Annotated in this window: 109 protein-coding genes, 4 tRNA genes, 1 pseudogene and 1 other annotated feature (1 of these 115 running past the window's edge); of the genes and pseudogenes, 102 read left to right on the forward strand and 12 right to left on the reverse strand. The window is 37.6% G+C overall.

Features of this window, described 5'->3' with window-relative positions:
• Nucleotides 1-232: 232 nt before the first annotated feature.
• Complete coding sequence (larC, locus tag KQI83_RS02420; RefSeq protein ID WP_216554486.1) at nt 233-1,543, reverse strand: nickel pincer cofactor biosynthesis protein LarC; 1,311 nt, start codon at nt 1,541-1,543, stop codon at nt 233-235.
• A gap of 40 nt (nt 1,544-1,583) precedes the next feature.
• Nucleotides 1,584-2,333, reverse strand: a complete 750-nt coding sequence (gene larE, locus KQI83_RS02425; RefSeq protein WP_216554488.1) for an ATP-dependent sacrificial sulfur transferase LarE — start codon at nt 2,331-2,333, stop codon at nt 1,584-1,586.
• A 381-nt stretch (nt 2,334-2,714) separates the two neighbouring features.
• Between larE and KQI83_RS02430 the strand changes: the two genes are divergently transcribed.
• Complete coding sequence (locus KQI83_RS02430) at nt 2,715-2,942, forward strand: HPr family phosphocarrier protein (protein ID WP_216554490.1); 228 nt, start codon at nt 2,715-2,717, stop codon at nt 2,940-2,942.
• A gap of 117 nt (nt 2,943-3,059) precedes the next feature.
• The gene (locus KQI83_RS02435; RefSeq protein WP_216554492.1) at nt 3,060-5,399 is read left to right on the forward strand and encodes an ATP-dependent DNA helicase; all 2,340 of its coding nucleotides are present in this window, start codon (nt 3,060-3,062) and stop codon (nt 5,397-5,399) included.
• 17 nt (nt 5,400-5,416) lie between these two features.
• Here the strand turns inward: KQI83_RS02435 and KQI83_RS02440 are convergent, their stop codons facing one another.
• Entirely contained in the window at nt 5,417-6,307 is an 891-nt protein-coding gene (locus tag KQI83_RS02440; RefSeq protein ID WP_216554494.1) for a LysR family transcriptional regulator, read from the reverse strand.
• Between the two features lie 387 nt (nt 6,308-6,694).
• Between KQI83_RS02440 and KQI83_RS02445 the strand changes: the two genes are divergently transcribed.
• Together KQI83_RS02445 and KQI83_RS02450 are read left to right on the forward strand one after the other, a co-directional pair.
• Nucleotides 6,695-10,480, forward strand: coding sequence for a phosphoribosylformylglycinamidine synthase (locus KQI83_RS02445; RefSeq protein ID WP_216554496.1), 3,786 nt, complete (start codon nt 6,695-6,697; stop codon nt 10,478-10,480).
• 266 nt (nt 10,481-10,746) lie between these two features.
• The gene (locus tag KQI83_RS02450; protein ID WP_216554498.1) at nt 10,747-10,968 is read left to right on the forward strand and encodes a hypothetical protein; all 222 of its coding nucleotides are present in this window, start codon (nt 10,747-10,749) and stop codon (nt 10,966-10,968) included.
• On the opposite strand, the gene KQI83_RS02455 is transcribed toward KQI83_RS02450, so the two are convergent.
• Nucleotides 10,961-11,812, reverse strand: a complete 852-nt coding sequence (locus KQI83_RS02455; protein WP_216554500.1) for a Cof-type HAD-IIB family hydrolase — start codon at nt 11,810-11,812, stop codon at nt 10,961-10,963. The two genes, KQI83_RS02450 and KQI83_RS02455, sit on opposite strands and share 8 nt — an antisense overlap.
• 184 nt (nt 11,813-11,996) lie before the next feature.
• On the opposite strand from KQI83_RS02455, the gene KQI83_RS02460 reads away from it, so the two are divergent.
• From KQI83_RS02460 to KQI83_RS02505, 10 genes are all read left to right on the forward strand, one after another.
• A tRNA-Val gene (locus KQI83_RS02460) sits at nt 11,997-12,069 on the forward strand.
• 14 nt (nt 12,070-12,083) lie between these two features.
• Nucleotides 12,084-12,157 (forward strand) — tRNA-Met (locus KQI83_RS02465).
• Between the two features lie 151 nt (nt 12,158-12,308).
• Nucleotides 12,309-12,521, forward strand: coding sequence for a hypothetical protein (locus KQI83_RS02470; protein ID WP_216554502.1), 213 nt, complete (start codon nt 12,309-12,311; stop codon nt 12,519-12,521).
• 141 nt (nt 12,522-12,662) lie between these two features.
• Nucleotides 12,663-12,911: a hypothetical protein gene (locus KQI83_RS02475; protein ID WP_216554504.1), complete on the forward strand. Its 249-nt coding sequence runs from the start codon at nt 12,663-12,665 to the stop codon at nt 12,909-12,911.
• A gap of 1 nt (nt 12,912) precedes the next feature.
• Entirely contained in the window at nt 12,913-13,092 is a 180-nt protein-coding gene (locus tag KQI83_RS02480; RefSeq protein ID WP_216554506.1) for a hypothetical protein, read from the forward strand.
• A gap of 76 nt (nt 13,093-13,168) precedes the next feature.
• A complete protein-coding gene (locus KQI83_RS02485) occupies nt 13,169-13,984 on the forward strand; it encodes a hypothetical protein (protein ID WP_216554508.1) in 816 nt (271 codons plus the stop codon).
• A 9-nt stretch (nt 13,985-13,993) separates the two neighbouring features.
• Entirely contained in the window at nt 13,994-14,635 is a 642-nt protein-coding gene (locus KQI83_RS02490) for a hypothetical protein (RefSeq protein ID WP_216554510.1), read from the forward strand.
• A 4-nt stretch (nt 14,636-14,639) separates the two neighbouring features.
• Nucleotides 14,640-14,993, forward strand: coding sequence for a hypothetical protein (locus KQI83_RS02495; protein WP_216554512.1), 354 nt, complete (start codon nt 14,640-14,642; stop codon nt 14,991-14,993).
• 105 nt (nt 14,994-15,098) lie between these two features.
• Nucleotides 15,099-15,272 carry a hypothetical protein gene (locus KQI83_RS02500; protein ID WP_216554514.1) on the forward strand — a complete coding sequence of 58 codons (174 nt, stop codon included), beginning with the start codon at nt 15,099-15,101 and terminating at the stop codon, nt 15,270-15,272.
• A gap of 1 nt (nt 15,273) precedes the next feature.
• The gene (locus tag KQI83_RS02505; protein WP_216554516.1) at nt 15,274-15,741 is read left to right on the forward strand and encodes a hypothetical protein; all 468 of its coding nucleotides are present in this window, start codon (nt 15,274-15,276) and stop codon (nt 15,739-15,741) included.
• Between the two features lie 20 nt (nt 15,742-15,761).
• On the opposite strand, the gene KQI83_RS17280 is transcribed toward KQI83_RS02505, so the two are convergent.
• Nucleotides 15,762-15,857 (reverse strand): DUF6774 domain-containing protein, encoded by a 96-nt coding sequence (locus KQI83_RS17280; RefSeq protein ID WP_442969778.1) that lies wholly within the window; start codon nt 15,855-15,857, stop codon nt 15,762-15,764.
• Between the two features lie 129 nt (nt 15,858-15,986).
• Between KQI83_RS17280 and KQI83_RS02510 the strand changes: the two genes are divergently transcribed.
• Nucleotides 15,987-16,796, forward strand: coding sequence for an NYN domain-containing protein (locus KQI83_RS02510; protein WP_216554518.1), 810 nt, complete (start codon nt 15,987-15,989; stop codon nt 16,794-16,796).
• A 32-nt stretch (nt 16,797-16,828) separates the two neighbouring features.
• On the opposite strand, the gene KQI83_RS02515 is transcribed toward KQI83_RS02510, so the two are convergent.
• Entirely contained in the window at nt 16,829-16,999 is a 171-nt protein-coding gene (locus KQI83_RS02515; RefSeq protein WP_216554520.1) for a hypothetical protein, read from the reverse strand.
• Nucleotides 17,000-17,170: 171 nt separating this feature from the next.
• On the opposite strand from KQI83_RS02515, the gene glf reads away from it, so the two are divergent.
• From glf to KQI83_RS02630, 23 genes are all read left to right on the forward strand, one after another.
• Complete coding sequence (glf, locus tag KQI83_RS02520; protein ID WP_216554522.1) at nt 17,171-18,271, forward strand: UDP-galactopyranose mutase; 1,101 nt, start codon at nt 17,171-17,173, stop codon at nt 18,269-18,271.
• 66 nt (nt 18,272-18,337) lie between these two features.
• A complete protein-coding gene (locus KQI83_RS02525) occupies nt 18,338-18,862 on the forward strand; it encodes an adenine phosphoribosyltransferase (protein ID WP_216554524.1) in 525 nt (174 codons plus the stop codon).
• 96 nt (nt 18,863-18,958) lie between these two features.
• On the forward strand, nt 18,959-19,501 hold the full coding sequence (gene ispF, locus KQI83_RS02530; RefSeq protein WP_216554526.1) for a 2-C-methyl-D-erythritol 2,4-cyclodiphosphate synthase: 543 nt from the start codon (nt 18,959-18,961) through the stop codon (nt 19,499-19,501).
• A gap of 25 nt (nt 19,502-19,526) precedes the next feature.
• Nucleotides 19,527-20,558 carry a GNAT family N-acetyltransferase gene (locus KQI83_RS02535; RefSeq protein ID WP_216554528.1) on the forward strand — a complete coding sequence of 344 codons (1,032 nt, stop codon included), beginning with the start codon at nt 19,527-19,529 and terminating at the stop codon, nt 20,556-20,558.
• 48 nt (nt 20,559-20,606) lie between these two features.
• Nucleotides 20,607-20,825, forward strand: a binding site (T-box leader).
• A gap of 282 nt (nt 20,826-21,107) precedes the next feature.
• Nucleotides 21,108-21,791: a serine O-acetyltransferase EpsC gene (gene epsC / locus KQI83_RS02540; RefSeq protein WP_216554530.1), complete on the forward strand. Its 684-nt coding sequence runs from the start codon at nt 21,108-21,110 to the stop codon at nt 21,789-21,791.
• A gap of 39 nt (nt 21,792-21,830) precedes the next feature.
• Nucleotides 21,831-23,249, forward strand: coding sequence for a cysteine--tRNA ligase (gene cysS, locus KQI83_RS02545; protein WP_216554532.1), 1,419 nt, complete (start codon nt 21,831-21,833; stop codon nt 23,247-23,249).
• Nucleotides 23,234-23,668: a Mini-ribonuclease 3 gene (locus tag KQI83_RS02550; RefSeq protein ID WP_216554534.1), complete on the forward strand. Its 435-nt coding sequence runs from the start codon at nt 23,234-23,236 to the stop codon at nt 23,666-23,668. The genes cysS and KQI83_RS02550 overlap by 16 nt, the downstream gene beginning before the upstream one ends.
• Nucleotides 23,668-24,408: a 23S rRNA (guanosine(2251)-2'-O)-methyltransferase RlmB gene (gene rlmB / locus KQI83_RS02555; RefSeq protein ID WP_216554536.1), complete on the forward strand. Its 741-nt coding sequence runs from the start codon at nt 23,668-23,670 to the stop codon at nt 24,406-24,408. The genes KQI83_RS02550 and rlmB overlap by 1 nt, the downstream gene beginning before the upstream one ends.
• Before the next feature lie 22 nt (nt 24,409-24,430).
• On the forward strand, nt 24,431-25,045 hold the full coding sequence (gene sigH / locus KQI83_RS02560) for an RNA polymerase sporulation sigma factor SigH (RefSeq protein ID WP_216554538.1): 615 nt from the start codon (nt 24,431-24,433) through the stop codon (nt 25,043-25,045).
• Between the two features lie 78 nt (nt 25,046-25,123).
• Nucleotides 25,124-25,196: transfer RNA gene (locus KQI83_RS02565), tRNA-Thr, on the forward strand.
• 157 nt (nt 25,197-25,353) lie between these two features.
• Nucleotides 25,354-26,256, forward strand: coding sequence for a 30S ribosomal protein S1 (locus KQI83_RS02570; RefSeq protein WP_216554540.1), 903 nt, complete (start codon nt 25,354-25,356; stop codon nt 26,254-26,256).
• 27 nt (nt 26,257-26,283) lie between these two features.
• Nucleotides 26,284-27,075 carry a lytic transglycosylase domain-containing protein gene (locus KQI83_RS17000; RefSeq protein ID WP_216554542.1) on the forward strand — a complete coding sequence of 264 codons (792 nt, stop codon included), beginning with the start codon at nt 26,284-26,286 and terminating at the stop codon, nt 27,073-27,075.
• 13 nt (nt 27,076-27,088) lie between these two features.
• Nucleotides 27,089-27,523, forward strand: a complete 435-nt coding sequence (locus KQI83_RS02580) for a dUTP diphosphatase (protein ID WP_216554543.1) — start codon at nt 27,089-27,091, stop codon at nt 27,521-27,523.
• A gap of 28 nt (nt 27,524-27,551) precedes the next feature.
• On the forward strand, nt 27,552-28,196 hold the full coding sequence (locus tag KQI83_RS02585; RefSeq protein WP_216554545.1) for an orotate phosphoribosyltransferase: 645 nt from the start codon (nt 27,552-27,554) through the stop codon (nt 28,194-28,196).
• A 210-nt stretch (nt 28,197-28,406) separates the two neighbouring features.
• Entirely contained in the window at nt 28,407-29,519 is a 1,113-nt protein-coding gene (locus KQI83_RS02590; RefSeq protein ID WP_216554547.1) for an ABC transporter ATP-binding protein, read from the forward strand.
• A gap of 315 nt (nt 29,520-29,834) precedes the next feature.
• Nucleotides 29,835-30,932, forward strand: a complete 1,098-nt coding sequence (locus KQI83_RS02595; protein ID WP_216554549.1) for a PucR family transcriptional regulator — start codon at nt 29,835-29,837, stop codon at nt 30,930-30,932.
• A gap of 32 nt (nt 30,933-30,964) precedes the next feature.
• Entirely contained in the window at nt 30,965-31,402 is a 438-nt protein-coding gene (locus KQI83_RS02600; RefSeq protein ID WP_216554551.1) for an RrF2 family transcriptional regulator, read from the forward strand.
• A 29-nt stretch (nt 31,403-31,431) separates the two neighbouring features.
• Nucleotides 31,432-33,123 carry a LytS/YhcK type 5TM receptor domain-containing protein gene (locus KQI83_RS02605; protein ID WP_216554552.1) on the forward strand — a complete coding sequence of 564 codons (1,692 nt, stop codon included), beginning with the start codon at nt 31,432-31,434 and terminating at the stop codon, nt 33,121-33,123.
• A gap of 18 nt (nt 33,124-33,141) precedes the next feature.
• Nucleotides 33,142-33,861, forward strand: coding sequence for a LytR/AlgR family response regulator transcription factor (locus KQI83_RS02610; protein ID WP_216554554.1), 720 nt, complete (start codon nt 33,142-33,144; stop codon nt 33,859-33,861).
• Nucleotides 33,862-34,007: 146 nt separating this feature from the next.
• On the forward strand, nt 34,008-35,435 hold the full coding sequence (locus tag KQI83_RS02615) for a carbon starvation CstA family protein (protein WP_216554556.1): 1,428 nt from the start codon (nt 34,008-34,010) through the stop codon (nt 35,433-35,435).
• Between the two features lie 224 nt (nt 35,436-35,659).
• Complete coding sequence (locus KQI83_RS02620) at nt 35,660-36,547, forward strand: hypothetical protein (RefSeq protein WP_216554557.1); 888 nt, start codon at nt 35,660-35,662, stop codon at nt 36,545-36,547.
• A 199-nt stretch (nt 36,548-36,746) separates the two neighbouring features.
• On the forward strand, nt 36,747-38,528 hold the full coding sequence (locus KQI83_RS02625; RefSeq protein WP_216554559.1) for a methyl-accepting chemotaxis protein: 1,782 nt from the start codon (nt 36,747-36,749) through the stop codon (nt 38,526-38,528).
• A 121-nt stretch (nt 38,529-38,649) separates the two neighbouring features.
• Entirely contained in the window at nt 38,650-39,834 is a 1,185-nt protein-coding gene (locus KQI83_RS02630) for a ComEC/Rec2 family competence protein (RefSeq protein WP_216554561.1), read from the forward strand.
• A 102-nt stretch (nt 39,835-39,936) separates the two neighbouring features.
• Here the strand turns inward: KQI83_RS02630 and KQI83_RS02635 are convergent, their stop codons facing one another.
• Nucleotides 39,937-42,147 carry an LTA synthase family protein gene (locus KQI83_RS02635; protein ID WP_216554563.1) on the reverse strand — a complete coding sequence of 737 codons (2,211 nt, stop codon included), beginning with the start codon at nt 42,145-42,147 and terminating at the stop codon, nt 39,937-39,939.
• Nucleotides 42,148-42,357: 210 nt separating this feature from the next.
• Between KQI83_RS02635 and KQI83_RS02640 the strand changes: the two genes are divergently transcribed.
• The 34 genes and pseudogenes from KQI83_RS02640 to KQI83_RS02800 all read left to right on the forward strand — a co-directional run bounded on the left by KQI83_RS02640 (nt 42,358) and on the right by KQI83_RS02800 (nt 81,397).
• Nucleotides 42,358-43,671: a bifunctional folylpolyglutamate synthase/dihydrofolate synthase gene (locus tag KQI83_RS02640; RefSeq protein WP_216554565.1), complete on the forward strand. Its 1,314-nt coding sequence runs from the start codon at nt 42,358-42,360 to the stop codon at nt 43,669-43,671.
• Nucleotides 43,664-44,221, forward strand: coding sequence for a GTP cyclohydrolase I FolE (folE, locus tag KQI83_RS02645; RefSeq protein WP_216554567.1), 558 nt, complete (start codon nt 43,664-43,666; stop codon nt 44,219-44,221). The genes KQI83_RS02640 and folE overlap by 8 nt, the downstream gene beginning before the upstream one ends.
• A gap of 12 nt (nt 44,222-44,233) precedes the next feature.
• On the forward strand, nt 44,234-44,749 hold the full coding sequence (locus tag KQI83_RS02650; protein ID WP_253295476.1) for an HD domain-containing protein: 516 nt from the start codon (nt 44,234-44,236) through the stop codon (nt 44,747-44,749).
• Between the two features lie 67 nt (nt 44,750-44,816).
• Nucleotides 44,817-45,629, forward strand: a complete 813-nt coding sequence (gene folP / locus KQI83_RS02655) for a dihydropteroate synthase (protein WP_216554569.1) — start codon at nt 44,817-44,819, stop codon at nt 45,627-45,629.
• Complete coding sequence (folK, locus tag KQI83_RS02660) at nt 45,629-46,465, forward strand: 2-amino-4-hydroxy-6-hydroxymethyldihydropteridine diphosphokinase (protein ID WP_330622296.1); 837 nt, start codon at nt 45,629-45,631, stop codon at nt 46,463-46,465. The genes folP and folK overlap by 1 nt, the downstream gene beginning before the upstream one ends.
• Nucleotides 46,466-46,556: 91 nt before the next feature.
• On the forward strand, nt 46,557-46,910 hold the full coding sequence (locus KQI83_RS02665; protein ID WP_216554573.1) for a hypothetical protein: 354 nt from the start codon (nt 46,557-46,559) through the stop codon (nt 46,908-46,910).
• A gap of 15 nt (nt 46,911-46,925) precedes the next feature.
• Nucleotides 46,926-47,855, forward strand: a complete 930-nt coding sequence (locus KQI83_RS02670) for a leucine-rich repeat protein (RefSeq protein WP_216554574.1) — start codon at nt 46,926-46,928, stop codon at nt 47,853-47,855.
• A gap of 12 nt (nt 47,856-47,867) precedes the next feature.
• A complete protein-coding gene (locus KQI83_RS02675) occupies nt 47,868-49,211 on the forward strand; it encodes a vWA domain-containing protein (protein ID WP_216554575.1) in 1,344 nt (447 codons plus the stop codon).
• The gene (locus tag KQI83_RS02680) at nt 49,208-50,713 is read left to right on the forward strand and encodes an AAA family ATPase (RefSeq protein WP_216554576.1); all 1,506 of its coding nucleotides are present in this window, start codon (nt 49,208-49,210) and stop codon (nt 50,711-50,713) included. Before KQI83_RS02675 ends, KQI83_RS02680 begins: the two co-directional genes overlap by 4 nt.
• A 32-nt stretch (nt 50,714-50,745) precedes the next feature.
• Entirely contained in the window at nt 50,746-51,396 is a 651-nt protein-coding gene (locus KQI83_RS02685) for an HAD hydrolase-like protein (protein WP_216554577.1), read from the forward strand.
• 110 nt (nt 51,397-51,506) lie between these two features.
• Entirely contained in the window at nt 51,507-52,262 is a 756-nt protein-coding gene (locus KQI83_RS02690) for a hypothetical protein (RefSeq protein ID WP_216554578.1), read from the forward strand.
• Nucleotides 52,263-52,275: 13 nt separating this feature from the next.
• Nucleotides 52,276-53,151: a CPBP family intramembrane glutamic endopeptidase gene (locus KQI83_RS02695; protein WP_216554579.1), complete on the forward strand. Its 876-nt coding sequence runs from the start codon at nt 52,276-52,278 to the stop codon at nt 53,149-53,151.
• A gap of 288 nt (nt 53,152-53,439) precedes the next feature.
• A complete protein-coding gene (gene gltB / locus KQI83_RS02700; protein ID WP_216554580.1) occupies nt 53,440-57,981 on the forward strand; it encodes a glutamate synthase large subunit in 4,542 nt (1,513 codons plus the stop codon).
• 14 nt (nt 57,982-57,995) lie between these two features.
• A complete protein-coding gene (locus tag KQI83_RS02705; RefSeq protein WP_216554581.1) occupies nt 57,996-59,486 on the forward strand; it encodes a glutamate synthase subunit beta in 1,491 nt (496 codons plus the stop codon).
• Between the two features lie 304 nt (nt 59,487-59,790).
• On the forward strand, nt 59,791-60,570 hold the full coding sequence (locus KQI83_RS02710) for a Cof-type HAD-IIB family hydrolase (protein WP_216554582.1): 780 nt from the start codon (nt 59,791-59,793) through the stop codon (nt 60,568-60,570).
• 162 nt (nt 60,571-60,732) lie between these two features.
• Entirely contained in the window at nt 60,733-61,215 is a 483-nt protein-coding gene (locus tag KQI83_RS02715; RefSeq protein ID WP_216554583.1) for a MarR family winged helix-turn-helix transcriptional regulator, read from the forward strand.
• Nucleotides 61,216-61,230: 15 nt separating this feature from the next.
• A complete protein-coding gene (locus KQI83_RS02720; protein ID WP_216554584.1) occupies nt 61,231-63,378 on the forward strand; it encodes an ABC transporter ATP-binding protein in 2,148 nt (715 codons plus the stop codon).
• Nucleotides 63,378-65,216 carry an ABC transporter ATP-binding protein gene (locus tag KQI83_RS02725; protein ID WP_216554585.1) on the forward strand — a complete coding sequence of 613 codons (1,839 nt, stop codon included), beginning with the start codon at nt 63,378-63,380 and terminating at the stop codon, nt 65,214-65,216. The genes KQI83_RS02720 and KQI83_RS02725 overlap by 1 nt, the downstream gene beginning before the upstream one ends.
• 320 nt (nt 65,217-65,536) lie before the next feature.
• Nucleotides 65,537-66,856: an MATE family efflux transporter gene (locus KQI83_RS02730; RefSeq protein WP_216554586.1), complete on the forward strand. Its 1,320-nt coding sequence runs from the start codon at nt 65,537-65,539 to the stop codon at nt 66,854-66,856.
• Nucleotides 66,857-67,094: 238 nt separating this feature from the next.
• A complete protein-coding gene (locus KQI83_RS02735) occupies nt 67,095-67,361 on the forward strand; it encodes a hypothetical protein (protein WP_216554588.1) in 267 nt (88 codons plus the stop codon).
• Between the two features lie 193 nt (nt 67,362-67,554).
• Nucleotides 67,555-67,716 carry a hypothetical protein gene (locus tag KQI83_RS17285; protein ID WP_442969771.1) on the forward strand — a complete coding sequence of 54 codons (162 nt, stop codon included), beginning with the start codon at nt 67,555-67,557 and terminating at the stop codon, nt 67,714-67,716.
• Nucleotides 67,688-67,969: pseudogene (locus tag KQI83_RS02740) on the forward strand (ABC transporter ATP-binding protein); the annotation flags it as partial. The gene KQI83_RS17285 and the pseudogene KQI83_RS02740, both read left to right, overlap by 29 nt.
• Before the next feature lie 191 nt (nt 67,970-68,160).
• A complete protein-coding gene (gene eno, locus KQI83_RS02745; RefSeq protein ID WP_216554590.1) occupies nt 68,161-69,459 on the forward strand; it encodes a phosphopyruvate hydratase in 1,299 nt (432 codons plus the stop codon).
• A 323-nt stretch (nt 69,460-69,782) separates the two neighbouring features.
• The gene (locus KQI83_RS02750) at nt 69,783-70,490 is read left to right on the forward strand and encodes an ABC transporter ATP-binding protein (protein ID WP_330622297.1); all 708 of its coding nucleotides are present in this window, start codon (nt 69,783-69,785) and stop codon (nt 70,488-70,490) included.
• Complete coding sequence (locus tag KQI83_RS02755) at nt 70,490-72,961, forward strand: ABC transporter permease (protein WP_216554591.1); 2,472 nt, start codon at nt 70,490-70,492, stop codon at nt 72,959-72,961. The genes KQI83_RS02750 and KQI83_RS02755 overlap by 1 nt, the downstream gene beginning before the upstream one ends.
• 118 nt (nt 72,962-73,079) lie before the next feature.
• Nucleotides 73,080-73,454: a MarR family transcriptional regulator gene (locus tag KQI83_RS02760; RefSeq protein ID WP_216554592.1), complete on the forward strand. Its 375-nt coding sequence runs from the start codon at nt 73,080-73,082 to the stop codon at nt 73,452-73,454.
• A 141-nt stretch (nt 73,455-73,595) separates the two neighbouring features.
• Nucleotides 73,596-74,018 carry a hypothetical protein gene (locus KQI83_RS02765; RefSeq protein WP_216554593.1) on the forward strand — a complete coding sequence of 141 codons (423 nt, stop codon included), beginning with the start codon at nt 73,596-73,598 and terminating at the stop codon, nt 74,016-74,018.
• Between the two features lie 107 nt (nt 74,019-74,125).
• Nucleotides 74,126-74,383, forward strand: coding sequence for a hypothetical protein (locus KQI83_RS02770; RefSeq protein ID WP_216554594.1), 258 nt, complete (start codon nt 74,126-74,128; stop codon nt 74,381-74,383).
• Between the two features lie 77 nt (nt 74,384-74,460).
• Entirely contained in the window at nt 74,461-74,769 is a 309-nt protein-coding gene (locus KQI83_RS02775) for a DUF6110 family protein (RefSeq protein WP_216554596.1), read from the forward strand.
• Between the two features lie 68 nt (nt 74,770-74,837).
• Nucleotides 74,838-76,913 (forward strand): heavy metal translocating P-type ATPase, encoded by a 2,076-nt coding sequence (locus KQI83_RS02780; RefSeq protein ID WP_216554597.1) that lies wholly within the window; start codon nt 74,838-74,840, stop codon nt 76,911-76,913.
• 216 nt (nt 76,914-77,129) lie between these two features.
• The gene (locus KQI83_RS02785) at nt 77,130-77,840 is read left to right on the forward strand and encodes a TrmB family transcriptional regulator (protein WP_216554598.1); all 711 of its coding nucleotides are present in this window, start codon (nt 77,130-77,132) and stop codon (nt 77,838-77,840) included.
• An 18-nt stretch (nt 77,841-77,858) separates the two neighbouring features.
• Nucleotides 77,859-79,130, forward strand: a complete 1,272-nt coding sequence (locus KQI83_RS02790) for a diaminopimelate decarboxylase (RefSeq protein WP_216554599.1) — start codon at nt 77,859-77,861, stop codon at nt 79,128-79,130.
• Nucleotides 79,131-79,158: 28 nt separating this feature from the next.
• Nucleotides 79,159-79,449 (forward strand): hypothetical protein, encoded by a 291-nt coding sequence (locus KQI83_RS02795; RefSeq protein WP_216554600.1) that lies wholly within the window; start codon nt 79,159-79,161, stop codon nt 79,447-79,449.
• A gap of 127 nt (nt 79,450-79,576) precedes the next feature.
• Nucleotides 79,577-81,397 (forward strand): methyl-accepting chemotaxis protein, encoded by a 1,821-nt coding sequence (locus tag KQI83_RS02800; protein WP_216554601.1) that lies wholly within the window; start codon nt 79,577-79,579, stop codon nt 81,395-81,397.
• Between the two features lie 153 nt (nt 81,398-81,550).
• On the opposite strand, the gene KQI83_RS02805 is transcribed toward KQI83_RS02800, so the two are convergent.
• A tRNA-Leu gene (locus KQI83_RS02805) sits at nt 81,551-81,633 on the reverse strand.
• Between the two features lie 165 nt (nt 81,634-81,798).
• Between KQI83_RS02805 and KQI83_RS02810 the strand changes: the two genes are divergently transcribed.
• The 16 genes from KQI83_RS02810 (at nt 81,799) to KQI83_RS02885 (ending at nt 100,906) form a co-directional block, all read left to right on the forward strand.
• Nucleotides 81,799-82,182 carry a RidA family protein gene (locus tag KQI83_RS02810; RefSeq protein WP_216554603.1) on the forward strand — a complete coding sequence of 128 codons (384 nt, stop codon included), beginning with the start codon at nt 81,799-81,801 and terminating at the stop codon, nt 82,180-82,182.
• A 23-nt stretch (nt 82,183-82,205) separates the two neighbouring features.
• Nucleotides 82,206-83,996 (forward strand): aminopeptidase P family protein, encoded by a 1,791-nt coding sequence (locus tag KQI83_RS02815; RefSeq protein ID WP_216554605.1) that lies wholly within the window; start codon nt 82,206-82,208, stop codon nt 83,994-83,996.
• 21 nt (nt 83,997-84,017) lie between these two features.
• On the forward strand, nt 84,018-86,750 hold the full coding sequence (gene polA / locus KQI83_RS02820; protein WP_216554606.1) for a DNA polymerase I: 2,733 nt from the start codon (nt 84,018-84,020) through the stop codon (nt 86,748-86,750).
• 18 nt (nt 86,751-86,768) lie between these two features.
• Nucleotides 86,769-89,684 (forward strand): dephospho-CoA kinase, encoded by a 2,916-nt coding sequence (gene coaE, locus KQI83_RS02825; protein ID WP_216554607.1) that lies wholly within the window; start codon nt 86,769-86,771, stop codon nt 89,682-89,684.
• A complete protein-coding gene (locus KQI83_RS02830) occupies nt 89,681-90,478 on the forward strand; it encodes an MBL fold metallo-hydrolase (protein ID WP_216554608.1) in 798 nt (265 codons plus the stop codon). The genes coaE and KQI83_RS02830 overlap by 4 nt, the downstream gene beginning before the upstream one ends.
• A gap of 91 nt (nt 90,479-90,569) precedes the next feature.
• A complete protein-coding gene (locus tag KQI83_RS02835; RefSeq protein WP_216554609.1) occupies nt 90,570-90,854 on the forward strand; it encodes an ACT domain-containing protein in 285 nt (94 codons plus the stop codon).
• A 14-nt stretch (nt 90,855-90,868) separates the two neighbouring features.
• Entirely contained in the window at nt 90,869-92,233 is a 1,365-nt protein-coding gene (locus KQI83_RS02840) for a PFL family protein (protein ID WP_216554610.1), read from the forward strand.
• A gap of 62 nt (nt 92,234-92,295) precedes the next feature.
• Nucleotides 92,296-93,789 (forward strand): hypothetical protein, encoded by a 1,494-nt coding sequence (locus KQI83_RS02845; protein ID WP_216554611.1) that lies wholly within the window; start codon nt 92,296-92,298, stop codon nt 93,787-93,789.
• Nucleotides 93,790-93,806: 17 nt separating this feature from the next.
• A complete protein-coding gene (gene hisH / locus KQI83_RS02850; protein ID WP_216554612.1) occupies nt 93,807-94,421 on the forward strand; it encodes an imidazole glycerol phosphate synthase subunit HisH in 615 nt (204 codons plus the stop codon).
• Between the two features lie 2 nt (nt 94,422-94,423).
• Nucleotides 94,424-95,185 (forward strand): imidazole glycerol phosphate synthase subunit HisF, encoded by a 762-nt coding sequence (gene hisF, locus KQI83_RS02855; protein ID WP_216554614.1) that lies wholly within the window; start codon nt 94,424-94,426, stop codon nt 95,183-95,185.
• 11 nt (nt 95,186-95,196) lie between these two features.
• On the forward strand, nt 95,197-95,871 hold the full coding sequence (locus KQI83_RS02860; RefSeq protein WP_216554616.1) for a uracil-DNA glycosylase: 675 nt from the start codon (nt 95,197-95,199) through the stop codon (nt 95,869-95,871).
• A gap of 355 nt (nt 95,872-96,226) precedes the next feature.
• Nucleotides 96,227-97,000 (forward strand): hypothetical protein, encoded by a 774-nt coding sequence (locus KQI83_RS02865; RefSeq protein WP_253295477.1) that lies wholly within the window; start codon nt 96,227-96,229, stop codon nt 96,998-97,000.
• Nucleotides 97,001-97,154: 154 nt separating this feature from the next.
• Nucleotides 97,155-97,985 carry a hypothetical protein gene (locus KQI83_RS02870; protein ID WP_216554618.1) on the forward strand — a complete coding sequence of 277 codons (831 nt, stop codon included), beginning with the start codon at nt 97,155-97,157 and terminating at the stop codon, nt 97,983-97,985.
• A gap of 51 nt (nt 97,986-98,036) precedes the next feature.
• Nucleotides 98,037-99,683, forward strand: coding sequence for a putative manganese-dependent inorganic diphosphatase (locus KQI83_RS02875; RefSeq protein WP_216554620.1), 1,647 nt, complete (start codon nt 98,037-98,039; stop codon nt 99,681-99,683).
• 89 nt (nt 99,684-99,772) lie between these two features.
• Nucleotides 99,773-100,339 (forward strand): flavin reductase family protein, encoded by a 567-nt coding sequence (locus tag KQI83_RS02880; protein WP_216555398.1) that lies wholly within the window; start codon nt 99,773-99,775, stop codon nt 100,337-100,339.
• 165 nt (nt 100,340-100,504) lie between these two features.
• Nucleotides 100,505-100,906 carry a hypothetical protein gene (locus KQI83_RS02885; protein WP_216554622.1) on the forward strand — a complete coding sequence of 134 codons (402 nt, stop codon included), beginning with the start codon at nt 100,505-100,507 and terminating at the stop codon, nt 100,904-100,906.
• A gap of 56 nt (nt 100,907-100,962) precedes the next feature.
• Here KQI83_RS02885 and KQI83_RS02890 read toward each other — a convergent pair whose 3' ends face one another.
• From KQI83_RS02890 to KQI83_RS02900, 3 genes are read right to left on the reverse strand one after another with little or no spacing between them, the layout of a single operon-like run.
• Nucleotides 100,963-101,478, reverse strand: a complete 516-nt coding sequence (locus tag KQI83_RS02890) for a DUF4364 family protein (protein ID WP_216554625.1) — start codon at nt 101,476-101,478, stop codon at nt 100,963-100,965.
• Nucleotides 101,479-101,510: 32 nt separating this feature from the next.
• Nucleotides 101,511-102,440 carry a TIGR01212 family radical SAM protein gene (locus KQI83_RS02895; protein WP_216554627.1) on the reverse strand — a complete coding sequence of 310 codons (930 nt, stop codon included), beginning with the start codon at nt 102,438-102,440 and terminating at the stop codon, nt 101,511-101,513.
• A 1-nt stretch (nt 102,441) separates the two neighbouring features.
• Nucleotides 102,442-103,596 (reverse strand): NAD(P)-dependent malic enzyme, encoded by a 1,155-nt coding sequence (locus KQI83_RS02900; RefSeq protein WP_216554629.1) that lies wholly within the window; start codon nt 103,594-103,596, stop codon nt 102,442-102,444.
• Between the two features lie 193 nt (nt 103,597-103,789).
• Here KQI83_RS02900 and rho point away from each other — a divergent pair, with 193 nt between their 5' ends.
• The 7 genes from rho to KQI83_RS02935 all read left to right on the forward strand — a co-directional run bounded on the left by rho (nt 103,790) and on the right by KQI83_RS02935 (nt 110,434).
• Nucleotides 103,790-105,286, forward strand: coding sequence for a transcription termination factor Rho (rho, locus tag KQI83_RS02905; RefSeq protein ID WP_216554632.1), 1,497 nt, complete (start codon nt 103,790-103,792; stop codon nt 105,284-105,286).
• Between the two features lie 129 nt (nt 105,287-105,415).
• Nucleotides 105,416-105,622, forward strand: a complete 207-nt coding sequence (rpmE, locus tag KQI83_RS02910) for a 50S ribosomal protein L31 (RefSeq protein ID WP_216554634.1) — start codon at nt 105,416-105,418, stop codon at nt 105,620-105,622.
• A 110-nt stretch (nt 105,623-105,732) separates the two neighbouring features.
• Entirely contained in the window at nt 105,733-106,647 is a 915-nt protein-coding gene (locus KQI83_RS02915; RefSeq protein ID WP_216554636.1) for a DUF1385 domain-containing protein, read from the forward strand.
• Nucleotides 106,648-106,683: 36 nt separating this feature from the next.
• Complete coding sequence (gene prmC, locus KQI83_RS02920; protein WP_216554638.1) at nt 106,684-107,523, forward strand: peptide chain release factor N(5)-glutamine methyltransferase; 840 nt, start codon at nt 106,684-106,686, stop codon at nt 107,521-107,523.
• 14 nt (nt 107,524-107,537) lie between these two features.
• On the forward strand, nt 107,538-108,611 hold the full coding sequence (gene prfA, locus KQI83_RS02925) for a peptide chain release factor 1 (RefSeq protein WP_216554639.1): 1,074 nt from the start codon (nt 107,538-107,540) through the stop codon (nt 108,609-108,611).
• A gap of 201 nt (nt 108,612-108,812) precedes the next feature.
• Complete coding sequence (locus KQI83_RS02930; protein ID WP_216554640.1) at nt 108,813-109,535, forward strand: carbon-nitrogen hydrolase family protein; 723 nt, start codon at nt 108,813-108,815, stop codon at nt 109,533-109,535.
• A gap of 38 nt (nt 109,536-109,573) precedes the next feature.
• Nucleotides 109,574-110,434 (forward strand): AAA family ATPase, encoded by an 861-nt coding sequence (locus KQI83_RS02935; protein WP_216554641.1) that lies wholly within the window; start codon nt 109,574-109,576, stop codon nt 110,432-110,434.
• Between the two features lie 82 nt (nt 110,435-110,516).
• Here KQI83_RS02935 and KQI83_RS02940 read toward each other — a convergent pair whose 3' ends face one another.
• Nucleotides 110,517-111,344: a TrmH family RNA methyltransferase gene (locus tag KQI83_RS02940; RefSeq protein WP_216554643.1), complete on the reverse strand. Its 828-nt coding sequence runs from the start codon at nt 111,342-111,344 to the stop codon at nt 110,517-110,519.
• Nucleotides 111,345-111,414: 70 nt separating this feature from the next.
• Here KQI83_RS02940 and KQI83_RS02945 point away from each other — a divergent pair, with 70 nt between their 5' ends.
• The 7 genes from KQI83_RS02945 to KQI83_RS02975 form a co-directional block, all read left to right on the forward strand.
• Nucleotides 111,415-111,588 carry a hypothetical protein gene (locus KQI83_RS02945; protein ID WP_216554644.1) on the forward strand — a complete coding sequence of 58 codons (174 nt, stop codon included), beginning with the start codon at nt 111,415-111,417 and terminating at the stop codon, nt 111,586-111,588.
• Between the two features lie 53 nt (nt 111,589-111,641).
• Entirely contained in the window at nt 111,642-112,496 is an 855-nt protein-coding gene (locus tag KQI83_RS02950; protein WP_330622299.1) for a S66 family peptidase, read from the forward strand.
• A gap of 88 nt (nt 112,497-112,584) precedes the next feature.
• On the forward strand, nt 112,585-113,145 hold the full coding sequence (locus KQI83_RS02955) for a biotin transporter BioY (RefSeq protein ID WP_216554645.1): 561 nt from the start codon (nt 112,585-112,587) through the stop codon (nt 113,143-113,145).
• Nucleotides 113,136-113,537 (forward strand): DUF1284 domain-containing protein, encoded by a 402-nt coding sequence (locus KQI83_RS02960; protein ID WP_216554646.1) that lies wholly within the window; start codon nt 113,136-113,138, stop codon nt 113,535-113,537. Before KQI83_RS02955 ends, KQI83_RS02960 begins: the two co-directional genes overlap by 10 nt.
• Nucleotides 113,538-113,696: 159 nt before the next feature.
• Nucleotides 113,697-114,413 carry a gamma-glutamyl-gamma-aminobutyrate hydrolase family protein gene (locus tag KQI83_RS02965; protein ID WP_216554647.1) on the forward strand — a complete coding sequence of 239 codons (717 nt, stop codon included), beginning with the start codon at nt 113,697-113,699 and terminating at the stop codon, nt 114,411-114,413.
• An 18-nt stretch (nt 114,414-114,431) separates the two neighbouring features.
• Nucleotides 114,432-114,920, forward strand: coding sequence for a pyridoxamine 5'-phosphate oxidase family protein (locus tag KQI83_RS02970; protein WP_216554649.1), 489 nt, complete (start codon nt 114,432-114,434; stop codon nt 114,918-114,920).
• 179 nt (nt 114,921-115,099) lie between these two features.
• A protein-coding gene (locus tag KQI83_RS02975) for an ECF transporter S component (protein ID WP_216554651.1) crosses the window boundary here: on the forward strand, nt 115,100-115,343 show its start. It continues 569 nt past the right edge of the window; the window shows 244 of its 813 coding nt (coding positions 1-244); its start codon is at nt 115,100-115,102; the stop codon falls past the right edge of the window.

Consider the following 115,343-nt stretch of genomic DNA (forward strand, 5'->3'; position numbering starts at 1 on the left):
TACCTCTTTATAGAGGACCAGTAACAAAGCTTGTGATACCCGCCTTTCAGGCGTGTATGCAATCAGCCCTTTTTAGGGCTAATATTAAACCACCAGTTGAACTGGTGGTTGCTAACTTAAAAAGAAAAAGAGACAGACGTCATAGGATAAAAAGTGATATTATCCTGTGATGTCTGTCTTTTTTGTGCAATAGGAAATTGCGTCCTAGTGCATAAAAATGTTTCGTGTTACATTATTTTAAGTAAGTATCTTTAGCTGCGTTCCATACTTCTTGGAAAGTGGTATTGTGTTCGCGAGCAGCTTTGGCAACGTCATCGTATTCAGGTTTGAACTTGTGTATACCATATCCGGTGCTGACTTTGATAGTGATAGTTCCATATGGTGTAGAAACCTTTTCAAAGGAAGCATCTAAAATACGGCGGTAACAAGGATGAATTCGAATGCCACGAGTAGTAGTGTGTTCTAAAATCAAACGGCTGAAAATGCTTTCCTGTTCCATATTGCAAAGACAGGTCAAAAGAAGTCCGGAACGATTCTTTTTCATATGAACCGGAGTAGTAAAGACATCCAATGCCCCAGCTTCTAGCAACACATCCATAGTATAGGAGATTGCCTCAGGAGTCATATCATCTAAATTGCAGGATAATTCCAAAATCTGGTCCAAGTTGTGAAAACCTTCTGTATAGAAATCCGGATGATTTTCTGAATCAGTAGGTGCCTTTATTGCACTAGAAGGTGATATATGAGGCAACTGACGTTTCGAAGGAACCGGAAGGATGTCCATATCACCAAAAAAGATTCTTAAACAATTAGCAGTAGTAAAGTCTTTTGTTCCCATGCCGTAACCGGTTTTTTGTACAGTCATTGGTGGCATAGGAAGAAATTGTCTAACAAAGTGTTTTAAAAGAGCTGCACCGGTAGGGGTGCATAATTCTCCTGTAATGGTACCGCTATAAATAGGAATTCCCTGCAAAATTTCAGCGGTGGCAGGAGCAGGAACTGGGAGAACACCATGTGCGCAAGAAACAGTACCACTTCCTACATGAACAGGAGAGGCTAAAATTTGTTCTGGTGCAAGGCGTTCTAGTAAAATACAGCATCCTACTACATCCATGACAGCGTCTAATGTGCCAACTTCATGGAAGTGAATTTGTGTAATATCAGTGTGATGGACATAACTTTCTGCATTTCCGATTAAAGTATAGACTTCTTTTGCGTGTTGTTTTACCCAAGAAGAAACTGCAAGAGAGTCAATTTGTGCCAGAATATCAGAATAGCTTGTATGAGCATCGTGGAAAGTATGGGAAGAAGTTTCAGAAAGCGAAGTTTCTTCTGTTTTTCCGTAGATGGAAACATTCATCTTAGTTCCGTAAATGCCGCATTTTTCGCATGGAGTGGCAGTAACAGAAATATTTTTGGAAAGCAGGTGATTCATAGTTTCTAAAAAATCTTCTTGTTGTGGAGGTGTTAAAAGTTCATAAAGCGCCCCCATAAGCATATCCCCGGCAGCTCCCATACTGCAATCAATAAAAAGTGTTTTCATTTTACATACCTCCTCTATGATAATAAATTATATGTTTTAATTAGTTGTCTCTCGGTACTAAATCCAATAGAACAGTGTCAAAATAAGGCCGAAATAAGGAAGTGATAGTTTGGTACTGTTCAATTGCCTGAGAAAACTGTTTACTAGGTAACTGTATTCGTGCTGCATTGTGAAAGATACGGACACGAAAATCTGTAAAATTAAGGGAAAATAGTATTTTTTCACATTCTTCTACCCGCTCTAAGTCAGCCTGTTCAATTGGAGTATTTACAGGGATTCTTGTGGCAAGACATGCATAAGCAGGCTTGTCATGGGTAAAGAGCCCAAGTTCTTTTGAATGTTGGCGAATCTGGGTTTTAGTAAGATTACAGAGTCTTAAAGGAGAATACACCTGTAATTCTGCAAGAGCACGCATGCCGGGTCGGTCAGTTGCATTATCAGAGGCATTTGTTCCATCTAATAATGTAGTATATCCATCTTTTTGAGCTGCTGCTAAAATATTGGAAAAAATCTCTTGTTTACAATAATAGCAACGAAGAGAATCATTTCTAACAACGTCTGGATTTTGACAGACATTTAATGACAAAACGGTGAGCGGAATGTGATACTGCGCACAAAATCTTTGTGCATCTTCCAATTCAAAAGCGGGTTGAAAAGCAGTATTCATATAATAAGCATGAACATCTGTTGCATACTGGGAGGCTTGATAAAGTAAGTAAGAGGAATCACAACCACCAGAAAATGCAATGGCTACGGAAGGATGTTCATTAAAAAAAGTTTCTAAGTTCATAATAAAATTCCTTTCTATTTGAGCCACTTATATTTTAACAGCATATAGTATTTTATGATAAGAAATATTATAGATTCTTATTATAAAATAGTCAAGAAATGGAAAATTATAAAAAATACAAAATTGTATAAATGAATAAAAACATGGCAAAAATAAAAAAAAAACAAATCATTTTGACAATAAAAATAGGAATATTTCTCAATAAGGTGTGAAAAGTGAAATGTTTATATGACAAAAAGTGTATAGTATTTACTTAAAAAACAGTAAAAATTAGCACGTTACCATGGTAAAATTTACCGCAGAAAAGTTGACAAAATGAAAAAAGATGCTATAATCCCTATTGTTTAGTTTGATGGGGGCATGTAGAAAGGATTGAAGAAAATGAATGAAAGAATCATTAAACTGACAGATGCAGAAGAAGTGCAAGATTTTGTGCGTGCAGCTGGGAACTGTGACTTCGACATTGACATATCCTATCAGCGTATTGTAATTGATGCAAAGTCAATTTTAGGAGTTATGGGACTTGGAATGTCTAAGGAATTAACCGTAAAATATGGCGGAGAAGATTTGGAGTTTGAAAACGTATTGAGTAAGTACAGTGTAGCTTAAATTAGGACATGTAAAGATAGACAAAAGAGAAGAAAAGATGCATAATATATTATTATGCATCTTTTTTGTATTATAGTTAGTGCATAGAAATAAAAAAGAGAAGTACGAGGATAAGGAATGGAACAAATCAAGATTTCGGTAAGGAATCTGGTGGAATTTGTCCTGCGGTCAGGTGATATTGATAATCGTAGAGGAAAAAGCGGTCAGAAAGAAGCGATGCAGGAAGGTAGCAGGATTCACCGCAAAATTCAACGAAGAATGGGGGCTTCTTATCAACCGGAAGTTCCTTTAAAGATAGAATTGCAGAAGGAAAAATATCAGCTACTAATCGAAGGAAGAGCAGACGGTATTATAATAGAAGAAACAGGAGTCACCATTGACGAAATAAAGGGTGTTTATATGGATGTACAGGCACTTGAGGCACCAATAGAAGTACATTTGGCGCAGGCAAAGTGTTATGCTTACATTTTTGCAAAGCAACAGGAATTAGAGGAAATTCGTGTACAGATGACATATTGCAACCTGGATACAGAAGAAATTCGCAGATTTCAACAGAGTTATTCTTTTGAAGAAATCAGAGAATGGTTTGAAATGGTGGTAGGCTTATATGAAAAATGGGCAAATTTTCAGTATGAAGCAAGAATAGAGCGAAATACATCCATTGAAAAACTGGAGTTTCCCTATCCGTATCGAGAAGGACAAAAAGAACTTGCAGCTGGAGTATATCGTACCATCAATCGGGAGAAAAATCTTTTTATTCAGGCACCAACAGGAACAGGAAAGACCATTACTACAGTTTTTCCGGCAGTAAAGGCAGTAGGGGAAGAGTTGGCAGATAAAATATTTTATTTGACAGCGAAAACCATTACCAGAACAGTTGCAAAAGAAACCTTTGATTTACTTCGAAAACAGGGATATCTGGGACGAGTTATTACCATTACTGCAAAAGAAAAGTTATGTATGTGTGAAGAAATGGATTGTAATCCGGTGCACTGTCCTTACGCAGAAGGACATTATGATCGTGTAAATGATGCAGTATTTGATTTGATTCAAACAGAACGTGATATTACCAGAGAAGTTTTGATTCAACAGGCGGAAAAGTTTCGGGTGTGTCCGTTTGAATTATGTCTAGATACTACTTTATGGGTGGATGATATTATTTGTGATTATAACTATGTGTTTGACCCGAATGTGTATTTGAAACGATTTTTTGCAGAGGGAGTAAAGGGGGAATATTTATTTTTAATTGATGAGGCACATAATCTGGTAGAACGTGGCAGGGAAATGTATAGTGCAGTTCTTTATAAGGAAGACTTTCTAAAAGTAAAGAAGATTATGAAGGAGCATAGTAGAAAATGCGTAAAAGCATTGGAAAAGTGCAATAGTCATTTGCTGGAATTGAAACGACAGTGCGACAATTATGAGATATTGGACAATCTGGGGGCATTCGTTTTTTTACTGATGCAATTAGGAGCAGCATTAGAAGAGTTTTTCTTAAAGGATATTTCTTTTCCGGAGAAAAAAGAGGTACAGGAGTTTTACTTAGAGTTGCGCCATTTCCTAAATATGTATGAGCGAGTGGATGAAAATTATGTTGTATATACGGAACATGAAGCCGATGGAAGATTCAAGGTAAAACTTTACTGTGTGGATACAGCGGTGAATTTGCAGGAATGTTTGGATAAGGGAAGAAGTACAATCTTTTTTTCGGCAACATTATTACCGATTCAGTATTATAAGAAACTATTGAGTACCAAAGAGGATAATTATGCAGTGTATGCAAAAACGGTGTTTTCAAAGGAACAGCGTTTATTGGTAATTGGTACAGATGTAAGCAGTAAATATACCAGAAGGAATGAACGGGAATTTACTAAGATAGCTCGTTATATTTACGAAACAGCCCAGGGAAGAAAAGGAAACTATATGGCATTTTTTCCTTCTTATAAAATGATGGGGCAGGTATTGGAAAAATTTTATGCTCTGAATTTGGGAGAAATGGACTGTGTTGTACAGGAAAGCGGTATGCGGGAACAGGAAAGAGAAGAATTTTTGGAAGCATTCCGTATGGAAAGAGAAAATACGCTAGTAGGATTTTGTGTTATGGGTGGAATTTTTTCGGAGGGAATTGACTTGAAAAATGAGGCACTGATAGGAGCTGTGATTGTGGGAACGGGATTACCCCAAATCAGTAATGAGCGGGAAATATTGAAAAATTATTATGATAAGCGTTATGGAGAAGGATTTGACTATGCCTTCCGGTATCCGGGGATGAATAAGGTACTGCAATCAGCAGGAAGAGTTATTAGAACGGTGGAGGATAAGGGAGTCATTGTTTTATTGGATGAGCGTTTTTTACAACGGGAATATCTCGGCATGTTTCCAAGAGAATGGGCAGATTATGAGAAAGTAACAGTAGAAAATGTACAGGAAAGAGTAAAAAAATTCTGGAGTAACTGATAGGTTACTCCAGAATTTTATGCATTTACATTTGGTAAAAGTTTTAGAAATTCTTCGGTAGAAGCAGAAACCGGAAGAATTGGATTAATGGCAGCGACCAGTTGACGTTCCGGTAGTTTTTCTTTGGTTTGCAGTACATATAATTCCGGTGTGTCTCTGGAAAGACAATAGTCCGGAATAAAGGCGATTCCAAGACCAATTTTGGCAAGGTCAATAAGCAAGTCATTACTACTTAATTCTACTTCCGGAATCAGTTCTAATTGATGTTGAAGGAAAATATTGTGAAGAAATTCACTGGTGGTACTTTTGCGATCCAACATCAAAATAGGATATTGATTTAATTCGGAAAAAGGAATTTCCTGTTGTCTTAAGTTAAAGTAGGCAGGATTAGCAATAAACACATCTCGGAAAGTGGATACGGTCTTTTGTACATACGAACCATTGAGATGGGAATTAGGATAATTGGTTACAATCAAATCCACTTTACCCTGTTCCAGTAAATCAACACAATTTAAAGAAGTAGCATTTGTTACTTTAATAGGAACGTTTGGAAACTTCTTGTGAAACTGTTTGATATAAGGAACAAGAAAATAACGACAGATCGTGTCGCTGGCACCGATATGAAGCTGACCAAGTCCAAGGGTATTGGCATCCAGTAGCTGATTTTCTCCACGTTGAATCAGATTCATAGCCGGTTCAATGTGTTTTAGTAAAATCTGACCGGCAGGGGTTAACTGTACTTTCTTGGTACTGCGGATAAATAGTGGGTGTTCTAACTTCTTTTCCAAAGTCTTAATAGACTGGCTTACCGCAGATTGTGAAATAAAGAGCTTCTTGGAGGCTTCAGAAAAGCTTAGGGAAGAAGCTACATAGTAAAAAACTTTATATAACTCGTAGTTAATATCCATGGACGTCCCTCTTTTAATAATATCTTTTAATAATAATTATATAATATAGCTATAATAATTATAAGTGGAAATTATAAGTATGTCAATTAGGATTCCTGCTAATAAATATGCGGCAAAAATGAAACAATACTTATAAATGAAATTAAATATATTAATTATACTAATTATATGTGTGTATGATATAATGAATGCAAGTGAGAGGAACATGCTTGTGTGTTCAACGAACGACGAAATTATGGAGTGATAAAATCACGATATAATGAGCGTAGCAATAAGCGGTGAAAAATCTAAGAATGTCAGTTTTCATGTTTGTAGGAAAAGTGGCGGACTGGGTTTTGGTACGGCTAAGTAGATTTGTTTTATTTTATATTATTTCAGGAGGTATTTATGAGCAACGTAAGACGTGTATTTGTGGAAAAGAAACCTGCATTTGCAATTCAGGCAAAAGAGTTGCAGTCTGAAATCAAGAGTTATTTGGGAATTAAGACCGTAACGAATGTGCGCGTATTGATTCGCTATGATATTGAAAATATTTCAGAGGAGACTTACAAGAAGGCATTAATGACTGTTTTTAGTGAGCCACCTGTGGATGATGTATATGAAGAGAACTTTGAACTGGGAAATGCAAAGACTTTTAGCGTAGAATTTTTACCAGGACAGTTTGACCAGCGTGCTGATTCAGCAGAACAGTGTATGAAGTTATTGAATGAAAACGAAGAACCGATTATCCGTTCTGCAACTACCTATGTAATCGAAGGTGAAGTTACAGATGCTCAGTTAGAGGCGATTAAGAATCACTGTATTAATCCGGTAGACTCCAGAGAGACAGACCTTGTAAAACCAGAAACTTTAGTACAGAAGTTTGATGAGCCGGCAGATGTAAAAATATTTGATGGATTTAAAGATATGCCAGAGGCACAGTTAAAAGAATTATATGATTCTTTGGGACTTGCTATGACATTTAAAGACTTTTTACATATTCAGAATTATTTCAAAAACGAAGAGAAGCGTAATCCTTCTATGACAGAGATTCGTGTATTAGATACCTACTGGTCAGACCATTGCCGTCATACTACCTTCTCTACCGAGTTAAAAGATGTAGCATTCGGTGAAGGCTTTTATAAGAAGCCAATGGAAGAAACTTATGCAGATTATGTAAATACCCATAAGGAATTATATAAAGGAAGAGATGACAAGTTTATCTGTTTAATGGACCTTGCTTTGATGGCAATGAAACGTCTGAAAAAAGAAGGAAAATTAGACGATCAGGAAGAATCTGATGAAATCAATGCATGTTCTATTGTTGTTCCGGTAGAAGTAGACGGAAAAACAGAAGAATGGTTAGTAAACTTTAAAAATGAAACACATAACCATCCAACAGAAATTGAACCATTTGGTGGAGCTGCAACTTGTCTTGGTGGAGCAATTCGTGACCCATTGTCAGGACGTACTTATGTATATCAGGCAATGCGTGTAACCGGAGCTGCTGATCCTACTGTATCTGTAAAAGATACTATGGAAGGAAAGTTACCACAGAAGAAGTTAGTTCGTGGAGCTGCACATGGTTATAGTTCTTACGGAAATCAGATTGGTCTTGCTACCGGATATGTGAAGGAAATCTATCATCCGGACTATGTAGCAAAACGTATGGAGATTGGTGCTGTTATGGGAGCTGCTCCTAGACGTGCAGTACAAAGACTTACTTCTGATCCCGGAGATATTATTATTTTATTAGGTGGACGTACCGGACGTGATGGTTGTGGTGGAGCAACCGGTTCTTCTAAGGCTCACAACACCCAGTCTATTGATACCTGTGGTGCAGAAGTTCAAAAAGGTAACCCACCTACAGAGCGTAAGATTCAGCGTTTGTTCCGTAGAGAAGAAGTGGCTCATATTATTAAGAAATGTAATGACTTTGGTGCAGGTGGAGTTTCTGTTGCAATCGGTGAATTAGCAGACGGACTTCGTGTACAGTTAGATAAAGTACCTAAGAAATACGCAGGTCTGGATGGAACAGAAATCGCAATTTCTGAATCTCAGGAGCGTATGGCAGTTGTAATTGCACCGGAAGATGTAGAGCAGTTTTTAAATTATGCAAAAGAAGAAAACTTAGAGGCAGTAGAAGTTGCAGTTGTAACAGAAGAGCCAAGATTGGTATTAGAGTGGAGAGGAAAGGAAATTGTAAATATTTCCAGAGCTTTCTTAGATACCAACGGAGCGCATCAGGAAACAACTGTTGCTGTTGATATTCCTGCAAAAGAAGAGAACTTCTTTGAAAAGAAAGAAATTGCAGGCGTAGAAGAAGCATTAAATGCCGGAGATGTAAAGAAAGCTTGGATGACTACTTTATCCGACTTAAACGGATGCTCTCAGAAGGGCTTAGTAGAAATGTTTGACGGCTCTATCGGAGCAGGAAGTGTATTCATGCCTTATGGTGGACGTTATCAGTTAACAGAGACACAGAGTATGGTTGCAAAACTTCCGGTTATGAATGGAAAATGCGATACCGTAACAATGATGGCTTATGGATTTGACCCATACTTATCTTCCTGGAGTCCATATCATGGAGCTGTATATGCAGTATTAGAGTCTGTAGCAAGAATCGTTGCAGCAGGTGGTGATTATAAGAAGATTCGTTTTACTTTCCAGGAATATTTCCGCAGAATGAGCGAAGAACCACATCGTTGGAGTCAGCCATTTGCAGCATTGTTAGGAGCTTACAATGCACAGATTGGATTTGGACTTCCTTCTATCGGTGGAAAAGACTCCATGTCCGGAACCTTTAACGATATTGATGTACCACCAACTTTGGTTTCCTTTGCAGTTGATATTGCAAAAGAGCAGGATATTATTACACCAGAGCTGAAAAAAGCCGGTAACAAGTTAATGAGTTTCAAGATTGCAAAGGATGCATATGATTTACCGGATTATGCTCAGGTAATGAAATTATATGATGCAATTCATGAATTGATTCAGAAGAAAGCAATTGTATCTGCATACGCATTAGATGGAAAAGGTGTTGCATCTGCTTTAAGTAAGATGGCATTTGGTAATAAATTAGGTGTAACCGTAGATGCAGATGTATGCAAAGATTGCATGTTTGCACCTGGATTCGGTAACTTGGTAGCAGAAGTACCGGCAGATAAAGTGGATATGGTACTTAAGACAATCGCAGACAGCAAAGTAATCGGTGAAGTAAACGATGCGAAGAAGTTTATCTATGGTGATATGGAAATCACAATGGATGAAGCATTAGAGGCATGGACAGGCACTTTGGAAAAAGTATTCCCAACAGTTGCAGTAGAAGGAAAAGAAGAAGTTAAGACAGATGTATTCAAGGCAGACAGTATCTATGTATGCAAGAATAAGGTCGCAAAACCTACAGTATTTATTCCTGTATTCCCGGGAACAAACTGTGAGTATGATAGTGCAAAGGCATTTGAGCGTGCAGGAGCAGATACAATTGTAAAGGTATTTAAGAACTTGAATGCAACAGATATTCGTGATTCTGTAGATGAATTTGTAAAGGCGATTGAACAGTCACAGATTATCATGTTCCCAGGTGGATTCTCTGCCGGAGACGAACCAGAAGGAAGTGCGAAGTTTTTTGCAACAGCATTCCGTAATGCAAAGATGACAGAAGCAGTAAATAAACTGTTACAGGAACGTGACGGATTGATGTTAGGTATTTGTAATGGATTCCAGGCATTGATTAAGTTAGGATTAGTACCATATGGTGAGATTAGACAGCAGACAGCAGATTCCCCTACTTTGACATATAACACCATTGGTCGTCATATTTCTAAGATGGTTTATACAAAGGTAGTAACAAATAAATCCCCATGGTTAGCACAGGCAGAATTAGGAAAGACTTACTGTAATCCTGCTTCTCATGGTGAAGGACGTTTTGTTGCACCAAAAGAATGGTTAGATAAACTCTTTGCTAACGGACAGGTAGCTACTCAGTATGTAAATGAGAACGGACAGCCTACTATGGACGAAGAGTGGAATGTAAACGGTTCTTATATGGCAATCGAAGGTATCACCAGTCCGGATGGACGTATCCTTGGAAAGATGGCACACTCTGAACGTAGAGGAGACAGCGTAGCTGTTAATATCTATGGTGAGCAGGATATGAAGATATTTGAAAGTGGAGTTGCTTACTTTAAGTAGGAAGTGAATAACTAGAAATGTAAAGCCCTTGTAGAGAGGAAAAACTTTCTGCAAGGGCTTTTTCTATGCAATAGGAAATACTGTGTTACATTGAAACGTGAAAGTCATGGCTTTCCTATGATAATTGAAAAGAATGAAACAAAAGATCAAATTGTTCCAACAGCTTTTCTTCTGGATTGGTTTACAACTTTCTACAAATTCATCTTGAATTTGATTTATAACAAAAGCAAAAAAATCATATTTATCTGCAAAGTGCCATATGTGTTTTGATGATTCTCAAATCGGTCTTAATTAACGAAAAAATAGAGGAGCTTACAGGGGAAGGAACGGAAGTAAAATCCTTTGTATCCGATAAGAATACAAAGGTAGATTCCGTATTGTTCGTGATAAAAACTCCGGCAATTCAGGTGCAGGAGGCTGAACATGTAGTAGAAGAAGAGCCGGAAGAAACCGGACTTTGGCAAAAGTTTATAAATTTGTTTAAGTAGTTAAAATCCACCGTTCAATGATAGCAGCCACACCATTGTCATCATTGGACGGTGCAATATCGGTTGCTTGTTCTTTTACATGTTCCGGCGCATTTGACATAGCAATGCCAAGTCCGGCAGCTTTTATAATATCTAGATCATTTTCACTATCTCCGCAGGCAATGGTTTGCTCGATAGGGATGTTAAGATAGTTGCACAAAAAGGATAAACCTTTCGCTTTGGAAATTCCCTTTTTCGTAAATTCAAGGTTACCATACCCTCCAGAAAGATAATAGACATCCGGATAAGTATTTAAAATATTCATGGCCTGATTACGGTAAAGAGGAACACCGTTTTCGTCGGCAGGAAAGTTCAAAGTCACTTTTTGAATATCCTGTTTTTGCTGACGTATTTTATCTGTAAGATTAGGTACCATAGTTCTGGTAGATAAAATATATTCTTTTAATTCCTTTGGAAGTTGATTCATGCTCTCGATAGCTTTTTTGCATATATCAGGGGTGTAGGCACATCCGTTTACAAAAAGGTCTAAATGGATGGGAAGAGTTAATAGCTTATCCACTAATGTAGTAGCTTCTTCCCAGGGCATACAACATTCAAAGAGACATTCACGTTCTGGAACTTTATATACAGCAGCACCGTTAGTAGTAATTGCATATTGAATGCCTAATTCTTTCATGGCTTCTAAGGGAAGCCCGTTGTAAGGTCTTCCGGTTGCAATAACAAAAATTGTACCAGCAGCGGCAGCAGTTTTGATTGCTTTTTTATTTTCATCAGAAATAGAGCTTTTGGAATTAAACAGAGTTCCATCTAAGTCAAGAGCTACAAGTAAAAATTGTTTTTCCATAAGATACCTCCATGTAATTTAGTACATTTCTAGTAGCTAGTATAGCACGAAAAACGGGAAAAATGAAAGAGTTGTTGGAATAAATGAAAAAATTCCAAAAAATTTGAAAAAAGGGGTTGACTTTTGTGTGGTTTTAATTGTATAATAGTCAAGCAGTCGTCAAGAACGACAAACACAAACACATGGGATCTTAGCTCAGCTGGGAGAGCATCTGCCTTACAAGCAGAGGGTCACAGGTTCGAGCCCTGTAGGTCCCATATATATCGAATATGGCGGAATAGCTCAGTTGGCGAGAGCACATGGTTCATACCCATGGTGTCGGGGGTTCAAATCCCTCTTCCGCTACGTCAAGAACCTAGAAGATTCTAGGTTCTATTTTTTTATGCAATAGGAAATTTGTGTTTTATGGAAAACAATAACTGGAAAATATTACCAGTAAACTTTTAACTTTCTTCGTTTTATAATGAAACTATATTAACAGAACGGAGAAAAGAATATGGAAGTTGATATAGAATATCTAAGACAAAGAATTACTGAAACATTAGAAGATATTTTAAATAACGATTATGGAGAAAATAAAAGAATGAGTTTGGAATATCTGGATCATACCATTACCGGTGCATGCGATATATTAAAGATAATTTCTCATTCTCAGGCTGTAGAACTAAGAGAACCTGTGGTAAGAGAATTGGGAAAATACAATAAATAATTTATAATATCACATTATATTAAGATCGAAAATGATATTTAATGAAATTCCCCAAATGACAAGAAAATTTCTTTACCTTATTGAAATTTATATAAAAAGTTGTAGAATGTAAAAAGATTATGGATGAATGAGGAGAGAAAAATGGGAATAACAGAACAGGAAATAAAAAATAATATACGCGATAATGAAGAATTGATAGAGTTATATCAACGTCAGAAAAATGAGATTGAAGAACAAATAAGTAGTCTGGAATGTTTGAAGAATAAATTCATAACATTGCAGACTACTTTTGGTATAAAACAAGATGTAAGAAAAGCGGGATTGGTAGGTATTGTGCCTAAAATGTCACAAATAAAAATTGCATCTCGTTATTATTCCGGAATTGAATGATTTGCTTAACAGCGGAGAATTTAACAATGCATATAATAGCCTGTCAGATGCGAAAGCAATAATTGTAAGAGAACAGGACAGGCTTTATACGCAATTAGATGATGTGACAGGAAAAATATATAGCAGAGAACAACGAATGGAATACTGGAGAAAACAGTTAAGAAATATACGGTATAGATAAGGGAGTGAAAGAGATGGCAGAAAATGAATTAATAATTGATGATGCAGATGAGTATCTTTTTTAGGGAGGGTGTGTTATGGGAAAAATAGATATTGATGTAAATGAATTAGATAGTTCCATTACAGAAATGGAAGCATTAAAGGAAAGTTGGTTAGAGAAAGAGGTAAATGCTCCGGAGGTAGTAGGTGGTGGTGCTACAGTAAGTCAGTTAGAAGAAATTGCAAAATTGTATGTGGGACTGCATATAAGAATGGGAGGATTACTTTCCAGTACAATAACTTTTTTGAAAAATACCAGAGAAAATTATGTGGAAAGCGATGAGGCAGTTGCCACCAAAATAAAGCGAGAGTATTATTCCGTATCAGGAAAATATGATAATAATGCGGACATAGATATTGATTTGGTAATAAGTGATCAAAGATTAAAACTGAAGCAGATTTCACTACCAGGAGAACTTGCTGATGCTATAAAAATTGGTGGAGGATTATTGGACGGGGATGTGGAAGTTTCCGGAGAAACGGATAATGGAAATGTAAAATTTAGTTCGGGTGGAAATCTGGAAATGCAAAGTAAATATAAAGATGGAGATACCACATATGCTATAAAGACGACATTTTCATACGAGAAAGTAGTTTTTGAAGAATCAGTAGCAACAAAAATCGGAGGAGGTACTATTACTTCGGCAATTGGTATAGAAAAGGTAAAAGATAATGGTTGGACACCAACACCGGTGCCGGAATATGAGACCGAGATAGTTGAACTACCGAAGCTGGCAGATATAGATGGTGATTGGCAAGATGTTGCATTTGTAGCAGGTGGGCTTATTTGTATCGGAGGTATCATATTTGCGATACCCACTGGTGGTGCATCTTTGGGATTGTGTGTATTATAGGGAGAAAAAATGAAAAGAAAATATAGAAATAAAGTCGCAATTTTATTAGTAATAGCTGTGTTTAGTACGACTGGTTGTGGTAAGGAGCAGATACAAAATATAGAAAATATAAATAATATAAATAATGACAGAAAAATAGAAAAAACGATCCAGAGCAATGAGGAAGAAATTATCAAAGTAGATTTCAGTCAAAAATTTCTTAATATTTCAGGAAAGTCTGCGGAAGAGACAGTAGAAGAAATTAAAAATGGTGGAAACTGTTTGGATATATACGAAAATGAGGATGGAACAGTAACAGTAGAAATTAATAAAAAACAACAAGTGTATTGGATGAATTCTCGTGGAACAATGATGGAGGAGTTACAGGAACAGCTTCAAGAGTATGGACAAAACTATCGACTGGAACATAATGATTCTTTTACAGAAGTAAATGCATACTATAACTTGAAACTTCCGGCAGATAAGGCAATTGTATATGTAATGTATGCAGAATTCTTGTGCGCATCCTATCAACTTTTTTCAGGTGCTGCTACTAATGATTGGAGAGTAGCTATTAATATTTATAATTCAGACACGGGAAAATTAGTAAAAAGTGGGAGCAGCGATGAAGATTTTGGGTATGAAGATTCAGACTGGGAGGCAAGTAAATAAAAAAATGAGGAGAACATATCGAAATAAAACGATTGTTTTATTAATGGCAATTGTGATTATGATAGCCGGTTGTGGCAAGGAGCAGATACAAAATATAGAAAATATAAATAATGACGGAAAAACAGAAAAAACGATTCAGAACAGTGAGGAAGAAATTATCAAAGTAGATTTCAATCAAAAATTTCTTAACATATCGGGAAAGTCTGCGGAAGAGACAGTAGAAGAAATTAAAAATGGTGGAAACTGCTTGGATATATACGAAAATGAGGATGGAACAGTAACAGTAGAAATTAATAAAAAACAACAAGAGTATTGGATGGATTCCCGTGGAACAATGATGGAGGAGTTACAAGAATAGTTTAAGGAGTATGACCAAAACTATCGACTGGAACATAATGATTCCTTTACGGAAGTAAATGCATACTATAACTTGGAACTCCCGGCAGATAAGGCGATAGTTTATGTGAGATATGCGGAATTTCTATGTGCTTCGTATCAATTATTCTCAGGAGTGAACAGTGATGAATGGAAAGTTGTAATTAACGTTTACAATTCCGATACAGGAAAATTAGTAAAAACAGGGGACAGTGATGTTGATTTAACATATGATAATTCGGACTGGGAGGCAAGTAAATAGAATGGAGCAGATCACATACGAGAATATTTCTGTTAAGTTACCGGATGGATTCAAATCCATGACAGAGGAAGAAGTGAAACTATATTATAACAATGTGAAGTTTGACAGTGTATTTATCCAGCAGGAGAAAAAAGCTGTTTTGGGAATTGTGCAAAATCAAAATAAGTTACTGGCACAGCAGGTTGGAAAAAGAATCGAAGAATATCAAAACAGTTATGCGCGCATGGCACCTGGATTTGCTATGGGAGAATTATTAGAGAAAAAAGGAGAGAAACATAATGCTGCAATTTTAACCTACAAGTCCAATGCGCTTATGCGGGATTTATATAATATCGTAGCAATTATGGATTATGAAGACAGGGAATTATTTCTTACCTTTAGTTGTGGATTGAAGGATGCCCAAACATTTATGTTTGAAGTTTTAAAGATAATTGAAGACATTTTTAAGCAGATAGAGGTAGGTGCCTAGACTTTTTCAGGCACTTACCTCTATCTATTTGTCTCATTATTTGTTACATTATTTTTTTGACATGCTTCTTCATGAGCCAGAATTGTCTCCAAAGTGTCCCCAAGTTGTGTAAAAATAGTGAAAACATTTCAAAGCACCTACCAAACTCTTGGAAGAATGTGGTATAATAGTTTCTGCTTGAAGAGGTGTTTTCAAGCTTAGTAGATATAGGATACTGTTTTGACAGTTAAAAGAAAGGGGACTATATGGAAGAAGAAAAAAGATATGCATTATTGATAGATGCAGATAATGTATCGTCAAAATACATAGATATTGTAACGAAAGAGGCGCAGTCTTTTGGAAATGTAACGATTCGAAGAATTTATGGAGACTGGACTTCCAATTTAAAAAATTCATGGAAAGAGTGTTTGTTAAATAATGCACTTTCACCAATACAGCAATATAGTTATACAACCGGAAAGAATTCTTCGGATTCAGCATTGATTATCGATGCCATGGACATTCTATATATGGACAATGTAGACGGATTTATTCTGGTATCATCAGATAGTGATTTTACCAAGCTTGCAATGCGTTTAAGAGAGTCAGGAAAGCATGTAATAGGTATGGGAGAGAGTAAGACACCAACACCATTTGTGCGTGCCTGTGAACAGTTTAAGACATTGGATGTATTATACAAAAATGCAGTGGAACAGAGAAGGAAACCGGCACAGAAAGTATATGCCAAGAAACGGATTAAGGTAGTTACGAACGAGAATGAGAATATTCAGGAAACAGAACAGGCAGAACCAATTACCAATTTGCAGGCAATTAAGGCAACCGTTGTCTCATTATTAGATGAAAACTCAGATGAAGAAGGATGGATGTATTTATCAGAGCTTGGAAATATGATACAGAAGATGTATTCTGATTTTGACTGCCGTAACTATGGATATACAAAATTTGGGAAGATGATAGAATCTTTTCCGGAACTTCAGACAAGAAAAGACGATTCCAGTAATGGAATTACTAAGATTGTATTAGTACGAAAAAAAGAAGAGAACGAGGGACGATAGCCCAAAAAGCAGGCGTTTAAGCCTGCTTAGTACTAACAATCTCGGTCTGTATGTCGGGTGCTTATCAGATGCCAGATGGTGTCATGCATCCAGCTGATGGTATCATTTAATTTCCGGTTTTCTTCTAGCAAAAGTGTGTTTTCGGATTGCAGTTTTTTTAACAGTTCTGTATCCTTCTTTTCTAATGTACCGCTATAGGACATCTTAATCACCTCAAATATATTATAGCAGAAGTGATGGAAATATGGTGTTAAAAAGGTGCTAAAAGACACGGAGAGTATAAAAAACAGGGCAGAAAAACCACTTGTAGAAGAATTAGAAACAAGGTATACTAGATGTTGTATTTATGAAAATGAAATGATGAGGAAAATAAGATGAAAAAATACGATTATGTCATTGTGGGAGCAGGTTTATTCGGAGCAGTTTTTGCGCAGGAGGTGAAAAAAGCCGGTAAAAAGTGTCTTGTAATTGATAAACGTAACCACATTGCAGGAAATATTTATACGAAAGAAATAGAAGGAATCCAGGTACATGAGTATGGTGCCCATATTTTTCACACCTCTAATAAAGAAGTGTGGGAATATGTAAATCAGTTTGCTGAGTTTAACCGTTACACAAATTCTCCGGTAGCTAATTATAAAGGTGAGATTTATAACATGCCATTTAATATGAATACCTTTAATAAGCTTTGGGGAGTGGTAACACCAAAAGAAGCAAAAGAAAAAATCGAAGCACAAAAGAGAGAATATTCTGTAGAAAATCCAAAGAATTTAGAAGAACAGGCAATTAATCTGGTAGGTCCGGATGTGTATACGAAACTGGTAAAAGGATATACTGAAAAGCAGTGGGGAAAACGTGCAACGGAGCTTCCGGCATTTATCATTAAGCGTTTGCCGGTGCGTTTTACCTATGATAATAACTATTTTAATGATAATTACCAGGGAATCCCAATAGGCGGATATACCAAAATGGTAGAAAAGATGCTGGAAGGAACAGAAGTGCAGTTAGAAGAAGACTTCTTGCAGAATAAGGACAAGTATCTGGAAATGGCAGATAAGATTGTATACACCGGAATGATAGATGAATATTTTGATTATTGTTATGGTGAGTTAGAGTATCGTTCCCTTCGATTTGAAACCGAAGTCTTAGAAGAAGAAAATCATCAGGGAAATGCGGTGGTAAATTACACAGAATATGAAGTTCCATATACAAGAATTATTGAGCATAAGCACTTTGAATACGGAACACAGCCAAAGACTGTTATTACCAGAGAATATCCAAAAACATGGAAAAAGGGTGATGAACCATATTATCCAATGAATGATGAAAAGAATATTGCCCTCTACGAAAAGTACAGTGCCCTTGCGAAAAAAGAAGGAAATGTTATTTTTGGAGGAAGACTTGGACAATATAAATACTATGATATGGATGATACCATAGAAGCAGCATTAAAGTGTGTAAAAGCAGTATTGTAAGTGGCTGTTGCAGTAGTTGACGGATGACGAAAAAGTATATATAATAAACGCTTGGAGGAACAAAAAATGAAGAAATTAGAAGAATATGTAAGAAGTATACCGGATTTTCCAGAACCAGGAATTATCTTTCGTGATATAACCACTATTTTGCAGGATGCAGATGGATTACATCTTGCAATTGATGGAATTTTAGATGCCTTAAAGGGTGTAGAATATGATGTGGTAGTAGGTCCGGAGTCCAGAGGATTTATTTTTGGTGTGCCTGTAGCTTATGCAGCACATAAGAGTTTTGTTCCAGTGCGAAAAAAGGGAAAACTTCCATGTGAGACAATCTCAGCAGAGTACGATTTGGAATATGGTAGTGCAGTGATTGAAATGCATAAGGATTCCATTAAGCCGGGACAGAAAGTAGTTATTGTGGATGACTTAATTGCAACCGGAGGAACCATTGAAGCAATTACCGGATTAATTGAACAATTAGGCGGAGAAGTGGTGAAAATCTGTTTCGTAATGGAACTTGCCGGATTAAAAGGAAGAGAAAAACTGAAAGCGTATGATGTAGAAAGTCTTATTACATATGAAGGAAAGTAAGAAATAAGAAGTAATAAAAAAGGAGCTATACAAAATAGTTCCTTTTTTATGTAATAGGAAATATTATAGAAAGAAAAGAGGTTAGAGGAGAGAAACATGAGAGTAGGAATGGGATATGATGTTCATAAATTAGTAGAAGGCAGAGACTTGATTTTAGGTGGTGTAAAAGTGCCACATACGTTAGGTTTGTTAGGACATTCAGATGCAGACGTGTTGTTACATGCCATTATGGATGCATTGCTTGGTGCAGCAGCATTAGGAGATATCGGAAAACATTTTCCGGATACGGATGAAAGATACAAGGGCATTTCCAGTATGAAACTTTTAGAACATGTAGAAGCATTATTGTCAGAAAAAGGATATATTGTAGGAAATATTGATGCAACCATTATAGCACAAAAGCCGAAACTACGTCCTTTTATAGAAGAAATGGAAGAGAATGTTGCAAGAGTATTGAAAATATCCAAGGAACAGATAAATATCAAGGCAACGACAGAAGAAGGACTTGGATTTACCGGTACAGAAGAAGGAATTTCCGCACAGGCAATCTGCACGATTATGAGTTTTTACGAGGGAAGCATGACAGTAGGCGGTAATGTGGGTGGATGTGCAGGATGCGCAGGATGCCAGAAGAGATAGAAAATCGCAGGAGTGAGAAAATAAAATGGCAGAACAAATACGTTATCTGAAGGAACATGAAAAATACAGTACCAGACAAATGTATGAAACAATTTTTCCAGAGGATTCCCAAGCGTTTGTGGATTATTATTATCAATGGAAGACAAAGGATAACGACATCATAGTGATGGAAGATAAAGAGGGATATGAGGTGATGCTGCACCTGAATCCCTTTTTTATACAAATAAATGAGAATGTGGAAAGAATACCGTATATTGTTGCAGTAGCAACCAGACCGGATTGTCGTCGACAGGGGAAAATGCAGCAGGTAATGGTACAGACATTGAGAGATTTGCAACAAAAGCATTGCCCATTTACGTTTTTACTACCGGCGAATCCAGAATATTATAAAGGTCAGGGATTTGTATTTTCACAATTGAATAAGCAAGGAACAATTATATCACAGGAAGAGAAGAACACAAAACCATATATAGATAACTGTGTTTCCATAAAAAAGCTGGATAGGCAGCAAATAGATCAAATGATAGAAAGTGTTAATACGATCTTAGCGGAAAAATATCAAATGTTTGTATGGAGAGATATTTCCTATTATAAGCGTTTATTGGCGGAAATGGAAAGTGAGCAGGGAGATGTTGTGGTATTAGAAAAAGCAGGAAAAAACGTAGGTGTTCTTGCATATGGCAGAAGAGAGCAGGCAGAGATAAAAGAAGTCATACTATTAGAATCCTTAGAAAAAAATAAAACAGAGATTTGTAATGAAATATTCGGGGTAGATAGATGGACAGAGGAAGAAATGCAATTTATGTTTCGCATTACAGATTTGCAGTCCTGGACAGGAAAATTAAAAGGGGAGAAAGAAGTATGGGAAATAGAAGTAAGTGACGCATTCGTGCCTGCAAACAATGGAAACTGGAGAATTGAATGGAATTTAGTAGGTGGTAATGTGAAAAAACTTTCAAAATCTCAAAATATACAGGAAAAAAGAAGCGTAGATATTGCAGAGTTGACGGAAAAAATATTAGAAAAAATGTCAATTTTTATTCAAGAATGGGTATAAAACTATTGACAAAAATAATTTTTGTGCATAAACTAACATAGGAATAAAGAAAAGGCGTTGAACGGAAAGAGTAGGTTTTTGAAATTTCAAAGAGAGAAACTGTCATTGGCTGGAAGCAGTTTTGAAAGGAAGAAAATTGAAGTGCCTCCGTGAGCTGATCGGAAGAACTAGGAGTATTCCGGTACGAGTTGCACACGTTAAGTGTTTTGAGTGAAATGCATCAGTGCATTTACATAGAGTGGAATCGCGGATAACTTCGTCTCTAAATAGAGACGGAGTTTTTTTATGTAATAGGAAATTACATCCTATTACATAAAAAACGCTCCGCTAAGGAAACGCACCTCGCGGAGAAGAAATTAGTCGTAAACGACACCGCTCGGGCGCGAAAGAGTCCGACAAGCGGACTCTTTGTTCTACAATAGGAAAGTACGTCCTATCATAAGAAATACCATGTTATATTAAAATGTGAAAGTACAGGGCTTTTCATGTGATATAAAAAGATTCTTATATAATAAATAAAAAGTGGCAAAATTAAGGAGGAAGAACAAAATGGGATTTATTAAACATGTAAAAGAAGAGTTTGAAGTGATACAAGAGAGAGACCCATCCATAAAAACTCCTCTGGAGGTATTGTTATATCCGAGCTTTCGTGTTATGTTAAGTTATAGAAAAGCTCATAAGCAATATTTGAAAGGTCATTATTTTCGTGCAAGAAGAATTTCCCAAAAGGCAGCAAGAAAAACCGGGATTGAAATACATCCGGGAGCAGTGATTGGAAAAGGATTTTTCATTGATCACGGAAGCGGGGTAATTATCGGTGAAACTACCATTATCGGAGACAATGTAACCTTGTATCAGGGAGTTACATTGGGAGGAACCGGTAAGGAAACCGGCAAACGTCATCCGACCCTTTGTGACAATGTTATGGTAAGTGCAGGAGCAAAAATTATCGGTTCCTTTACCATTGGCGAGAACAGTAAGATTGGAGCAGGAAGCGTTGTACTCGAGGAAGTTCCGCCAAACTGCACAGTAGTAGGCGTGCCGGGAAGAATTGTGAAGAGAGATAATGTAAAAATCCCACGCAGTGATATGGATCAGTGCCATCTTCCAGATCCGGTTATGGAAGATATTACAATTTTGCAACATGAGAATTCTGCATTATGCAATAAGTTGATTGATTTAGAAAAAGAAGTCAAAGAGCTGCGCTGCAAGAGCTGTGAAGAGTCTAAATAGCGTGGACAGAAATAAGTTAGAAAAAGGAATGGAAAACCTATGGAGAACAAATTTAAATTTTACAATACGCTTAGCAGAAAGGTAGAAACTTTGATTCCAAATGAGGATGGAAAAATCGCAATGTATACTTGTGGACCGACAGTATATCATTTCGCTCATATTGGAAATCTCAGAAGCTACATTATGGAAGATGTACTGGAAAAAACATTACGTTATTTAGGATATGACGTAAAGAGAGTTATGAATATTACCGATGTAGGACATTTATCCAGTGACGCAGATACTGGAGAAGATAAGATGTTAAAGGGTGCCAAAAGAGAGCATAAAACGGTAATGGAAATAGCAAAATTCTATACTGATAAGTTCTTTGAAGATTGTGAAAAGTTAAATGTAAAAAGACCGGATGTAGTAGAACCGGCAACAAACTGTATAGACGATTTCATTCATATGATAGAGGTACTTTTAGAAAAAGGTTATGCATATCAGGCAGGAGGAAACGTATATTTTGATACCTCCAAGCTAAAGGATTACTATGTATTTTCCACTCAAAGCGAAAAAGAGCTGTTGGTAGGAGTTCGTGATGATGTGCAGGAAGATACCAATAAGAAGAATAAAAACGACTTTGTACTGTGGTTTACAAAATCAAAGTTTGAAGATCAGGCATTAAAATGGGATAGTCCATGGGGCGTGGGATATCCGGGCTGGCATATAGAGTGTTCCTGCATCAGCATGAAGCACTTAGGCGAATATATGGATATTCATTGTGGTGGTGTAGATAATATTTTCCCACATCATACCAATGAAATTGCACAGTCAGAAAGCTATACCGGACATAAGTGGTGCAATTATTGGTTCCATGTACAGTATTTAAATGATAAGTCTGGAAAAATGAGTAAGTCCAAGGGTGACTTTTTAACCGTATCATTATTAGAAGAAAAGGGATATGATCCAATCGTATATCGTATGTTCTGCTTACAGTCACACTATCGTAAACCATTGGAATTTTCCTACGAAGCATTGGACAATATCAAGTCAGCTTATGTAAAATTAGTGAAACGTATTCAGGAATTAAAAGAAGACGGAGCAGTAGAGCAGGAAAAGTTTCAGGAATATAAAGAACGATTTGAAAATGAGCTTTGCAATGATTTGAACACTTCTATGGCAATTACCGTTGTTTATGACTTGTTAAAAGCAGATATGAATGATGCTACGAAACGTGCGTTAATTCAGGACTTTGACCAGGTACTTTCCTTGAATTTACTTACAGCAGTCGTAGAAGATACAAGTGCTGGCGTGGATGAAGAGATGGAAGCGTATATTCTTCAAATGATAGAAGAAAGAAAGGCTGCCAAAAAGGAAAAGAACTTTGCACGGGCAGATGAAATTCGTGATACACTGTTAGAAAAAGGCATTATATTGGAAGATACCAGAGAAGGGGTAAAATGGAAAAAGGCTTAAATGAATATATATTAAGAAAATTTGGCATGGAGCATGTAGATATCCGAAGTTATTCTCCGTTAGCATTAGCGTATATAGGAGATGGAATCTATGACTTAGTGATTCGTTCCATGATTGTTGGAAAAGGAAATACCCATGCTAACCAATTACATCGCCAGACCAGTCAGTTAGTGAAGGCACAGACACAGTCTGATATGATAGAGATATTAAAACCACAACTAACGGAAAAAGAAATGGCGGTATATAAGCGCGGAAGAAATGCAAAATCACCTACAATGGCAAAAAATGCCTCTATGTCCGATTATCGAAGGGCAACGGGATTTGAAGCATTAATGGGCTACCTTTATCTGGAAAATCAGATGGAGCGAATGATGGAACTAATAAAAATAGGACTAATAGGAATTGGAAAGGAACCATAGTGAGATACGAAGAATTAACCATAGAAGGAAGAAATGCAGTTATGGAGGCGTTTCGTTCCGGAAAAACCATAGACAAGATATTTGTATTGGATGGCTGTCAGGATGGACCGATTCGCTCAATTACCAGAGAAGCGAGAAAGCATGACACCATTATTAATTATGTAAGCAAGGAAAGATTAGACCAGCTTTCCGAAACAAAAAAACATCAGGGTGTAATTGCTTTTGCAGCAGCCTATGAATATGCAGAAGTAGAGGATATTTTAAAGCTGGCAGAAGAAAAGGGCGAGCCACCGTTTATTATTTTGTTGGATAATATCGAAGATCCACACAATTTAGGTGCGATTATCCGTACAGCAAATCTGGCAGGAGCACATGGAGTCATTATCCCAAAACGTCGGGCAGTAGGATTAACTGCAACCGTTGCCAAAACTTCAGCGGGAGCAATTAACTATACTCCGGTTGCCAAAGTAACAAATCTTTCCAATACCATTAAAGAATTGAAAGATAAGGGCTTATGGTTTGTTTGCGCAGATATGGGCGGAACCAATATGTACCAATTAGATTTAAAGGGTCCGATAGGATTAGTAATCGGAAGTGAAGGGGAAGGCGTTAGCAAATTGGTAAGGGAAAATTGCGACTTTATTGCATCCATTCCTATGAAGGGAGATATTGATTCCTTAAATGCATCTGTTGCAGCAGGTGTACTGGCATATGAAATCGTAAGACAGAGAATGCAGTAAAAGAGGAGCATAAGGGAGAAGAATGCAAAAGTTTGACGAGTATAAAAATGATTCAGATGAAGAACTGATAGAGCAGTTGCGAAATGGGAAGAAGGACATCATAGATTATATTATGGACAAGTATAAGTACCTGGTTCGAAAGCGGGCAAATGCCATGTTTTTGATTGGTGGAGATACAGATGACTTGATTCAAGAGGGAATGATTGGACTTTTTAAGGCAGTCAGAGACTATAATAGAGAAAAAGATGCATCATTTTCCCATTTTGCGGATATTTGTATTGCAAGACAGATTTATAGTGCAGTAGAAGCTTCTCAACGAAAAAAACATCAGCCTTTGAATAGTTATATTTCTTTGAACAGCGAAGCGGGTACCGAAGGAAATGATTCCTTTTTGGATTTGATGGAATCCTTTGAAAATGGAAATCCGGAGCAGTTGTTGATTGATAGAGAAAATGTAATGGCGATTCAAGAAAAAGCCAAGAAAGCATTAAGCAAGATGGAATGGGAAGTATTAGAATATCACTTGCAAGGGTTGAATTATCGGCAGATTGCAGAATGTATGGAACGAGAGCCTAAGGCAATCGATAATGCACTTCAGCGAATCCGTAGTAAACTATCATTGGATTGCAAAGAATAAAGAAAAAGTAAAAAATATCTTGACAATAGCCACAACATATAGTATATTAGTCAAGTCGGTTACAGATGTAATCGTGATGCTGGCGTGGCACAGTCGGTAGCGCACCTCATTGGTAGTGAGGAGGTCACGGGTTCGATTCCCGTCGCTAGCTCTTATAAGCACTAAGATTTCGAAAGAGATTTTAGTGTTTTTTTGTGCATAAAAATACTAGTATTTCCAGAGCGTTTCTGCTACAATAAATTATATGGACAATCGGGATTCCTTACAATGGAATCCTTTTAGAAAATAGAAGTGAAGGAGTGTTAAAAATGGCAGAATCTATGGAAGACTACAAGGAAGAATTAGAGGCATCTTTTCGTAAAATCCAAGAGGGAGATATCATTACCGGAACTGTTATCGATGTAAAAGAAGATGAAGTAACACTGGATTTGAAATATTATGCACAGGGCGTGATTAAGAAAGAAGATTTAAGCAATGATCCAAACTTTCAGGTAATGGAAGAAATACATGTGGGTGATGAATTAGAGGCAACTGTAGTAAGTAACGATGATGGACAGGGAAACATCCGACTTTCCAAAAAAGAAGCCAATGAGGTGTTAGCTTGGGAAAAATTGAACGAATATAAGGAAGAAGAGACAATTCTTTCTGTAAAGATTGCAGGAATTGTACCAAGTGGTGTAGTAGCATATGTAGAAGGAATTCGCGGATTTATTCCGGCATCCCAATTAGCACTTTCTTATGTAGAAGCAACCGAAGAATGGTTGGGAAAAACAGTGGATGTTCGTGTAATTGATGTGGATGAGGCAAAGAAAAAACTGGTACTTTCCGCCAAGGTCATCTTAAAAGAAAAGGAACAGGAAGAACATAATCATAAGATTGCTATGTTGGTTCCGGGAAGTATCTTAGAAGGAACGGTAGAAAATCTTATGCCTTATGGTGCATTTATAGATTTAGGAGACGGTATCAGTGGATTAGTGCACATTTCACAGATTTCTCAAAAAAGAATCGGAAAGCCATCAGAAGTCTTAAAAGAAGGACAGAAGGTAAAAGTTAAAGTATTAAACACCAATGATAATAAAGTAAGTCTTAGTATGAAAGCGTTAGAGGAAGAAATGATAGATACACAGCAGACAGAGTCTGTAGAAGAATATGTTTCAAATGAGAGTGCATCTACAAGTCTGGGAGATTTATTGTCTAAACTGAAACTGTAGAAAGTACAAGCGGAAGGAGTAAGAGTAATGAGAGTAAATGCAATTCAAGGAACGGATACCAATACAGCGGTAGAACAGAATCGCGCTGTGAATAGTATAGAAAACTTTTCATCTTATTTGCAAACAACAGCATCTTTAGAAGAAATTTTTACAGAAGCATCAGAACGATACAATGTGCCAAAGGATTTAATTAAGGCGATTGCAAAGACAGAGTCTGATTTTAATCCAAATGCAACCTCAGGTTCAGGTGCTCAGGGACTGATGCAGTTGATGCCGGCAACAGCCAGAGAATTGGGGGTAGAGGACGCATATGACCCGTATCAGAACGTCATGGGCGGAACAAAGTATATCAGTCAGTTGTTGAATAAATATAATGGCGATGTAAAGCTTGCACTGGCAGCCTATAATGCCGGAAGTGGAAATGTAGCAAAATACGGTGGAATCCCACCATTTAAAGAAACACAAAATTATGTGGTAAAAGTTACAAATTATATGAATGGTGGCGTTCAGGTACCGGAGGCTTATTATTCTACTTCAGGAGCGAACGGAACAACCGGTGCCAACAACAGTACCGGAACAGTGGCAGCGGCTTCCGTAGAAGAAGCAGAGGATAATTATTTTAAAGATACACTAAATCAGTTATTTTCCTATGATGATTATCTCAGATTTATAGATTTGTATACAAAAGTACAGCAGGAACAAAAGGAAAAAGAGAAGGAAGAGGAAGAAAAACAACCGGGAATTTCAGATTCTTATTATTCTTATCAGGAAATTAAATACAATCCGGCAGTGCTTGGAATTATAAACAGTAACAATTAAGCAGGAGACAGAAATGGAAACAATTAAAATTAAATATTTTACCGAAGAAATTGACAAACTCACCTATATTGACGGAAAGTCTGACTGGATTGATTTAAGAGCCAGTGAGACCGTAGAGTTAAAGGCAGGAGAATTCAAGTTAATTCCATTAGGAGTAGCAATGGAGTTGCCAAAAGGTTATGAGGCACATGTAGTACCGAGAAGTTCCACTTTTAAAAATTATGGGGTTTTACAGGTGAACAGTTGCGGTATTATAGACGGAAGCTATTGCGGCGATGATGACATGTGGAGAATGCCGGTATATGCAACAAGAGATACTGTTATTCAGAAAAATGACAGAATCTGTCAGTTCCGCATTGTGGAAAATCAGCCGAAAATAGAATTTCAGCAGGTAGCTTCTCTGGAAAATGCAAATCGAGGAGGGTTTGGAAGTACCGGTAAAAATTAATAGCTGACGTAAGGCGGGAGGGATTACTATGGAGAAACGTATGGTAAAGTTTTACGCAAAGGACAGTAATAAGGTAGCAATTCATGCGGTGCCGGGGCATTTTTCAACAGGGCATTCGCATATTAATTACTACATTAATATTACAAGTCTGAAAAGTCGTGTGAGTGAAGCACGAGAGTTAGCAAAGCTATTGGCAGCAAAGTTTACAAGCAATATTACCATTGATACGATTGTTTGTATGGATGGAATGGAAGTAGTTGGAGCTTTTTTAGCGGAAGAGCTGGAAAAACGTGACGTTATGACCATTACCAATTTGCACGAAACGGTATATGTAGTTCCACCGGAGTTTAATGCAAGTAATCAAATGATTTTCCGAGATAACTCCATCCCTGCAATTCAGGGAAAACATGTGTTGTTACTATTAGCAACTACAACGACAGGCGTCACTATTCGACAGAGCTTAGAATGTATTCGTTATTATGGTGGAACTGTAGTTGGTGTGGTTTCGGCATTTAGTACGGTAAAAGAAGTAGAAGGATTTACCGTAGAGTGTGCTTTCAACGAGGAAGATGTTCCGGGATATGCGGCATATCCAGTAGAGGAATGCCCATTTTGTAAAAAGGGACATCGTGTAGAAGCTATGGTAAATGGATTCGGATATTCCAAATTATAAAGACGGATTCGTTAAACTGTACAGAAAAGAGAACAAAATTCGTTAAAGTGACGAAGAAGTAAAAAAACCACATGCTTTCTTGGCGGAAATGACAAGAAAGCATGTGGTTTTTTGTGGATATAACAGATGCAATTTTCCATAGGATTTGGTACCATTAGTTCAGAAAATAAATTCTGCGAGGCAGAATAAAACACAGGAGGTAATTCAAAAATGGCAAGTTTATCATTAAAGAACATTTGTAAAGTATATCCAAACGGATTTGAAGCAGTAAAAGACTTCAACCTTGAAGTTGCAGACAAGGAATTCATCATCTTCGTAGGACCATCAGGATGTGGTAAATCTACTACACTTCGTATGATCGCTGGTTTGGAAGAAATTTCTTCCGGAGAGCTTTCTATCGATGGAAAGATTGTAAATGACGTAGAACCTAAGGACAGAGATATCGCAATGGTATTCCAGAACTATGCTTTGTATCCACATATGACTGTATTTGATAATATGGCATTCGGATTAAAGTTAAGAAAAGTTCCAAAGGCTGAAATCAAACAGAAAGTAGAAGAAGCAGCAAGAATCCTTGACCTTGAAAAATTATTAGATCGTAAACCAAAGGCTTTATCCGGTGGACAGAGACAGCGTGTTGCTATGGGTCGTGCAATCGTTCGTGAGCCTAAGGTATTCTTAATGGACGAACCTTTATCTAACTTGGATGCTAAGTTAAGAGTTCAGATGCGTTCTGAAATCGCTGCATTACATCAGAGATTAGGTGCTACAATCATCTATGTAACACATGATCAGACAGAAGCTATGACATTAGGAACCAGAATCGTTGTATTAAAAGATGGTATCATCCAGCAGGTAGATTCTCCACAAAAATTATACAATGAGCCAGATAACTTATTCGTAGCTGGATTCATCGGATCTCCTCAGATGAACTTCATCGATGCAAAATGTGCTGTAGAAGGAGATAAGGCTACATTATCCTTCGGTGAAACTACTATTACATTACCACCAGCAAAATCTAAGAAACTTGCAGATGGCGGATATAATGGAAAGACTGTTGTACTTGGTATTCGTCCAGAAGATGTAGACGATTCCCAGATTGCAATCGAAACACATAAAGAAAGCTCATTCTCAACAACAGTAACAGGATACGAATTACTTGGTTCTGAAGTATTATTATACTTCAACGTAGAAGGAACAAGCATGACTGCAAAGGTTGATTCTAGAACACCTGCACGTCTTGGAGATAACATCCGTTTAGCTATTGATGTAGAGAAGATTCATGTATTCGATAAGGAAACAGAATTGACAATTACTCACTAATTCGGTAATATAATTTCATACACTATGCATGATTTGGGAGTAACACATGAGTGTGTTACTCCTTTTTTTCGTGAGTAGCGAGGAAATGTTATTTATAATTTGTGAAAGTTTGAAGGCGATTTGTAGTATAATATGTCCAAAGCCCATCGCTAAATGCGATGGGAGTAATTGCGTAGAAATTGCACTTGGAAAACAAGTTTTCCGGATGCAATTTTAACGCAATCTGTCCTTGCTGCTGTGCAGCATGACCTTTGAACATGTTATAGTTATACAATCTCTTCCAAACATACAAAGTAAGAAAGGAATACGAATGTTATGTTATCAAATCATAAATTGCAGGTTACTTTAGAGGAAATTAAGGAAATTTCCAGAATAGATCTTGCTCTTTATAGTGATAAAGGAAAGCTTTTAGCATCTACTTATGAAGAAGAGGATATGGAAGAGGCCATTCGCTTTTTTGCAGATTCCATGGCTGAAAGTCAGATGTTATCTGGATGTCATTTTTTTAAAATACTAATAGAAAATGAGTTAGAATATATTCTTTTGGCAAAAGCGACCAGTGAAGAGGCCTATATGATAGGAAGACTTGCAGTATGTCAAATAAGAAATATGGTAAGCGCATATCGTGAACAGTTTGACCGCAACAGCTTTATGCAGAATGTGGTATTGGGAAATATGCTGGTTGTGGATATGTATAACAAAGCAAAAAAGTTACATATAGAACCTGCACAACGTGTCGTTTTTATTATAGAGGTATCAGGGAAAAAAGATGGTATTGTAATGGAAACGGTAAAAAATCTGTTTGTTTCCACTACGAGAGACTTTGTAACAGAGGTAGACGAGAAATCGGTAATATTGGTAAAAGATGTTAGAGATATGCCGGAAGATGAAGAACTGGTAGAATTAGCTAAAATGTTAGTGGACAACCTTCATACAGAAGCAATGGTAAAGGTTCGAGTGGGATTTGGTAATAGAGTAGATTTACTCCAGGATATTACCCGTTCTTATCAGGAAGCAAGAATGGCATTAGAGGTAGGAAGTATTTTCTATGCGGAAAGCGACACCGTGTCTTATAGTAAACTGGGAATCGGGCGTTTGATTTATCAGTTGCCTACAAGTCTGTGTGAGATGTTTTTGAAGGAAGTATTTGGGGAAAAGGTGCCGGATGGATTTGACGAAGAAACAACGGTAACTATTCAGAAGTTCTTTGAGAATAATCTGAACATATCAGAGACTGCACGACAGTTGTATGTTCATAGAAATACTTTGGTATATCGTTTGGAGCGAATTGAAAAAATGCTGGGACTGGATATTCGTACCTTTGAGGATGCAATGTTATTTAAAATTGCATTAATGGTAATTTCCAATATGAATTATCAAAAGAGCCTGATAGAAATAAAAGAAGAAGAATAAGTGGGAAATAAAATAGACAGAGGTGAGAAAATATGAAAATTTCGACAAAAGGTAGATATGCATTACGCCTTATGCTGGATCTGGCATTGGAAAATAATCAGGTTGTCAAGTTAAAAGATGTGGCAGAGCGTCAGGAGATTTCTGTAAAATATTTGGAGCAGATTATATCTGTGTTGCAAAAATGCGGATATGTAACAAGTATGAGAGGTCCGGGTGGCGGATATAAGTTAAGTAAAAAACCGGAAGATTATACGGTTGGGATGATTTTAAGACAGATAGAAGGCAGCCTTGCACCGGTAGCCTGTCTGGAGGAAGAAGTGAATTCCTGTGAAAGAAGTAGTAGCTGTGTAACCTTACGATTATGGCAGATGTTATATGATGCGATTAACGGAGTTGTAGATAAGGTAACACTGGCGGATTTAGTTGCATGGCAAAGAGAAATAGATGATAACATGGAATATGTTATCTAACTATAAAGATAAAATGGGAGGCGGGGAAGATGCAGGGGTCTGCATTTTATAATGTTATTATAAATATTAGCTTATTAGTTACATTAGCAACATTATTGGTAAGTACACCGTTTTTTCAAAAAATTTTATTACATCCCGGAACGTTAAGGATTCGGGAGCAAGTTGCCCTGGGAGCTGTTTTCGGGGTTTTTTGCGTTATGTCAAATCTTGTGGGAATACAAGTAGAAGGTGCGCTTTTAAATGCGAGAGTTATTGGTGCATTGGCAGCAGGTTTACTAGGAGGACCCATATCCGGAATTTTAGCGGCAGTGATTGGTGTCTGTCATCGATATTTTATCGATCCGCATGGTTTGACCACCTTTGCCTGTTGTCTTTCCACGATGATACAAGGTGTTGGCGGTGCTGTTATATGGAAGATATATTATCAGAAAAATCGACGTTATAGTGGTGCATTTTTATTTACGGTTACAGCAGCTTTTGAAACGGTCCATATGATATTGACACTATTTTTGTCAGGACCTGTAGGGCAAATGGTAGATATAGTCAGAATAATAGCAGTTCCAATGATATCCTTAAATGCAGCAGGAATGGTAATATTGTTTCGAGTTATCACAAGTGTATACAAAATGCAAGACAGAAATATTGCACAAAAGTTGTTTCTTACCTTTCGTATCGCAGATCGTGCCCTTCCATACTTAAGAAAAATTGAAAAAGAACCGGAAAATTTCCAAAAGATTGTGGATATTCTCATGGAAGAAAATGGAGATTGTATCGGTGCTGCTGTATTGAATTTAAATCAATATTACGGCAAAAGCAGTATGTTTCGTCGAATTACATGGAACGAAGAACATCCCCCGGTAATTGTGAAAAGTGTCTTAGAACAAGACAGGGTGCTAAGTTGGGAGTATGCAGGGTACCAAGATCCCTTTGAACCATTGTTTCACCGAAATGTAGTATTAGGAGCACCATTAAAAATAAATGAAAAATCAATTGCGTGTTTGGTGATGGTAGTGAGAAAAAGAGACTTTTCTTCAGAAGAAGATAGTAGTTTCGTAGAAGGATTGGCAACACTTTGTTCTACACAAATGGGACTGGCACAGTTAGAAGAACAGAAAAAACTTCTTAGAAAAGCAGAATTGCAGGCATTGCAATCGCAGATTAATCCTCATTTTTTATTTAATGCGCTGAATACAATTTCTTGTTTTTGTAGAGAAAAACCAGAAAGAGCCAGAGAGTTGTTGCTGGCACTCAGTACTTATTTTCGCAATTCCTTGAAAAATACAGATTATATGGTAACGCTTCGAGAAGAGATTCAGCATGTTGGAGCTTACTTAGAACTGGAAAAGGCGCGATTTGAAGAACGTCTTCAAGTAGAATATAATATTGCAAAAGAAGCAGAAGGAGTTCTGGTGCCAAACTTGATTTTACAGCCATTAGTAGAAAATGCAGTAAAACACGGTGCAATGAAACAACCACAGGGAATTGTCAGAATTGAAGCGGAATATAAGAAAGATAGAGTCATAGTTCGCGTACGAGACAATGGAAATGGAATTCCCAAGGAAGTAAGTGAAGGACTAAAGAGTCATCAGAAGGTATCAGAAGGAATCGGACTATGGAATGTAAATGAAAGATTACATAGTATATATCCGGAAAGTGAAGGAGTGCAGATAGATACCGGAGCGTGGGGAAGTGAAGTAAGTATGGAAATACCAGTTGCATAAGAAGGGATGGAGATACGAATGAAGATTGTAATTGTAGATGATGAACGACCGGCTAGAAGTGAATTAAAATATTTATTAGAACAGTGCAGACCGGAATGGAAACTTATAGAGGCATCTAATTGTGAAGAAATGATGCAAGTGATGGAAAAAGAACATCCAGATGGAGGATTTGTGGATATTCAACTTGGAGACATGAATGGTACCACATTGGCATCTATGTTACTTAATAAAAATCCGGAATTTGCATTGGTATTTGCAACCGCATATCAGGAGTATGCAGTAAAGGCGTTTGAATTGGGTGCACTGGATTATTTGTTAAAACCATATTCGGTAGAACAGGTAGAACGGGCAGCAAAACGAATAGAAGAGCGAGTAGCAGGAAGAAGAGAAAAGCATGAAGAAGAACTTTCCAAACTTACCATTGTAGGCTCTACCGGAGTAGAATTGATAGATATTTCCGATATTATCTATATTAGTACCGAAGATCGTGGATGCAATATTCATTTACAGGATAAAAGTTTTTTTCAAAATCAGTCATTAAATTATTATGAAGAACGTTTGGAACGTTATCATTTCTTTCGGATTTACAAAAGTTTTTTAATTAATTTAGACTATATTGAAAAGTTTGTACCGTCCTACAACAATGGATATGGAGTCTGTCTAAAGTATATAGAAAAGGAAATTTTCCCAATCGGAAGAGCACAGTGTAAAGAATTGCGAAAAATGTTTGAATTTTAGCAGTTAATACAGAAAAATTAACAGTTCATGCAAAAATGATTGCAATAATACAAAAAAGGATTATTATAAAAGTATAAAAAATATCTAAAAGTCATAAATAAATTGTGAAAAATGTATAAAGACTTTTAGGCGGAGGAGGTATTTTTATGGTATCATTTTTTGTATCACTGGCAATTTTAATTGTAGGCTACATTGTGTACGGCGCCATTGTGGAAAAAGTATTTAAACCTGATGACCGTCCGACTCCTTGTATGGAACATCCAGATGGAGTGGATTATGTGCCAATGTCATCCGGAAGAGCTTTCCTGATTCAGCTATTGAACATTGCAGGATTGGGACCGATTTTCGGAGCATTATCAGGAGCAATCTGGGGACCAAGCGTATATCTTTGGATTGTATTTGGTACGATTTTTGCAGGTGGTGTTCATGATTTCTTAAGTGGTATGTTATCCATAAGAAATGATGGAGCAAGTATTTCAGAAATCGTTGGAAAATATTTAGGACCGGTTATGAAAAATATCATGCGTGTATTTTCCGTAGTATTGCTGGTTATGGTTGGCGTTGTATTTATGGTGGGACCTGCAGGACTATTGGCAAAATTAACACCAAATGTATTAGATGTTAAATTCTGGACAATTGTTGTATTGATTTACTATTTCTTAGCAACATTACTTCCAATTGACAAGATTATCGGAAAGTTGTATCCAATCTTCGGTGCATGTTTGATTATCATGGCAGTTGGTATTGGTGGAGCAACTATTTTAAGAAGCGGAAGTCATCCAATGATGGAAATGACCTTAAAGAACTTACATCCAGATGGAAAACCAATTTGGCCATTAATGTTTATCACAGTAGCATGTGGTGCAATTTCCGGTTTCCATGCAACACAGTCACCAATGGTTGCAAGATGTTTGAAAACAGAGAAAGATGGTAGAAAGATTTTCTATGGAGCTATGGTTGCTGAAGGTATTATCGCTTTGATTTGGGCATCTGCCGGTATTGCATTCTATAATGGAACAGGCGGATTGCTTGCAATGAACGGTGGTAATTCAGAAACAGTATATGATATGTCAATCGGTTTATTAGGAACAGTTGGTGGTGTACTTGCAATGATTGGTGTTATTGCATGTCCTATTACTTCTGGTGATACAGCATTCCGTAGTGCACGTTTAACTATTGCAGACTGGTTTAAGATTGATCAGAAGGATATGAAGAAGAGATTAACATTATCCATTCCGTTACTGGTTGTTGGATATTTGATTTCCTTGATTGATTATCAGGTAGTATGGAGATACTTCTCTTGGTCAAACCAGACCTTAGCTATGATGGCTCTTTGGGCAGGCGCAGTATATCTGGCAGGACATGTTAGTGCACCGGCAAGCCTTATGGCAGCACTTCCGGCAACCTTTATGTCAGCAGTCAGCATGACCTATATCTTATATGCTGATGAAGGATTTAAGCTTAGTACCAAGATTGCATACCCGGTAGGAATTGTTTTTGCAGTTCTTTGTGCAGCACTCTTTGTTTGGAGAAGCTTTGTACCGGCAATGCAGGGAAAACGAGCTAAAGATTAAAAAGGGAAAACCAGACAATAAAACAGAGTAAATAAAGAAAGGTTACTGTAGATATAACAGAGGTTGTGTTGTATCTATGGTAGCCTTTTCTTTTATTAATTGCCGTGATGAATGTTTTTCTATGCTTCATAAATTTTTTTTGGATTTAAGTTTTGTGCAGAAAAGCCGATAAATTATATAAGGAATTTGAGACGAAAACCAAGGCAAAAGGGAAGGATAAAGTTATGAAGATTAATAATACAGCAGGAAATGATAGTATAGTTAAGAATGGTTATATACAGAATCGCATGGATGGTGGTGCAAAGAGTGGCGAGGCTGTTAAAGTGGAAAATGGCACCATTAATGCTTCCGGGCTCGGAATCTTTCAGGATGATATTGCTAATAAAAAACAAAAGGCAATGCAAAATGCCATGCAGTTTGTAAAGGAGCAGTTTAAAGCAGATAGCAAAGTAGATGATACATTGGATGCATGTCGTGCACGGTCAAAAGAGAGCCGGGAAAGTTTAAAAGAAGCGCAGAGGGAATTAAATGCATTAGAAGAGGAAAAAAATAAAATAAAAGAAGAATACGGCGAGGATAGCGAGGACTACAAAATCGCCGCCGAAGAATATGATAAGATGGCAGAGCCGTGGTTGACTCAAAAAGCGGCTGCACAGAAGGATATTGCAATGCAGTCGGGGATGCTTCGTGGAATGAAGTTAGAGATGTTAAAAAATCATGCAATTATTGATGCTGAGAATGCAAAGAACTTAACCTTGGAGGCAGCAGGAAAAGAAGTTATGGGTATGCTTTTTGATGAAGCAAAAGAAAAAATCGACAAGGATATTAAAGATGCAGTGGACAAGGGAAAAGACCAGAAGGAAGAAGCAGAAAAGACGAAAGAGGAGTTAGAAAAAGTTCAGGAAGAACAAAAAAAGAAGGCACAGGATGCGGAGGAAGAGTCTAAAGAAAGCCATGTCAATAGCAAAAAAAATTCTGCTTCTGCAGTAGATGCGATACAAGATATTAATGAAAAATACAAAAAAGTAGTTGAAAATACAGAAAAAATTGCAGCAGAGCAAAAGGTATTGGTGGATGAATTAAAAGGGGGCTCCGTAGATGTTACATTATAAATAGACAGTAGGATTTTAAAGTTTATTGTGCATAAAAATAGTAAGAATAGGAAGAAAAATTGAGATATAATATTAAAATTTCTAAAAAAACAGAAAATAATCAAAAAAACGCACAAAAACATTGAAAAATATTAATAAAAATAGTATAATATTAACAAGATAGATAAAAGAAAAGACGGAGAAATGGGAGGACACAATTATGTTTGGAAATTTGAAGGTACGGACAAAATTAATTTTATTGGTAATATTGGCGGTAGTATCCATGAGTGTAATGGAGGTTGTAAATCTTTTACGAATGCAGATTTCATATAATAAATCTGTTGCAACTACCAAGGAGGTACTTTATAGTGATTATGATGAACAGATTAAAGATGAAGTAGGTAGCGTTATATCATTATTAGATGAGATTTATGCAAAACAACAGGAAGGAGAATATACAGAAGAGGAAGCTAAGAAGTTGGCAGCAGATATGGTGCGAAATCTTCGTTATGGTGAGAGTGGATATTTTTGGATTGATACCTATGAGGGTGACAATGTAGTTTTATTGGGAAGTGATACAGAAGGAACAAACCGTATGGATACAGAAGATGTAAATGGCTATAAGATGGTACAAGATATTATCAAGAATGGTCAGAAAAAGGATGGAGGATTTACAGAGTATTATTTTCCAAAAGAAGGAGGAACAGAGGCATTTCCAAAACGTGCTTATAGTAAATCATTTGAACCATACAAATGGGTAATAGGAACTGGTAATTATGTAGATGAGCTAGAACAATTAGCAGTAGAAAATAATGCTTCACAAAAGGCTATGTTCCAAAGAACAAAAGTTACAGTGATAATATCACTTGTTGCGATAATGGTTATATTAGTTGCAGTTGCTTTGGTGATTGTAAGAGATATTACATCATCTTTGAAACTGTCTATGAAATATATGAATTATATGGCAGCAGGTAATTATACACAGGAATTTCCTAAAAAGTATCGAGAGCGTAAGGATGACTTTGGCGAACTTGCAAAGTGTATTGATGATATGAAAAAGGCTACGGTATTATTAATTAGTAGGGTACGTGATGAATCCGAAGCAATTAATGAAGTAGTAGGCACAGTAAATGAGCGTTTTATGGAATTAAATGGAGATATTGAGGATGTATCTGCTACAACCGAAGAATTGTCAGCAAGCATGGAGGAAACAGCAGCTACAACCACTGTAGTAAATGAATCTTCACAGGAAATGCATGCTGCTGTACAAAATATTGCACAACGTTCTCAAGATGGTGCACAGAAGGCTGCAGAAATTAATGACAGAGCTGAGCAAACAAAACAGAAAGTAGAGGATGCAAAGAAAAAAACTTCTACATTGAGAATGGAAATACAGCAAAATTTGGAGGGTGCTTTAGAGCATGTAAAAGTAGTAGAACAGATATATGAATTGGCAGATGCAATTATGGAAATTACTTCTCAAACCAATCTTTTAGCATTAAATGCGTCTATTGAGGCAGCAAGAGCTGGTGAAGCTGGAAAGGGATTTGCCGTAGTGGCTGGGGAAATTGGACATCTTGCAGAACAGTCCAGAGATACAGTAATGAAGATTCAAAATGTTACGCAGGGAGTTACGGAGGCAGTGGAAAATCTGTCTGATAACGCAAAAAAACTATTAGACTTTGTAGTTACGGATGTGGCAGGAGATTACGAAGACTTCCAAAATATCGGAGAACAATACAGTCAGGATGCAAATTATATTGATCAATTGGTAAGTGATTTTAGTGCAACGGCACAGGAATTATTTGCTAATATGGAAGGTATTCGAACTTCAATGGAGGATATCTCTAAGGCAGCAGATGAAGGTGCAGTAGGTACCACGGAAATTGCACAGAAATCGGCTGATATCGTGGAAGAATCTGAAAAAGTATTGCAACAGGTAACTAGAACAAGACAGAGTGCAGAGACGCTAAAAGGAGAAATAGAAAAATTTAATATTTAGTGATTCGTGTATAGGGCACAGGAATAGTAGTATGTAGGTTCTTGTGCCCTTTTTGTACATTTTTGTCAGCATAATTCTAACAGATAGAATATAAGCGCAAAAAAGAAAAGGAATTGTTATTATGAGAAAGAAAAAAATATGGATAATTATTTGGAGTATCTGCCTGGCGTTATTGTTAGGGTGTGATGGAATAAACAATTTGCAATTTAGCTCAGGAAAAACTTCAACGAAAGTTACAGAAGGAAATTTAGAAGTACACTTTATTGATGTAGGTCAGGGGGATGCAACACTGATTAAACAGGGAGAACATGCTATGCTGATTGATGCAGGAGATAATAGTAAAGGTACTGCGGTGCAAGCATATCTGCAAAGTCAAAACATTAAGTCGTTGGATTATGTCATTGGAACACATCCGGATTCAGATCATATCGGCGGATTAGACGTAGTGTTATATAAGTTTGAGTGGGATACGGTAATGATGCCGGATTTAGAGAAAGATACCAGAACTTATGAGGATGTAAAAAGGGTAATTCAGGATAAAAATCAAAAGATTACAGTGCCAAAGGCCGGAGATACCTATACATTAGGGGAGGCGGAATTTACCATTGTGTGTCCTCAGAAATCAGATTATGGTGACAATAGTAACAACTATTCCATAGGATTGCGATTGACATATGGAGAAAATCATTTCCTGTTTACGGGAGATGCAGAAGAAGAATCAGAACAGGATATGTTAGCAAGTGGAATGGATTTGTCCGCAGATGTATTTAAGGCGGCACATCATGGAAGTGATACAGCCAATACAGAGGAATTTTTAAAGAGCGTAAATCCAGAATCTGTAGTGATTAGTTGTGGAGCAGGAAACAGTTATGGACATCCACGGGCGGCAGTTATGAATGAGCTTCGGCAAATGGGAATAGATGTCTATCGAACAGATGAGCAAGGAACCATTGTAGCATATTCCGATGGAAAAAACATAGCATGGAATTGCAGTCCAAGTGATAGTTGGAAAGCAGGAGAACCAACCGGCAGTAGTGGAAGTAAAGATACACAGGTAAAACAGGAATCCACGAAAGCAAAAGAGCCTACGGAAACAAAAGAGTCAGAAGAAACGCAGGAACAAGAAGAAATTCAAACTGTAGAATCAAGTGGTACCTATGTAATAAATGCCAATACTAAGAAATTTCACAAACCCTCTTGTAGCAGCGTAAAACAGATGTCAGAGGATAATCGACAATATACGGAAGAAAGTAGGGAAAAGCTAATAGAAGAGGGATATGAGCCTTGTAAGAGGTGTCAGCCATAGGTTATAAAATTCATAGAACGCAATAGAAAGCAATTTCCTATTACATAAAAAAAGAATGCACATCAGTATGATACTCATGTGCATTCTTTTTTGTTTTAAATATTAGTTTAATGGTGTATCTTCAACTTCACCGGAAATATTTTCTTCTGAAGTTTCATCAGCAGCTTCTGCATCATTTAAAATCTCAGAATCCTCAGTAGTAGTTCCGGTAGTAGTATCTTCAATCACTTCCGGTTTATCAAAGCTTACCTCGTTAGAACTTCTAAATACGGTTTCAGAGGAACCCATCTGATTTACCATAATACTGTTTGTTCCTTCGTCTAAAGAATTCAAAGAAATCTTTAGATGTGTTCCATCAATATAGGTTGTAGAAACTTTTTCGCCGTTTACAAATACCTTACTCCAACGAGTGAAGTTTTGTCCGGTCAGATATAAGATATTGCCGTCAACCGATAAATTATCAATTACAACATCCTGCACACCCATTACTAAGTTAGAAGCAGGGTAGAGGTCTTTCTGACCGTATGCATATCGATTACCATAAAGAATGTCATATTGTAATAACTCCATATCATCGGTGTAATTATCGATATCCTGGAAGTTGTTGTTCTGGTGAAGACGGAACATAGTACCTTCATGGATTCCAAGCTGGTCGGTTACAGCTGCAAGTAACTGAGAAGAAGTAATGTCTCTGTCAATTTTTTCCATGCCAAAGTTATTCCATGTTACATATCTTGTTTTGAAAATGCTTCCGCTCTTCATATCGCTGTCTTCTAATCCCATAGTAGGAAGGTGGTCACCGAAGAAAACAACAACTGTTTTTTCATCTCTTTGAGATAACATAGTAGTTAAATTAGCAATGAACTTATCTACTTCATGAATTTCGTTTACATAATATTCCCATTCATTATTTGCTTCTTCACTATCAGCACCGGTTACAGAAATCTCCGGATTTTCAATTACTTTGTCAGTTGGATATGCACCGTGACCCTGAACAGTAATGGTATAGATGAAATCCTGTTGAGGGGTAGCATCCAAAGCCTTTGCAACTTCATTTACTAAAATATCATCTGTTGGCCAGGTGCCAAGTGGAGTATATTCTGTAATATCCATCATTTCTTTGCTGGTAAAGTTATCAAATCCCATCTGTGAGAAAGCATTTGCACGGCTGTAGAAGTTACCACCGTTATTGTGAACAACTGCGGTACCATAACCAAGGTTTTTAAGGTCATCTGCAATACTTTCACAGGAGTTTGTTTTTAAAATAGTTTTGTAAGGATATTCGCCTAAGCCGAAATATCTCATTCCCATACCGGTTAATACTTCAAATTCTGTATTGGCAGTACCGGCACCAACCACAGGAACAGTAAGATAACCGGAAGAATAATTAGCGGCTAAGTTCTCAAAGTTTGGAACCGGGTTTTTGGAACATTCCAAAAAGTTAACTTCATTTGGATCAACAAAGGATTCCAGTAATACACAAATAATATTTGGTTTCTCAACAGAAGCATCCGTAGTAGGTACCGTAACCTTATCTAAAGCTGCCTGAACTGTTTTATCAGAATAGTTATCAGGGGCTTTCATACCGCGGTCAACAACGCTGGCAGAGAAGCTGTATACAAATCCGTAATCTTTGTAACCCTGTGCAATGTTTTCAAAATAGCTTGCTAAAATGTTATTACTTACAGCAGCCTGTGTTACCATAGGAATAAAGAGTGCAAAAGCACCAACTGCTAAAATACTTGCAACGCGGTGTTGTTTTCCGGTGTATTTTGGACCCTTTTTCCATAAAATACCAATAAAAGCAATAACTGCGGCAACAAGAACGATAACTGCAATAGCTTCTCCCTGGGAGAAATAGTTGCTCTGCATCGTAAATAAATCATTTACAAGTTTTAAATCTGTATAACTAAATGGTGTTACACGTTTTAAAAGTACGCATCCGTTAATGGTTCCGAGGAAGAGCCAAATAACACTAATAAGTGTACGCATCAAAGCTCTTCTGCGGAAGAAGTAAACTAAATGCAATGATGTAAAGACAATCAAAGAGTTGTATAGGAATACAAGACTTCGGTCAAACATAAATGAAAATGCATCCAGGAAAGAATGTCTGGAAATTACTTCAATGAAAAAACAGACCAGACAGGCTAACAAGTAGTGAAACACCAGTGAGTAACGATTTAGTATGTAAAGCAATCGTTCTCTTTGCTCCGGTTTGAGCAGATGCTTTTTCTCTCTGGTTGCACGTTTTTCTTTCCAGGACTTGTAATTCGTGTAAAATTTGTGTAAAGTTTCTTTTATACTATTGTACATATTTTCCTCATCCTCTATTATTATATGTGGTTAAATTGATTTGTAAACTATTTGTGAACAAACTGTAAATACTCTGTTTATCCTAGCAAAGATTAGCGCAAAATAAGGGAAAAGTCAACTAGGAAGGGGCAAAATTTACGTTTATTATAATAAAAATTAAGAAAGTCTTTAAAAATTGGTGAAAATGATAAGTAAAGGGCGTGTAAAAAGATGGAAAAATACAAGATATTGAGCAAAAAAGAGACAGATGACTACATAAGGGAAATAGATAAGAAAGGCAGTATTTTAGGATTAGAGAGTATTCGAGAGCTGATGAAAGAATTAGCAGATGTGCAGGATGCCTTAAAAATTATTCATGTAGCAGGAACCAATGGAAAGGGTTCTGTATGTGCAATGTTAGAATCCGTTCTTATAGGGGCAGGTTATCGGGTAGGAAAATACACTTCTCCGGCAGTATTTACCGAGGCAGAACGTTACCGGGTGAATGGTGAGAATATTACAGAAGAGGAATTTGCTAAGAGTATCAGTCAGGTGAAGGCAGTTTGTGAACGAATGTTGGATAAAGGTTTGAGCCAGCCTACCAGATTTGAAGTAGAGACAGCGGCAGCCTTTTTATATTTTTATCAGAAAAAGTGTGATATTGTTATTTTAGAAACAGGAATGGGCGGGGCAACGGATGCGACTAATATAATAAGGAAGTCTTTGGTGAGTATCTTAACATCTATCAGTCGAGATCATATGGGATTTTTAGGTGATACCATAGAAGAAATTGCAGTGGTGAAGGCTGGAATTATCAAGAAACATGGAAAAGTAGTAGCGATGTGTCCGGAAATGGGAGTGAGAAAGGTAATCGATGCAGCTTGTGAAAAACAAGAGGCAGAGGTAGTGTATACGAATCCAGAGCAGGTAAGAGAAGTTCGGATAACCAATCACAGGCTTTGTTTCTTACATGAAGAGCTGGGAGAAATAAAGCTAAAAATGATGGGAAAGTATCAAGTGCAAAATGCGTTGTGCGTTATAGAGGCAGTAAAACAATTGGAAAAACAGGGGTATGCTATCTCGAAAGAACAGTTAAAGCAAGGGCTGGAGAAGGCAGAATGGGAAGGAAGATTTTCTATTCTAAACGAACAGCCGCTTCTGGTAATAGATGGGGCACATAACGAAGATGCAGCAAAAAAATTAAGGGAAACTCTGGAAATGGGTTTTACAAAATACAAAATTATATATATAATAGGGGTACTTGCAGATAAAGAGCATGAAAAAATGTTAAAACAGATGCTTCCGTTAGCAGAAAAGGTGTTTACGGTAACACCACATAATCCAAGAGCGATGGATGGAAAAGAATTGGCGAAGGAAGCATTGAAATATCATAAAGACGTTACCTTTGTTCCGGAAATAAAAGAAGCAGTAGATATGGCAATGAAGGAAGCAAAAGAAGAGCAGAAAATGATACTTGCCTTTGGCTCTTTATCCTATCTGGGTGAAGTAAAAAAAGCTCTTAAGGAGATAAAAATACATGATTGATAAGAAAAAAATTGAAGCAGGCGTAAAACTTCTTCTGGAAGGCATGGGAGAAGAGGTAAATCGAGAGGGACTGATAGAAACACCACAACGGATTGCCAGGATGTATGAAGAAATTTTTGGCGGATTGGGACAGACTCCGGAGAAACATTTGTCAAAAACATTTTCAGTAAATGATAATAATATGGTACTGGAAAAGGATATCGTATTTTATTCTACCTGTGAACATCATTTATTGCCCTTTTACGGAAAGGCACATGTGGCATACATACCGGATGGAAAAGTGGTAGGATTGAGTAAATTAGCAAGGACAGTGGAAGTGTATGCAAAACGCCCACAGCTTCAGGAACAGTTGACAGCCCAAATAGCAGATGCACTGATGGAGTATTTAAAACCGCAAGGAGCAATGGTAGTGATAGAAGCAGAGCATATGTGTATGACTATGCGTGGAATCAAAAAGCCGGGAGCCCAGACAGTGACCTGTGTCACAAGGGGCGTTTTTGCGGAAAATGAAAAACTCCAGAATACGTTTTGGCATATGTTGGAACGATAGATGGGAGAAAACATGAAGCAGGAAAGTGGTATAAAAACGTGTAACCAGATGGAGTACTTAAGAAGATTGATACAGGAAACAGATTATCTGGAACGAATGAAAGAACTAGAAACGCTGGAACAGGATCGAAAGTTTTGCCGTCATGGGTTGCAACATGTGTTAGATGTGGCACGTCTTGCGTGGATAAAAGTATTAGAAGAGCAACATCCGGTGGAAAAGGAGCAATTGTATCTTACAGCGTTGTTGCATGATATGGGAAGAATTGCAGAATACCGGCAAGGGATTCCTCATCATGAGGCAGGAATTATTATGGCGAGAAATTATTTACAACAAATCGGTTATCCACAGGAAAAGTGTGAATTGATTTTTAAAGCCATTCAGGAACATCGAAACAAAGAAAAGTTAAATAAAGATTTTATAAGTATTATAAAGCAGGCAGATAATCAGTCCAGAAATTGTTTCTTTTGCGAGGCAGGAAAAGAATGTAAATGGAGCGAAGAACGAAAAAATTATACGGTGGTATCATAAGAAAAATGCAAACATTTGGCACATACCGTATATAGCACATATCATACATAGTAAGAGGAGACAGAAGATGAAAATAGGCAATAAAAACTTTGAAACAGACAAGCATACATATATCATGGGAATATTGAATGTAACACCGGATTCTTTTTCCGATGGAGGAAAGTTTAACGAGACGGAGGCTGCATTGGTACATACCCAGCAGATGATAGAAGATGGAGCAGACATCATTGATATTGGTGGAGAATCTACCAGACCGGGGCATATACAGATTACAGAAGAGGAAGAAATCGAACGTACCGCGCCTATAATAGAAAAAATTAAATCAACATTTGATATACCAGTATCTATTGACACATACAAAGCTAAGGTGGCACAGGCAGCAGTAGAGGCAGGAGCAGATCTTGTAAATGATATCTGGGGACTTAAGTATGATGAGAAAATAGCAGAAGTGATAGCAGCTTCTAATGTGGCATGTTGTTTAATGCATAATCGGGATAACCATGATTATCAGAATTATATGGCAGAGGTAAAACAGGACCTACAGGAAACTATTGCCTTAGCAAAAAAAGCAGGAATTGCAGATGAAAAGATTATGTTAGATCCGGGAGTAGGATTTGGAAAGACCTATGAAAATAATCTGGAGATTATTTATAAGATGGAGGAATTAGAGGAACTGGGCTATCCGTTATTACTTGGAACTTCCAGAAAGTCTGTCATAGGATTGACCTTAGATCTGCCGGTTACAGAACGTGTGGAAGGAACACTGGTTACCACTGTATTAGCCGTTATGAAACACTATTCCTTTGTGCGAGTACATGATGTAAAGGAAAACAAACGTGTCATTCAGATGGCAGAAGCAATCCGGGAGGGATGGAAATAGTGGAAAAGGAAAGTTTGGATAAGATTCACATTAAGAATCTGGAGGTTTTTGGAAATCATGGAGTTTTTCCGGAAGAGAACAAATTAGGACAAAAGTTTCTGGTGAATGCGGTGCTTTATACCAGTACCAGAGAAGCCGGAAAAACGGATGACTTAACAAAGTCCATTCATTATGGGGAAGTATCCCATTTTATTACAAAATATATGATGGAGCATACATTTCAACTAATTGAATCAGTGGCAGAACAGTTAGCAGAGGCATTGTTGCTTCAATTTGAACATTTAAAGTGGATTGATTTGGAGATACAAAAGCCATGGGCACCGATTGGACTTCCACTTGAGTCAGTGTCGGTAGAAATCAGTCGTGGATGGCATGAGGCTTTTATTGCCACAGGTTCCAACCTGGGAGACCGGGGAGAATATATTCGAAAAGGAATCGAGGCATTAGCAGCATGCAAGGAATGTGTAGTGGAAAAAGAATCACAGTTGATTGTAACAGAACCGTATGGAGTAACGGATCAACCGGAATTCTTAAATGGAATGTTACAGGTAAGAACATTATTAAGTCCCGTTGAACTGCTTCATAAGTTAAATGAAATAGAAGCAGCGGCGCATCGAAAAAGAAAGATACATTGGGGACCACGCACCTTGGACTTGGATATCATTTTTTATGACAATCAGATTATTGATACACCACAGCTTACCGTTCCCCATGTAGATATGCAGAATCGTCAGTTTGTTTTAAAACCTTTGGCAGAATTGGCACCATGGTATCGACATCCAATTCTAGGAAAAACAGTAAAAGAACTGCTTATTTCGCTTGAAAATGAAAATTAACAGAAAATATTAAAGTATTTCGCAAAAATACCGATAAAATAGATATAAGAAACCAGTAGTACAGATTCCATCCAGGGAAGGAGGAATAGGTATGAGAGAATTCTATTTTGTTGTAAGTCCTGTGGAAAAACATCAGGAGAGAGAAATACGGGTTTTTGGTGTAGAAAAGGGAAGAAGGCAGGAGGCAAGTTATCAGGAAGCGGAAAGACAGGCAGAATACGAAATGCCCATTCATAAAAAACAGCAGGTAACGGACTATCAAACGCCTGTTTCCGAAAGTGTCCAAAGACCACATATTTGTACCAACTTATCTTCGCAAATGGAAATGATGAAGGGATGCAATATTTCCATAGAGGAGCGGCAGGAGAAGATTGCCTTTCAGAAGAAAGCACAGGAAAACAGAAATAAACGACGTCAGATGGCAACGGCTTATGGAAGAGAATAGAGTAGGAATTTAGAAATGGAACAGCAGAAGTTTGCATATGAACAAATAGAAAATGGAATCCGAATTTTACGCTGCTATGGAAATAGCGGATGTGTAAAAATACCGGAACAGATAGAAGGACAGCCCGTTACTGAGCTTGCTGCCTATACATTTGCAAAGGAAATGGATAGCGAGCCGGAAAATACCAGTGGGCTGTCCTGTATTTGTGGAGAAGATTTACAAGAACTGCATTTACCAAGAACCATAAAACGTCTGGGACGCTATATTTTCTATAATTGTATTCAATTTGAAAAGTTTTTCTTTTACAGCAATATTTCTTATATGGGAGCAGGTGCATTTACCGGATGTGAGAAGTTGTCTTACTTGAATATGCAGGAAGTGCCGGAAGAAAAATCCTGCTTACGAGAAATTCTTTCAGATTTGAAACAGAAGGTTCAGGTAAAAGTATTGTTAGAAGAAAAGTGTAAATATGAACTGGTCTATCCGGAATTTTTTGAAGAAGCAGAGGAAAACACCCCTGCGCGTATTATTAACACGGTTACCCATGGAATGGGAATTCAATATCGCAATGCTTTTCGAGATACCAAGGTTATCTTTCGGGAATATGATAAATTACTTGAAACAGGAAAATATAATGTAGATTTAACAACCAGAGTTGAGATGGCAGCAGCAAGACTATCCTACCCAATTGAGTTAGAAGAAAATGCAAAGAAAGATTACATCCTGTTTTTGAAGAAACATTTAGAACAGGCAGCAAATATTTTCTTACAAAGTGAAGAACAGGAAAAACTGCGTTGGTTAGCAGAAACATTTGTTACCACAAAAGAAGAAATGGATATTTTGTTAAAACAGGCGGCGAGTCAGGAACAAGCAGAGAAAGTCAGTATGTTGATGGATATCAAACATCAGAGATTTTCTCAAAAGAAGAAAAAGTTTTCTCTTTAAAAAGGAGTTTCTATGTTTGAAGAACAACTGTTAGAAAAAGTAAATATCTGTCAGGAAATTTTACAGGACAGTAAAAATGAACTGTATCTGAATATGCGTTTTTTGGATGTGGCACTAAATACCTTTCAGTTGCAGGCAACAATGGAGCGGGAACGAACAGCTACAGATGGTATGAACTATTATTTTAATCCGGAGTACATCATGGAGCAGTATAAGAGTAGCAGTCAGAGCATGAATCGTTGCTATCTGCATAGTGTGTTGCATTGTCTGTTTGGGCATCCATGGCATATGCCGGTTGTAAAAGAAGGCAGTCAGACGGAAAAGGAAACACTGTGGAATCTTGCATGCGATATTACCGTAGAGCATATTATGGACAGCTTATATTATCGTTGCCTGAGGCTATCTGCCAATCCTTATCGAAAGCTGGTATACCGTAATTTGCTAGAACATATGCCGGTAATTAACGCAGAGGCAGTATTTCATGTGTTAGAGAAAAATCCCATGGATCCCAGAGCACAAGCAAGAATGTTGTTAGAATTTAGGATAGATGGCCATGATTTGTGGGAAAGACAGGAAAATGCACCCAATGCTCCCATGGAACAGCAAAATCAGTGGAAAGATATTCGCGACAAGATGGAAACAGAATTGGAGACTTTTTCAAAGGAAGCGGCGGAGGATTCTAAAAGTCTGGTAGAACAGTTAAAAGTAGAAAATCGGAAACGATACGATTATCGTACTTTTTTGAAAAAGTTTTGTGTTTTGAAAGAAGAAATGCAAGTAGATATGGACAGCTTTGATTATATTTTTTATAATTACGGCATGGAAATGTATGGAAACATGCCTCTTATTGAACCCCAGGAAACAAAGGAAGTTAAGAAAATCGAGGACTTTGTGATTGTGATTGATACCTCAATGTCTTGCAAAGCACAGCTGGTACAAAAGTTTTTAGAAGAGACATATAGTATTTTAAGTCAGGCGGAATCCTTTTACCGTCGGTTTCGTATTCATATTATCCAGTGTGATGAGCGGGTACAGTCTGATGCAGTGATTGAAAAAGCAGAACAATTGCGCACCTATATGGAACAGTTTGAAGTAAAAGGACTGGGTGGGACAGATTTTCGCCCGGCATTTGAATATGTAAATCGTTTATTAGCAGAAAAAGCATTTCAAAAATTGCGGGGATTGCTTTATTTTACCGATGGATATGGAACATTTCCGCTGAAAAAGCCCATGTACGATACCGCATTTGTGTTTTTCAAGGAAGATTATCTGGATGTAGATGTGCCAACATGGGCGATAAAACTTATTTTAAGTGAAGAAGATATTGGAAATGCAGTGGAGGAAAGTAGAATATGAATATAAAACGAACCAAGGAAGAGATAAAAAATACCATTTCCGCCTATCTTTTGAAGGATGAATTGGGAAATTATGAAATTCCGTCCATTCGGCAACGTCCGATTTTCCTGTTGGGTTCTCCGGGAATTGGAAAAACACAGATTATGGAGCAGATTTCTAAAGAATGCGGAATCGGGTTAGTGGCATATACCATTACACATCATACAAGGCAAAGTGCAATCGGATTGCCATTTATTTCAAAAAAACAGTATGGTGATAAGGAATATGCAGTAACAGAATATACCATGAGTGAAATTGTAGGTTCTATTTATGATAAAATGGAACAGACAGGATTGAAAGAGGGAATCCTTTTTATTGATGAAATTAACTGTGTGTCAGAGACCCTTGCCCCAGCTATGTTGCAGTTTTTACAATGCAAGTCTTTTGGAAACCATAAAATCCCCGAAGGCTGGGTCATTGTAGCAGCGGGAAATCCACCGGAATACAACAAATCTGTGCGGGAGTTTGATGTAGTTACCATGGACCGAGTAAAGAAAATTCAAGTAGAAGCGGATTTTACTGTCTGGAAAGAATATGCATATGCGCACCAACTTCATGGTGCAGTTATTTCTTACCTGAATACCAGAAAACAGAATTTTTATCAGATGGAAACAACCGTAGACGGCATGCATTTTGCAACGCCGCGTGGATGGGAAGATTTGTCAAATATCATTCAGGTATATGAAAAGTTAGGAAAAAGCGTAGACCGGGAAGTAGTAGAGCAGTATATTCAATTTCCAAAGATTGCAAAAGACTTTGCAAACTATTTAGAACTGTATTACAAATATCAGACCGATTATCAGTTAGAAGCAGTATTTGAAGGAAAACTAGATGAAATATTGCTGAAGAAAGTAGCACATGCTTCATTTGACGAAAAGCTCAGTGTTGTGGGACTGATGTTATCAAAGGTAAATGAAGCTCTTGGAAATGCAGTAAGAAAAGAAGCATATATGGAATTATTGCAATCCTATTTGGCAGAATATAAACAAGTCACAGAAGAAGTGACGGAAGGGCTAGACGGACAGCAACTCTTTTTTAATATCTGTCAAAAAGCGTCTGTGGAATATAGACAAAAGAAACAGGCAGAATTGTTGACAAGAGAAGAAGAATATCGTTATCGCCAGGTAATGAAAATCTTAGAAGAAATATTACAGAAAATGAAACTGTTATCGCTAAACGATGGAAAGGCTTGTTTTCAAAAGGCAAAAGAAGCCTTTGAAAAGGAAAATGAATTATATGAAAAAGTCTGGAAAGAGGCAGAACAAAAGTTAGAATATGCATTTGATTTTATGGAAGGCGCATTTGGGAACAGTCAGGAAATGGTAATGTTTATTACAGAGTTGAATTCCAATGCCAACAGCGTCGCTTTTTTACAGGAAACAGAATGTGAGCGATATTATCAATATAATAAGGAATTGTTGTTTGAGGATAAACGAAAGAAATTGTTAGAACGCATGGAATAAAAAGAGGCATAAGAAATAGAAAGAGGAGCATTATGAAAAAGAACATTATATTATTTGACCTGGATGGCACATTGTTAAATACGGAGGAGGGGATTTCAAAGTGTGTAAGACATGCACTTGAAAAGTTCGGAATTCAGGAGGAGGATCAGAAAAAGATAAGACGCTTTATAGGACCGCCATTGTTTGATTCTTTTCAGCGAGAATATGGTTTTTCAGAAGAAGATTCCTGGAAAGCTGTTGCCTATTATCGAGAAAGATATGATGACATAGGCGTTTGGGAATGCAAGCTTTACCCACAAGTAGAAGAAACATTGCAAAAACTTTCGGAACGGGGGTATCGAATTGGTGTGGCATCTTCAAAGCCGGAGAAATTTTGTCCATTACTGATGAAACACTTTGGAATTGATAAATATTTTGAAGTGATAGGAGGAGCTACTTCCGATGGAAAGGCAGGTTCCAAAGCAGCAGTTTTAGAGGATGTACTAAAGCGTTTTGGGGTTACAGACAAAAACGAAGTGGTTTTAATAGGAGATACCAGATACGATGCGTTAGGTGCCAAAGAAGTTGGTATTGATTGTATTGGAATCACTTACGGATTTGAACAGGATATGGATTCCATGAGGAAAGCCGGAGCACATATTTGCGATACACTGGAAGAAGTAGTGGCGTATTTGGAAGAATAAGGTAAATATTTTTAGAAAATAACCGATATAAATAATAGCTACGGATGGCACTTATTCCTATAAAGGATATGAGTGCCATTTTATATGTGATAAAAAAGAGGAGGAAAATGATGTTATTAGATAAGCTGAATGCCTCGAGGGGCGGATTTGGAACAGATTTAGGTGAAACAAGAGGGAAAACCATAGGTGAGTTTTCTAACGATGAATGGGAAAAACTTTTGGGAAAAGTAGACAATGCCATCGAAGATTACAAAGAGGACTTAAAAGAGCGAGAAGAGGACGCAAAGGAAAAACAAAAAAAACAGGCAGAAGAGAATGTATATAACGCGCGGAATAAGAGTGATTATGAGTATGAACAAACGGTAATGCGTGGTGGAGCCTTATATAGTATGCGCTTTCAAAAAATAAATAGCGGAATGTTCTCGGCAGAAGAAACGAAAGCGGAAAAGCCGGATGTAGAGGATTCTGTGTCAGATTTTATTTCACAGGAGGCAATTCAAAAGATTGTAGGTAATCGTGGAAAAATGCCATATGCATCTTTAGCAGATGAGAATGGAATTATTGAATACAATGGAGTCAGGTTTGTAGGAGATTTGGAAAATAATGCGCTGTGTTTAGGAGATATGACAGATTATAATAATATACTGAATATACCGTTATCCCAAGGTGGAGTTTTAAAAGTAAATATCAATAGTCTGGAAGAATTATCCAAGGCAATCGGAATGTTTTCACCGGAGGATCAGAATCGTATTATGCGGGCAATTGCACAGTATAATAGAATCCAGCAGATAAAACAACAAATAGATGATGAAACCAGCGGATTAGAAGTGCTGGAAAAAAATGATGACGTAACATATTTTGCATAAGTAAGGAGACAACATGAATCAGAAAAGTAACGGTTTTAACTCACTAATGAAGTCCTGCAATGTGGTATATCCCATTTTGATTTACTTTTTAGTAATGTCATTGGCAATGAACATTATTGCAGCGATAACGGTAAAGATGGGAGGAGATATCGATAAGCAATATATGATGTTGCAGACTATAGTAGCCATCATTACCTTTCCATTTATTTATCGTTTTTATCGAAAAGATAAGCAGTATCCTACCGTTTTTCATATGCATTTGGAAGAAGTGTTACAGAAAAAGGATAAGAAACAAAGAATTGTAAATGGTGTATTGATGTTTCTGTGTGGTGCTACAGCAGGAATTATGATGAATAATGTCATGGCATTTACAACATTAGAAGAAAAGTCAATTGCCTACCAGGAAGTGACAGCCAGCTTTTTCGCAGGTGGAATCCTGTTTGAAATATTAGGGCCATGTCTTATCATTCCTTTATTAGAAGAGCTTCTTTACCGAAGTGTGGTATATGGAAGACTTTCGGATTTGCTAGTATTGAAAGTGGATGCAGAATCCAAAGAGGAGGCAGCACGACAGAAAAAGTACCGCTGGTATGCGATTTTATTTACTTCCCTTATTTTCGGAGTAATGCATATGAATATCGTACAGTTTATCTATGCAACCATACTGGGAATTATGCTTTCCTGGTTTGTAGAAAAGTCAGGACATCTCTATGGAGCAGTAGTGGCGCACATAGGAGCAAACCTGATGTCGGTACTTCGTATGGAAACAGGTTTGTTTCGTTGGATGGAAACCGGAAAAAGTATTTTCATAATAGCAACAGTTATATTTGGAATCGTAACAATAGGGTTAGTGGTTCTTATTTGGAAAAATAACACAAAAGAAGTATAGAACAATTTGAAAACAATTCAAAATAAGTAGAAGAAAAAGTGGCTTGCTGAAAAATAATTTCAAAAAGTTTTTACCAAAACCGGATGAAATTGTTTCTGCAAGCCACTTTTGATATGAAAAAAAGATAAAAAGACAGAATAAAGACCGATAAAAAACAAAGTATTCAAATTATCTGACAATAGAATAAAAAAAGTTGTTTACAACGGGAAAAAATAGGTGTATATTTATTTCAACACAATACTTTAGCGATATACAGTGGAAAAAGTATTATGAAGAAAGGATGAGACGATGCAGGAAAAAGACAGAACAGCAGTAGGTATGTATGACCCACGGTTTGAACATGATAACTGTGGTATTGGAGCTGTTGTAAACATTAAGGGTATTAAGACCCATGAAACCGTAGAAAATGCATTGAAGATTGTTGAAAACCTGAAGCATAGAGCAGGTAAGGATGCAGAGGGAAAGACCGGAGACGGTGTTGGTATTCTGTTACAGATTTCCCATAAGTTTTTCAGTAAGGCTGCAAAAGAAGCAGGTATTGAAATCGGAGAAGAAAGAGATTATGGTATTGGAATGTTTTTCTTCCCTCAGGACGAATTGAAGCGTAATCAGGCAAAGAAAATGTTTGAAGTAATTGTGGAAAAAGAAGGTATGGAATTCTTAGGATGGAGAGAAGTACCGATTGATCCCAAAAAACTGGGACAGAAGGCAGTAGATTGTATGCCATATATTATGCAGGGATTTGTAAAACGTCCAAAGAATGTAAATAAGGGATTGGATTTCGACCGAAAACTATATGTAGCACGACGTGTATTTGAACAGTCTAATGATGATACCTATGTAGTGTCTTTATCCAGCAGAACAATTGTATACAAGGGAATGTTCTTAGTAGAACAGTTACGTTTGTTTTTCGCAGATTTACAGGATAAGGATTATGAATCTGCAATTGCAACGGTACACTCCAGATTCTCTACAAACACCAATCCAAGTTGGGAACGTGCACATCCAAACCGTTTTATTGTACATAATGGTGAGATTAACACCATTCGCGGTAATGCCGATAAGATGTTAGCTCGTGAAGAGACCATGGAATCAGAACACTTAAAGGGAGAACTTCAAAAGGTACTTCCGGTGGTAAATACAGAGGGATCTGACTCAGCTATGTTAGATAATACCTTGGAATTCCTGGTAATGAGTGGTATGGAATTGCCATTGGCAGTTATGATTACAATTCCGGAACCATGGGCAAACAATGCGATTATGAGTCAGAAGAAGAAAGACTTCTATCAATATTATGCAACAATGATGGAGCCATGGGATGGTCCGGCTTCTATCGTATTTAGTGATGGAGATATTATGGGAGCAGTCTTAGACCGTAACGGACTTCGTCCTTCCCGTTATTATATTACCAATGATGATTATTTAGTACTTTCTTCTGAAGTTGGTGTACTGGACATTGACCCAACCAAGATTTTGGTAAAAGAACGTCTTCGTCCGGGAAAAATGCTTTTAGTAGATACCGTTCAGGGAAGAGTGATTGACGATGATGAGTTAAAAGAAAGATATGCAGACCGTCAGCCATATGGTGAGTGGTTAGACCGCAACCTGATTAATTTGGAAGAGTTAAAGATTCCAAATCAGCGTGTACCGGAATATACCAAGGAAGAACGCCAGAGAATGCAGAAAGCATTTGGATATACTTATGAATCTTTAAAAGAAGCAATTCTTCCAATGGCAAAGAATGGTGCAGAAAGTACCGCAGCTATGGGTATTGATACTCCCCTTGCAGCATTGGCAGGAGATCATCAGCCATTATTTAACTACTTCAAACAGTTATTTGCACAGGTAACAAACCCACCAATCGACTCCATTCGTGAAGAGGTAGTAACATCTACCACCGTATATATTGGAGAAGACGGTAACCTCTTAGAGGAAAAAGCAATCAACTGTCAGGTATTGAAAGTAAATAATCCAATTTTAACCAATACCGATTTGATGAAGATTAAAAACATGAAAGTGGAAGGCTTTAAAGTTGTAGAACTTCCTATTATATATTACAAGAACACCAGTTTAGAGAAAGCAATCGAACATTTATATGTAGAAGCAGACCGTGCATACCGTGATGGAGCAAACATTTTGATTCTTTCTGACCGTGGTGTCGATGAAAATCATGTACCAATTCCTTCTTTATTAGCAGTGTCCGCATTACAGCAGCATTTAATTAAGACAAAGAAGAGAACTGCGGTAGCGATGATTTTAGAGTCCGGTGAACCAAGAGAGGTACATCACTTTGCAACATTGTTAGGATATGGAGCCTGTGCAATTAACCCATATTTAGCTCAGGATACGGTAAAACAGTTAATCGATGAACATATGTTGGACAAGGATTATTATGCAGCAGTTTCCGATTACAACAATGCAATCCTTCACGGAATTGTTAAGATTGCAGCAAAAATGGGTATTTCCACAATTCAGTCTTATCAAGGTTCTAAGATTTTTGAAGCAATTGGAATTGACTCAGATGTAATTAACAAGTATTTCACAGATACCGTAAGCCGTATCGGTGGAATCACTATGAAAGATATTGAAAATGACGTAAATGCATTACATTCCAGCGCATATGACCCATTGGGATTAGAGACAGACTTAACACTGGAAAGCCGTGGCCGTCATAAGATGAGAAGTGGCGCAGATAGTCATTTGTACAATCCAAAGACCATTCATCTGTTACAGGAAGCAACCAGACGTGGTGACTATGAGTTGTTCAAACAATATACCGATGCGGTAAATGCAGAAGAAAAGAATTCTAATATCCGCGGTATGTTAGACTTTAAGTTCCCGAAAAAGGGAATTCCACTGGAAGAAGTAGAAAGTGTAGATTCCATTGTAACACGTTTTAAAACAGGTGCGATGTCCTACGGTTCTATTTCCCAGGAAGCACATGAGACACTGGCAATTGCCATGAATAAGCTTCATGGTAAGTCAAACAGTGGTGAAGGTGGAGAAAATCCGGAACGTTTAACTGTTGGAAAAGATGGATTGAATCGTTGTTCAGCAATTAAACAGGTAGCATCCGGAAGATTCGGAGTTACCAGCCGTTATTTGGTAAGTGCAAAGGAAATTCAGATTAAAATGGCACAGGGAGCAAAACCGGGAGAAGGTGGACATCTTCCAGGAAAGAAAGTATATCCTTGGATTGCAAAGACCAGACTTTCTACTCCGGGTGTAGCATTGATTTCCCCACCACCACATCATGATATTTACTCTATCGAAGACTTAGAGCAGTTAATCTATGACTTAAAGAATTCCAATAAAGATGCCAGAATTTCCGTAAAATTGGTATCTGAAGCCGGAGTTGGTACTGTAGCAGCCGGTGTTGCAAAGGCAGGTGCACAGGTAGTATTGATTTCAGGTTATGATGGAGGAACCGGTGCGGCACCGGGAAGCTCTATCCACAATGCAGGACTTCCTTGGGAGTTAGGACTTTCTGAAACACATCAGACTTTGATTATGAATGGACTTCGTAATAAAGTAAGAATTGAAACAGATGGTAAGTTAATGACCGGACGTGATGTAGCAGTAGCAGCAATGTTAGGAGCAGAAGAATTTGGATTTGCAACTGCTCCATTGGTAACACTTGGATGTGTAATGATGCGTGTATGTAATCTGGATACCTGTCCGGCAGGTATTGCAACTCAGAATCCGGAACTTAGAAAACGTTTCAGCGGAAAACCAGAATACGTTATGAACTTCATGAAGTTTATTGCAGAAGACTTAAGAGAGTATATGGCAAGACTGGGTGTTCGTACAGTAGACGAGCTGGTTGGAAGAGGAGATCTCTTAAAAGTACGCGAGGATTTAACAGAGCGTGAAAAGGAATTGGATTTATCCAAGATTATCAATAATCCTTTTGCTGGTCCAAAGGAAAAAGTTACTTTTGATCCAAAACAGGTATATGACTTTGAATTGGAAAAGACAAAGGATGAAACTGTTTTGATGAAACAGTTAAAGACAGCATTAGAGAATAAGCAGAAACGAAGCATTGATGTAGAAGTAACCAATACAGACCGTTCCTTTGGTACAATCTTCGGTTCTGAAATTACAAAACGATATGATGATACCTTAGAGGAAGATACCTTTATTGTAAAATGTACCGGAGCCGGTGGACAGAGCTTTGGAGCATTTATTCCAAAGGGATTAACCTTAGAGCTTGTAGGTGACAGCAACGACTACTTCGGTAAGGGACTCTCCGGTGGTAAATTAGTAGTATATCCACCAACAGGTGTAAACTACAAACAGGATGAAAATATCATTATCGGTAACGTTGCAATGTATGGAGCAACCAGTGGTAAAGCATTTATTAATGGTGTTGCCGGTGAACGTTTCTGTGTTCGTAACTCTGGAGCCAATGCAGTAGTAGAAGGTGTTGGTGACCACGGATGTGAGTACATGACAGGCGGACGTGTAGTTGTTCTTGGTAAAACAGGAAAGAACTTTGCAGCTGGTATGAGCGGTGGAATTGCTTATGTACTGGATGAAGACAATGACTTGTATACAAGAATTAACAAAGAAATGGTATTTTCAGAAGAAATTACATCTAAATATGATGTTATGGAATTAAAGGATATGATTAAAGAACATGTATCTCTTACAAATTCCATAAAAGGAAAAGAGATTCTGGATAACTTCAGTGAATATCTGCCGAAGTTTAAGAAAATCGTACCTTATGATTATAACCGAATGATGATGGCAATTGTTCAGATGGAAGAAAAAGGATTGAGCTCTGAACAGGCACAGATTGAAGCATTTTACGCAAATACAAAGAATTAAGGAGGGAACGCAAAATGGGAAAACCAACAGGATTTATGGAATATGAAAGACAGACATCAGAGGCGGTAGCACCAAAAGAGCGTATCAAGAACTTTAACGAGTTCCATACCCCTCTGTCAATGGAAGAACAACGTAAACAGGGCGCACGCTGCATGGCATGCGGTGTGCCGTTCTGTCAGGCGGGCATGGAGATTATGGGAATGACCTCCGGTTGCCCACTGCACAATCTGGTACCGGAATGGAACGATTTGGTATACACCGGGAACTGGGAACAGGCATACAATCGTTTGACAAAAACCAATAACTTCCCGGAGTTCACTTCAAGAGTTTGCCCGGCACTTTGTGAAGCTGCTTGTACTTGCGGACATTACGGAGAACCGGTTTCTGTAAAGGAAAATGAGCACGGAATTATTGAGTATGCATATGAAAATGGATTTGCGGCAGCAAAACCACCAAAGGTAAGAACCGGTAAAAAGGTAGCAGTAATCGGTTCAGGTCCGGCAGGACTTGCGGCAGCAGATCAGTTAAATAAACGTGGACATTTGGTAACTGTATATGAAAGAGATGACCGTGTGGGTGGACTTTTAATGTATGGTATTCCGAATATGAAACTGGAAAAACAGATTATTGATCGTAAAATCGGTGTAATGAAAGAAGAAGGCGTCGAATTTATTACAGGTGTAAATGTGGGAAAAGATATCAAGCCTGCAAAACTGTTAAAGGATTATGACCGTGTGATTTTGGCATGTGGCGCAAAGAATCCAAGAGATATCAAGGCACCGGGAAGAGATGCCAAAGGAATTTATTTTGCAGTTGATTTCTTATCAGCAACCACAAAGAGCCTGCTGGATTCCGGCTTAAAGGATAATAAGTACATTTCTGCAAAAGGCAAAAAAGTTGTTATCATCGGTGGTGGTGATACCGGAAATGACTGTGTTGGAACTTCCATTCGTCATGGGGCAGCCTCTGTGGTACAGTTAGAAATGATGCCAAAAGCTCCGGATACCCGTGCAGAGAACAATCCATGGCCGGAGTGGCCGAAAGTCTGCAAAACAGATTACGGTCAGGAAGAAGCCATTGCCGTATTCGGTAATGATCCGAGAATTTACCAGACAACCGTAAAAGAGTTCTTAAAGGATAAGAACGGTAATTTAAGCGGTCTTACCGTTGTAAAACTTGAAAGTAAGAAGGACGAAAAAACCGGTCGTATGATGATGGTAGAAGTACCGGGCTCCGAAAGCAAAATGGAAGCAGATATGGTACTGATTGCAGCAGGTTTCTTGGGAACTGAAAAGTATGTTGCAGATGCATTTGGATTGAAATTAAACGAAAGAACCAATGTAGAAACAGCAAAAGGTCAGTATGAGACAAATGTAAAGAATGTATTTACCGCAGGTGATATGCATAGAGGACAGTCCTTAGTTGTATGGGCAATTCATGAAGGACGCGAAGTGGCAAGAGAAGTAGATGCCAGTCTGATGGGATATACAAATTTGAAAGCGTAAGAATGATAAAATAGGTAAAAAGCTTCGGCAAAACAAAATGGTTTTGTCGAAGTTTTTTCTATGCAATAGGAATTTACGTCCTATTACATTAAAAACGCTCCGCTAAAGTATATCAATGTGTGATAAAATTTTTAGGGAAAAATAAGAGTAAAAATGATGTATCTGTGGCAGAATTAATGAAAAATATGATATAATGAGCGAAAGTGAGAGGAACGCACTTGTGTGTTCAGCGAACGGTGAAATTATTGAGTGATGAAATCACGATACAATAAGTAAGTACTTTGATAGATGGAGAGGACAACATATGAAAAAAGCAGTATTTTTTGACATTGACGGAACACTTTGGGATAACAAACAGCAAATACCGGACAGTACCAGAAAGGCGCTTTTGCAGTTAAAAAAGAACGGTCATTATTTGTTTATTTGTAGTGGAAGAACCAGAGTGTTTATTCCGGATGAAGCCTTGATGCCACTGGGATTTGATGGAATTGTGGCGGGGTGCGGTACCTACGGAGAGTTTCAGGGAAAAACAGAGTTTTATCACCAAATTGAATTAGAACAGATTAAAAAAGATAGTGAATATCTTAACAAACTAAAGGCTGCATATATATTAGAAGGACGTTATGCACTTTATATAGATGAGGGACGCTTTGAAGATGAGTTTTACAATGAAATGCAGAAAACCTTAGGCGACAATTTATTACGAGTTACCGGAAATGAAAATCAGTTTGAAGTAAGTAAGTTCTGCGTAAATTATATGCAGGAACATCAACAGGAATTAGAGCAGGAATTGGAAAAACGCTATGATATTATTCATAGAGACGGTGGATTTATGGAGATTGTTCCAAAAGGATTTAATAAGGCAACCGGTATTCAACAAATGTGTGAGATTTTAGGTATAGCACATGAAGATACTTATGCATTCGGTGATAGTACCAATGATTTGGACATGCTTAAGTATGTGGCGCATTCCGTTGCAATGGGAGACGGTATGCAGCAGGCAAAGGATGCAGCAGAATATGTGACTACTCCATTATGGGAAGATGGAATTTATAATGGTTTGAAACATTATGGATTGATTTAAACGGATTGATTTAAAAAGTTTATATTGTTTATAAAAAGTTTAGAATTTTTTAGAATTGCCCTTGTTGACAAATAGTCAGCAGGGGCATATTATATTATCTTGTAAATAGATAACAATGTTAAATATTTACAGAGTAAAAAGAAACACGAAGGGGATGAGACTATGGAAGATGCGAACCTGGCGAACTTAGAATTCAGCCATACCAGATTAGTGCAGGCATTTCATCGGATTCGGAAAGTAAATATCAGTGTGATGATGGATGATGTATCACAGAGTGAGTATTTTGCATTACTGTGTATCTCAAAAGACCAGAGAGAAAATCCGGAACGAGAAGGTATTTTCGTATCTGAATTGGCAGAAAAACTTCGAATTGCACCATCTCAGGCATCTAGAACGTTACGCAATTTAGAGAAACGTAAATTGGTCGGCAGGAGTGTTGATACCAAAGATCGAAGAAATACATATGTGTATTTAACGGAGGAAGGTCAACAGATCTGTGAACGTACAAGAAAACGAATAAGAGCGTATGTTAATAAGGTTTATGATGACATCGGTGGAAATCGAATCGAAGAATTAATTCAGATATGCAATGAACTGGCAGATGCAATGGAACGTGAACTGGAAACCTACACTAAAAATGATTAAGAAAGGATGGAACCCATGGGAAAGATATTCAGATACTTGAAAGAGTGTAAGGGAATGGTAGTGTGTATTGTATTACTATTAATAATACAGGCATACTGCGATCTGTCTTTACCACAGTATATGTCGGATATTGTGGATGTCGGAATTCAACAGGGAGGAATTGAACATGTAGCTCCAGAAGAGATGCGAGAGGAAACATTTGAAAACCTCTGTGTCTTTTTAGCAGATGATGATGTAGAGACAGTAAAAGATGCATATAAGAAAAATGCAGACGGAAACTATGAGCTTACATTAAAGAAAAAGGATGATATAGAACAATTAGACGATATTCTTGGCATGCCAATGCTTGTTATGTCAAATATGAGCGAGCAGGAAGGCATGGATATGGATACGATTAAGGCTGCACTTGCAAGTGGAATGATGACAAAGGAACAGATTTTACAGCAGGAAGATGCAGTAAGGGAACAACTGGGAGATATGAGTGATACCATTATTACTCAGAAAGCGTTGTTAGTAGTAAAGGCAGAATACGAGGCATTAGGATGGGATATGGGAGATTACCAGAACAGTTACATGCTTCGTACTGGTGGAAAGATGGTTTTGATGTCGGTGGTTATGATGGCAACAGCAATCCTAGCAGGAATGTTGGCTTCTTATGCATCAGCAGGTGTAGGTATGCGACTACGAGACCGTGTATTTAAAAAGGTAGTATCTTTTTCCAATAGTGAAATCGAACAGTTCTCTACTGCTTCGTTGATTACCAGAAGTACCAATGATATTCAGCAAATTCAAATGGTAGAAGTAATGCTTCTTAGAATGGTAGTTTATGCACCGATTATTGGAATTGGCGGTATTATCAAGGTAATGGGAACAAAAACCGGAATGAGCTGGATTATTGCTGCGGCAGTAATTACAATTATCGTAGTAGTAGGTTTACTTATGAAGGTTACCCTTCCAAAGTTTAAAATGATGCAGACATTGGTAGACCGTTTGAATCTGGTATCCAGAGAAATTTTAACGGGAGTTCCTGTAATTCGTGCTTTTTCCAGAGAAAAATTTGAGGAAAAGCGTTTTGACGGTGCAAATAGTGATTTGATGAAAACACAGTTATTTACCAGCCGTGTGATGTCCATGATGATGCCGGTTATGATGATGATTATGAACTGTATCACCGTAGCAATTGTCTGGTTTGGTTCTAAAGGCGTAGATTTTGGAAATATGCAGGTTGGTGATATGATGGCATTTATCACTTATACCATGCAGATTGTTATGGCATTCTTAATGATTACCATGGTATCCATTATGCTTCCAAGAGCCGGAGTTGCTGCAAGCCGTATTGATGAAGTGTTAAATACAGAGGCTGGAATTCTTGATCCGAAACAACCACAGGATGACAGCAAAAATCAGTGGAAGGGTGAAGTTGCTTTTGAAGATGTAGCGTTTAAATATCCGGGAGCGGATGAAGATGCAATTGCAAATATTTCCTTTACAGCAGAGCCGGGAAAAACTACGGCAATTATCGGAAGTACCGGATGTGGTAAGTCTACATTATTGAATCTGATTCCAAGATTTTATGATGTAAGTGAAGGAAAGATTACCGTAGACGGTGTGGATATCCGCGATATCACCCAACATAAGTTAAGAAGTCTCATTGGATATGTACCACAAAAGGGTGTGTTGTTCTCGGGTACCATTGCATCAAATATTGGATTTGCAGGTGAGGTATCGGAAGAAAAGATAGAAGAAGCTGCAAAAATTGCACAGGCAGAAGAATTTATCACACAAAAAGAAGACGGATATGAAAGTGCCATTGCACAAGGCGGAACCAATGTATCCGGAGGTCAGAAACAGCGTCTTTCTATTGCAAGAGCAATTGCAAAAAATCCAAAAGTATTCTTGTTTGATGACAGTTTTTCAGCATTGGATTATAAAACCGATGTAGTACTGCGAAAAGCATTAAATGAAAAGATTTCAGATGCTACAGTTATTATTGTAGCCCAGCGAATCAGTACAATTTTGCATGCAGATCAGATTATTGTATTAGAAGAAGGAAAGATTGTAGGAAAGGGAACACATGAGGAATTGATGCAGTCATGTGAAACTTATCAGGAAATTGCGAAATCACAGTTATCTGAAAAAGAGTTGAAAGGAGGTCTTGCATAATGAGTGAACAAAAAAGACGTCCAATAAGACGAGGACCGGGTGCAGGAATGGTACCGGGAGAAAAGGCAAAGAACTTTAAAGGAACGGTAGGACAGCTCATAAAATATATGGGCAGATACAAGATAGGTGTACTGGTTGTTTTGATATTTGCAGTTGCCTCAACAGTATTTAGTATTGCAGGACCAAAGATTTTAGGAAAAGCAACAACAGAATTATTTAATGGTCTGGTGGCAAAGGTTTCAGGTTCCGGAAGTATTAATTTTGATAAAATCGGTAAGATACTGTTATTCTTACTTGGAGTTTACTTATTAAGTGCAGCCTGCTCATTTATTCAGGGATGGATTATGAGTGGAATAACTCAGAAAGTATGCTTTAGATTCCGTGAGGATATTTCTAAGAAAATCAATCGTATGCCGATGAAATATTTTGAGTCCAGAACGGTAGGCGAAGTATTATCCAGAATTACCAATGATGTGGATACCTTAGGGCAGGGATTGAATCAGAGTGTAACGCAGTTGATTACATCTGTAACAACTTTAATCGGTATTTTGATTATGATGTTAACCATTAGTCCGTTGATGACTTTGATTGCATTAGTGATTCTTCCGGTTTCCGGTATATTGATTGGATTGGTAGTAAAAGCTTCACAAAAATACTTTGTGGCACAGCAGAAATATTTAGGAAAAATTAATGGCCAGGTAGAAGAAGTATATAGCGGACATAATATTGTAAAAGCATTTAACAAAGAAGAGGATATGCAAAAAGAGTTTGACGAAACTAACGCAGTTTTATTCCAGTCTGCATGGAAATCACAGTTTTTATCCGGTATGATGATGCCGATTATGACATTTGTAGGAAATCTTGGTTATGTGGCAGTGGCAGTTGTAGGTGGTATGCAGGTAATTAGCGGTAATATTGAAGTAGGAGATATTCAATCTTTTATTCAGTATGTAAAGAGCTTTACCCAGCCAATTACACAGGTGGCTCAGGTATCTAACATGCTTCAGTCTACTGCAGCAGCCGCAGAACGTGTTTTTGAATTCCTCGGAGAAGAGGAGGAAGACTTAACAGTAGAGCATCCGGTAAAATTAGAACATGTAGAAGGAAGTGTATCCTTTGAACATGTAAAATTCGGATATGATCCGGAAAAAATCATTGTAAATGACTTTAACTGTAAGGTAGAACCGGGACAGATGGTTGCGATTGTGGGACCAACTGGAGCAGGAAAAACAACAATGGTAAAATTGTTAATGCGTTTCTATGATGTAAATTCCGGAAGTATTAAGGTGGATGGACATGATTTGAGAGACTTCAATCGTGCAGATTTACGAGAAAACTTTGGAATGGTATTGCAGGATACCTGGTTATTTAAAGGTACCATTATGGAAAACATTCGTTATGGACGTTTGGATGCAACCGATGAAGAGGTAATTGCAGCGGCAAAGGCAGCACATGCACATCACTTTATCAGTACTTTGCCGGGTGGCTATCAGATGGAATTAAATGAGGATGCAAGCAATGTATCACAGGGACAGAAACAGTTACTTACCATTGCAAGAGCCATATTAGCAGATAATCCGGTTTTGATTCTGGATGAAGCAACCTCTTCTGTGGATACTCGTACAGAAGAACGAATTCAAAAAGCTATGAATAATCTGATGAAAGGAAGAACAAGTTTTGTAATTGCCCATCGTCTATCTACGATCAAGGATGCAGATATTATTCTGGTTATGAAAGACGGAGATATTATCGAACAGGGTAATCACGAAGAACTTCTTGCCAAAGGCGGATTTTATGCAGATTTGTATAATTCTCAGTTTGAAGAGGCAACTGCATAAGAAGAAAATCAGCAGAGCTTAAAAACAGAAACGAAAAACTGTTGACTGCGAAAAACTTTTTAGGTATAATAAATATTGCTCACACGGAGGGTAAGTTATTCATTGGAAATGACGAGCTGGATAAGGTGATAAGCTGAAATGCTTATTGTTTTATTCAGCTCTTTTTGTATACAGTAGGAAATTATGTCCTATTGCATACAAAACACTCAGCTAATGAGGCGCACCTCGCGGATAAGAAGTTAGTCGCAAGCGACACCGCTCGGGCGCGAAAGAGTCCAGCGAGCGGACTCTTTATTCTACAATAGGAAAGGAAGAGAAGAATGGATTTATTAAATGGAAATATAAAATCGTTATACTTTAAATATTTCGGTGCGGCGATAGGAAGTTCTATGATAATGTCAATTTATAGCATTGTAGACACCATTTGCATTGGGCAATATGAAGGACCAAATGGAACAGCGGCAGTTGCATGTTTTTTTCCACTGTGGACACTGATATTTGCTTTAGGGCTCTTATTTGGCATCGGGGGTTCTGTCATTATGGCACAGAAACGTGGCGCAGGCGATAAAAAAGAAGGGGACAAGTATTTTAGTGTGGGACTGATTATTTCCGTAGTGGTATCATTAGTGATATTAGTGCTCTATAATGTATGTCAGAAAGCGTTGCTTTCTATGTGCGGAGCCAGTGGGGAGATTCTGGAATTATCTGCAAAGTATGCATTTTGGATTGCAATTTTTTCTCCACTATTTCTTATAGGTCAATATTTGATTCCCTTTATTCGAAATGATGGGGCACCATTGTATACCACAATAGCAGCCATATCCGGTGGCATTTTTAATATATTTGGAGATATATTTTTCGTATTTGGTTTGGATATGGGAATTTACGGAGCAGGACTTGCAACTGCATTGGGACAATGTATCTCCTTTGCAGTTTTAATATCTTATTTATTTAAAAAGCAATGTACTTTGAAATTTACCAGGGAAAATCTGGGGTTTGGAACAAAATTAAAAAGAATTGTAGCCATGGGAAGTAGTAATTTTGCCATAGATATTGCTATGGGAGTGCTGGCAGTGATATTTAATAAGCAGATAATGGTGTATATTGGTGCGACTGCATTGTCAGTATACGGTGTGATTTCTAATATATCTACCACAGTTCAGACTTTCGGATATGCAGTAGGAGAGTCGGCACAGGCACTTATTTCTGTAAACTATGGAGCAGGAAAACCGGAACGAATCAGGCAAACGGTAAAATATGCGGGGATTTCTGCATTTGTAATAGGAAGTGTTTGTTGCTTGATTGGAATGATAATACCGATTCCGTTGGTTCGGTTTTATATGTCCACAACACCGGAGATTATTAAGATAGCACCGGCAATTTTGCGCGCTTATTTTCTTGCATTTATCTTGTTGGTATTTAACGTGTTTTCAACTTATTATTTTCAGGCAATTAATAAACCTATGTCGGCAATGGTTGTGTCTTTGCTAAGGGGTGTTGTTTTAAGCGGCATCCTGCTTATAATATTGCCGGCAGTTTTTGGTGGAAGTGCGTTGTGGTTTGCAGTTCCTGTTGCAGAGCTAATTGTTTTCCTATATGTGGGAATCAATATGAAAAGAAATCTCAATAGCAAACCTTAAATGCAAGAAAACAAGCAATCAGCTGGAAATTGTCATAAAAAGTTTTGAAAAATATTATCAATGTGATTTCTTGACAAAGAGTATAACAGTGTTATATTTTTGCAATGACTTGAGAAATTTGTAAAATGTGTTTCTCATAGTTGATGAGGAGTGCGCGCATGCCGAAAGAAGAAAACGTAATATTAAAAAGGATACAGGAAGTAGCAATTAAAGAATTTTTGGAGAAGGGATTTTTCGTTTGATTTTACAATCTTCAGCTGGAACGAAGTATGAAAACTATATCCATCAGATGGTAGAAATTGAGATTCGCTCTACCGAAGAGTATGTTGCAAGAATGAGGAAAGAAGGGTATGACATTGTAATGCCCAATCTTCAGTTAGCCCATGCCATTATGAGTGGAATACTGTCAGCATTGTCAGAATTAATTGTACATGATTTATCGAAGGAAGAGATAAAGAGTTGTGTGAAACAAGTAGGGGAATTCATGGAGGCAGGCAAAAAGTAATGGGATTTTAGAAAAGCGAAACTGACAAGTTAGTTTCGTCTCATTTTTGCTCAAAGGTTAGAAGTGACTAACTAAAAGTGTAAAAAGGCATGGTCTATTTTATAGAATAATAGAAACAGGAGGAAGTTATGAAACAGAAATCAACCACACAATGGATTGCAGAATTTGCCAGTATTCATAAAAGACATATGTAATGTCAGTAGTTTTGGCAGTACTGGGCGTATTCTGCGGATTAGCACCATATTTTCTCATAGGAAATATGGTAAAAGAATTATTGAAAGGAAATCAGGAGTTTTCCTTTTACTTAACACAGTGTTTATGGATGGCAGGATGTGCCGATTGTTATTTTGGATGAGGCTACAGCCAGTGTAGATACAGATAACGAGAGTTATATTCAGCAGGCAATTAATGAACTTTGCAAAGGAAAAACACTTCTTGTGATTGCGCATCGCTTAAATACCATACGAAATGCAAATCAGATTATGGTAATTGCAGACGGAAGAATCGCAGAGAGTGGTACTCATGAAGAATTACTGCAAAAAAATGGTATTTATCATAATTTTGTAACTGTTAGAGAGAATACCAAAGGCTGGTATACGAAAAAGTGAGAAATCCTATCATTTTAAATCCTTGATTTTAGAATCAAAATCAATTATGATAAACAAGGTTAGACAAAGCTAACTAAACGAGTGTAAATCATAAAGACTCCTCAGAAAACAATTAGAATTGTATTCACCGGAAGGCTGACTCCCTTCCGGGAGGTTTGTCTTAAAAGAGAGTTGGAAGGAGATTTCAAGAAATGGATTATTTACAGATTGAAAAAGTAATCGGAAGAGAGATTTTGGATTCCAGAGGAAATCCTACGGTAGAAGCAGAAGTAATTCTTGTTGATGGAACAGTAGGAAGAGGAACAGCACCAAGTGGTGCATCTACCGGAGAGTTTGAGGCTCTGGAGCTTCGCGATGGCGATAAAGGAAGATACCTTGGAAAAGGTGTTACCAAGGCAGTAGAAAATATCAACACAATCATTAGCGATGCAGTTGTAGGAATGGATGCATCTGATATTTATGCAATTGATAAAGCAATGATCGATGCAGATGGAACAAAAGACAAGTCTAAACTTGGCGCAAATGCAATCTTGGCAGTTTCTATTGCAGCAGCAAGAGCAGCTTCTATTGCATTAGATATTCCACTATATCGTTTCCTTGGAGGAATTTCCGGTAATCGTTTACCGGTTCCTATGATGAACATTTTAAATGGTGGTGCTCACGCAGCAAATACCGTAGACGTACAGGAATTTATGATTATGCCTGTAGGTGCTCCAAGCTTCAAAGAAGCACTTCGTTGGTGTGCAGAGGTATTCCATGCATTAGCAGCATTATTAAAGAGCAAAGGATTAGCAACTTCTGTTGGTGATGAAGGTGGATTTGCTCCTGACCTTGCATCTGATGAAGAAGCAATTCAGTATATTTTAGAAGCAGTAAAGAATGCAGGATACGAGCCAGGTAAGGACTTCATGATTGCTATGGACGCAGCTTCAAGTGAATGGAAAGGTTCTAAGAAGGGTGAATACATATTACCAAAGGCTGGTACAAAATTCACTTCTGAAGAGTTGATTGCTCATTGGAAAGGATTAGTAGAAAAATATCCAATCATTTCTATCGAAGATGCTTTGGATGAAGAAGATTGGGAAGGATGGCAGAAACTGACTGCTGAATTAGGAGATAAGGTTCAGTTGGTAGGAGATGACTTATTTGTAACCAATACAGAGAGATTATCTAAGGGCATTGAATTAGGATGCGGAAATGCAATTTTAATTAAATTGAATCAGATTGGTTCTGTATCTGAAACTTTAGAAGCAATCAAAATGGCACATAAGGCAGGATATACTGCAATTTCTTCACATCGTTCCGGTGAAACAGCAGATACTACGATTGCAGACCTTGCAGTGGCTTTGAATACTTGCCAGATTAAGACTGGTGCACCAAGCAGAAGCGAACGTGTTGCAAAATACAATCAGTTATTGAGAATTGAAGAACAGTTAGGTAATGCAGCTGTTTACCCGGGAATGGGAGCATTTAACGTAAAAAGAAAATAATTAAATAATAATATAACACCCCTAGAACTGTCATGAAGTATGAAAATGCCTCATGACAGTTTTTTTACGCGAGTAGCGATGAAAATGCTGTGCTTGCACTGGTATTTGAAGAGCACCGCGATAACTTGAGAAACTCGCAGAGCGTGTTTCTCATAGTTTCATAGGAAACACCGCGTTACTTTAAAGTACGAAAGGTCAAAAATTCCTATAAAATAGAAAATGATAAATTTTACCAATAAGCAATATTGACGAAAAGTTTGCGACGACTATAATAAGAAAAAGAGAGTTAGACAGGACTAACAAAAGATAGAGGAGGAAGACAAGTGAGTCGAACGATTGTAGAATTTAAAGATGTTGTAAAGACCTATGGAAAGGGCGAAGGAATGCAGGTCGCTGTCAATCATGTAGATTTTACCATAGAAGAAGGTGAGTTCGTGGTGATTTTAGGACAGTCCGGTGCAGGAAAGTCCACTATATTGAATATGCTTGGAGGGATGGATCAGCCTACTTCAGGAAAAGTTTTTATTGATGGAATGGAAGTATCTGCTATGAATGACAGACAATTATCCGATTATAGGGCAAAAACAGTTGGATTCATTTTTCAGTTTTATAATTTACTTCCCAGTCTTACTGCTTATGAAAATGTGGCACTTACTAAAAGCATAGTAAAAAATGCCTTGAATCCAATGGAAATGTTAAATGCAGTAGGACTGGCAGAGCACAAAGACAAGTTTCCGTCTCAAATGTCCGGTGGAGAGCAGCAGAGGGTTTCCATTGCAAGAGCTTTGGCAAAGAATCCCAAAATTATTTTGGGAGATGAACCTACCGGAGCATTGGATTCAGAAACCGGAGTCATTGTATTGGAACTGTTGCAGAACGCATGCAGAAAGAACCACAATACAGTAATTTTAGTAACACATAATGCGGATATTGCTCAGTGTGCAGATAAAGTAATTCGTATGAAAAACGGAAAGATTCGTGAAATTAAGATAAACGAGCATCCGGTTCCGGTAAAGGAGGTAACCTGGTAATGTTGACAAGAAAGATGTTTCGTGATATGAAAGGAAACTTTGGACAGTTCTTTTCGATTTTTATTTTGTCTGCATTAGCAATCATGATGTTTACCACTTTTCAGAGTAGTACTCTTGGAGCGGCAAATGCGATGCAAACGTTCAATCATAAGAGTAATCTTGCAGATGTTTGGATGTACGGAGAGAATTTTACCCAAGAAAATCTAGAAGCAGTGAAGAATTTAAAAGAGGTCAAAGATGCACAGCTTCGTATGATGGTAACAGGAAAATCAGTAAAACAAGGCAATGCACAGGTAGATGTTTACTTAGAAGATGAGAATATAGTGACAAAACCATATGTGGAAGAAGGAGCAGAATTTGATCCTGCGGATACGAAAGGTTTGTGGCTTTCAGAAAAGTTTGCCGATTATTGGAAGATAAAAGTAGGGGATGAATTTTCAGTAGCTTATAATGGAATAACCATAACCGGAACAGTAAGGGGATTGATTTCCACACCGGAATATGAATATATGTGTGCCGATACAGACTTAGATACGGATGTATCAAATATTGCTTATGTCTATATGTCTTATCGGGGATTTCCGGTGCGGGATTATGTGAACCATTTAATATCCGATGACGTTATTTCTATTTCAGATATATTGAAAAATACCCATGCATTAGATGAGGCAATGGAAAAATTGCATGAGGCAGGAATGACAGAAAATGATATTACAAAAGAAATGTTACTGGAAATGATAGAAAATTTCAGTGATGAAAAATTATTTTCCTTTATGCCATACACACAGCTTATTTTTACAACAGATGTAAAAGATGTGTTTTCCCTAGAAAAGAAAGTAGCAAATGCAATTGATAACAACTATGCGGTTTATCTGGATAAGAGTTCCATTCCGGGACTTAAAGTGTTTGCAGATGAAATGGCACAGCACAAACAGTTTTCTTATGCGTTTTCTATTATTTTTGTATTGATTGCCATATTAGTAATAGTTACTTCTATGAAACGTATCGTAGAGCAACAAAGAACACAGATTGGAACCATGAATGCCATGGGAGTAAAACGCTTTAAAATTGCATTTCATTATGTTAGCTATAGTCTGGTAGTTTCCTTGCTGGGAGCATTGGTAGGACTTTTTGTGGGACCAATGGTAGTAGGACAAGAGCTGATAGATGTTTTCTTGGGCTGGTATACCTTACCAGGATGGAAACCGGCATACTCATGGAAGTTTATTGCTATGACGTTTGTAATTGTATTAGTGTGTGCGGGAACCTCATACCTAAGCTGTCGAAAATTGATGCATGTGGCTCCATCCGAAGCACTTCGTCCGGCACCGCCAAAGGCAGGAAAAAAGTGTATTTTTGAAAAATTACCATTTTGGAACAAACTTGGATTTCAGGCACAATATAATTTGCGTGATATTTCCAGAAGTAAATTACGGGCATTTATGTGTGTGTTTGGAACGGCTTGTGGTATGATGCTTATCTGTTGTGGATTCGGATGTGACGATACATTGAAAAATGTAAAAGAGTGGATGTTTGATAAGATGCAAAACTACCAGTATCAAGTAATGCTAAAAGATGGAATTAGTACTTCACAGGCAGATAAGCTGGAAGAAGAATATAGTGGTGAACTTGTTATGACAGACAGCATTGAGGTTGCAACGAAAAAGAATGCACTTCATAAGGACAAGGCAACGGCAAGTGTGGTAGTAACAGAAGGAAAAGGCTACTATAATATTACAGATGTAAATCAAAATGTGGTGGAGGTTGAACCGGGAACAGTTGCCCTTACTTCTAAGCTGGCAAAAAAAATAGGAGTAAAGGTAGGAGATACCGTTTATTGGCATATTTATGCCAAAAATGAATGGTATGGAACAAAGGTGAGTGTAATCAGTCGAAATCCAAGTATAACCGGAATCACTATATTGCGAGAAGATTTTGAAAAACTTGGTGGAAAATTCACACCATATATGTTAGTAACAGATAATAAAGTAACGAAAGAAGCAGATAAAAATATTACCGTAGTACATAATCAGGATGCAATGTTATCCTCCTATAAAGATACCATGGAGCTAATGTATGTTATGGTATATATTATGGTAATGTTTTCTGCACTTTTAGTAGTAATTGTATTATACAATTCAGGAAATCTTTCCTTTAATGAGAGGGTAAAGGAATTTGCAACATTAAAAGTAATGGGATTTCAGAGTAAACGAATCCGTCGTTTGATTTCTATGCAGAATTTGTGTTTATCTGTCATCGGTGTATTAGTAGGTGCACCATTTGGAAGAATGGTATTGCAAAGCATGTTTGACAGTAATGGAGATTCCTTTGATTATCAGGCAGTGATAGGTATGCCGTATTATATTTTATCAGGGGCTTTCGTTCTGCTTGTATCCTGTTTGGTAAGCTTCATGTTTTCGAAACGTATTAAGAAATTGGATATGGTGGAAGTATTAAAAGGAATGGAATAGGAAGAAAAATATATAGTGAGAGATTTTACCGATAAGGGTTATTGACAATCGTTCAATAATCCTTATTCTATTATATAGAGTTAGTCACAACTAACACAAGCAAGGAAGGAAGAGTGAAATGTCAGAAAAACCAGATGTTTTAAGGTTGCGGGTATTGTTGTCGTTGATGAAAGAGGATTCAGAGACATGTACGGTTACCGGAATAGCCAAAACACTGGGGGAGGAAAAATATACAGTCAGTCGAATACTGACCGGATTAGAAAAAGAAGGACTTTTAGATCGTAGTGATACAAGGCATCCTACATTGACAGAAGAAGGAAGAAAAGCTGCTCAGGTATATGGAGAAAAGATAAGGATTACAATGAACCATTTGATTTATGAAGGGGTGGATGTTGAGAATGCAAAAAGTGATGCTTATAGCTGGGCACTTTATAATACAGAGCAGACCATTTTTCATTTTCTTATTAAGGAGGCAAAGCAGAAGTATGCCTGAAGAGATTTTTAAGATGGACCATCTTTCTTTTAGCTTATGGAAAACAAGAGGTGCTAAATACAACTGAGGAAAATATCGTATACGATGCATATAATGATCCGGAATCCTCCTAGGTATTGATTGGTATTAGATGTAACACCAATGACAATAGAAGGTGAGACAGAAAAAGGTGTACTTCCGGAAGGCTATGATGCACAGAATCTGGTAATGTATCGAATCAATGATGATGGAACCAAGACCCTGATAAAGGGTGGTGTAGAAGATGGCTATTATAAGATTGCAACAAAGCACTTTAGTTATTATGCACTAGTAGAAAAAGGAAGTACCATCACAGATGCAGAGAATACCGCTCAGATAGAGGCAAATAAAAATACACCGGTGGTAAGTTCAGGGGTGAATAATGGAAATGGACAGACTGCAAACGTTTCAGCAGGAAACAATACCACAGTAACAAGTCCGAAAACAGGTGAAAATATAGCAATGGAATATGTAGAAGCAATCGCGTTGTTAGCAGCAATAATTCTGGTTTTATCAGTTGCAAAAAGTGGAAAAAAGCACTATTGATAAAAAGTCATCAGTAATGCCATTTCCTTTCTCAGCCAGGGTGCTATAATAAACACAGATGGATTAGATATGGCTAACCCGAAAGCAGAAAAGAAAGGATGCGTATTATGGGAAGATATTATCATTTATCAAAGAAACTGACAGAAGCACAGTCAGAGGAGATTGAAAGGGAAATGGAAGAACTGGAAGATGTGGCAAGCGTAGAAATCACGAAAAACCACGACTTTATGAAGGTTATTACCAAGGACAACCAGTTTGCAGAAGTGATGGGAGCGGCAGTAAACATTTGTAGCAGAGTGGCAGAAGGTGCTCAGCTTACTTTTGCGAGATTCGCCTTTGATGATAAAATTTTTCAACAAGCATAAAAAACATGGAAAATTCACAGACATGGATGTACAATAACCTGTATACAAAAAGAAGAAACCATTAGGAGGTACCATTTATGTTGGGATTTTTGAAAAAATTTGATGTAAAGAAAACCGGTTTATTTGCAGCAGGAGTATTATTTGGCACAGCTGGCGTGAAAGTATTAGGCAGCAAAGATGCAAAGAAATTATACACTAACTGCACAGCAGCAGTTTTGCGTGCAAAAGAATGTGTCATGAAGACTGCAACAAATATTCAGGAAAACGCAGAAGATATTTATGCAGAGGCACAGCAGATTAACGAAGATAGAGCAACTCAGGAAGCAGCATATGAAGATGCAGCTGAGACTGAAGCAGAAGCACCAGTAGCTGACGAAGCAGAATAGAAGAATACCAGAGGGGTTGCCGCATGAAAGTGCGGTGACTCCTTTTTGCGACGAAAGAAGGTTTTAAAGTGAGATTTGTAATAAAACACGAAATCAGAGGCAGAATTCGTATTCATGTACTGCAGAGCCGGATGACCGATGAACAGGCAGATACACTTCAATATTATTTAAGCAGACAGAAATTTGTAACGGCAGCAAAAGTACAGGAACGTATGCAGGATGCGGTAATTTGCTATGTAGGAAACCGTGAAGATATTATTCAGGTGTTACAGAAGTTTCAATATGAGCAAGTAGAAGTACCGGATGTCTTTTTACAGAATTCCGGAAGAGAGCTAAATCGGGAATATTGGGACAAGCTGGTTAATAAAGTAGTATTACATATGGGCAATAAACTGTTTTTGCCTTATCCGTTAAGGGCGGGAATTGCAGCAGTAAAATCCATAAAATATTTGTGGTCTGGAATTACTACATTAGCTAAAGGCAAGATAGAAGTACCGGTTCTGGATGCAACAGCAATCGGTGTATCTATGCTTCGCAAGGATATTAAGACCGCAAGCTCCATTATGTTCTTATTAGGCATCGGAGAAATATTAGAAGAGTGGACGCATAAGAAGTCCGTAGATGATTTAGCAAGAAGCATGTCTTTGAATGTGAACAAGGTATGGCTGTGTAATGGCGAACAAGAGGTACTGGTTTCAGCATCTGACATTAAGGAAGGTGACCAGGTAAGAGTTCATATGGGAAATGTAATTCCATTTGACGGAACCGTAATCGCCGGAGAAGCTATGGTAAATCAAGCATCTCTTACAGGTGAGTCTATGCCTATTAGAAAGAATGCGGAAGGAACGGTATACGCAGGTACCGTAGTAGAAGAAGGAGAATTGACCATTCGGGTAAAAGAGGTCAATGGTTCCAGCAAGTTTGAAAAAATTGTAACCATGATAGAAGAATCCGAAAAATTAAAGTCATCCTTAGAAAGCAAAGCAGAACATCTTGCAGATAAATTAGTTCCATATACACTTGCAGGAACAGGGATTACTTATTTACTTACAAGAAATGCAACAAAGGCACTATCTGTATTAATGGTAGATTTTTCTTGTGCCCTGAAGCTGGCAATGCCGATTTCCGTATTATCTGCAATTCGCGAAGCAAGTGCTTATAATATTACCGTAAAAGGCGGAAAATATTTAGAGGCAATCGCAGAAGCAGATACCATAGTATTTGATAAGACAGGTACTCTTACCAAGGCACAGCCCACTGTGGTAGATGTGGTTTCCTTCAATGGAGAATCAGCAGATGAACTTTTGCGTATTGCAGCATGTTTAGAAGAACATTTTCCACATTCCATGGCAAAAGCAGTAGTGGATGCAGCCATGACTAAGAATTTGGTACATGAAGAGCTTCATTCAAAGGTAGAATATATTGTAGCACACGGTATTTCCAGTACGATAAATGATAAAAAAGTGGTAATCGGAAGTTATCACTTTGTATTTGAAGATGAAGGATGCCGGATTCCGGAAGAACAAAAGCAGCGGTTTAATGAACTTCCGCCGGAATATTCTCATTTGTATATGGCAATTGAAAATAAACTGGCAGCCGTTATTTGTATTGAAGATCCGGTAAGAGAAGAAGCAGCCGCAGTAGTAAATTCTCTGAAAAAAGCAGGCATCAGCAAAGTGGTTATGATGACCGGAGACAGTGAGCGTACTGCAAAGGCAATCGCAGCCAAAGTTGGCGTAGACGAGTACTATTCCGAGGTACTTCCGGAGGATAAGGCTGAATTTGTGGAAAAAGAAAAAGCAGCGGGCAGAAAAGTCATCATGATAGGAGACGGCATTAATGATTCACCTGCACTTTCCGCAGCAAATGTAGGAATAGCAATCAGCGATGGAGCAGAAATTGCCAGAGAAATTGCCGACATTACCGTTGGCGCAGATGACTTATATGAGATAGTCACATTAAAGGCAATCAGTAATGCACTAATGAAACGAATCAATAAAAATTATCGATTTATTGTAGGATTTAATACAGGATTGATTTTGCTTGGTGTAGGAGGAATCATACCGCCTACCACATCCGCATTACTCCATAATACTTCAACCTTAGTAATTGGATTAAAAAGTATGGAAAACTTAATTTCATAAGAAAAGTAAGAACAAGAAGCACAGATAAGATTGGTCTGTGCTTCTTTTATATTATAGGAAATGCGGTGTTACATTAAAGCACGAAAAAGTCCGGTGAGCGAACTCTTTTTTTATTAAGAGATTCCTGAGAAATTATATCAGCAATTCATATTGACATTTTCCTGAAAAAATATTATAGTGTTCCTAAAAAGTACCACTATGCAAAGGGAGGAATCCATGGATACAAAAAATCTGATTGAACATCTGGTGGCATTCGGCTTAACAGGTCAGGAAGCTCTTGTATATCTGGAACTGTTTCGTTCTGGAAAGAGTACCGGATATGAGATTTCCAAACTAACCGGTATTTCACGGTCTAATGCATATAAGGCATTGGATGGATTGACAGCGAAAGGAGCAGCCTGCGTCACTCAGGGAAATGTGAAAAAGTATGCCCCGGTTGGAATCGAAGAATTTTGCCAAAATAAGATAAGAAACTTATCAGAACGCAGAGAATATCTAATAGAACATATGCCAAAGGAAAAGGAAGAAGAAGAAGGCTATATTACCATTCGTTCTGATGAAAATATATTAGATAAGGTAAAAAATATGCTGGAAAGGGCAGAAAAACGTGTTTATATCTCCATGTGTAAAAATCTGTTACAGCAGATAGAGCCGGAACTTCAAAAACTTGCTGAACGAAAGATTAAAATTGTGATTTTAACGGATAAGAGCAGTTCTGTTCCCAATGCGAAGATTTACCAGACACAAAATAAAAAAAATCAGATTGGAATCATTACAGATTCCAGTTATGTATTAACCGGAGAACTAGGGAAAGACAAGGAAAGTACCTGCCTTTATTCCGGACAAGCGAACTTTGTACAGGTATTTAAAGATTCTATGAAAAATGAAATACGTTTGATAGAGTTAGGCGTAAAAGATAGAAAATAAAGATGAAGGAGAATTGATATGAAAAAGGAACCATTTGTAACCTATGAGCAGTTAAAAGAGATTGTAAAGGAATATCCAACCCCATTTCATTTATATGATGAAAAAGGAATTCGTGCCAATGCACAGGCAGTAAAAGAGGCATTTTCATGGAATAAAGGATTCAAAGAATATTTTGCGGTAAAGGCAACTCCAAATCCATTTTTAATCAATATTTTAAAAGAATACGGTTGTGGATGCGATTGTTCTTCTATGACAGAATTAATGATGGCAAATGCATTACATTTTGACGGAAAAGATATTATGTTTTCCTCTAATGATACCCCTGCATCTGAATTTAAGTATGCAGATGAAATCGGAGCAATCATCAACTTAGATGATTTCACACATATTGATTTCCTGGAAAAAACTATCGGACATATTCCGGAAACTATCAGTTGTCGTTACAATCCGGGTGGAGTATTTAAAATCAGTAACAGCATCATGGACAACCCAGGGGATGCAAAATACGGATTTACCACAGAACAGTTATTTGAAGGCTTTAAAGTATTAAAAGAAAAAGGTGCAAAGCACTTTGGAATTCATGCATTTTTAGCAAGTAACACAGTAACCAACGAATACTATCCGATGCTTGCAAAAGAATTATTCCGGGTAGCAGTAAAATTAAAAGAAGAAACAGGCGCAGACATTCGCTTCATTAACCTGTCTGGTGGAGTAGGAATTCCTTATAAACCAGATCAGGAACCAAATGATATTCGTGCAATTGGCGAAGGCGTACGCAAAGTATACGAAGAGGTTCTTGTTCCGGCAGGAATGGGTGATGTTGCGATTTATACAGAAATGGGACGTTTTATGATGGGACCTTACGGATGCTTAGTAACAACCGCTATCCATGAAAAACATACGCATAAAGAATACATTGGTGTAGATGCTTGTGCAGTAAACTTAATGCGCCCTGCCATGTATGGAGCATATCATCATATTACCGTTATGGGAAAAGACAACAGCGTTTGCGACCATAAGTATGATATTACAGGTTCTCTTTGCGAAAACAATGATAAGTTTGCAATTGACAGAATGCTTCCAAAGATTGATATGGGAGATTTATTAGTAATTCACGATACCGGAGCACATGGATTTGCAATGGGATACAACTATAACGGAAAATTAAAATCAGCAGAAGTATTGTTAAAAGAAGATGGAACAACACAGCTGATTCGTCGTGCAGAGACACCAAAAGATTACTTTGCAACCTTTGATTGCTTTGATATTTTAAAAGATATGAAGTTTTAGTGAAACATATTTAAAGGATGGATATTTCATGATTAAAAGAGCAGATATATTAGGAATTCCATATTTAAAAAAGACTACATTTACCGGAAGCCATGAAGGAATGCGCTTCCGGTTTGCTTTGGTAAAAACAGAAGAAGAGGAGTACTTAGAGGTGAGTGCCTGGGAAGCACCCTATGCCTTTGATTTTACTTCGGAAGAGAAAAAACAAAGTACCAAAGTAGCCTTTAGTGAAGAAGGAATTTGTGAGGGCGTGGATTGGCTGAACGAAGTTTGGCAAAAAGAACCGGAACGTTGGAAAAAAGCAAAAACGAACTGGTAAAAAAGCAAAAAAAGCAAAAAACGACATTAAACACAACAAAAACACAACAAAAATTCGACAAATAATTGAAAAAATCATACGAAAAGAGTATAATAGAAATAACTAAAAATGATTAGGGGTGATCATAATGAAAGACAAAGTGGCAGTAGGAGGCAAACAGGGAAAAGGAACCAAGAGTCTTGCGACAATAGTAATTTTGGTCATATTCTCTCTGATTGCAGTAACAACAATTTTTCTGAGCGGATTAGGTGTACATTTTCTAAAACAGTCCATGGAGAAAACGACGAAGGAATATGAAAATGCCAAAGATGAAGGATACCGGATGGAAATAAAATCCGAAGTACAATCAGCGATTGCAGTAGTACAGGGATATTATGAACAGTATAAGAACGGTGACCTATCTGAAAAAGAAGCACAGGAATTGGCAAAAGAAGCGGTAAGGGCAATGCGTTATCGTGACGATGATTCAGGGTATATGTGGATTGATGGAACAGATTATACGTTGATTATGCATCCGATTCTTGCAGACCAGGAGGGCAATAACAGATATGATTTGACCGATCAAAATGGCGTTAAAATCATACAGAATATTATGAAGTCCGCTGATGCAGGTGGTGGTTATAACGAGTTCTATTTTACCAAGGCAGATGGTGTCACGGTAGCTCCTAAGGTAGCTTATTCGGAAAAGTTTGAGCCATGGGATTGGGTAATTACAACAGGTAATTATGTAGATGATATGAATGCCGAGATGAAAGAAACAGAAAACAACATGGATAAAGAATTTACCACCATGATTACTTCTTTTGTCATTTCAGGTGTTATCATTTTGATAATTGCCATGGTAATAGCTTTTATCTTCGGTAAGAGACTTACATTAGGAATCAAAAAGGTAGAAGGCCACTTGCAGAAAACAGCAAGTGGAAACCTTAGCTTTGAAATTGATTCAAAATTATTGGGACGGGCAGACGAAATCGGAAGTATTGCACGTTCTTTAAATGAAGTAAAAGAATCACTGGCAAGCATGATTGGTAGTGTGTCAACAGCAGGTGATAAATTGATGGACAGCAGTGAGAAGTTCAGTCAGAAATTTGCAAATATTACGGAAAGCATTCAAAATGCAAACACTGCCATTGAAGAGCTGGCACAAGGGGCAACCAGCCAGGCTTCAGAAACAGAGATTGTAAATAATAAGATTGCAGAGCTTGGAAATGTAATTGGCGTAGAAAAAGAGGATGTAGGAAGACTTGGAGAATCTGTTTCCGCTATGATGGAATATTCTACCGGAGCTTCTGAAAGCATACAGACCTTATATAAAATTACAGAAGTTACAACCAATGCGATTGAAATAGTCTATGACCAGACAAACAAAAATAATGAATCAGCAGCTAACATTAATAAAGCAGTTGAGATTATTAAAGAATTAGCAGAGCAGACCAATCTGTTATCTTTGAATGCAAGTATTGAAGCAGCAAGGGCAGGAGAAGCAGGAAAAGGATTTGCAGTTGTTGCAGAAGAAATTCGTAACCTTGCAGAAGAATCATCTAATAGTGCTGCAGAAATTGAAGGAATTGTAAAGGATTTAACCGGAAATATTGAAATTTCTGTAAATAAGATGCACGAAGTATCTAAAAATGTACAAGAGCAGGGAAGCCGATTAGAAGAGACAAAAGAGGCGTTCTCACATTTGTACAAAGAAATTCAAATCGTAGAGAATGCTGCTAAGGAAATTGGTGGACAGACAGAAATTTTGGATTCACTCAAACAGGTAGTAGCAGATGCCGTTAATAGTCTGGCAAGTGTAGTACAGGAAAATGCAGCATCAACAGAAGAAACAAGTGCAAGTATGCAATTGTTAGCAGATGCAATTGAAGAATGTACAAAAGATACACAGGCATTAGTAGAAATGAGTCAGCAACAAAACCAGGAAACAAGTAAGTTCCAATTATAGGATAACAAGAAAACTGAATAATGAAAAAGAGCTATACACTAAGTATGATATGTCTTTGTCAAGTAGACAGAAAAAGTATCAACATGGTGTGTAGCTCTTTTTTATGTAATTTCCTATTGCAAAAAAACCTCTAGCAAATGCTAGAGGTTTAACTGCCGGCGATGGGACTTGAACCCATACGATGTTGCCATCGCCAGATTTTGAGTCTGGTGCGTCTGCCATTCCGCCACGCCGGCGTATCGAATGTAATCACTCGAACGAATAATATAATATCATAGATGAAAAAGAAAAGCAAGTACTTTTTGCAATAAGATTTCATAAGATTATTGAACCAAAGAGAGGAACATGTTACAATAAGTAACAGTGAAATGATAATAATAAGAAGAAAAGAGGAAATAGATATGAAAAAAACAATTAACGCACCAAAAGCACCAGCAGCAGTAGGACCATATGTACATGCAGTAGAGGCAAATGGATTGATTTTTACTTCCGGACAGATTGGATTAATTCCGGAGACCGGAGAATTACAGAATGGAATTGAGGCACAGACACACCAGGTATTTAAGAATCTTCAGGCAGTATTAGAAGCAGCAGGTTCTGATTTGGATTGCGCAGTAAAAACAAGTGTATTTTTGGATGATATCAATGATTTTGGAAAAGTAAATGAGATTTATGCAGAGTATTTTAAAGGTGAAACACCGGCACGTTCCTGCGTAGAAGTAGCAAAACTTCCAAAGGGAGCTTTAGTTGAAATCGAAGTGATAGCAGTAAAGAAAGAAGCATAAGAAAAGCATAAGGAGACTTGAAAATGATAGCAGAAAGAATCGAAGCCTTACGGGCAGAGATGAAAAAGAGAAATATTGATATGTATATCATTCCTACTTCAGATTTTCATGAGTCTGAGTATGTAGGGGATTATTTTAAAGCAAGAAAATACATTACAGGTTTTACAGGATCAGCAGGAGTAGCGGTAGTTACCATGACAGAGGCTGGACTGTGGACAGATGGAAGATACTTCATTCAGGCAGAAAAGCAACTTGCGGGAACACCGGTTACACTTTTTAAAATGGGTGAAGAGGGAGTTCCGACAGTTCGAGAATATGTAGAAAAGAACTTAAAAGAGGGCGCATGTCTGGGATTTGACGGAAGAGTTATCAATGCCGCAGATGGTGCCAGATATGAAGAAATTGTTGCCAAGAAAAATGGTTCATTATATGTAACAGAAGATTTGGTAGGAATCATTTGGAAGGAGCGTCCGCAGCTTCCAATGAATCCGGTGTATATATTAGAAGAAAAATATGCAGGAGAAAGTGCCAAGAGCAAACTTACAAGAGTAAGAGAAAAAATGAAAGAAAGTCAGGCAGATATTCACATCCTGACCTCTCTTTATGATATTGCATGGCTTTTTAATATTCGTGGTGGTGATATTGAATGCGTGCCGGTAGTGTTATCATTTGCCGCAGTTACCATGGAAGAGACTTATTGGTTTATCCACGAAGAAGTATTGGATGATAAATTAAAAGCATATTGCAAAGAAAATAACATTATCATTCGTCCTTACGAAGATATCTATTCTTATGCAGAAGAAATTCCGGCAGGAAAGACGGTAATGTTAGATAAAAGCATTGTAAACTATAGAATCTGTCATAGCTTAAAGCCGGAAGTGAATGTAGTGGTTAAGAGTAACCCAACAGAACTTATGAAGGCGATAAAAAATGAGACAGAGCTTAAAAATATCAGAAATGCGCATATTAAGGATGGAGTAGCTGTTACAAAGTTCTTATATTGGTTGAAAACCAATATCGGAAAACAAAAAATTACTGAAATTTCCGCTTCTGATTATCTGGAAGCAAGAAGAAGAGAACAGGATTTATTTGTAGACTTAAGTTTCGGAACAATCAGTGCATATGGCGCAAATGCAGCAATGATGCATTACAGCGCAACACCGGAATCTGATACAGAACTGAAACCGGAAGGATTCTTATTAGTAGATTCTGGCGGACATTATTTAGATGGAAGTACAGATATCACCAGAACCATTGCACTTGGAAAATTAACCGAAGAAGAAAAATTCCATTTTACAACGGTGTGCCGTTCTAATTTGAATCTTGCAGCAGCAAAGTTCTTATATGGATGCCGTGGAATTAATCTTGATATTTTAGCCAGAGGACCATTGTGGAATTTAGGCTTGGATTATAAGTGCGGAACCGGACATGGAATCGGATATTTATTAAATGTTCACGAAGGACCAAATGGTTTTCGTTGGAAAATCGTTCCGGAGCGCAATGACAGTTGCGAGTTAGAAGAAGGTATGGTTACTACCGATGAACCGGGTGTATATTTAGAAGGCAAGTACGGAATCCGTACTGAGAATGAACTGATTTGTAAAAAGGCAGAAAAGAACGAATATGGACAATTCATGGAATTTGAGACCATAACCTATGCACCGATTGACTTGGATGCAATTATTCCGGAAGAAATGACGGGCACAGAGCGTAAGCTTTTAAATGATTATCATAAGATGGTATATGAAAAAGTATCTCCTTATCTGAATGAAGAAGAAAAGGAATGGCTGAAGAAGTATACCAGAGCAATATAGAAAAAGGAAAACAGAATCTGAATGAGTGAAAAAATAGTTTTAATAGATGGACACAGTATTTTAAACAGGGCATTTTTTGGAATTCCCGACCTTACCAACGCAGAAGGACTTCATACCAATGCAGTGTATGGATTTTTAAATATTTTATTTAAAATATTAGAAGAAGAAAAGCCGGAATATTTAACGGTGGCATTTGACGTACATGCGCCTACATTTCGACATAAAATGTATGAGGCATACAAGGGAACCAGAAAGCCAATGGCAGATGAACTGCGTCAACAGGTTCCGGTAATGAAGGAAGTTTTACAGTCAATGGGCGTTGTTATCGTAGAACAAGAAGGATATGAGGCAGACGATATATTAGGAACATTGGCAAAACAAAGTGAAGCCAAGGGAATGGAAGTATCCCTGGTATCGGGAGACCGTGATTTGTTGCAGCTTGCCAGTGAACATATTAAGATAAGAATTCCAAAGACAAAGAGAACCGGAACGGAAATCGAAGACTATTATGCAAAAGATGTGAAGGAAAAGTATCAGGTAACACCAATGGAATTTATTGATGTGAAAGCATTAATGGGTGATACTGCCGACAATATACCGGGAGTTCCGGGAATTGGTGAGAAAACGGCAACTGCCTTGATTGTACAGTACGGAAGCATTGAAAATGCATACGCTCATGTGGATGAAATAAAGCCACCAAGGGCACAGAATAATTTACGCGAGCACTACGATATGGCAAAAATGAGTAAAACACTTGCCACGATCGAAGTGAATGCACCTGTTTCCTATGAGATAGAAGATGCGAAAATCGGAGATTTATTTACGCCGGAGGCATATGTCTGGATGAAAAAACTGGAATTTAAAAATATGCTGAATCGTTTCCAAATAGAAGCACCGGTGAATCCGGTAGAGCAATATTTCAGGAAAATTACTCAGAAAAAAGAAGCGGATAAAGTGTTTGCTGAGGCAGGAAAGGCAGCGTATAGAGGATTTTGGTTAAGTACAGACCCCAAGGCAGAACAACCGGAAGGACAGTTGACGTTAGATAGCTTCTTACAACAGGCAAACGGTGAAACAGACAAGTGTGAATCGAAAGTAGCACAAAAAGTACTTGGCTTAGGAGTTTCCTGTGGTAGAGAAAAAATATTTTTCTTAAAGGCGGGAGAAGAACTGACAGGAGAATATCTGTTAGAACAGTTGCAGAAATTATTAGAACAACCGGGAAAAACAGCATGTTTCGACTTGAAGTCACAGTTACCTTATCTTACGCCAAGACAGGAAGACAGAGAGCGCATAGATGATGTTTTAATCGGTGCATATCTCTTGAATCCATTAAAGAATGATTATGCAATTGATGATGTAGCCAAAGAGCATTTAGAACTTTTAGTTCCGTCCAGACAAGATTTGCTTGGAAAGTTAACAGATGGACAGGCAGTTGCTGAAAAAGAAGAAGCATTTATGTCCTATTTGTGCTTTGGCGCATATACTTGTTTTGCGTCTGCGGAAATTTTAGAGAATAAACTGCGTGAAACGGGCATGGAACAGTTATATCGTGAAATAGAAATGCCATTGGTATATACGTTGTTTGATATGGAACGTGCCGGAGTATTGGTAGATGCAAAGGCATTAAAAGAATACGGAACTGCATTGCAGGGAAAAATTGTAGAACTGGAACAGGAGATATACCAAGATGCAGGAGAAGAATTTAACATAAATTCTCCCAAACAGCTCGGGGTAATTCTCTTTGAAAAATTGCAGATGCCCAATGGAAAAAAGACAAAAACAGGATATTCTACGAAGGCGGAGGTTTTGGAGAAGTTAGCACCGGAGTACCCAATCGTATCTAAGATATTAGAGTACCGTCAGTTGACAAAGCTGAAATCCACATATGCAGATGGATTGGCAAACTATATTGAAGAGGATGGAAGAATTCATTCTAACTTCAATCAGACTATTACCGCAACAGGAAGAATCAGCAGTACGGAGCCAAACTTACAGAACATTCCGATTCGTATGGAACTTGGAAGACAGATACGAAAAGTTTTTATTCCAAAAGAGGGATGTGTCTTAATAGATGCGGACTATTCTCAGATAGAGTTGCGTGTATTGGCACATATGTCCGGAGATCAGAACTTGATTACCGCATATCGGGAAGCACAGGATATTCATAGAATGACAGCTTCTCAGGTATTTCATGTACCATTTGACGAAGTAACCGCATTACAAAGAAGAAATGCGAAAGCCGTCAACTTTGGTATTGTATATGGAATCAGTTCCTTTGGATTAAGTCAGGACCTTAGTATCACGAAAAAAGAGGCTTCTGAATATATCGACAGATATTTTGAAACTTATCCGGGCATAAAGACATTCTTAGACGGCTTAGTGGCACAAGGAAAAGAACAGGGTTATGTCACTACGATGTTTGGAAGAAGACGTCCGATTCCGGAGTTGTCATCCAGCAATTTTATGCAACGAGCTTTTGGAGAACGTGTAGCTATGAATTCACCGATTCAGGGAACTGCGGCAGATATTATTAAAATCGCTATGATACGCGTGAATGAAGGACTAAAAAGTCAGGGATTGAAGTCCAGATTGATATTGCAGGTACATGACGAACTTTTGATTGAAGCATGGAAAGAAGAACTAGAACAGGTAGAGGCTTTGCTAAAAAAAGAAATGGAACATGCGGCAGATTTAGCTGTAAGACTGGAAATAGATATGAAACATGGAAAAGACTGGTATGAAGCACATTAAAGAGAAGGAGTATCGCCTATGCAGGTAATCGGAATTACCGGCGGAGTAGGAGCAGGGAAGTCCGCCATTTTAGAATATTTAGAAAAAAATTATAAAGCGAAAAATCTTATAGCAGATGAAATTGCACATGATTTAATGGAGCCGGGAACAGAATGCTATGAAAAACTACTTCGGATTCTTCCGGCGGAAGTGTATCAGGAAGATCATGAGCATATTGACAGAAAAGCATTGGCAAAAGAACTTTTTGCTTCCGGGGAATTACGGGAAGAAGTAAATAGAATCGTACATCCGGCGGTGAAAGATTTTATTCGAGGAGAAATAGCAGAACAAAGAAAGATGGAATCCTTGGATTATCTGATTATCGAGGCGGCTCTTTTAATTGAAGATCATTATGATGAAATATGTGATGAATTGTGGTATATTTATACTACCGAAGAAAATAGAAAAGCCCGTTTGATGGAAACCAGAGGATATTCCGAAGAAAAGGTAGAACAGATATTCAAAAGCCAGCTTTCGGAGGAAGTTTACCGTCAAAAATGTCAGGTAGTCATTGACAATAATGGGACAAAAGAGGAAAGTTTTTACCAAATTGCACAGGTAATGAAGGACAAGGGAGAGACAAAGCAGATGGAACAACAGTTAAACGGTGTACCATTGGTGTTCGGACTGGATATTGGAACAAGAAATGTAGTAGGAACCGTGGGATATAAACAAGAAAATGAATTTATTGTAGCAGCACAGTTTATAAAGCAGCATGAAACACGTTCCATGTTAGACGGTCAGATTCACGATATTCGAAGAGTTGGTCGAACCATTCATGGTGTAAAACGCCAGTTGGAAGAACAGCTTCATATAAAATTAGAAGAAACCTGTATTGCGGCTGCGGGTCGTGTATTAAAAACAGTAAATACAACGGTAGAATATGAATATCCGGAAGAAACCGTAGTAACCGGAGAAGATATTCATACCTTGGATTTGTTAGGAGTAGAGAAAGCACAGCAAATTTTAAATGAAAACAATGATACCAAGTTTAAGTTTTACTGTGTAGGTTACTCTACTGTAAAATACTATTTAAACGGTGAAGTGATTTCCAATCTGGAAGGACATAAGGCAGATGTTATCAGCGAAGATATTATTGCTACATTCTTACCGGAAGATGTAGTAGACGGATTGTATTCCGCAGTAGAGTTTGCAGGAATGAAGGTGGCAAATCTTACTTTGGAGCCTATTGCCGCAATCAACGTAGCCATTCCGGAAGCATTCCGTATGTTGAACATTGCATTAGTGGATGTAGGAGCAGGCACCAGCGATATTTCCATTACCAGAGATGGCAGCATTATTGCATACGGCATGATACCAAGTGCCGGTGATGAAATTACCGAGGCAATTGTACAGCATTATCTGGTAGATTTTAAAACAGCAGAGCATATCAAGTTAGCATCTACGACAGAAGAAACCATTGATTACCAGGATATTATGATGATTCAGCATACCGTTCCGGCAACGGAAGTATGGGAATTGGTGGCACCACTGGTAGACAAACTTACCAAGGATATTGCTGATAAGATTAAAGAATTAAATGGCGGCAATACAGTAAGTGCTACCTTTGTAGTTGGTGGTGGCGGTAAAGTGCATGGATTTGTGGAAAATCTTGCAGAAGAGTTGGAACTGCCAAAGGAACGTGTGGCTCTTCGTGGAGAAGAAGTGTTGCAGGAAATTCACTTTGAACAGCCCGAAATTAAGAAAGATCCGCTTTTAGTTACACCAATTGGAATCTGTCTGAATTATTATGACCAGAAGAACAATTTTATCTTCGTACGTTTTAACGGGGAAAGAATTAAGTTATATGACAATAGCAGGCTTACCGTGGTGGATGCTGCATTACAGGCAGGATTTCCAAAGGAAGAACTTTTTCCGAGAAGAGGAAGAGAAATTAATTTTATTGTAAATGGAAGAAAGCGTATAGCAAGAGGAGATGCAGGAGAGGCTGCAATCATTTTGGTAAATGGAAGACCGGGAAATATCAATACACCACTGGAACCGAACATGGAAATTGTGATTGAGCCATCCACAGCAGGAGAAGCGGCTGTTTATCGTCTAGAACAGTTAGAGGAATATGGAACATCCACACTTACTTTTGAAGTAAATGGAAAAAAAGTGTCTTGTCCAAAGTTTGCAGAAGTAAACGGTAGCCTTGAACCACCATATTATGAGATACAGGAAAATGATGATGTGGAAATGCGTGGATTTTATACCGTGGGTCAGGTTATGGAATTTATGGATGTGGAAATAGACATGGATCAGGAAATTCTGGTAAACAATAAGCCGGCAGACTTAGGCACATTAGTCTATGAGAACTTTTCTATTGATTGGACTGTGTTAGCTTATCGAACTCCATTAGAAGAGATACAGCAAGCAGATGAAGCAGAACAAGAGATAGACGAAACAGAAAAGAATGTAACAGATGAACCGGAGAATGTAGAACAGATAGAGACAGAAGCAGAGGCTCAAAATACAGATAGTGCGGATAGTACGGATGGTACAGTAACAGACAATACTTCCGAGTTAGAGCCTGAACCGAAAGAAGAACAGCGGGAGCTGACACAGGAAGAATTAGAGGCAAAGTATTTAGAGTCACAACGAGCAGCAGAAAACGATATTCGTCCTACCATTCAGAAAAAAACAGAGGTACAGGTAAAAGTACCGGAGCAAGCAGCAAAAACCATCAGTGTTATGGTGAACGGAGCACCTGTAACTATGAGCGGAAAATCTTCTTACATTTTTGTAGAAGTATTTGATAAAATTAACTTCAACTTGAATGAGGCAAAAGGAAGAGCAATTGTTACCAAGTTAAATGGTGAGATACCGGCTTATACAGCAGAATTAAACGATGGAGATGTCATCGAGATATACTGGGAGAATGAAACTTTATGAAATTGTGCAGCATTGCAAGCGGAAGTAGCGGAAACTGCATTTTTGCAGGGTCCGAAACCACAAGCCTGATGATAGATACGGGAATCAGTGGAAAACGGATAGAAGAAGGACTTAACTTTATTGGTCATACTACCAAAGAAATGGATGGAATATTAGTGACACATGAACATTCCGATCATATTAGTGGTCTGGGAGTTGTGTCAAGAAAATATGGAATTCCCATTTATGCAACCAAGGGAACCAAAGAAGCAATTTTAAATACAAAAAGTGTAGGAAAGATACCGGAAGATTTATTTGTGGAAATTGAGCCTGACGTGGACTTTACCATTGGAGATATTACGGTAAGTCCTGTGGCGATTTCCCATGATGCAGCACAACCTACCGCATATATTTTGCGACAACCGGGAAAGTCCATGGCAGTTATGACAGACCTTGGAAAGTATGATGATTATATCGTACAAAAGCTTCAGAATCTGGATGTGTTGTTGCTAGAAGCAAATCACGATGTACATATGCTTCAGGTGGGAAGTTATCCATATTACTTAAAACAACGTATCTTGGGGGATAAAGGACATTTATCAAATGAGTTATCCGGACAGTTATTAAGCGAAGTACTTCACGATAATTTTAAAACTGTTATATTAGGACATTTAAGTAAAGAAAATAATTACGAGAAACTTGCTTATGAAACGGTGAGATTAGAAGTAGATATGGCGGACAACCAATATAAAGCATCCGATTTCCCTATTCAGGTAGCCAAAAGAGACAGCGTATCAGAGATGATAGAAATATAATTACATTTACAAAAAGTAATAAAATACTTGCAAGTTTTGAAAACATACTTTAGTATAGTAAAAAGAAAAAGAAGAAAAAGAGGAGAACATCATGGAAAAAAGAGCAGACAAAACCATTATTACTGTAGTTGGAAAAGATACTGTAGGAATCATTGCAAAGGTATGTACTTACCTTTCTGAGAATGAAATCAACGTACTGGACATCAGTCAGACAATTGTACAGGATTTCTTTAATATGATGATGATTGCAGATTTCAAAAAGGCAACAAAATCCTTTGATCAGGTTTCTAAAGATTTGGAACAGTTGGGCGATGAAATAGGCGTAAACATCAAATGTCAGAAAGAAGAAATTTTTAACAAAATGCACAGAATTTAAGGAGTGGTACAGACATGATAAATAGATGGGAAGTAAATGAAACCAATAAAATGATCGAGCAGGAGAATCTGGATGTGCGTACCATTACCATTGGTATCAGTCTGTTGGACTGCATTGATTCTGATTTGAAAAAATTAAATGAAAATATTTATAATAAGATTACAACAGTAGCAAAGGATTTAGTATCTGTTGGAACAACTATTGAAAATGAATTCGGTATTCCGATTGTAAATAAGCGTATTTCCGTTACTCCAATTGCATTAGTTGGTGGAGCTGCATGTAAGACCTCTGAGGACTTTGCAACGATTGCAGATACATTAGATGCAGCAGCAAAAGCGGTAGGAGTTAACTTAATCGGTGGTTATTCTGCATTGGTATCTAAAGGAATGACAAAGGCAGACGAGTTATTAATTCGTTCTATTCCAATGGCACTTTGTCGTACAGAACGTGTATGTAGTTCTGTAAATCTTGCCTCTACTAAGACCGGTATCAACATGGACGGTGTAAGATTGATGGGAGAGATTCTTTTAGAGTTAGCAGAACTTTCAAAAGACAGAGATTCCGTAGATTGTATGAAGCTGGTTGTATTCTGCAATGCACCAGACGATAACCCATTTATGGCAGGTGCATTCCATGGTGTAACAGAAGCAGATGCTATCATTAATGTAGGTGTTAGCGGACCGGGTGTTGTTAAGACTGCATTAGAGCAGGTGCGTGGAGAAAGCTTTGAAGTATTATGTGAGACTATCAAAAAGACAGCATTCAAAGTAACCCGTGTAGGTCAGTTAGTAGCACAGGAAGCTTCCAGATTACTTGGAATTCCATTTGGAATCATAGACTTGTCCTTAGCACCAACTCCGGCAATCGGTGATAGTGTTGCAGACTGCTTATGCGAAATCGGTTTAGAGTTTGCAGGAGCACCGGGAACAACAGCAGCACTTGCATTATTAAATGACCAGGTGAAAAAGGGCGGTGTTATGGCATCTTCCTATGTAGGCGGATTAAGTGGAGCATTTATTCCTGTCAGCGAAGATCAGGGAATGATTAATGCAGTAGAAGCTGGTGCGATTACATTAGAAAAATTAGAGGCTATGACTTGTGTATGCTCCGTAGGACTTGATATGATTGCAATTCCGGGAGATACGAAAGCAACTACAATTTCCGGTATTATTGCAGACGAGATGGCATTAGGAATGGTAAATCAGAAAACAACAGCAGCACGTTTGATTCCGGTTATCGGAAAAGGTGTAGGTGATACCGTAGAATTTGGTGGATTATTTGGATATGCACCAATTATGCCGGTAAATCAGTATTCATGTGCTGATTTTGTAAATAGAAAAGGTAGAATTCCTGCACCAATTCATAGTTTTAAGAATTGATTGTGTAATATTTTAGTGTATGTTACAATATTGTCAGAGAATATTTATCGGAGGTGGGGCAGTTGAGTGAAAGAGAAGAATATCTGGACGACTTGCTAAAAGAGATGGACGATAAAAAAGGACAAAGAGAAAACATCAGGGAGGATGGAACAGTGGATAAATACGAAAAGGATTTAGAAGGAATCAACGAAGAAGATTTTTTGAAAGAATTTGAAAAAACACTGGGAGAAACCTCTGATACCGATATAGAAGCGGAGATTTCAAAAGACAGTAAGAGTGACAGCGAATTAGAACAGGAATTAGGATTAGACCAAAGTGACAGTCCATCAGACTTTATGGATAGTATCGGTTCAATTGTGAATGATGTCAAATCGAGTAATACAGAGGACACTTTAGGTGATGGAGATTTGCCGATAGACGAATCTTTGAAAAATTTTGCTGAGGAAGATCCTGACTTAGACGGAATTGGTCAAGAGTTCAATTTATCAGACGGATTGGATGATTTGAATGATATATCAGAGAAAACGGAAAGTGGTGAAACAGAGGATATCTCAGAAGCAGAACGGCTTGCAAGGGAAATCGAAGGATTGAACTTGGATATGGGAGAAGAACCTGTACAGAAGGCGACTAATGAGGTATCGGAAAAATCAGAAGAACCGCAGAAAACAGAAGAAAAAGGAAAGAAAAAGGGATTTTTCGCAAGGTTTTCTGCTATCTTGTTTGGCGAAGAGGAAGAAGAGGGCAAGAAGCCGAAAGCAGAGCCGTTAGCACCGGCTGATATTGAAAATTTATCAGAAGAAGAGCTAAGCGCATTGCGTGAATTAGAAGGTCAGACAACTGTTTCAGAAGAAGATGAAGAAGCGAAAAAGAAACAGGAAAAGGCGGAACAAAAAAAGGCTGAAAAAGAGCAAAAAGCGCAGGAAAAAGCAGAAAAGAAGGCAGAAAAAAAAGCCGCAAAAGAGCAAAAAGCAAAAGAAAAGGCAGAAAAGAAGGCTTTAAAATTACAGAATCAGGAACCTGTAGTAAAATCAAAGCCATTGCCGAAAAAACCGGTAATACTAATCGTATTGTGTTGCCTGTCAATTGTTGTTTTAATAAACCTTTTAAGCGGACTTTCCGGTTACAATGCAGCAATTTCAGATGCGAAAGATTATTATCAGCAAGGTGAATATGTATCTGCTTTTAATTGTCTGGATGGAAAAGAAATGAAGAAGGCAGACAAAGAGTTTTACGAAAAAGCAAAACTGAATGCATATTTACAACAGCAGATTGAAAGTTATAATACATATCAAAGCCAGAGTATGTACAATGAAGCATTAGCAGCATTGATATGCGGTGTTGGCAGATATGATCGTTTTATTGCAGAGGCAACAACTGCCGGAGTAGATAAAGAATATAATAAAATGCTTCAGAGTATTGAAGAACAATTAAATAGTAATTATCAGATGTCCGTAGATGATGCAAGAGCTGTATATGCATTAGATGATAAGAAAGAATTTACATATGCGGTAGCTGATGTGATTAACAAGTTAGGACTAGAGAAAGTAGAGCAGTAGGACAGGAGAGACAAAGCATGATAGCAATTGTGGATTATGATGCAGGAAACCTCAAAAGTGTAGAAAAAGCATTGAAGTTTCTTGGACAGGAAAGTGTAGTAACCCGTGACCGAAAAGAGATTCTTAGTGCTGATAAGGTGATTTTACCGGGTGTAGGTGCATTTGGAGTTGCAATGGAGAATCTGAAAAAATATGAGCTGGACAAGGTTATCCGAGAAGTGACAGAAAATAAGACACCATTTTTGGGAATTTGTCTGGGGCTTCAGTTATTGTTTGAAGGAAGCGAAGAAAGCAGTGGCGTAGAAGGACTTCATATTTTAGATGGAGAAATTGTAAAGATTCCAGAAGAACCGGGGCTTAAGATTCCACATATTGGGTGGAATTCCTTGAAATTGCAGAATCATGGCAGATTATTTGAAGGAATTCCAGAAGATGCATTTGTCTATTTTGTTCATTCCTACTATTTGAAAGCCAAGGAAGAAAGCATTGTAAAGGCGGTAACAGAGTATGGTGTGAATATTCATGCATCCGTAGAAAAAGAAAATGTATTTGCATGCCAGTTCCATCCGGAAAAGAGCAGCAGTGTAGGACTTAAAATTTTAGAGAATTTTGCAAAGATAGGGGAGGTATAAAGATGTTTACAAAAAGAATCATTCCCTGTCTTGATGTAAATAACGGACGGGTAGTAAAAGGCGTAAATTTTGTGAATCTTCGTGATGCAGGTAATCCGGTAGAGATTGCAGCAGCTTACGACAAAGCAGGTGCTGACGAAGTGGTATTTTTAGACATAACAGCATCCTCCGATGCCAGAAATACCGTAGTAGATATGGTGCGAAAGGTGGCTGAAAAGGTCTTTATTCCATTCACCGTTGGCGGCGGAATTCGTACCGTAGAAGATTTTAAAGTGTTGTTGCGTGAAGGAGCAGATAAAATATCGATTAATTCTTCTGCGATTAATACACCAAGACTCATCAGTGATGCCGCAGACAAGTTTGGCAGTCAGTGTGTAGTGGTTGCCATTGATGCCAGAAGACGTGAGGACGGAAAAGGCTGGAACGTATATAAAAATGGCGGTAGAATTGATACCGGACTAGATGCAGTAGAATGGGCTATAAAGGCTAATCAACTGGGCGCAGGAGAGATTCTGTTGACAAGTATGGATTGTGACGGTACCAAAGCGGGATATGATTTGGAATTGACCAGAACCATTGCAGAGAATGTTTCCATACCGGTAATCGCATCCGGTGGAGCAGGCACCATGGAACATTTTAAAGAAGCCCTTACGGTAGGAAAGGCAGATGCAGCATTGGCAGCATCCTTATTCCATTATAAGGAATTAGAGATTATGGAATTAAAAAATTATTTAGCAGAATGTAAAATACCGGTAAGAAGATAGAAGGCAGATATATGGGAATGATAGAAAATGACTGGTTGCAGGCGGTTGGTGGTGAATTTAAAAAGCCTTACTATGCCCAGTTGTATAAGTTTATAAAAGAAGAATATAATACAAAAGTGATTTATCCACCGGCAGATGATATTTTTAATGCATTACATCTTACACCATTAAGTAAGGTAAAAGTGTTAATCTTAGGACAAGACCCGTATCATAACGAAGGACAGGCACATGGACTTTGTTTTTCCGTAAAGCCGGAGGTAGATATTCCACCATCCTTAGAAAATATTTATAAAGAACTCAAGGACGATTTGGGATGTAAAATCCCAAATAATGGTTACTTGGTAAAGTGGGCAGAACAGGGAGTGCTGATGCTTAATACAGTATTAACAGTGCGAGCTCATCAGGCGAATTCTCATCAGGGAAGAGGATGGGAGCAGTTTACGGATGCAATTATTAATGCAGTAAATGCGCAGGATCGTCCTATTGTGTATATGCTTTGGGGAAGACCGGCACAGAGCAAAATTCCCATGTTGACTAATCCGAAACACTTGATATTAAAGGCTCCACATCCAAGTCCATTATCTGCATATCGAGGATTTTTCGGATGCAAGCATTTTAGTCAGGCAAATGCGTTTTTGGAGAAAAACGGAATAGAACCAATTGATTGGCAAATAGAAGATAGATAATTTGCGTAAAAAGAAAAGGAATCTATAACGATTCCTTTTTTTGTCTATTAATGAGGAGTGCCCCAGTATCTCACGACACTAGGGCTATTATGAAAAATTTATCTGTAAAAAAACATGAAATCAATTTACTTGCTTTTTTAACTGTCTTTATTGTAACAATTAAATATGAATAAAGTGTGAATAAAACATAAAAATATTGTAAAATACATAAAAAAGCACAAAAAAAGAAAAAATATTTAGTAAAAATACATAAAAGCCAGAAACGTTGCAAAAAAGAAAAGTTGGTGATATAATAAAATATAGTAAAAAGGTAACGTAGACAGGGAAGTCGCCAGTAAGTCAAAGGAGTGGTACGATGTCATATTTTGGATTATCAAATATTAATGCAGTAAATACATTGTTTTCCAGTTTAGGTGGAAACGGATCTAAGACAGGAAGTGTAAGCACAGGAAGTAATGTTTTAGCAGACTATGCCAGCATTCGTAGCGGAAGTTACCATAAGCTGTTGAAGTCTTATTATAATAAAGATAAAGAAGCAGTTACGGATGCCGTAAAGAACTCTGTCACATCAACCTCTGTTGCAAAAGACTCCACCAAGGAGTTGACACGCATGGAGAAGGCAGGAGAAAATTTGAAAAAGTCCGTGGATGAACTGATTACCCAGGGAACGAAGAGTGTGTTCAAACAGGAGAGTGTGAAGAACTCGGATGGAACCTTTACAAAGAAGTATGATACAGATGCCATTTACAAGAAAGTAAATGCATTTGTAGAAAACTACAATACTGTAATTGAAGAGACAGAAGATGCCAATACAAAGCGAATTGCTAGAACTTCTGAACAGATGACAACATTGACTAACGCGTATAAGAATCAGTTGAATAAAATTGGTATTACAGTAAAGAGTGATAATACCTTAAGTATTGACAAGGATACTTTTGAAAAGGCAGATATGGACACTGTGAAGAATTTATTTAACGGTACAGGTTCCTATGCTTATAGTGTAGGAGTAAAGGCATCTATGATAGATTATTACGCTCAGAATGAGGCGTCCAAGTCTAATACATATGCCGAAACTGGATATTATAATTTTAATTATAACTATGGAAGCAACTACAGCAATTATATTTAAAAAGTAATCAAGAATGATAAGATAGAAGAGTCCGAACTTTAAATGGTTCGGATTCTTTTTTGCAGAGTGCAGGTTTATGGTTGCAAAAAATATAGTGAAATGCTACAATAGAACCAATAATGCGCTACTGCGATTAAATAAAGGGGGCTGGGTTGTGGAAAATTTTTTTAAGAAAATCACTAAGAGGAAATACAGACCCAAAAAGCAGGAATCTGAAAGAGAAAGGACAAGAGATACGGTGCAGAAAGAAGATTTTTTACTGAAACAAATTGACGAATTCAAAGAGAAGGCAAGACAGCTTCAGGGTTTGTTAAGTTCAAGGGAAGATAAAGTCGAAGAGCTTCAGGAAATCGTGCAAGAACGCGAAGAAAAGGCAAAGCAGCTTCAGTCTGTGTTAGAGGAACGACAGATAGAAGCGGACAAGCTGGTAAAAAGTGTAGAAACACAGGTAAATGCAGCTGTTTCTCGCATGGATGCCCAAATTAAAGTGGTAGATGAAACTTTTAGTTCTGAGATGGATACCTTGGATGAGCGTATTTCTGAGCAGGTAGCTGAAATCAATCAAAATGCAAGACAACAGCTTGCTGAAATTGATAAAAAAGTAGAGATTGCAACCGAGTTTATGGAAAAGCAATCAGAAGCTCAGACAGAAACAATAAAAGAGACATTAGAGGGAGTATCCAATAAGCTGGAATCTGTTAAGGATGAAGTATCAGAAAAGCTTGGCGATGTGGATAAAGTTGTGTCAGAAAAATTGGAGAGTGTAAAGGGGGAAGTGTTCGAAAAGATTCACAGCGAAGATGTGAAGTGTTACCGAAATATCCAGACACTGGTGGAAGAACTTGAAAAGAAACTGGAGCGGGTAGAAATCGGTGAACAGAGCATGAAGACCATGAAAGGGTATATGCGGGCAATGATTATACTTGCAATTGTAAATATTGTAGGAATTGCCGGGGTTCTGGCTTTTGTGGCAGGACTCATATAGGACAAGAAGTAATATTGACAGAATAATAAGAAATAGTTAGAGGTAGCAGAGATGGAACAGGAAAAAAAGGTATGGGTAATCGGACATAAGAATCCGGATACAGACTCTATTTGTTCAGCAATTGCCTATGCAGACTTAAAGAGCAAAATTGGAGATAAGAATTACGAAGCAAAATGTGCAGGACAGCCAAATGAAGAAACAAAGTATGTATTAGAGCACTTCAAGGTAGATGCACCAAAATATGTGGGAGATGTAGGAGCACAGGTAAAGGATATTGAAATCCGTAAAACGCCGGGTGTTAGTTGCCAGATTTCCTTAAAAACAGCATGGGAAATGATGAAAGCACAAAATGTAGCCACACTTCCAATTGTTCGTGATAACGGAACATTACAGGGACTCATTATTACAGGTGATATTGCTACATCTTATATGGATGTATATGATAGCAAGATTTTAGCTACAGCAAGAACACAGTATAGAAGTATTGCACAGACATTAGAAGGCGAAGTAATCGTAGGAAATGAGCATGGATACTTTGTAAAAGGCAAGGTTGTAGTAGCGGCAGGAAGCCCGGATTTAATGAAAGAATATATCGAGGATGATGACCTTGTAATTTTAGGCGATCGTCCTGAGGCACAGACATGTGCATTAGAAATGAATGCAAGCTGTTTGGTTGTGGTTTCTGATTCCGGAGTTTCAGAGGATATTCAGAAGTTAGCAGAGGAAAAAGGATGTGTTATTATCACAACTCCTTATGACTCTTATACAGCATCACGTCTTATTAATCAAAGTATGCCAATCAAATACTTTATGCGTAGAGATAACCTGATTACATTTGAAACAGAAGAATATGTAGAAGATGTACAGAAGGTTATGTCTAAGGAACGTCATCGTGATTTCCCGGTTATTGACGAAGAAGGAAAATATGTAGGTATGATTTCTCGTCGTAATTTGTTGGATATGAGACGTAAACAACTGATTTTAGTAGACCATAATGAAAAATCTCAGGCAGTAGACGGAATTGATGGAGCAGAAATCTTAGAGATTATTGACCATCATAAGCTTGGTGATATTGAGACGATTGCACCGGTATTCTTCCGTAACCAGCCGGTGGGATGTACCGGAACGATTATTTATCAGATGTATCATGAATATGGCATCGATATTAATAGAAAAATTGCAGGTTTACTGTGTTCTGCTATTATATCAGATACTTTGATGTTCCGTTCTCCAACTTGTACAGAAGCAGACAAAAAGGCAGCAGAAGCATTGGCAGAACGTGCAGGAATCTCAATCGAAGAACATGCGAAAAACATGTTTAAGGCAGGAAGTAACTTTGCATCTAAAACCGCAGAGGAAATCTTCTATCAGGATTTCAAGGAATTTAATGCAGGAGATAAGAAGTTCGGTGTAGGCCAGTTAAGTGCTATGAGCGATGAAGAACTTCAGGAAGTAAAGGAAAAGTTAATGTCTTATATGCCAAAGGTATTAGAAGAACGCAAATTGGATATGATATATATTATGTTAACCAATATCTTAGAGGAAAGTTCCGAATTGATTTATGTAGGTACAGAAGCAAGAGACATTGCAGAAGCTGCATTCCGAGGACATTTTGAACCAAGAGAAGATTCTGTATGGCTTAAGGGTGTTGTATCTCGTAAGAAACAGGTAATTCCTTCTTTTATGGCAGTATTATAGGAAAATAATACATGAATAGAAAAAAGAAAAATAAAAAAGTAACTGGTAGAAGGCAAGAAAGCAGGCCGGAAAGAAAAGTTACTCCTGAAATGAAAAAGCAGGAATGGAAACCGGGGAATATGATATACCCGGTTCCTGCTGTTATGGTGACCGTATCGGATCAGCAGGGAAACGACAATATTATCACAGTAGCATGGACTGGAACGGTTTGTACAAACCCGCCTATGGCTTATATATCAGTCAGACCGGAACGTTACTCTTATCATATGATAAAAGAGACAGGCGAATTCGTAATCAATTTGACAACGAAAGAACTTGCATATGCTACAGATTACTGTGGAGTAAAGTCCGGAAGAGATGTAGATAAATTTAAGGAATTAAAGCTTACCAGACAAAAAGGCTCAAAAGTGTCAGCTCCTCTGATTGGAGAAAGTCCGGTAAATATCGAATGTAAGGTGACAGAATGTAAGGAACTTGGTTCACATCATATGTTTCTTGCAGAAGTAGTGGCAGTACATGTGGATGAAAGTTATCTGAATGAGACAGGTAAATTTCAGTTAGAAAAGGCAGAACCCATTGTATATTCTCATGGAACGTATTTTGATTTAAAACATTCCCTGGGAACATTTGGATATAGTGTAAAGAAGAGGTCGTAGACATAAAATCTATGACTTCTTTTTTATATCATAAGTAATATCGCTCGGGAGGGAAAGAGTCCGACAAACGGAGGCTTTATTCCTAAAATTATCAGTTTTTAGTAGACGTTTCTGTAGTAAAATGGTACAATAATACTAATAAGTAGGAAGAAGGGAGCGTTTTGTATGGAACAAGTATCATTATTTGAGAATTTAAAGTTTTGCTCCATATGTCGAAGACCGTTGCCCCTTGATTATGAAAAGGAAATGTGTCCTCAATGCATTGAAAATCAGTTATTTAATGAAGTGAAGGAATATATTCGTTCCCGAGATGTAACCGAGTATCAGGTAGCGGAACACTTTAAAATTCCTCATTATAAGGTGAAACGTTGGATAGACGAAGGCAGAATTGAGTATAAAGAGCAAGATAATAAGATTATGAATCAGCATTGCTCTAAATGTGGAGCGCCGATTAGCTTTGGTAATCTGTGTCAAAAGTGTTATAAAGAAAAGTATAATACAAAAGTAGGATATGCTCCATTGAAATCAAAAGATGGAGATAATGAGAAGATACGTTTCTTAGATTAAAAAGAGCTTATGAAGTAGAAGATAAAAACTTCTTCCTTCATAAGCTTTTTTGTTCTTTAACGTAAAAGTAAATCCATAAGATATCCGTAGACTTCTTCGTCTTGCTTTTGCCAATTTGCGCAAATAGCCTCTGCCTGTCCTTTTGATTTTACTGCAATCGTTAAGTCTAAAAGAGAACGTTCTTTTTCGCGAATTTGGCACCGAACAGCAAAGTCCTGACCAGTAGTTTTATAGTAGTCAGCAATAACGGAAATTTCCTGCTTTAATTCCATTTTGTTTTCTGCAAAATAGGAGAGAACATCTTCCTTAATAGCAGAAGAAATTTTATCCGGAAAGTAGGAAAGTGTTTCTCGTCCTGCGGGGGTAATATAATAGTGGGTGTTATTGTGTGTAGATTCCGTACGAATCAGTTCTGCACTAATAAGTTCACTGATTGCCTGCTGTATGGTAAAATAAGTAGTATATTCTTTTTCCAATACAAAGTTCGAAATTTGTGTGTTAGTCAGTGGAAAATCCACATGATCTAACATGTATAAAACAATTAATTTGTATTGAGTCAAAGCTTCAGCCATGTTACATTCCTCCTTAAATTTTGCTGTAAAAGTCAGTTGTGGTAAGGATAATTTTTTCCTTGCCAAATATCCTGGTCTTTTAATGTTTTATGAATCTGATTTAATACGCTGCGTTTCGCACTACTCCACAGAGGTCCTATTAAAAGGTCTTTGGGACCGTCACCGGTAAGTCGGTGAATGGTAACATCAGGTGATAAAATAGCCAGGCAGTCGCAAATCATTTGACAATATTCATCTTGTGAAAACAGTGGAAATGGATGTTCCTTGTATAAAATTCCCAAGTCTGTATCAGATAATACATGGAGCAGTTGCAACTTGATTCCAAATACATGGAGAGCTCCTACATGGGCAACCGTTTCTAACATATCTGCTTTGGTTTCTCCGGGAAGACCAAGTATGACGTGAACAATTACCGGAATAGAAAGGGCATTTAAATGTTCTACAGCTTCATGAAAACAAGATAAAGTAAATCCACTTCGAATAAAAGTACTGGTTTTTGGGTGAATCGTTTGCAGACCAAGTTCAATCCAAACGGGTTTTATTTGATTTAATTCATCTAACAATTCCAATACTTCCCGGGAAAGACAATCGGGACGGGTAGCAATGGATAAAATAACCACATCAGGGTCCATGATTGCTTTCATAAAAATAGAGCGGAGATAATCCACCGGGGCATAAGTATTGGTATATGCTTGAAAGTAGGCTATGAATTTATTGCAGTTGCGCTTGCTGCGTATTTGTTCCTTAGCATCCTCTAGTTGCTGTGTAATAGATTCCTGGGCATTTTGGGCGAAGTCACCACTACCGGCAGCACTGCAAAAAATACAACCTCTGGTATCAAGGGTTCCGTCACGATTTGGACAGGTCATACCGCCATTTAAAGAAAGGCGGTATACCTTTTCACCGAAAGTGTGCTTTAAGTAATAATCTACGGAGTAATACCGTTTATCATCCCAAAACATATTACTTTTGAATATGAGACTTTACAGCCTCGCTGACAACCTGCGCTACACGAGGGTCAAAAGCTTCCGGCATAATAAAATCTTCATTTAATTCTTCGTCAGATACCAATCCTGCAAGGGCATTGGCAGCGGCTAGTTTCATTTCTTCTGTAATCTGAGTCGCACGTCCTTCCAAAGCACCCTTGAAGATACCAGGGAAAGCAACCACATTGTTAATCTGGTTTGGAAAATCACTTCGACCTGTTCCCACAACCTTAGCACCGGCAGCCTTGGCAACGTCAGGCATAATTTCAGGGACCGGATTTGCCATAGCAAAGAGGATAGCATCTTTGTTCATGGAAGATACCATTTCCGCAGAAACGATGTTTGGAGCGGAAACTCCAACAAAAATATCTGCACCTTTTAAAGCATCCGCAAGGCTTCCGGATTTGTTTTCCAAGTTTGTTACTTCGGTCATTTTTTTCTGCATCCAGTTCAAATCAGGATAATCTTTGTTAATCATACCCAGACGGTCACACATGGTAACATGTTTAAATCCGTAAGTTAAAAGTAATTTTGTAATAGCAATTCCGGCAGAACCGGCACCGTTTACCACTACTTTACAATCTTCTTTTACCTTTCCTGTTACCTTTAAGGCATTGATGATTCCGGCAAGTACAACAATAGCAGTACCATGTTGGTCATCGTGAAATACAGGGATAGAAAGCTTTTCTTTTAAACGTTCTTCGATTTCAAAACAACGTGGAGCTGAAATATCCTCCAGATTGATTCCGCCGAATCCTGGCGCAAGATAAGTAACTGCTTTGATGATTTCCTCTGTATCCTGTGTATCTAAGCAAATCGGTACGGCATTGACACCACCGAATTCTTTAAACAGAACACATTTTCCTTCCATAACAGGCATAGCAGCATAAGGTCCGATGTTTCCTAAACCAAGGACTGCGCTTCCGTCAGAGACTACAGCTACCGTATTTGCCTTCATAGTGTATACATAAGCATCTTCTGGATTTTCTGCAATTTTTCTGCAAGGTTCTGCCACACCTGGGGTGTATGCAATGGATAAATCATCACGGGATTTTACCGGTGCCTTTGAGACAGTTTCTAATTTACCATTCCATTCTTTATGCAAAAGTAAAGCTTTTTCGTTGGTTGTCATGTGTATTCGCTCCTTATTCATTAATAATATGTAATCAAACTTTAATAAGCATAACATGAAAAAAAAAACAAATCAAGAAAAAGGACTTCCTATTTAGAAAAAGATAGTGTATAATACCATTTATTGTATATGGTTAAAATCGGTGTCGTATCTGACAATTTATTCCCGTAATAACAGCCAAAGGAGATTAGGTATGAGAGAAAAGTATGAAAGTTTATCAGTAACAGTATTAAGAGAGGTGGCAAAGGCAAGGGGACTGAAAGGTCTTTCTGGGTTAAAGAAGAGTGAATTGGTGGAATTAATGCTTAAGGAAGATGAAAAAGTTGCCAAAGAGGAGAGTGCAAAGAAGGCTGCCCAGGAAGAAAGTCAGGAAAAGACAGTAAAAGTCAAAAAGAAAAAAGATAAGAAAATAGAAAAAGAAAAAACAGATAAGTCAGACAGAAACGAGAAAAGAGAAGAGAGACACGAGGAAAAACGTGAAGAACATTATGAAGAACGAAAAGAAAAGTCTCCAAACAAAGTAGTAACCAAAGATGGAATAGAAATAGAAAATCCGGAATTAGATAGTGGAATCAGTGCTAAGGGAATTTTAGAAGTCATGGGGGATGGATTTGGATTCATTCGTAGTGAGAATTATCTTCCGGGAGAGAATGATGTATATGTTTCTCCTGCTCAAATTCGCAGATTTGGATTAAAAACGGGTGATGTAATCTGTGGAAATACCAAGATTAAGACGCAGCAGGAAAAGTTTAGTGCATTGCTTTATATTAAGAGCATTAATGGATGTCATCCATCCGTTATTTTGAAACGACCAAATTTTGAAGACCTGACACCAATTTTCCCAAATGAAAGAATACGCTTAGAAAACGAAAAGGGCGGTGTAGCAATGCGTATTATGGATTTGGTATCTCCAATCGGAAAAGGACAGCGTGGTATGATTGTATCTCCGCCAAAGGCAGGTAAAACAACCTTGTTAAAGCAGGTAGCACGTTCCGTAACGAGAAATAATCCGGATATGCATTTGATTATTCTATTAATTGATGAACGACCGGAAGAAGTAACAGATATTAAAGAGGCTATCCGCGGAAAAAATGTAGAAGTTATTTATTCTACTTTCGATGAGTTGCCGGAACATCATAAACGTGTATCGGAAATGGTAATTGAACGAGGAAGACGTTTAGTGGAGCAGGGCAAGGATGTTATGATTCTTTTAGACAGTATTACACGTCTTGCAAGAGCATACAACCTTATTGTGCCGCCAAGCGGAAGAACCTTATCCGGTGGTATTGACCCGGCTGCATTACATATGCCAAAGAGATTTTTCGGTGCAGCAAGAAATATGCGAGAAGGTGGAAGTATCACTATTCTTGCTACTGCATTGGTAGAGACAGGAAGCCGTATGGATGATGTAGTTTACGAAGAATTTAAGGGAACCGGTAACATGGAAATTATTTTGGATAGAAAACTTTCTGAGCGAAGAGTGTTCCCGGCAGTGGATATTGTAAAATCAGGAACTCGAAGAGAAGATCTGTTACTGAATCAGGAAGAAAAAGAAGCCGTAGAGATTATGCGTAGAGCAATCAATGGCATGAAAGCAGACGAAGCAGTAGAAAGTATATTGAACATGTTTGTTCGTACACAGAACAATCATGAGTTCTGCCAGATGGTGAAAAGAACAAAACTTATTTAGCTAAATTTGAAAAAAAACTTGCATATCGTAGAAATATGTGCTACACTAATAAAGCTGTTGTACAGACAGCAATGTAAATTATGAAAATCGATGAACAAGATTGAAAATATAGTATGAAGAGGTGAAATCATGAGAGAAGGAATCCATCCAGAATATTATCAGGCAACTGTAACATGTAACTGTGGAAATACTTTTGTTACAGGTTCAACAAAAGAGGATATCCATGTTGAAATCTGTTCCAAGTGCCATCCGTTCTACACTGGACAGCAGAAGGCTGCACAGGCTCGTGGACGTATTGATAAGTTTAATAAGAAGTATGGCATGAACAATCAGTAATGAACCACACAAAAAGAGGATGTCTTTTTACTTGGACATCCTCTATTTTTTACGTGAGTAGCGATGAAAAAGCTATGAGTGCATGAAAATTTGATAGGAGTTGTTATAATATGGCATACTCGGGAATTGGTGGGCAGGCTGTTATGGAAGGAGTCATGATGAAAAATCAGGACTACTATGCAGTTGCAGTACGAAAGCCTGACCATGAGATTGTGGTTGAGAAAAAAGAATATAAGGGAATTTGTCCGAATAAGACTATAAAGAAAATACCATTTATTCGTGGTGTAATTAACTTTATCGATTCTTTGGTTCTTGGAATGTCTACGTTGACGTTTTCAGCGTCCTTCTATGAAGAGGAAGAAGAAAAAGAAAAGAAGCCAAAGTCTGAGAAAAAGGAAAAGGCAGAGATGGGGATTACCGTTGCAATTTCAGTATTAGTGGCGGTGGTTGTTTTTATGATGTTACCGTTTTATGCATCCTTGCTTTTTCAAAAATTTATAAAGTCAGAAACAGTAATTATTTTAATTGAAAGTATATTGCGAATTGCAATTTTTATTGGTTATATTCTCCTGATATCTAAGATGGAAGAGATTCATCGTGTATTTATGTATCACGGAGCAGAACATAAGTGTATTAACTGTATTGAACATGGTTTAGAGTTAAATGTGGAAAATGTGAAAAAAAGTTCCAGAGAACATAAACGTTGTGGAACAAGTTTCTTATTTTTTATTTTAATTATAACGATTATACTTACGATGTTTATTCGAGTGGATTCAAGAATTCTTAGAATGGTATTACGACTTGCCATTATTCCGGTAGTAGCAGGTATTTCTTATGAAATATTGCGATTAGCCGGAAGAAGTGAAAATGTGATTGTTAATTTAGTAAGTAAGCCGGGATTGTGGTTACAGAAATTAACTACCGCAGAACCAGACGAAGAAATGATTGAAGTAGGAATTGCTTCGGTTGAGGCGGTATTTGATTGGCGCGAATATATTAAAAACCTCAAGGAAGAAGAGAGATAGCTATTCTCAAAAGAAAAAATAAACAGGAGGATAGTTATGACATTAGAAGAGGCATTAAACAAAGGAAAAGAGATTCTTAAGGAAGCAGAAGTATTGGATTATGAATTGGATGCATGGTATCTGATGGAATACGTCTGCAAAATAGAAAAAAGCCAGTATTACCTTAAGGGTAGAGAAGAAATGGAGCCGGAAAAGTGGCAGGAATATGAGGTGCTTTTAAGAAAGCGTGCAGAGCATATTCCATTACAATATATTACAGGAAGTCAGGAATTTATGGGACTGGAGTTTAAAGTAAACTCTCAGGTCTTGATTCCAAGGCAAGATACAGAAACTTTGGTGGAAGAGGCTTTGAAGGTACTAGAGCCGGGAATGAACGTGTTAGATTTGTGTACAGGTTCCGGGTGCATTATTGTTAGTTTAATGAAGTACAAAGAAGGGCTGACAGGAACAGCAAGTGATATTTCTAAGCAGGCTATTTTGGTAGCAAAGGAAAATGCAAAGCAAAATCAGGTAGAGGTGGAATTTGTAAGTAGTGATTTGTTTAAAAGTATCACAGGAACTTATGATATGATTATTTCCAATCCACCATATATTCCAACCGAAGTAATTGGTGGCCTGATGCCGGAAGTAAAGAATTTTGAGCCTATGGAAGCATTAGACGGTAAGGAAGACGGACTTTATTTCTATCGGGAAATTGCAAGTGAGGCAGGCAATTTTCTTAATTCAAATGGATATTTGTATTTTGAAATTGGTCATGATCAAGGTGGAAAAGTGGCGGCCATTATGGAAAGTAATGGATACCGTAACGTAAGAGTAGTAAAAGACCTTGCGGGAAATGACCGTGTTGTTATGGGAAATCTGCCAGCAGTACAGTAGAAAGGAAGAAAGAAATGTTTGATAAGTTAGAAGATATTCTGATTCGTTACGAAGAAATCATGAATCAGTTAAGTGAGCCGGATGTAGCAAATGATACAAATCGGTTTCGTAAGTTAATGAAAGAACAGAGTGATTTAGCTCCTATTGTAGAGGCATATAAGGAATATAAGCAGGCAAAACAGAATATAGAGGATTCTCTTGCAATGTTAGACGAAGAAAGCGATGAGGAACTTCGTGAGCTTGCAAAGGAAGAATTGAATGAGTCTAAGGCAAAAGTAGAAGAATTAGAAAATCAGTTAAAAATTTTATTATTGCCAAAAGACCCTAATGATGATAAAAACGTTATCGTGGAAATTCGTGCAGGTGCAGGTGGAGATGAAGCTGCATTGTTTGCAGCAGAAATCTATCGTATGTATGTCCATTATGCAGAAAGCCGTAACTGGAAAGTAGAAACATTAGAGTGTGAAGAAATCGGAATCGGCGGCATGAAAAATGTTACCTTTATGATTACCGGACAGGGTGCATATTCTGTAATGAAATATGAGTCTGGTGTACACCGTGTACAGCGTGTGCCAGAAACAGAATCCGGCGGACGTATTCATACCTCTACAATTACCGTTGCAGTAATGCCGGAGGCAGAGGAAGTAGATGTTCACATTGACGAAAAAGATATTCGTATTGATGTTATGCGTGCTTCCGGAAATGGTGGACAGTGTGTCAATACTACAGACTCAGCGGTTCGTTTGACCCATTATCCTACCGGAATTGTTATTTACAGCCAGACAGAAAAGTCACAGCTTCAAAATAAGGATAAGGCATTTGCATTGTTGCGTGCAAAACTGTATGATTTGGAATGTCAGAAAGCGAAAGATGCAGAGGCTGAAGCAAGAAGAAGCCAGATTGGTACTGGGGACCGTTCAGAGAAGATTAGAACCTATAACTTCCCACAGGGACGTGTAACAGACCACAGAATCAATCTTACTTTGTATAAGTTAGATAAGATTATGAATGGAGACATTCAAGAGATTTTGGATGCATTGATTGCAGCCGACCAGGCAGCCAAGTTGGCGAATATGAATGATAACTAAGACGGATAATAGTAGTCTTTGTGAGAAATTCAGTTGTAATAAAGAAAGTTAAGATATGAAAAGAAAGTATCCCATGTTAGTCTTGGTAGCTGATATGGGGTATTTTGGTATAGAGAGTGTGCCAGTATTAGGGAAACTATTATAGGAAAATGAGGAGTATATTGTAATTAATATAAATGAACCTTTATGGAGGAAAAGAAAATGCGTTTTGGATTAGCATCGTATGAATTTAGAAACAACGATATTAGTTTCAATTTATCTCAAATTGAAAAAGCAATAAAAGAAGCAAAAGAAAAAGATGTTCAATTGTTGTGTTTTGGAGAAACTTTTTTACAAGGATTTGAATCCTTGAAGTGGAAGTATGAGGATGATAAACAGGTGGCTGTTAGCTTGGATTCAGACGAAATATATTACATAAAAGAACTGTCAAGAAAATATGAAATCGACTTGTTTGTTGGTTACGTTGAGCTAGAGCCAGCAGATGAAAAATTGTATTCTTCGTATGTATTGATTGAAGGCGGAAAAGTGAAATATAATTATCGAAGAATATCAAAAAACTGGAAAGAATATGAAAAGACAGACGAACACTATTGTGAAGGTGATGAGGTAGAAGATATTGCATATAGAGGAATAAAATTAAGTACAGGGTTATGTGGAGATTTATGGATTTTCCCTGAAAGGTTTAAAACGGATAGTATACTTATTTGGCCTGTTTTTGTTGATTTTTCATTAGAAGAGTGGAAGACAGAAATGTTAGATTATGCACAGCAAGCAAACTTGATTTCCAAAAACGTTTTGATGGTAAATTCTATATGCAAAGACGAGATATGTGTTTCGCATGGAGGAGCATTTTATTTAAAAAATGGAGAGATAATGGATAAGACAAAGTTTGATAATGAACAAGTGTTAGTTGTTGAGATATAAAAATCCCTAATACTAATCATAAAATTTAGGAGATAACCATGATATATTTAACACAGTTCAAATTTCCGGATGTAGAAAGAGAATATGATTTCCTCATGGGAATGAGAAGAACCTGTTATGACAGTTTCTATCCGTTTCAGGTATTAACTAAAAATAACTTGCAGGTTTTAGACTTCGAACCGATTACAATTTTATATGGTGGAAATGGTTCTGGAAAGTCTACTGCATTGAATGTTATAGCAGAAAAATTACAATTAGATAGAGATACATTATTTAATCGATCTAATTTTTTTGAGGATTATACACAAATGTGTGAATTTGAAGTAGCGCAGGAAATTCCAGTGAACAGTCGTATTGTCACCAGTGATGATGTGTTTGATTTTATGTTGAACTTGCGTACCATCAATGATGGTATTAACGTTAAAAGAGAGGATTTATTTCAAGAGTACCTGGATGTAAAATATGCAAAATTTCAAATGAAGTCTTTAGCAGATTATGAGCAGCTAAAAAAGGTAAATATGGCAAGGAGTAAAACACAATCAAAGTACATAAGAAATAATCTTATGGATAATGTGCGGGAACATTCTAATGGAGAGAGTGCTTTTATCTATTTTGCAGACAAGATAAAAGAAAGTGGATTGTATCTGCTAGACGAGCCGGAAAATAGTTTATCACCGGAAAGACAGCAGGAATTACTTCAATTTATAGAGGATTCGGCACGATTTTTCGGTTGTCAATTTGTAATTGCGACACATTCTCCGTTTTTGCTTTCCCTAAAGGGGGCAAAGATTTATGATTTGGATGAAAATCCGGTGGATGTGAAAAAATGGACAGAATTGGAAAGTGTGCGAGTTTACTATGAATTTTTTAAGAAACATGAAAGAGAGTTTGATTTCTAAGAAAGTGTGAGATGTGAGCTGACAACGTATAAAATTATTCTGGAATAACGATGTCTAATTTGTTAGTTAGGAAATGTAGAAATTACCGATTTCCTAACTGCCAGAAAGCAACTGCACTTGCCGCAGCAACATTTAATGAGTCTACACCATGAGACATGGGGATACAGACGGTATAGTCACAGTCTGCAATGGTAGAAGTAGCCAGACCATCCCCTTCTGTGCCTAAAATAATAGCCAGCTTGCTTTCTGACATAAGATTTGGGTCATCAATACTGACAGATTTTTCGCACAATGCCATAGCAGCAGTTTTAAAGCCGAGTCTATGAAGTTGTTCGATACCATGAGTTGCCCAATTTTCTGATTTATCACCAATAAATGTCCAGGGAATCTGAAATACGGTTCCCATACTGACACGAATAGAACGTCGATATAGTGGATTACTGCAGGCAGGAGTAAGTAATACTGCATCAATATTTAGTGCAGCAGCACTGCGAAAAATTGCTCCCACATTTGTTGGGTTCATAACATTTTCTAAGATAGCAATTCGTTTTGCATTTTTGCAAATATCTTCTACAGATGGTAACTTTGGACGATACATAGCACAAAGTGCTCCACGGGTCAACGCAAAGCCGGTAAGTTGAGTAAGTATATCAAACTCTGCGGTGTAGACAGGAACATTGCCACAGCGGGTGATGATATTTTTTGCTTGTCCTTCGATATGCTTTTTTTCCAATAATAGAGAAACAGGAACACATCCTGCATCTAAGGCGCGGTCAATTACTTTAGGACTTTCTGCAATAAAGAGTCCTTTTTCCGGTTCGTGGCGGTTTAGGAGTTGATTCTCGGTAAGACGAGCATAGATATCAAGTTCAGGTGCATTAAAATCAGTTATCTCTATAATGTTTGGCATGTTTGTCTCCTTGCAGTTAAAATGTTGAAAAACGTAATTTACTACCATATTATAAAGGGGATGTAAGACGGTGTCAATTGAAAGGCAAGTGGGGGATGACAAGAAGTTGGTTGAGGACATCACTGTTCGTGGTGGGGTAAAATTATGCAGAGAATATATGCAATACTTGAAAGAAGAAAATGAGAGATTAAAAAAAGAAAATGAACTTAAAAATTATTATCTTAAAAAGGTGTCAAAGGGATAGGAAAGAAAAGTGAGAAAAACTTGTACAATTAGATTTTAGAAAGGAAAATCACCGTGAAAAAAGGCGATAAAATAGGCATTGTATGTTGTTCTAATGGACAACCGCAGACAGCGAGACAACAAATAGAAATATTGAAAGAGACACTGATAGAGCTAGGATTAGTCCCTGTATTTAGTAAATATATTTTTGATAAAGGAGCAGGATTCAGTGGTTCGGCGAAAGAGCGGGCAGAGTCTTTGATGGAGTTTTATAAAGATACTGAAATCAAAGCAATTTTTGATATTTCCGGTGGTGATATTGCAAATGAGATATTGCCCTATTTAGACTTTAAAGTAATTGGCAACAGTAAAAAGCAGTTTTGGGGATATAGTGATTTAACTACAATCTTGAATGCAATTTATGCACAGACAGGAAATACTTCTGTGTTGTATCAGATTCGTAATCTCATTTATGATAATGGAGAAAAGCAACAGAAAGATTTTGCAGCCACCATTTTTGAGAAAAATAACAGTTTGTTTTCGTTTCCATACGAGTTTGTACAGGGAGAAACATTGCAGGGAAGTGTAATAGGTGGAAATATCAGATGCTTTTTGAAATTGGCAGGAACGCCGTATTTTCCGGATGTAGAAGGAAAAGTGTTATTGTTAGAAGCATGGGGCGGAGGTGTTCCGCAAATGACCACTTATTTGAGCCAATTACAACAAATGGGAGTATTTGAAAAAGTCAGTGGCATTTTGTTAGGAACATTTACCAAAATGGAAGAGGCGGGCTGTGTTCCTGATATGGTGGAACTGGTAAAAAGATATGCAGGGGAACTGCCTGTGGTAAAGACCGGCAAAATAGGACACGGAACAGATGCAAAAGGAATTATAATCGGAAAAGAGATATTCCTGGTAAGACAGAAGTAGAAAAAGATTGTAAACCTGAAATAAAAACAGGTTGACAATTAGCGCTCTTTCTTTTATACTACTAACAGATAAAAGGAGGAGCTTACTTATGAAAAAATCAAAATTATCTGTACAGGATATGTGTATGATAGGAATGTCTGCTGCAATTATTGCAATTATGGCACAGATTTCTATTCCTATGCCATATGGTGTACCAATGACTATGCAGACATTTGCAATTACACTTGTAGCAATTGTATTAGGCGCAAAGAACAGTACTATTGCTTCATTAGTATATGTACTACTTGGAGCAGTAGGAGTACCGGTATTTGCAAATCTCAGTGGAGGATATGACAAAGTTATCGGTCCAACCGGAGGATTTCTAATGTCCTTTCCAATTATGGCATTGTTAATAGGTTTAGGAATGGACATACATACCAAGAATAAAACAATGTCCGTGATTGCAATGGTAATTGGAATTGTAGCAGGAACAGTTGTGAACTATATTGCAGGAATTTTATGGTTCTGTTTTGCAATGAAGAGCAGTTTCTTAGTAGGATTTGAAGCATGTGTACTTCCGTTTATTCCTACAGCCATTATTAAGGCAATTTTTGCGGTAATTATTGGGCTTCCGGTGCGAAAGGTAGTGAGAAAAGCAGCATGTCGATAAAACTACGTCCCCATCATTTATTGTGTACACAAGGGTATTCAGGTAAAGGATATAGTAATGAATTTGTAGAAAATATGAATGAAGTTGTGAGAAGATTACGAACAGAAGAAGTAACAGAAGTAACCATTGTATATTCTACAGATGATTTATGTGAGCATTGTCCAAGTAAACAGGGAACAGATATATGCAGTACACAGGAAAAGGTAAAATCTTTTGACCGGAAAACAGCAGAGTATTTCGGAATAGAAGAAAAGACTTATATCTATCAGGAAATTATTCAAGAAATTGATAATCAGATGACATCTGAGCGAATGGATGATATTTGTCAAGGGTGCAAATGGTATCCGATTAGTTCTTGTAAAAAGAATATTTTAGCGAAAAAGACAGTGTAAGCTGTCTTTTTTTGTGCAATAGGAAATAGAAGAGATTTCCGATATTATTATAAAGTGTGTAAGGTTTTAAGAAAAAGAATCACCCGAAAGGATAATTGATGCAGAAAAGAAAATACGATAAAATGAATATAATATTTCATGGAAAATAAAGGAGAGATTATGTTCAAAAATACACCAATTATCGGAATTATGCCTTTATATGATAAGGAAAAGGACAGTTATTGGATGATTCCCGGATATATGAAATCCTTAGAAGAAGCAGGAGCAATTCCAATGATGCTTCCGTTGACAGAGAGGGTAGAAGAGCTAAATTACTTTTTAGAAACTTGTGACGGATTCCTTCTAACCGGTGGACAAGATGTAACGCCGGAGCTTTACGGAGAAGAAAGAAAGCCAGTGTGTGGAGAGACATCTGCTTTGCGGGATAGCATGGATAAATATATTTTTACGCATGCAGTACATGAGAATAAAGCAGTACTTGGAATTTGTCGAGGAATCCAGATTATGAACGCAGTATCAGGTGGAACCTTGTATCAGGATTTACCCAGTGAACTTGAAAGTGACATCGAACATCACATGCAGCCACCGTATGACAGAACTGCCCATATGGTAGATTTGGTGAGAGATACCCCGATTTTTCAACTATTGCAGGAAGAAAAAATACCGGTAAACAGTTACCATCATCAAGGGGTAAAAGTAATCGGAAAGGGATTTCAGAAGATGGCAGTTGCTCCCGACGGGCTGGTAGAGGGAATCTATATGCCGGATAAGAAATTTGTCTGGGGGATTCAGTGGCATCCGGAATTTTCCTATAAAAAGAGCAGTTATAGTCAGAAAATAATAGAGGAGTTCGTAACAAAGGCGAAAGAATCGTAAGGAGAAGGTGAAGGGAAAATGACAAAAAGAGAACGAGAAATCACAGATATTCAGGAAATTTTAGCAATACTAGATAAATGCAAAGTGGTGCATATCGGATTGGTGGACAAGGATCAGCCATATATTGTGCCAATGAATTATGGATATACTTACGAAAATGGTCAACTTACCCTTTATCTGCATGGAGCAAAAAAGGGATATAAATATGATTTAATTCAGGCAAATCCAAAAGTGTGCTTTGAAATGGAATGTGATACTATGCCATTTGAAGGAAAAGTAGCATGTCAGTACGGAATGGTTTATTCCAGTGTTATGGGGAAGGGAACTGCCGAGATTGTGGAGGATGTAGAAGAAAAAATCGAAGCAATGGCAATTTTAATGAAAACACAGACGGGAAAAGATTTTTCATTTAATGAACAATTAGTTTCTATTGTAAATGTAATAAAAATCCATGTAACAGAATTTACCGCTAAGAAAAGACCGATGCCGGAAGGAATGAAAAAATAATGTGTGTTCGGATATAGCACGGTGTTTTCTACGATGTAAAAGGTAAGACTAGCTTAGGCTGGTCTTATTTTTATACATGACAAATGAACAATTACATGCTATGATATAGTGCGTGATAATACTTATTAAGTTGAAGTCTACCCAGGTGGAGGCTATCAGCGGAAAGAAGAGGAAAAGTTATGAATAAGTCAAAATCTTATGAATTGGTTCTAACAGCACTGTTTACTGCCATTATCATTGTGATGGCATTCACACCATTGGGGTATATCCCATTAGTGGTTATTAATGCAACGATTATACATATTCCGGTTATTCTGGGAGCAATCTTTTGTGGACCGAAAAAGGGTGCATTTCTTGGATTTGTGTTTGGTTTAACCAGTTTTATTAAAAATACAATTATGCCTACTTCCATGTCAGCATTTG

This window comes from Roseburia sp. MSJ-14, from assembly GCF_018918225.1.
In the GTDB taxonomy this organism is placed as follows: Bacteria; Bacillota; Clostridia; order Lachnospirales; family Lachnospiraceae; genus Petralouisia.

What these genes read in the sequence shown, in the direction of transcription:
- larC (WP_216554486.1), bottom strand. Translation starts at nt 1,543, where the DNA reads ATGAAAACACTTTTTATTGATTGCAGTATGGGAGCTGCCGGGGATATG.
- larE (WP_216554488.1), bottom strand. Translation starts at nt 2,333, where the DNA reads ATGAACTTAGAAACTTTTTTTAATGAACATCCTTCCGTAGCCATTGCA.
- KQI83_RS02430 (WP_216554490.1), top strand. Translation starts at nt 2,715, where the DNA reads ATGAATGAAAGAATCATTAAACTGACAGATGCAGAAGAAGTGCAAGAT.
- KQI83_RS02435 (WP_216554492.1), top strand. Translation starts at nt 3,060, where the DNA reads ATGGAACAAATCAAGATTTCGGTAAGGAATCTGGTGGAATTTGTCCTG.
- KQI83_RS02440 (WP_216554494.1), bottom strand. Translation starts at nt 6,307, where the DNA reads ATGGATATTAACTACGAGTTATATAAAGTTTTTTACTATGTAGCTTCT.
- KQI83_RS02445 (WP_216554496.1), top strand. Translation starts at nt 6,695, where the DNA reads ATGAGCAACGTAAGACGTGTATTTGTGGAAAAGAAACCTGCATTTGCA.
- KQI83_RS02455 (WP_216554500.1), bottom strand. Translation starts at nt 11,812, where the DNA reads ATGGAAAAACAATTTTTACTTGTAGCTCTTGACTTAGATGGAACTCTG.
- KQI83_RS02470 (WP_216554502.1), top strand. Translation starts at nt 12,309, where the DNA reads ATGGAAGTTGATATAGAATATCTAAGACAAAGAATTACTGAAACATTA.
- KQI83_RS02475 (WP_216554504.1), top strand. Translation starts at nt 12,663, where the DNA reads ATGGGAATAACAGAACAGGAAATAAAAAATAATATACGCGATAATGAA.
- KQI83_RS02485 (WP_216554508.1), top strand. Translation starts at nt 13,169, where the DNA reads ATGGGAAAAATAGATATTGATGTAAATGAATTAGATAGTTCCATTACA.
- KQI83_RS02490 (WP_216554510.1), top strand. Translation starts at nt 13,994, where the DNA reads ATGAAAAGAAAATATAGAAATAAAGTCGCAATTTTATTAGTAATAGCT.
- KQI83_RS02495 (WP_216554512.1), top strand. Translation starts at nt 14,640, where the DNA reads ATGAGGAGAACATATCGAAATAAAACGATTGTTTTATTAATGGCAATT.
- KQI83_RS02505 (WP_216554516.1), top strand. Translation starts at nt 15,274, where the DNA reads ATGGAGCAGATCACATACGAGAATATTTCTGTTAAGTTACCGGATGGA.
- KQI83_RS02510 (WP_216554518.1), top strand. Translation starts at nt 15,987, where the DNA reads ATGGAAGAAGAAAAAAGATATGCATTATTGATAGATGCAGATAATGTA.
- KQI83_RS02515 (WP_216554520.1), bottom strand. Translation starts at nt 16,999, where the DNA reads ATGTCCTATAGCGGTACATTAGAAAAGAAGGATACAGAACTGTTAAAA.
- glf (WP_216554522.1), top strand. Translation starts at nt 17,171, where the DNA reads ATGAAAAAATACGATTATGTCATTGTGGGAGCAGGTTTATTCGGAGCA.
- KQI83_RS02525 (WP_216554524.1), top strand. Translation starts at nt 18,338, where the DNA reads ATGAAGAAATTAGAAGAATATGTAAGAAGTATACCGGATTTTCCAGAA.
- ispF (WP_216554526.1), top strand. Translation starts at nt 18,959, where the DNA reads ATGAGAGTAGGAATGGGATATGATGTTCATAAATTAGTAGAAGGCAGA.
- KQI83_RS02535 (WP_216554528.1), top strand. Translation starts at nt 19,527, where the DNA reads ATGGCAGAACAAATACGTTATCTGAAGGAACATGAAAAATACAGTACC.
- epsC (WP_216554530.1), top strand. Translation starts at nt 21,108, where the DNA reads ATGGGATTTATTAAACATGTAAAAGAAGAGTTTGAAGTGATACAAGAG.
- cysS (WP_216554532.1), top strand. Translation starts at nt 21,831, where the DNA reads ATGGAGAACAAATTTAAATTTTACAATACGCTTAGCAGAAAGGTAGAA.
- KQI83_RS02550 (WP_216554534.1), top strand. Translation starts at nt 23,234, where the DNA reads ATGGAAAAAGGCTTAAATGAATATATATTAAGAAAATTTGGCATGGAG.
- sigH (WP_216554538.1), top strand. Translation starts at nt 24,431, where the DNA reads ATGCAAAAGTTTGACGAGTATAAAAATGATTCAGATGAAGAACTGATA.
- KQI83_RS02570 (WP_216554540.1), top strand. Translation starts at nt 25,354, where the DNA reads ATGGCAGAATCTATGGAAGACTACAAGGAAGAATTAGAGGCATCTTTT.
- KQI83_RS17000 (WP_216554542.1), top strand. Translation starts at nt 26,284, where the DNA reads ATGAGAGTAAATGCAATTCAAGGAACGGATACCAATACAGCGGTAGAA.
- KQI83_RS02580 (WP_216554543.1), top strand. Translation starts at nt 27,089, where the DNA reads ATGGAAACAATTAAAATTAAATATTTTACCGAAGAAATTGACAAACTC.
- KQI83_RS02585 (WP_216554545.1), top strand. Translation starts at nt 27,552, where the DNA reads ATGGAGAAACGTATGGTAAAGTTTTACGCAAAGGACAGTAATAAGGTA.
- KQI83_RS02590 (WP_216554547.1), top strand. Translation starts at nt 28,407, where the DNA reads ATGGCAAGTTTATCATTAAAGAACATTTGTAAAGTATATCCAAACGGA.
- KQI83_RS02595 (WP_216554549.1), top strand. Translation starts at nt 29,835, where the DNA reads ATGTTATCAAATCATAAATTGCAGGTTACTTTAGAGGAAATTAAGGAA.
- KQI83_RS02600 (WP_216554551.1), top strand. Translation starts at nt 30,965, where the DNA reads ATGAAAATTTCGACAAAAGGTAGATATGCATTACGCCTTATGCTGGAT.
- KQI83_RS02605 (WP_216554552.1), top strand. Translation starts at nt 31,432, where the DNA reads ATGCAGGGGTCTGCATTTTATAATGTTATTATAAATATTAGCTTATTA.
- KQI83_RS02610 (WP_216554554.1), top strand. Translation starts at nt 33,142, where the DNA reads ATGAAGATTGTAATTGTAGATGATGAACGACCGGCTAGAAGTGAATTA.
- KQI83_RS02615 (WP_216554556.1), top strand. Translation starts at nt 34,008, where the DNA reads ATGGTATCATTTTTTGTATCACTGGCAATTTTAATTGTAGGCTACATT.
- KQI83_RS02620 (WP_216554557.1), top strand. Translation starts at nt 35,660, where the DNA reads ATGAAGATTAATAATACAGCAGGAAATGATAGTATAGTTAAGAATGGT.
- KQI83_RS02625 (WP_216554559.1), top strand. Translation starts at nt 36,747, where the DNA reads ATGTTTGGAAATTTGAAGGTACGGACAAAATTAATTTTATTGGTAATA.
- KQI83_RS02630 (WP_216554561.1), top strand. Translation starts at nt 38,650, where the DNA reads ATGAGAAAGAAAAAAATATGGATAATTATTTGGAGTATCTGCCTGGCG.
- KQI83_RS02635 (WP_216554563.1), bottom strand. Translation starts at nt 42,147, where the DNA reads ATGTACAATAGTATAAAAGAAACTTTACACAAATTTTACACGAATTAC.
- KQI83_RS02640 (WP_216554565.1), top strand. Translation starts at nt 42,358, where the DNA reads ATGGAAAAATACAAGATATTGAGCAAAAAAGAGACAGATGACTACATA.
- folE (WP_216554567.1), top strand. Translation starts at nt 43,664, where the DNA reads ATGATTGATAAGAAAAAAATTGAAGCAGGCGTAAAACTTCTTCTGGAA.
- KQI83_RS02650 (WP_253295476.1), top strand. Translation starts at nt 44,234, where the DNA reads ATGAAGCAGGAAAGTGGTATAAAAACGTGTAACCAGATGGAGTACTTA.
- folP (WP_216554569.1), top strand. Translation starts at nt 44,817, where the DNA reads ATGAAAATAGGCAATAAAAACTTTGAAACAGACAAGCATACATATATC.
- KQI83_RS02665 (WP_216554573.1), top strand. Translation starts at nt 46,557, where the DNA reads ATGAGAGAATTCTATTTTGTTGTAAGTCCTGTGGAAAAACATCAGGAG.
- KQI83_RS02670 (WP_216554574.1), top strand. Translation starts at nt 46,926, where the DNA reads ATGGAACAGCAGAAGTTTGCATATGAACAAATAGAAAATGGAATCCGA.
- KQI83_RS02675 (WP_216554575.1), top strand. Translation starts at nt 47,868, where the DNA reads ATGTTTGAAGAACAACTGTTAGAAAAAGTAAATATCTGTCAGGAAATT.
- KQI83_RS02680 (WP_216554576.1), top strand. Translation starts at nt 49,208, where the DNA reads ATGAATATAAAACGAACCAAGGAAGAGATAAAAAATACCATTTCCGCC.
- KQI83_RS02685 (WP_216554577.1), top strand. Translation starts at nt 50,746, where the DNA reads ATGAAAAAGAACATTATATTATTTGACCTGGATGGCACATTGTTAAAT.
- KQI83_RS02690 (WP_216554578.1), top strand. Translation starts at nt 51,507, where the DNA reads ATGTTATTAGATAAGCTGAATGCCTCGAGGGGCGGATTTGGAACAGAT.
- KQI83_RS02695 (WP_216554579.1), top strand. Translation starts at nt 52,276, where the DNA reads ATGAATCAGAAAAGTAACGGTTTTAACTCACTAATGAAGTCCTGCAAT.
- gltB (WP_216554580.1), top strand. Translation starts at nt 53,440, where the DNA reads ATGCAGGAAAAAGACAGAACAGCAGTAGGTATGTATGACCCACGGTTT.
- KQI83_RS02705 (WP_216554581.1), top strand. Translation starts at nt 57,996, where the DNA reads ATGGGAAAACCAACAGGATTTATGGAATATGAAAGACAGACATCAGAG.
- KQI83_RS02710 (WP_216554582.1), top strand. Translation starts at nt 59,791, where the DNA reads ATGAAAAAAGCAGTATTTTTTGACATTGACGGAACACTTTGGGATAAC.
- KQI83_RS02715 (WP_216554583.1), top strand. Translation starts at nt 60,733, where the DNA reads ATGGAAGATGCGAACCTGGCGAACTTAGAATTCAGCCATACCAGATTA.
- KQI83_RS02720 (WP_216554584.1), top strand. Translation starts at nt 61,231, where the DNA reads ATGGGAAAGATATTCAGATACTTGAAAGAGTGTAAGGGAATGGTAGTG.
- KQI83_RS02725 (WP_216554585.1), top strand. Translation starts at nt 63,378, where the DNA reads ATGAGTGAACAAAAAAGACGTCCAATAAGACGAGGACCGGGTGCAGGA.
- KQI83_RS02730 (WP_216554586.1), top strand. Translation starts at nt 65,537, where the DNA reads ATGGATTTATTAAATGGAAATATAAAATCGTTATACTTTAAATATTTC.
- KQI83_RS17285 (WP_442969771.1), top strand. Translation starts at nt 67,555, where the DNA reads ATGTCAGTAGTTTTGGCAGTACTGGGCGTATTCTGCGGATTAGCACCA.
- eno (WP_216554590.1), top strand. Translation starts at nt 68,161, where the DNA reads ATGGATTATTTACAGATTGAAAAAGTAATCGGAAGAGAGATTTTGGAT.
- KQI83_RS02755 (WP_216554591.1), top strand. Translation starts at nt 70,490, where the DNA reads ATGTTGACAAGAAAGATGTTTCGTGATATGAAAGGAAACTTTGGACAG.
- KQI83_RS02760 (WP_216554592.1), top strand. Translation starts at nt 73,080, where the DNA reads ATGTCAGAAAAACCAGATGTTTTAAGGTTGCGGGTATTGTTGTCGTTG.
- KQI83_RS02765 (WP_216554593.1), top strand. Translation starts at nt 73,596, where the DNA reads ATGACAATAGAAGGTGAGACAGAAAAAGGTGTACTTCCGGAAGGCTAT.
- KQI83_RS02770 (WP_216554594.1), top strand. Translation starts at nt 74,126, where the DNA reads ATGGGAAGATATTATCATTTATCAAAGAAACTGACAGAAGCACAGTCA.
- KQI83_RS02775 (WP_216554596.1), top strand. Translation starts at nt 74,461, where the DNA reads ATGTTGGGATTTTTGAAAAAATTTGATGTAAAGAAAACCGGTTTATTT.
- KQI83_RS02785 (WP_216554598.1), top strand. Translation starts at nt 77,130, where the DNA reads ATGGATACAAAAAATCTGATTGAACATCTGGTGGCATTCGGCTTAACA.
- KQI83_RS02790 (WP_216554599.1), top strand. Translation starts at nt 77,859, where the DNA reads ATGAAAAAGGAACCATTTGTAACCTATGAGCAGTTAAAAGAGATTGTA.
- KQI83_RS02795 (WP_216554600.1), top strand. Translation starts at nt 79,159, where the DNA reads ATGATTAAAAGAGCAGATATATTAGGAATTCCATATTTAAAAAAGACT.
- KQI83_RS02800 (WP_216554601.1), top strand. Translation starts at nt 79,577, where the DNA reads ATGAAAGACAAAGTGGCAGTAGGAGGCAAACAGGGAAAAGGAACCAAG.
- KQI83_RS02810 (WP_216554603.1), top strand. Translation starts at nt 81,799, where the DNA reads ATGAAAAAAACAATTAACGCACCAAAAGCACCAGCAGCAGTAGGACCA.
- KQI83_RS02815 (WP_216554605.1), top strand. Translation starts at nt 82,206, where the DNA reads ATGATAGCAGAAAGAATCGAAGCCTTACGGGCAGAGATGAAAAAGAGA.
- polA (WP_216554606.1), top strand. Translation starts at nt 84,018, where the DNA reads ATGAGTGAAAAAATAGTTTTAATAGATGGACACAGTATTTTAAACAGG.
- coaE (WP_216554607.1), top strand. Translation starts at nt 86,769, where the DNA reads ATGCAGGTAATCGGAATTACCGGCGGAGTAGGAGCAGGGAAGTCCGCC.
- KQI83_RS02830 (WP_216554608.1), top strand. Translation starts at nt 89,681, where the DNA reads ATGAAATTGTGCAGCATTGCAAGCGGAAGTAGCGGAAACTGCATTTTT.
- KQI83_RS02835 (WP_216554609.1), top strand. Translation starts at nt 90,570, where the DNA reads ATGGAAAAAAGAGCAGACAAAACCATTATTACTGTAGTTGGAAAAGAT.
- KQI83_RS02840 (WP_216554610.1), top strand. Translation starts at nt 90,869, where the DNA reads ATGATAAATAGATGGGAAGTAAATGAAACCAATAAAATGATCGAGCAG.
- hisH (WP_216554612.1), top strand. Translation starts at nt 93,807, where the DNA reads ATGATAGCAATTGTGGATTATGATGCAGGAAACCTCAAAAGTGTAGAA.
- hisF (WP_216554614.1), top strand. Translation starts at nt 94,424, where the DNA reads ATGTTTACAAAAAGAATCATTCCCTGTCTTGATGTAAATAACGGACGG.
- KQI83_RS02860 (WP_216554616.1), top strand. Translation starts at nt 95,197, where the DNA reads ATGGGAATGATAGAAAATGACTGGTTGCAGGCGGTTGGTGGTGAATTT.
- KQI83_RS02865 (WP_253295477.1), top strand. Translation starts at nt 96,227, where the DNA reads ATGTCATATTTTGGATTATCAAATATTAATGCAGTAAATACATTGTTT.
- KQI83_RS02875 (WP_216554620.1), top strand. Translation starts at nt 98,037, where the DNA reads ATGGAACAGGAAAAAAAGGTATGGGTAATCGGACATAAGAATCCGGAT.
- KQI83_RS02880 (WP_216555398.1), top strand. Translation starts at nt 99,773, where the DNA reads ATGAAAAAGCAGGAATGGAAACCGGGGAATATGATATACCCGGTTCCT.
- KQI83_RS02885 (WP_216554622.1), top strand. Translation starts at nt 100,505, where the DNA reads ATGGAACAAGTATCATTATTTGAGAATTTAAAGTTTTGCTCCATATGT.
- KQI83_RS02890 (WP_216554625.1), bottom strand. Translation starts at nt 101,478, where the DNA reads ATGGCTGAAGCTTTGACTCAATACAAATTAATTGTTTTATACATGTTA.
- KQI83_RS02895 (WP_216554627.1), bottom strand. Translation starts at nt 102,440, where the DNA reads ATGTTTTGGGATGATAAACGGTATTACTCCGTAGATTATTACTTAAAG.
- KQI83_RS02900 (WP_216554629.1), bottom strand. Translation starts at nt 103,596, where the DNA reads ATGACAACCAACGAAAAAGCTTTACTTTTGCATAAAGAATGGAATGGT.
- rho (WP_216554632.1), top strand. Translation starts at nt 103,790, where the DNA reads ATGAGAGAAAAGTATGAAAGTTTATCAGTAACAGTATTAAGAGAGGTG.
- rpmE (WP_216554634.1), top strand. Translation starts at nt 105,416, where the DNA reads ATGAGAGAAGGAATCCATCCAGAATATTATCAGGCAACTGTAACATGT.
- KQI83_RS02915 (WP_216554636.1), top strand. Translation starts at nt 105,733, where the DNA reads ATGGCATACTCGGGAATTGGTGGGCAGGCTGTTATGGAAGGAGTCATG.
- prmC (WP_216554638.1), top strand. Translation starts at nt 106,684, where the DNA reads ATGACATTAGAAGAGGCATTAAACAAAGGAAAAGAGATTCTTAAGGAA.
- prfA (WP_216554639.1), top strand. Translation starts at nt 107,538, where the DNA reads ATGTTTGATAAGTTAGAAGATATTCTGATTCGTTACGAAGAAATCATG.
- KQI83_RS02930 (WP_216554640.1), top strand. Translation starts at nt 108,813, where the DNA reads ATGCGTTTTGGATTAGCATCGTATGAATTTAGAAACAACGATATTAGT.
- KQI83_RS02935 (WP_216554641.1), top strand. Translation starts at nt 109,574, where the DNA reads ATGATATATTTAACACAGTTCAAATTTCCGGATGTAGAAAGAGAATAT.
- KQI83_RS02940 (WP_216554643.1), bottom strand. Translation starts at nt 111,344, where the DNA reads ATGCCAAACATTATAGAGATAACTGATTTTAATGCACCTGAACTTGAT.
- KQI83_RS02955 (WP_216554645.1), top strand. Translation starts at nt 112,585, where the DNA reads ATGAAAAAATCAAAATTATCTGTACAGGATATGTGTATGATAGGAATG.
- KQI83_RS02960 (WP_216554646.1), top strand. Translation starts at nt 113,136, where the DNA reads ATGTCGATAAAACTACGTCCCCATCATTTATTGTGTACACAAGGGTAT.
- KQI83_RS02965 (WP_216554647.1), top strand. Translation starts at nt 113,697, where the DNA reads ATGTTCAAAAATACACCAATTATCGGAATTATGCCTTTATATGATAAG.
- KQI83_RS02970 (WP_216554649.1), top strand. Translation starts at nt 114,432, where the DNA reads ATGACAAAAAGAGAACGAGAAATCACAGATATTCAGGAAATTTTAGCA.